Here is a 111,866-nt window from a genome sequence, read left to right as displayed (position 1 = left end):
CAACTCGAGCGCGACGCGCGCACCGACGCCGTCTATGGCGCGCTCGATCTCGGAACCAACAACTGCCGGCTCCTGCTTGCCCGCCCGTCACGCCGCGGCTTCCGCGTCGTCGATGCCTTCTCGCGCATCATTCGGCTGGGTGAGGGCGTCAGCCAGAGCGGCCGTCTCTCCGAGGCGGCGATGACGCGGACCTTCGACGCCTTGAGAGTCTGCGCCTCTAAGCTGGGCCGCGCCAAGGTCCGGCGCTCCCGCCTCGTCGCCACGGAAGCGTGCCGCGTCGCAGTCAACGGCGAGGAGTTCCTTGCCCGTGTCCGCGACAAGCTCGGCCTCGAGATCGAGATCCTCACGCGCGAGCTCGAAGCCCGCCTCGCCGTCTCCGGATCGGCTGCCCTGATCGACCCCAGCTGCGACTACGTCCTGGTGTTCGACATCGGTGGCGGCTCTTCTGAACTGATCCTGCTCGACCTGTCCCGGCGCAACCGTCAGCGCGACCGGCGCTTCTCCGGCCGTGTCGACGCACAGCACTGCATGGTTGCCTGGACGTCGCTGCCGATCGGCGTCGTCACCCTGGCAGAACGCTTCGGCGGCCGTCATGTGACGCCCGACGTGTTCGAGGCGATGGTCGCCGAAACACACCGCCTGCTCGCCGCGTTCGAGGCTCAACACGGACTCGCCGGGCGCTTGGCCGGCCGGCGCATGCACATGCTCGGCACCTCCGGCACCGTCACCACCGTCGCCGGCATCCAGCTCGGCCTGAAGCGCTACGACCGCAACCGCGTCGACGGCTGCTGGCTCAGCGTGGGTGACGTCCGCGACGTAACCGGCGATCTCCTTGGCCGCAGCTATGAGCAGCGCATCGCCGAACCCTGCATCGGCCGCGACCGCGCCGATCTCGTGCTCGCGGGCTGCGCCATCCTTGAAGCCATCCTGCGCATGTGGCCGTGTGAACGCCTGCGCGTCGCCGACCGCGGCCTTCGCGAAGGTATCCTGACGACGCTGATGCTTGAGGATGGCGTTTTTGCCCCCGCGCGTCGCCGCCGCCGCCCAGTTTGAGAGCAAGAGCCAATGAGCCAGAAGAGCGGCGGACCAAAAAAAGGGCCCGGCGGTGGTCAGCGTCAGATGTACACGCGCTTGAAAACCGCGCGCAAGCATCGCCCTTCATCGCAGCGCTGGCTCGAACGCCAGCTCAACGACCCCTACGTCGCAGCGGCCAAGCGCGAGGGCATGCGCTCGCGCGCCGCCTACAAGCTGAAAGAGATCGACGATAAGTACCACTTCCTGAAAACAGGCGGCATCGTCGTCGACCTCGGTGCTGCGCCCGGCGGCTGGAGTCAGATCGCAGCCGAGCGGGTGCAGTCCGTGGCTGGCAAAGGCCAGGTGGTCGCTATCGACTACCTCGAAATGGAGGCGCTGCCTGGCGTTGAGGCGCTGAAACTCGATTTCAATGACGAAAACGCCGAGGCAACGCTCAAATCCTTGTTGCGCGACGGCGTCGCCGACGTGGTGCTGTCCGACATGGCGGCGCCCACGACGGGACACACGGGCACCGACCATTTGCGCATCATGGCCCTCGCCGAGTCCGCGGCCGCCTTCGCCTGCGACGTGCTGAGACCGGGCGGCGCGTTTCTCGCCAAGGTGTTCCAGGGCGGCACCGAGCGCGATCTGCTCGACATGCTGAAGAAGCGCTTCGCAACCGTCCGCCACGTCAAGCCGCCGGCCAGCCGCTCCGACTCCGCCGAGCTTTACGTCCTCGCCACCGGTTTCCGCCGCGAATAGCCCCGCGCGCGCTACTGCAGCAGCGCCCCCAGCGATTGGACCAGCGCCGCGTTGAAGCGTGATGGATCCTCGACCTGCGGCGAGTGCCCCAGCTCTGGGAATGTGACGAGTTTCGATCCCTTGATCTGCGCCGCCACCTGCGGCGCCAGCGCCGCGTAGTCGCCGAGCGTCTTGGCGACCTCAGGCGTTGTCCGGTCGCGCCCGATCGCCGTCGTGTCCTTCATGCCGATCAGCATCAGCGTCGGCACCCGCAATTCGCCGACCTCGTATATGACCGGCTGGGACAGCACCATGTCCGACGTCAGCGCCTGGCTCCACGCGACGAGGTCGCCCCCCTTGCCCGCGTACATCGACGCCAGCATATCGACCCAGCGGTCGTACTCGGGCCTCCAATTGCCGTGGTAGTAGACCTTATGCTGGTACTTCTTGATCGTCTCCGCGGATGTCTTCTTCTCGCGCGCGTATAGCTCGTCGATGGTGACGAGCGGCACGCCCTCGGCCTTCCAATCCTCCAGCCCGATCGGGTTGACGAGCACCAGCGCCGCCGTCTGGTCCGGATACATCAGCGCATAGCGGATACCCAGCATCCCGCCCATCGAATGGCCGAGGATAATCGGTTTCTCGATCCCGAGCTTCTCGATCAGCGCATGGGTGTTCGCCGCGAGCTGGTGCAAGCTGTACTGGTAGGCGCGCGGCTTCGCCGAGCGGCAGAACCCGATCTGGTCGGGCACCACGACGCGATAGCCCGCGCCCGATAGCGCGCCGATCACGCTCTCCCAAGTCGCCCCGCAGAAGTTCTTGCCGTGCAGCAACACGACCGTGCGCCCATTGGGCATCTTCGGGGCAATGTCCATATAGGACATCCACAGGTCCTGTCCCTGCGAGCGAAACTCCATGCGTGCGACGTCATACGGGTAGGAGAAATCCGCCAGATAGGCGTCGCTCCGTGCGGGGCCGGGCAAAGCTGCCGAGCACAGCATGGCTGCAACAATGCGCAAACTGATTTGGATCATCGACCTTCCGCTGCTGCAGTTGCGGGGAATTGGCTGACCGCGCACTGGACGCCGTCGCTTGTGACGAAAGTGAGCGATGTTCCGCGCGGAATAGCGCCCGCCCGCGGCTTTAACCAAAACGCTCCTGGCGCCGGATTGTTCGATGAAATTCATCGGGGCACAAGTCGGAAGCTTAAGGACTTTGTCATGCGAACGCGCTACAGTGTGCGTCGGATTAGAGAGGCTCACGGTATGAAACACCCGTGTCTCGGTGGACTTGCTCTCACCGCCGTTTTTTTAGCGGCCACGCCTCTAGCGCTCGCCCACGCCAACGAGTCTCTCGATACCTTCTCCGTTGCTCCGCAACAGGCCGTCTCATTCGGCACCGACGACACGGACAGCGATAGCTTCTCCGTCGTGCAGATCTCACCCAGTGACAACACCGTCACGGTGCTTCTGCGCCCAATGGGCGAGAGCTGCTTTTTCCGCTTCCCCGTTCTTGTCGGCCGCAGCGTGCAGTTGCGCGCTGGCACGCCAGATGGCCAGAGCTTGCTCTGCAAGGCGACACTGCAGCCCATCACCGAGGAGGGTAGCGCGCGGTTCGATGCCTCGTGCAACGAGGAGCCGATCTCGCTCGAGCACAAGTGCCCTCCTGACGGCGATACCGCCTCCGTCGACCGTCCTCAGCACTAACCCACGTTCATCGCAGCTTTAATGCTCTTGGCTCTGTGTCGCCCCGCGGAACGGCAGCCGGGCGATCGCGACGATCACCGCTGTGATCGCGCCGGCGACGAGACCGAGCAACGCCGCACCGGCTGCCGACACCACCCATGTGAGGATGTCGCCGTCGAACGGGATCGCATCGCCGATCGCGACGGCCACCTCATGAATGATGTGCTCGGGCTGCGGGATGCCGAACTCGGCCAAGCCATGCACCAAAATCCCGCCACCCACCCAAAGCATCGCCACCATGCCGACGAAGCTGAGCGTCTCCAGGAATGGCGGCATCCCGCGAACCAGCGCGCGGCCGATCGGACCCGAGACAGCACCATTGCGCTGGGCCAGCCGCGCACCGATGTCGTCGGCCCTGACGATCAGAGCCACCGCGCCATAGACGCCGACCGTGATCACCACCGCAACGATGGCCAGCACGATGGCCTGCGTGATGATGTCGGGGGAACTCACAGCGGCCAGCGCGATCGCCATGATTTCGGCTGACAGAATGAAGTCGGTGCGGATCGCGCCCGCCACTTTCTCATCTTCCAAGGCCTTGTCGCCTTTGGCGAGCTGCGCCGCCACTTTGACGCCCTTGGCTTCCTTCGTCTCCCCCACCAGCATGTGGTGCACCTTCTCGTACCCCTCGAAAGAGAGATAGAGGCCACCCAGCATCAATAGCGGTGTGATCGCCTGCGGAAGAAAGGCGCTGAGCAACAGCGCGGCTGGCAGCAGGAACAGCAGCTTGTTGCGCAGCGAGCCGACGGCGATCCGGCCGACGATTGGCAATTCGCGCGTGGCGGCAAGGCCTGTCACATAGCGGGGTGTGACAGCAGCGTCGTCGATCACCACACCGGCAGCCTTGCTGCTCGCCTTAACGGCCTGGCCCGCGGCATCGTCCAGCGTGACTGCGGCCAGTTTCGCCAGCGCCACCACATCGTCGAGAAGTGCAAGCAATCCGCTCAATTTACCAACCTCATGCGCGCCCCGCTAAGCATCAGGAACCTCTCGGTTCTATTTCCGTTGTCCCAAGTCCAACGAGCGGAGGCAGGCGCCCATGACGCGGAAGAGCTTGGCTGAAGTCGCGCAGCGCATGCGCGATATCGACATCGCAATGCTTTCAACTAAGACGCAGTCCGGCGAGATTGCAAGCCGCCCGATGAGCAACAACTCCGATGTCGACTACAACGGCGACAGCTATTTCTTCACCCTTGCCTCATCCCAGATGGTGGCCGATATCGCGGCCGACGATCACGTTTCCTTGGCCTTCTCGGTCGAGCCAGGCCTGTTCTCCGGCGGTGGTTTTTTCATAGCCGTCACGGGAAAAGCGCAACTCGTCCGTGACAAGGCCGTGTTCGCCGCGCACTGGACACCTGATTTGGACGCCTGGTTCGAGCGGGGCATCGACACGCCCGGCCTGGTCATGCTCCACGTGCGAGCGGTGCACATCAAGTACTGGGCAGGCGAGGAAGAGGGAGAGGTCGACCTCGCCGCGTGAGCGCCTAAGTCCGCACTCATCCAATTTCCAGCTCGTCGTGGCGCCCAATCTTGCGAGCAGCTAAGCTGCGCAAAGCCCCTGGAGATGGAGAGTTCCATGAAGGAATACGTGAAGGGCGTGCGTCACGACACGCTGAGCGCGATCACCAACGCCGAGAAGTTGCTCACAGCTCTGGGCGATGAAGAGGGCGCCGGCACCGACAAATTGCGCAAGGCGACGAAGCGCTTGGCCAAGCACCTGAAGGAGGAGTTGGCCGAGTGGGACGAGAAGTACAAGAAGGCTCGCAATAAGGCCTGAGGCCGGTTCCGCCTCTTCGCATCATCCAAAAGAATCTGTGTCAGAACGGTACCGCCCTTAACTTTCGCCGGAACCGCGCTGTTGGCCGGGAGTTTCTAGCGGGAAGACAAAACGCTTCCCCCTGGAAACTGCGAGCCGAAGCTATGCGCTTGTTCATGATCTCGATGACCGCGATGGTCGCGTCTACCGCCTGCCTCGGACTGCTTTTCCTTTACGCGCTCATCGTGCCGACCCTGCCACCGCCCGCCATGGCAATTTCGGCGGTTCCTCCCGCGCCCAACTGGCGCGGTGAGCCGGTGGAGAATTGGGACGTCCAAGCAGCCCCCGCCCTTCCCCGCCCGATCACGCTGGCCTCGGACGGCATCTGATCCTCGCGTCATGAGCCGCCCCGACGCGGCATTTGGAGGCCGGTGGTCACGTCGTCCACCGCTGCCCAACCCGTCGCAGGGCTGCCAGCTTCCCTCACCACGACTCCGGTGGTATAGCCCTGCCGACATCGTTTCCGCTGGGCCCGGAACAATGTCGCCCAGCCCTCAGGAGAAACCCTCACGATGGCCGCACGTAATGGCCCGATCAAAATTGATTCCAACGTCGCTTTGACGTTTGACGACGTCCTTCTGGTGCCTGCCGCATCGGAAATCCTGCCGAGCCAGGCTGACGTCAGCACCCAGCTAACGCGTACGATCCGCCTCAATATTCCGGTCATTTCGTCCGCGATGGACACCGTGACCGAGGCGCGTCTCGCCATCGCCATGGCCCAGGAAGGCGGCATCGGCGTCATCCATCGCAACCTGACGCCTGAAGAGCAGGCCCGCCAGGTCGCCATGGTGAAAAAGTATGAATCCGGCATCGTTCTCAACCCGGTCACCATCAATCCGGAAGCTTCGCTCCGATCAGCCCTCGCAATGATGGCCGAGCATGGCATCTCGGGCGTTCCGGTGGTCGAGAAGCCGGACGGCAGCGCCAAGGGCCGCCTCGTCGGCATCCTCACCAATCGCGACGTGCGCTTTGCCACCAACCTGGATCAGCCGGTCTCCGAGCTGATGACCAAGGATAAACTGGTCACCGTGAAGCGTTCGGTCTCTCGCGAGGACGCCAAGCGCCTCCTGCACGAGAACCGCATCGAAAAGCTCCTCGTTATCGACGACGAGAAGCACTGCATCGGCCTCATCACCGTCAAGGACATCGAGAAGGCGCAGAAGCACCCGCACGCTTCCAAGGACTCGGAAGGGCGCCTGCGCGTCGCCGCCGCTACCACGGTCGGCGAGGACGGCTTCCACCGCACCGAGCTTTTGATGGCTGCCGGTTGCGATCTGATCGTCGTCGATACCGCGCACGGCCACTCCAGCCGCGTGCTCGATGCGGTGAGGCGCATCAAGAAGCTGTCGAACAGCGTCCAGGTCGTTGCCGGTAACGTCGCCACCGCCGACGCGACCAGGGCCCTCATCGATTGCGGCGCCGACGCCATCAAGGTCGGCATCGGCCCAGGCTCGATCTGCACCACGCGTATCGTCGCCGGTGTCGGCGTGCCCCAGCTCACGGCCATCATGGATTGCGCCGAGGAAGCCTCCAAGCACGGCGTCCCCGTTATCGCTGATGGCGGCATCAAGTATTCCGGTGATGCTGTGAAGGCGATGGCGGCCGGTGCATCCTGCGTGATGATCGGCTCGCTGCTGGCCGGCACCGATGAATCTCCCGGCGAGACCTATTTCTACCAGGGCCGCACTTACAAGGCTTATCGCGGCATGGGCTCCATCGGCGCTATGGCCCGCGGCTCGGCTGACCGCTACTTCCAGCAGGAAGTAAAGGACACTCTGAAGCTCGTGCCCGAGGGCATCGAGGGTCAGGTACCCTATAAGGGTCCGGCCGAAGGCGTGGTACACCAGCTCGTCGGCGGACTGCGCGCCGGCATGGGCTACCTCGGCGCCAAGACGTTCCCTGAGCTTCGCGCAACGGCAAAGTTCATCCGCGTCTCACCGGCCTCTATCCACGAGAGCCACGCCCACGGCGTTCTTATTACCCGCGAGAGCCCGAACTATCCCGGCTCCGTCTAATCCTTGAGGAGACCGGTATGCCCGTTTCCAGCCTGATGCTGCCGGTCTTCATTCAGGTCGCGCTGACGTTTGCAGTCCTGCTCTGGGCCGCCCGGCTCCGCATGCAGGCGCTTCGGTCGGGCGCCGCGAAGCCCTCCGATGTGGCGCTACGCCAGCCGAACTGGCCGCCGCACGTGCTCCAGGTGGCCAACAGCTACCAGAACGAGCTCGAGCTGCCGATGTTGTTCTACGCAGTGGTGGCGTTCATCCTCATCACCTCGACCAACAGCATCATCTTCGTCGTGCTCGCATGGGTGTTCGTGATCTCGCGTCTCGTGCGCGCCTTCATTCACACCGGATCGAATGTCGTGCGTCTGCGCGGCGCCGCCTTCGGCGTCGGCGTCATCACGCTCGCCGCCATGTGGGTGATCCTGGCCGTCCGTATCCTAGCGACGGGAGCCTAGCCGATGCGCGCTGGAGCGCGGATCGCGGCTGCGGCCGAGGTTCTCGACGACATCCTCAATCGCCATCGCCCTGCTGCGATGGCCCTCGCTGACTGGGGCCGCGCGCACCGCTTCGCGGGCTCGGGCGACCGTGCTGCCATCGGCACGCTCGTGTTCGATGCGCTGCGCCGCCGGGCTTCGATTGGCGCGCGCATGGGCGAAGACACCCCGCGCGCATTGGCGCTTGGTGCCGCGCCGCGCGCTCTGGGACTGACGCTGGACGAGGTGGCGCTCGCCGCCGACGGCTCCGAGCATGCCCTCGCGCCGTTGACCGACGCCGAGCGCCAGGGCCTTGCTGGCGATCTTCCCGGTGATGCGCCGGCAAACGTCCGTGGCGACATTCCAGCTTGGCTGCTGCCCTCGTTCGAGCGCGCGTTCGGTGAACGCGCTGCCGAGGAAGGGGCCGCGCTCTCCGCCCGCGCGCCGGTCGATCTGCGCGTCAACACGCTCAAGGCAACGCAGGAGAAGGTCCTGAAGGCGCTCGGCCGTTTCAACGCCGAGGCAACGGCACTGGCGCCGGCCGGCGTGCGCGTGCCCGCTCCCGAAGGTGCCGCCAAATCACCCCACCTCGAAGCCGAGACCGCCCACGGCAAGGGCTGGTACGAGGTCCAGGACGAAGGCTCGCAGCTGGCCGCGTTGCTTGCGGGCGCTGGCCCGCGCATGCAGGTGCTCGACCTTTGTGCCGGCGCCGGCGGCAAGACGCTGGCGCTCGCCGCCGGCATGCAGAATACCGGACAGATCTACGCTTATGACGCCGACAAGAAGCAGCTCCGCCCCATCTTCGAGCGCCTGAAGCGCGCCGGCGTGCGCAATGTTCAGGTGATGGAAGCTGGCGACGAAGCAGCGCTTGCAGCGCTGGGCGCCCGTTTCGACCTCGTGCTCGTCGATGCGCCGTGCACCGGCTCGGGAACCTGGCGCCGCAAGCCGGACGCCAAGTGGCGCATCAAGGCCGCCAACATTCCTGAGCGCCAAGCCGAGCAGCAAGCCGTCCTGGAACTCGGCGCCAGCCTGACCAAGCCGGGCGGCACGCTCGTCTACGTCACCTGCTCTGTACTGCCCGAAGAGAATCGCGATCAGGTAGATGCCTTCCTCGCGGCCCACCCCGACTTTACCGTCGAGCCCTACGCCGATGCCTGGGCAAGCCGTGTCGGTGGCGAGGTGCCACGCTCTGCCGACGGACGCACTGACACACTTCAGCTCACGCCAGCACTACACGGAACCGATGGGTTTTTTGTTGCGTTAATGCGCCGACACAAACCGTGATCGAGCACTATTACTACGGACGCGGAAAATTATTCAAAGCCACTTGCAAAGTCGCAATTGGCCAATAAGTTCCCGCCGTGTTGAGGCCAGAGGGGCCTGTAAATTGTTCGGCCGATCGCCGGCTGACGCGGGCATGAAAAGCCCCAGCCAGAGCGCGGCCCTTTGAGGACACACGTCCATCATGGCAACCGTTGCCAAGGCGAAGCGCCCTAAGCGGCCAACGCCGCGCTCGTGCCTCGGTCCCGTCGCGGATCTAGAAGCGCACCTCCCCGCCGAATGGTGGCGTAAACTCTTCAACGCTCTCTACGTGAAGACCGACGGCGACGTCGTCGAGAACGTCGAGAACACCCGTCGCGACGTCGACTTCATCACCTCTGCAGCCGCCGTTCAGCCGCACAGCCAGATCCTCGATCTTTGCTGCGGCCAGGGCCGTCATTGCCTTGAGCTTGCCCGCCGCGGCTTCAGAAACGTGACCGGCGTCGACCGCTCGCGCTACCTCGTGCGCCTCGCCAAGAAGCGCGCGCAGAACGAACGCTTGCAGGTCGTGTTCAAGGAAGGCGACGCGCGCAACCCGCGCCTGCCCGAGACCAGCTTCGACTGCGTCGCCATCATGGGCAACTCGTTCGGCTACTTCTCCAATAAGCAGGACGACGAGAAGGTGCTCTCCGCCGTCGGCAAGATTCTGCGCCCTTCCGGCCAGCTCGTGCTCGACATCACGGATGGCGCCTACATGGCCGACCATTTCGAGCGCCGCTCCTGGGAGTGGATCGATGAGCACCACTTCGTCTGCCGCGAACGCTCGCTCTCGGGCGACCGCGAGCGTCTCATCTCGCGCGAGGTGATCGTCCACGACGAGTTGGGCGTCATTGCCGACCAGTTCTATGCCGAGCGCCTCTACACGCGCGAAAGCATCGCCAAGCTCTTGGAAAAGACCGGCTTCCGCAACGTGCGCCACCACGGCAGTGCCGAAGCGCTGTCGGATCGCGACCAGGACCTCGGCATGATGGCGCGACGCCTGCTGCTTTCGGCCGACGCTCCCGCGCTGCCGATCCGCAAGCCGAAGGGCAAGGTGCACCAGATCGACGTCACCGTGCTGATGGGTGACCCGCGCCTGCCTGACACCGTGAAGCGCGGCGGCGCCTTCAACCCCGAAGACTACGAGACCATTCGCCGTCTCAAGGATGCTCTGTCGGAACTCAAGAACTATAAATTCCGCTACCTCGACAACCACACCACGCTCGACCGTGACCTGTCAGAGCTGCGCACCGATCTCGTGTTCAATCTGTGCGACGAGGGCTTCAACAACGACCCGTTCAAAGAGCTGCACGTCCCCGCGATGCTGGAATCGCTGGAGCTGCCGTACACCGGCGCCGGCCCTTCCGCGCTCGCCGCCTGCTACGACAAGGGTCTCGTGCGAGCCGTCGCCATGACGCTGGACGTGCCGGTGCCGCTCGAAACGCACGTGCGCCCCGGCGATCAGGGTGCCCATCTGCCGTCGGTGTTCCCCGCGCTTCTGAAGCCGAACTACGGCGACAGCTCGCAGGGCATCACCAAGGACGCCGTCGTCAGCAACGAGAAGGCGCTGCTCGATTACCTCGAGCGTCTGCGCGTCGCTTTCCCCAAGCGACCCATCCTAGTGCAGGAGTACCTCACGGGCGCCGAATACTCCGTGACGCTGGTCGGCAACCCCGATCAGGGCCTGCGCGCGCTGCCGATCCTCGAGGTCGACTTCACCAAGCTCGACCCGACTCTGCCGAAGATCCTCGGCTATGAATCGAAGTGGGAGCCCGACAGTCCCTACTGGACCCAGGTTTCCTATCATGAGGCGGAGCTGTCCGAGCTTCAGCAGCAGCAGCTCGTCGAGCATTCGACGCGCCTGTTCGAGCGCCTCGGCTGCCGCGACTACGCGCGCTTCGATTTCCGCGCCGATGCACGCGGCGAGATCAAGCTGCTCGAAGTAAATCCCAATCCTGGTTGGTGCTGGGACGGCAAGGTCAACTTAATGGCGGGTTTTGCCGGTATGCGGTACTCCGAACTGTTGGGCCAGATCCTCGGCGCTGCCGTGGAACGGCTCAATGTCGTCGGCAAGAGTACTGCACCCCAGGTTGAGGCCGCTCAGTGACGAAATATGCAAGTTTCCTAGTCTTTCTGCTTCTCGTCGCAATCACAGCTTATTCCGGCACCACCTATCTGCCCGGCCCGTTCTACGCGGCGCTGCAAAAGCCCGCGTGGACGCCGCCCGGCGAAGTGTTCTCGCCGGTCTGGGCGACTCTCTATGTGTTGATTGCGCTTGCCGGATGGATTGCCTGGCGCGCGCAAGGCCTCGGGCCTCTCTTCTGGCTCTGGCTGCTCCAGCTCGTACTCAACGGTGCCTGGCCCTATCTCATGTTCGGCCAGAAGCAAATCACGCCGGCGCTTATCGACATTGGTGCGCTGTGGCTGGTGATCTTGGCCTTCATCGTCACCGCATGGCCTGTCCGCCGAACCGCGGCCCTGCTGTTCGTTCCCTATTTCCTGTGGGTTTCCTTCGCCGCGGCGCTGAACTTCGAGATTTGGCGGCTCAACTCCTGATCGTGCATCTGTGCTCCCGCCCCCACCTTTGCTAAAAGGTCGGTGAGCGTACCTTGGGGGGCACCATGCACGCTGGAAGCACGGCTTCATCGGTTGATGCGGTTGGCAGCGCTTGTGCCGAATGCGGCGCTGTCGCCTCAGGAAATTTCTGCGCGAGCTGCGGCGCAGACTTGCGCCAAAGCTCCTTGGGCTTTCTAGGATCAGCTGCAGCTCCCGTGCGCCGCAGCTTTCCCGTCGTCTACCTGAAGATCCTCTCCTCGCCCGTGCGCCAGACGACAGCGCTCGCCGACGATCGAAGCTATCGCAATTATTTGTCCTTCGCGCTCACCGGCATCGCTGTCTACTGCCTGCTATTCGTGCCCGTTGTCATGCGCATGGTCGTACCGACCGGCGGCGGCGAGGTGAGCGAGAGTATGCAGACGCTGATGAAGGCGCTGTCGCAAGTCGGCATCTACTTCGGCGTCGTGCTCAGCTTCTTGACCGCGTATCTGCTGTTTCGCCTTTTCGCCAAGAACAAGCGCACCCTCGCCGATTACTTCAAGCTGTACGCCATCGCGCTCGGCTTCATCGCCCCGATCTACGGCGCCTACGAGTTCGTCGCCAAGGTGCTGTTGAACGGCGTAAGCATGACCGGGCTTGGCAGCCTCACCGAGGCCGAGCTGTTGCAGCCGATGACGGGTATCTCGGTCGTCTTGGCCTTGCTGCTATGGGCTTACTTCGTCGCCATCCATCGCCGCTTCTGGGCCATGCCCATCTGGAAGGCGACGCTGCTCTATCTCGTGGCGACGCTCGTGTCAGGCCAGCTCGGCTACACCATCATGTGGTACGTCGGCTTCTACACCGCCCGCATCCTCATCGACGCCGGCATCGTCACGGCGTAGCGCCGGCACATCTCAGCCGGCGCCACCAATAATCGCTATTCGCGCGCTGCCACCGTGGCGAGGTCATCCTCGACCTGCCACGCGCCGGTTCGTCCGCCCGCGTGCGCGTGCTCCTTCAGCACCGCCTCGAACTCGCACCGCGGGATCGAGCGGAAGCCCATGGCATCGATGGTCGGCGTGAAGTCCTTGCCGTCGTTCAGCACATAGCCCCACTTGGCGAGGTGATGGTTCAGCGACGCAAAGCCCATCTTCGACGTGTTCGACCGGCGGCTGAACTGCGATTCCGTATAGAACACGCGCCCGATCGAGATGCCGTAGCCGCCGCCGATCAGTTCGCCCTCCGCGCTCCACACCTCGAACGAGTGCGCAACGCCGATGTCGTGCAGCGCCGAATAGAGCGACATGATCTTCGGGGTCACCCAGGTAAGACCCAGCGGGCGCCCCTTGCGCGGCTCGGCGCACGCTTGGATCACTTGATCGAACGCCTGATCGAACGTGACGCGATAATCCGTCTTGCGCATCTCGCGGCGCAAGCGTTTGGCGATGTGCTGCTCGTCGAGGAACAGCACCATACGCTCCTGGCGCGTCCACCATTTCAGCGGACCGATGTGGCACCACGGAAAGAAGCCCTGGCGCGCGGCCGACGCGATGCGCTCGGGCGTGATATCGCGGCACACACCGGCGAAATTGGCCGGGCGCGCGTGGATCGTAGCTTCCCCCGGAACTCGCGTGCCCCCGCGCCAGATGTCCGCCGCCATGGCACTAAGCAGAAACGGCACTTCTGCAACGCGCTTTGGATGCAGCGCGTAGGCCGTGCCCATGACCCACCGCAGCAGCTTCGCCTTCGGCGTTTCATGAAACCGCTTTGACCCCAGCCGGCGCCGCCCGGCGGCGTCTTCGGCGATGATGTCCAGAAATGCTCCAGCGACGTTGGCCAAGGGATGCTCCTTCGAGGGACAAATGCGTGTCTTTGGGGGCCAGTTGTCAGCGCCCCGCGCCATTTCGAAGAAGACGAAACAAGACCCGTGCCACCCGTCCCGCAGGAGCGGTCGCCGCGTGCGCCAACGTGCCCGGAGAGAAGCTATGGTTAAGCGCCGGTAACCGACCGTCCCGCACATGCCTCGGCGCGTCGAAGCAGTAGCGACCGCTCGCGCGCATTCTGCGTCATGCCGGCCGCGCGTTCGAACTCTGCCCGCGCTTCTTCGCAGCGCCCGAGCTTCTCCAGCAGATCGCCGCGCACGCTCGGCAGCAGGTGATAGCCCTTGAGGCTGGGCTCCGCACTCAGCGCATCGACAATCCTGAGACCTGCCTCGGGCCCCATATGCATCGACAGCGCCACCGCGCGATTGAGCTCGACCACAGGCGACGGCATCACCTCGCCGAGCCTGCCATAGAGCCCCACGATGGCGGCCCAGTCGGTCTCTTCGGCCGTGCGCGCTCTTGCGTGGCACGATGCGATCGCGGCCTGTAGGCCATAGGGCCCCAAGCCTTCGCCGAGCGACTGCGCACGGTTTAGCGCGGCCATTCCGCGACGGATCAGCAACTGATCCCAGCGAGCACGATCCTGCGCGAGCAGCAGCACCGGCTCGCCGTCCGGTCCGCGCCTTGCTGCAAGACGCGACGCCTGCAGCTCCATCAGGCTGACGAGCCCATGCACTTCCGGCTCGTCGTGCGGCAGCTCCGCGAGAATGCGCCCGATGCGCAGCGCCTCTTCGCACAACTGCGGACGCATCCAGTCATCGCCCGCCGTCGCTGCATAGCCTTCATTGAAGATGAGATAGATGACGGCCAGCACCGATTGTAGCCGCTCGTTCAGCGCCTCGCCCCGCGGCGCTTCGAACGGCACACGGCTTTCGGAGAGCGTGCGCTTCGCCCGCACGATGCGCTGCGCAATCGTTGCCTCCGGAACGAGGAATGCACGCGCGATCTCCTCCGTCTTCAGACCGCCGATCAGCCGCAACGTCAGCGCCACCTGCGACTCCCGGCCGAGCACCGGATGGCACGAGATGAACATCAGCCGCAAAAGATCATCGCCGATGTCGTCATCGAGCGCGGCATCGAGATCGGGCATCTGCGCGTCGCTCTCTGCGCCCATCTCCGCTTGCAGCTCGCCGTGCTTGGCGTCGATAAGCTTTGCGCGCCGCAACCGGTCGATGGCGCGGTTCTTCGCAGCTGCCATCAGCCACGCGCCGGGCTTTTCGGGAATGCCCGAGCGCGGCCATTGCTCCAGCGCCGCCAGCAGCGCGTCTTGCGCCAGCTCCTCGGCAACGCCGACGTCGCGCACCATTCGCGTCAGGGCAGCGATGAGCTTCGCCTGCTCGATGCGAAACGTCGCTTCAATAGCGCTGTTGTGATCGGCAACCGTCATGGCTGCCGATCACAGCATCATCGCCGTCCGCTAGCAAGAATGAGGCTGACGGAGCGCCTGCTGGCTGGCCTCTGGCACCGCAGCGGCATCGGCGCAGCCATCGCCCTCGAACATCTGCCGCACTTCGGTTTCGCCCTCCCAGTCCGGCCAGTGCTCCAGGTGCAGCTCCATGAAGCGGATAGCCAGTTCCATAGCCTCGTCGCGGCTCGCCACCTCGAAGATGGCAAAGCCACCGATCAGCTCCTTGGCTTCCGTGAAAGGTCCGTCGGTTATTGCCAGTTTGCGTCCTTGCTGACGCACGCGGAAGCCGCCCATCGACGACGGCAGCAGGCCTCCCATCCCGACCATCACACCCGCTCGGGTCAGCTCATCGCCGAGCTTGCCCACTGCGTTCATCAGCGCCTGCGGCGGCGCGCTCATCCTGTGTTCTTCCGAGGACTTCACGATCGACATGAAGCGCATCGTTCTTCTCCCATCAGTTGCAGCGAGCCGGGGTCCGCCGGCCCTATCCTCACATCGATCGGCACAGACGCAGATCGACAATTGGCTCCAGTCTTTTTCGTCCTGGGCAATTCAGCCCTTGAGCTGCGCGTCGAGCCGGCGGTGACGCTCGATTGCCTCGCCCTCACCGAAGTCTTCCAGCTCGAACAGCGGGCGGATCTCGATTTCACTGTCGACCATGTGCGGGTTCGGGCAGCGTTTGATCCACTCGACCGCCTCGGCCAGCGACTTGCACTGCAAGAGCCAGTAGCCGGCGACCAGCTCCTTCGTTTCCGTGAACGGCCCATCGATCACCGTGCGTTTGTCGCCCGAGAAGCGCACGCGCGCGCCCTTGGCGCTCGGCTGCAGCCCGTTCCCGTCCAGCATCACGCCGGCCTTCACCATCTCTTCGTTGAACTTCCCCATCGCATCGAGAAGCTCCTCCGAGGGCATCACGCCGGCTTCAGAATCCTTCGTCGCCTTGACGAACACTATGAATCTCATTGGTTTCTTCCCCTTTTGGCGGATTTTTTGAACCTGGCGAATTCCTGGCTCTGACAGAACGTCGAATGGGTGCCCCCAAGATCGACACGCCCTCACAACTTTTTTCAGGCAGCACCCGAATCGCCGCAAAATCGCGGCGCCAGCGCGCCTTGACGCTCCACCGGTCGGGTGATCTATGGGCCGCCTAGGGCCACAACCGCGGGGCTTTTGTGACCGATACCGTCCTCATCATCGATTTTGGCAGCCAGGTAACCCAGCTCATTGCGCGCCGCGTGCGCGAAGCGGGCGTCTACTCTGAGATCGTGCCGTTCCATCAGGCCGAAGCGGCGATGCAGCGCCTGCAGCCGAAGGCCCTTGTGCTTTCCGGTGGTCCGGCCTCGGTTACGGCCGAGGGCTCACCCCGCGCGCCGCAAGGCGTATTCGACAGCGGCCTGCCGATCCTCTCCATCTGCTACGGCCAGCAGACCACAGCCGTTCAGCTCGGCGGCACCGTCGAAGGCGGCCACCCGGCTGAGTTCGGCCGCGCCGAGGTGCTGATCAAGGAGCCGTCCGCCCTGTTCGAAGGCATCTGGGAGGTCGGCAAGCGTTATCCGGTGTGGATGAGCCACGGCGACCGCGTCACGCGCATGCCCGAGGGCATCACTGTCAAGGCGACCAGCGAGAACGCACCCTTCGCGGTAGCGACCGACGAAGCCCGCCGGATCTACACGACGATGTTTCACCCCGAGGTGGTGCACACGCCGGACGGTGCAAAGCTGCTCTCCAACTTCGTGCACAAGATCGCCGGTCTCAAGAACGACTGGACCATGGCGCACTTCCGCTCATCCGAGATCGACAAGATCCGCAAACAGGTCGGCGGCGCGCGCGTGATCTCCGGGCTTTCTGGCGGCGTCGATTCCGCCGTCGCCTCCGTGCTCATCCACGAGGCGGTCGGCGATCAGCTCACCTGCATTTTCGTCGACCACGGCCTCATGCGCCAGAACGAGGCTGCCGAAGTCGTCAGCCTGTTCCGTGAGCACTACAACATTCCGCTCGTCCACGTTGACGCCAAGGATCGCTTTCTCTCAGCGCTCGCCGGCAAATCGGACCCCGAGCAGAAGCGCAAGATCATCGGCGGCCTCTTCATCGACGTGTTCGAGGAGGAAGCGAGAAAGCTCGGCGGCGCCGACTTCCTCGCCCAAGGCACGCTTTATCCTGACGTGATCGAAAGCGTCTCCTTCACCGGCGGCCCATCGGTGACGATCAAATCGCACCACAACGTCGGCGGCCTGCCCGAGCGCATGAATCTGAAGCTCGTCGAGCCGCTGCGCGAACTCTTCAAGGACGAAGTGCGCGCGCTCGGCCGCGAGCTTGGCCTGCCCGAAAGCTTCGTCGGCCGCCATCCGTTCCCCGGCCCCGGCCTCGCCATCCGCATCCCCGGCGAGATCACCGAGGAGAAGCTGAACATTCTGCGTCAGGCCGATGCCATCTATCTCGACGAGATCCGTAAGGCCGGCCTTTACGACAAGATCTGGCAGGCCTTCGCCGTGCTGCTGCCGGTGCGCACCGTCGGCGTCATGGGCGACGCACGCACCTACGATTACGTCTGCGCCCTGCGCGCCGTGACGTCCACCGACGGCATGACCGCCGACTATTACGACTTCCCGCATTCGTTCCTGGGGCCGACCGCGACGCGCATCATCAACGAGGTGCGCGGCATCAACCGCGTCGTCTACGACATCACCTCCAAGCCCCCCGGCACCATCGAGTGGGAGTGAGCCCGAAAATGGCCATCACCATCTACGGCATCCCCAACTGCGACACGATGAAGAAGGCGCGCACCTGGCTCGACGAGCACGGCGTCGCCTACGACTTCCACGACTACAAGAAGGCCGGCATCGACCGCGATCGCCTCGAAGGCTGGGCCAAGAAGGTCGGCTGGGAGACCCTGCTGAACCGCGCCGGCACCACGTTTCGCAAGCTCCCCGACAACGACAAGCAGGGCCTCACCGAGAAGAAGGCCATCGCGCTGATTCAGGCGCAGCCATCGCTCATCAAGCGCCCGGTGCTCGATCTCGGCCGCGGCAAGCTGCTCGTCGGCTTTAAGCCCGAAGTCTACGCCGAAGCATTCGAGCGCTAGCGCATCGCGAACAGCTCTTGATGGAACTGCGTCGCAGCGTTGAGACCTTGAGCCGCGAAATCCTGCCGCAGCGCTTCGCCGAACCCGGGCGGCCCGCAGAACCAGATGCTCGCCTCGCGCCACTGGGGAACCTCGGCGCGAATCCGCTCTCCGCTCAACAATCCATCGCGCGCATCGAGAAGGATGTGCAGGCGTACATTCGCGGCGGCCGCGTCGGCCTTCAGCTTCTCGAATGCCACTTCATCGTACTCTGCGGACGCATGGAAAAGATCGACCTCCGGCCCCGCCGGCGACGTTCCCGCGCTCACTGCCCTGTGCTTCATCTTGGCGATGAACGGCGTGATGCCGACTCCACCGCCGATCCAGATTTGGCGCTTGAGATCATCCTCGAAGGTGAAGCACCCGTACGGTCCCTCGAGCTTCACGCTCTGCCCTACGCGTAGCTTGTCGCGCAGGCGCCGGGTGTGATCCCCAAGCTCCTTCGTGATGAAGGTGATGTGGCGGCTGCTCGCGGTCCACTCGGACGCAATGGTATAGGGATGCGGCCCTTCGGAAGGGTCCGACGTCGCAAAGGCGAACTGTCCCGGCTTATGGCCGGGCCAACCATCTGGCACGTCTATTCTAGTCTCCAGTGCCCGCACGCCCGGATAGTACTGCAGCGAAGCGATCTTCCCCTCGATCTGTCGATCACTACCGACGCGGCGTAGCAGCACCACGACGGCTGCGTAAACGCCGCCTGCGAGCAGCGGTATGAGCACGATCCCGATCGGCGACGCCCAGTAGCTGAACTTCAGCAGCACCACCGAGTGAAACACCAGGACGAGATACGCAACCGCGAGCAGGCGATGCGTCTTGTAAAATATCCAGTAGGGAAAGCGCTTGATCAGCGCGAGCGCGATGAGAAGCACGGCGGCATAGAACGCCCACTCGCCCAGCCCCTCGGCCGCGCCGCGCATGCCCGCGAGAAACTGTTCCACCGGATTGTCGATCGGCGGCCGCGGGCCGCGCATCGGGCGCTCCAATAAGCCCCAGCCGACCGCCCACTTCGGACCCTTGGCCCAAAGAAAGTGCACGATGCCGACCACGAGCGCGGAGATACCCAGCCACTTGTGCAGGCGGTACATCTTGTCGAGCCCGCCAAGATGAGGCTCGACCGAGCGTGGTCGCAGCGCGAGCAGCATCGCAACGCTCATCAAGGCGATGGCGAGAAAGCCGCTCAATTGAATTGCTGGCCGTCGAACCTCGAAGAGACCCGCAGCCTCTTTGAACGCCCACGGATCGGCGATCAGCCAGACGGCGGCACAAATGGCCAGGATGAGGATCAGTGCGCGCTTGATTTTATGCATGACGCCTTCTTGGTGGGGCAGCTCTTGAGCAAGCTCGAATTTGCGAAGGCTGAAGTCGTTGACCTGAATCAATGATATGCGCTGGCGTCATAGCTGAGCTCCATCGCGTGGCCAATTCACGGTATCGTCCGCGCCGCGCGGGCAATACGCACGCGGTCACCCTGTTCAGCCGACGAGCTCGCGCACCATCGGCGCCACCTTGCCGCCGTAGAGCCCAATGCAGCTCATCAGCTTTTCGTGCGGCAGCATGCCGGCGCTGTATTTGAGATCGAAGCGCGTCGCGCCGATCGCCTTCACCGTCGCCGCTATTTTCCGCGCTACCGTCTCCGGCGCCCCGACATAAAGCGAGCCGCGGGCGATCTCGTGGTCATACTCGGCCCGCTGCATCGGCGGCCACCCGCGCTCGGCGCCGATCTGATCGCGCATGCGTTTGTAGTCCGGCCAGAACTCCTCGCGCGCCTGCTCATCGCTGGAAGCGACGTAGCCCGGCGAATGCACGCCGATTGGCAACTCCGGTTGCCCGAATTCGCCCAGCGAAGCACGATAGAGCTCGGCGTAAGGTTGGAAGCGCTTCGGATCGCCGCCGATGATCGCCAGCATCATCGGCAATCCGTATCGCGCCGTGCGCACCACAGACTCCGGACTGCCGCCGACGCCGATCCACGTCTTCAGCGTCCCGCTCTCCGTTTGCGGAAACACGCGCTGCCCATTGAGCGCCGAGCGCGTATCCCCGCGCCACGTTACCGCCTCTTCGCGCGTCAACTTGACGAACAGGTCGAGTTTTTCCGCGAACAGCTTGTCGTACTGATCGAGCGCGTAGCCGAACAGCGGAAACGACTCCGTGAACGAGCCGCGCCCCAGCATCACCTCCGCACGTCCGTTCGAAGCCGCATCCAAGGTCGCAAAGCGCTGGAACACGCGCACCGGATCGTCCGAGCTCAGCACCGTCACCGCCGATCCGAGCCGGATGCGCTGCGTCCGTGCCGCAATCGCCGCCAGCACCACATCGGGTGCCGAGATCGCGAAGTCCGCGCGGTGATGTTCGCCAACGCCGAAGAAATCGAGCCCGACTTGGTCCGCCAGCACGCCCTCCGCAATGACGTTGCGGATCACCTGAGCATGCGGCAGTTCCCGCCCATCGGCGCCGCGCGTGACGTCGCCGAAAGTATCGAGCCCCAGCTCCAGAGTTTGTGCCATGCGCACCCGCTTTTTGACGCTTCAGAAGCGGGGAAAGTGGGCTCGCCAGTCCGGAACGTCCAGGGGGTGCGCCAAATGAGCAGGTTGCCTACTGCGCCACCGGCGTCAGCAATTCCGGTAGCTCCGACAGTGTGCGGATCTCGAAATCGGGCGCGCCGGGGAGGCGCTCGGCTCGGTGCCCATAGCGATTGCACCAGGCGACGTGGAACCCGAAGTTGGATGCTCCATAGGCATCCCATGCGTTCGACGACTGGAACGACACTTCTTTGGCCTTGAGACCCAGCGTCTCCAGGCCATACTCGTAGACCCGCGGATGCGGCTTGAACACCTTCACCGCATCGACCGACATGACGACATCGAACAGGTCGGTGAGCCCCGCCGCCCGCACAGCCGAATCCAGCATCTTCGTCGAGCCGTTGGAGAGAACCGCCGTCTTGAAGCCGGCCTTGCGCAACTGCGCCAGCACGCTCGGCACCTCGGGGAACGGAGCCGGCGTCAGATACAACTCCATCAGCTTCGCGTGCAGCTCGGGCGAGGAGATATCCAGTGTGTCGAGAGCGAAATCGAGAGCGTCGGCGGTCACCTGCCAGAAGTCGGCAAAGTCTCCCTGCAGCGAGCGCAGCCAAGTGTATTGCAACTGCTTCTCGCGCCAAAGTGGCGTCAGCACCGACAGCTTCTGGTCCGGCACATCCTGGCATCGCGCCGCCGCTGAGGCGAAGTCGAATAGGGTGCCGTAAGCGTCGAAGACGCAGGCCTTGATGCCGTCCAGTCGCTTCACTTCAGCGTTCTCCCGTTTAGGCTACCAGCGCCGCGGCGTTGGCTCCGAGGACCTTGAGCGCATCCTGCGGGCGGAGCTTCACCTGCAGGCCACGCTGGCCACCATTGATAAACACATAGTCGTGCGCCAGAGCGCTTTCGTCCATCGCAATCGCGACCTTGCGCGTCTGCCCGAACGGGCTGATTCCCCCGATCTTATAGCCTGTTATGCGCTCCGCATCGGGCGGCTTCATCATCTGGGCGCTCTTTCCGCCGAAGGCGGCCGCAAGCCGCTTCATCGATACTTCCCGGTCGGAGGGCACGACGGCGCAGACCGCCTTGCCGTCTACTAGTGCCATCAGCGTCTTCAGCACCCGGCCCGGCGCCTCTCCGAGCGCCTCGGCCGCCTGCAACCCGGTGCGCTGGGCTTCCGGGTCGTAGTCGTAGGTGTGCACGGTAAACGCCACCCCGCTCTTCTCGAGAGCTTGCGTGGCGCGCGTCGACTTCGCCATGTTCGCTATCCGGATGTGGGTGCCAGCGTCTTACCCAAGCACATCAGCCCAGGGTAAGGATACGACCCGTATGGGGCGATCGGCACGAACCCATGATCGCGGTAAATCGCGATGGCTGCCTGCATGTTCGGCAACGTGTCGAGCTTCATTTGTCGGTAGCCGGCGCGCTGTGCCTCGCCGATGACCGCCGCGATCAGCGCATTGCCAATCCCCATGCCGCGCGCCGCCGGCAACACGTAGAGCCGCTTCACTTCGCACGCGTCGGCATCGATCCGTCGCAGGGCGATGCACCCGAGCGCTTCGCCGGTGGCCGAGCGCGCAATCAGTAGCGCACAGCCCGGCGCACCATAGGGGCCGGCAGGTTTGCCAGCTCATCATCGAAGCCCTGCGCGCCAAGATCGACCGGCAGACTAACGGCATACGCGGCGAACATCGCGCGCACGTCTGCAAGATCGTTTTGCACGGCTGCTGCGATGTTGAATCCGCTCATGCCGCGATCTTATTTGCGATCGGGCAGGGAAGCACAACGCGGAAAAAAAGGGGGGCCCTCCAGCCGGGGAAAAGGCTGGAGGGCTGGGAGCCGGCCGGAAAGGACGGGGGGAGGTGTTTCCGGCCGGAAAATCTCTAAGGGCGCCGCGGAGGTGTCGGACAAAGGAAATTCGTCGCCGACCGGCTCGTTGTTACTCTTCGGCCGCATCCTCGATCGCGCCAATCAAGGCATCCGCTGCGGCATCAGATGCAGCCGATGTCACAACGTCGGAAACGGCGCTGTCCGAACCTGTCAATTCATCGAGGACAGCTGCGACCTCCTGGGCCGCCATGAGGTCCTCAAAGTCGCCGGCGTGAGCCGCAACTGCGCCCATTGACACCGCGGCAGCGGCCATGGCCGCGAGCAGCGCAGCCTGCAAAGACGATTTCATGTGCCTTTCTCCTGTCCCGGCGGGCACCGAGGGCGGCACCCGATCTGCCGGACATTGCGTCCGGCTCGACGACCAGCAATAGACAGGCGAAGGCGTCGGCGCTGTTACGCGGGGAACAGGCCTGCATTCGCGCCATCAGCGGCGCGTGTTGGCCTTTTCCAGCGCGGCCAGAACATCATCTGGCGAGGCATCGAGCGGCAATGCGTGAAAGTCGGCGTCGACGTCCAGCGCCTTCTCCAACAGCCGGTGAAACTCTTCGCGATTGAGTTCGACCGTGCCGAACTGCCGAAGATGATCGGTGACGAACTGCGTATCGAGCAGCCGGAACCCGCCATGCGCGAGCCGCGCCGCCAGATACACAAGAGCGATCTTCGAGGCGTCACGCTCGTACGAGAACATGCTCTCGCCGAAGAAGGCACCGTTGAGCGCAACGCCGTAGAGACCGCCGATCAGGCGCTCACCGTCCCAGACTTCGACAGTGTGGCAGTGCCCGAGGTTGAACAGGTCGCGATAAAGCGAGCGGATGCGATCGTTGATCCAGGTCGAGCGCCGCCCCGGCCGCGAAGCCGCACAGCCTTCGATCACTGCGACGATGTCGGTATCGATCCGCACCTTGTAGGGCGTGGTGCGCAGTGTCCGGGCCAGCCGGCGCGGCACGTGCACGCCATCGAGCGGAAGGATGCCCCGGTGCTGCGGCTCGATCCAGTATAGCGCCGGATCGTCTGCGCTTTCAGCCATAGGGAATATGCCACAGGTGTATGCTTTGAGCAGCACCTGCGGGGTGATCTCGATGACGATGTCGTCGCGCGAGGCCATGTGGTTCGTAGGCTTAGGTCCGCCGTTTTCCCAGCGAGCCTAGCGTGAAAACTTTTCCCACCTTCGTCAATCGCCTGCGTCGGCGACCAAACTATGACTGGGCAAGGTACTTTTCTAGCCAATGGATATCATAGGCGCCATTGGCAATATCCGGCTGGGCGATGAGCTCGTTGAAGAGGGGGATCGTCGTCTCGATGCCGTCGATGACGAACTCCGAAAGCGCGCGCTTCAGCCGCATCAGGCACTCCGTACGCGTTTTACCATGTACGATCAACTTGCCGATGAGGCTGTCGTAGTAGGGCGGGATCCGATAGCCCTGGTAGACGCCTGAATCGACACGCACCCCAAGGCCACCAGGCGGGTGCCAATAGGTGATCTGGCCCGGCGATGGGCGGAAGGTGCGCGGGTTCTCGGCATTGATGCGGCACTCGATGGCGTGCCCCGAGAATTGGACGTCCTTCTGCTTGATCGACAGCGAGCCGCCCGCAGCAATTCTGATCTGCTCGAGCACGAGGTCGATGCCCGTGATCGCCTCCGTTACCGGATGCTCGACCTGCAGGCGGGTGTTCATCTCGATGAAGTAGAACTCGCCGTCCTCGAACAGGAATTCGACCGTACCCGCGCCGCGATACTTGAGCTTGCGCATCGCCTCGGCGACGGTCTCGCCGATCTTGGCGCGCGCGGCTGCATTGAGAGCCGGCGAGGGGGCTTCCTCGAGGATCTTCTGGTGGCGCCGCTGCAGCGAGCAGTCGCGCTCGCCCAGGTGGATGGCATTCCCCTGTCCGTCGCCGAAAACCTGCACCTCGATGTGGCGCGGCTTCTGCAGATACTTCTCGATGTAGACGGCGTCATTGCCGAACGCGGCTTTGGCTTCCGAGCGCGCGGTCGACAAGGCAAGGCCGAGGTCGGCAGCCGTATGCGCGACCTTCATGCCGCGTCCGCCGCCACCTGCCGTCGCCTTGATCAGCACCGGAAAACCCATGCCCTTGGCGACTTTCATCGCCTCGGTTTCGCTGCCGACGGCGCCGTCGGAGCCAGGCACAACTGGAATGCCGAGGCGCTTGGCGGTTTCCTTCGCCTCGATCTTGTCGCCCATGATTCGGATGTGCTCCGACGTCGGGCCGATGAAGGTGATCTGGTGCTCTTCCAAGATCTCCGCGAACCGCGCGTTCTCCGACAGGAAGCCGTAGCCGGGATGCACGGCATCGGCGCCGGTGATCTCGCACGCAGCGAGCAGACGCGGAATGTTGAGATAGCTCTCAGCGGCGGGCGGCGGTCCGATGCACACGCTCTCGTCGGCAAGACGCACGTGCATGGCATCGGCGTCCGCAGTCGAATGCACGGCGACGGTAGCGATGCCGAGTTCCTTGCACGCACGCTGAATGCGCAGTGCAATCTCTCCTCGGTTGGCGATCAGGACCTTGTCGAACATTCTTTCTTGGGCAGTAGGCAGTGGGCAATAGGCAGTTGGTGATCGGCGCGCTGGCCAAATCCTCGCTGCCTACTGCCCATTGCCCACTGCCGCTCTCCTTTTATTCGATGATGACGAGTGGCTCGCCGAACTCGACCGGCTGACCGTTCTCGATCAGGATCGCCGTGACCTTGCCGGCGTGCGGAGCCGGAATCTGGTTCATCGTCTTCATGGCTTCGATGATGAACAGGGTGTCGCCCTGCGAGACCTGCGCACCCACTTCGATGAACGTCGGAGCGCCCGGCTCTGGTGAGCGGTAGGCCGTGCCCACCATCGGCGACTTGACGACGCCGGGATGCTTGGAAGGATCAGCCGGCTTGGCGGCAGCGACTGGCGCGGGACCGGCGGCCATCGCCGCGGCAGGCACGGCGGCAATCGTCGACTGCACATTGAGAGTGCGCGCGACGCGAACCTTCAGCCCGCTCTTCTCAATCTCGATTTCGGAAAGGCCAGTCTCGTTGAGCAGCTCCGCGAGCTGCCGGATCAAGCGCTGTTCGTCTCCCGAGGTCTCGCCCTGATCCTTGGCGGTCATGCTCTGCTTTTCCTTCTTGTGCGGCTTCACTTTCCGCTCGCTGCCCCTGCTGGCCCTACCCACGGCGGGATGCCGAGAGCAAGTCTGCCATAGCCTCCAGCGCCAGCTCATATCCCTTGGCACCGAGGCCGCAAATGACGCCCTTGGCTCCGAGGGAGATGTAGGAGTGCTGCCGGTACGGCTCGCGACGGAATATATTTGAAAGGTGCACCTCGATCACCGGCAGCTCAGCCGCTTGCAGCGCATCGAGCAGTGCGATCGACGTGTGAGAATAGGCACCAGCGTTGAGGATGATGGCGGCGGCCTTGTCGCGCGCCTCCTGAATCCAGCCAACGAGTTCGCCTTCGAGGTTCGACTGGCGAAAATCAATGGTCAGCGACAATGCCTTGGCCCGGGCCTCGGCCTTCCGACGCACATCATCAAGCGTGTCCGTACCGTAAACGGCGGGCTCCCGAAGTCCCAGCATGTTCAGGTTGGGTCCGTTGAGGACGTAAATCGGCTTTGTCATGAGGTCCCTGCTGCCGCCTGCAAAGACACCGGTTTAATACCGGCTCTGGGGCGGACGGCACCCCCATCTACCAGCTTTCCCGCGAGCGCGGAAGGGAGCCAGCGGTTTCCGCGCATGAAACCGCTAAGGCATTCGTTCAATTGGGTAAAAAAGCCGCAAGCCACCCTGCTCGGCCCGCCTCAGCAGTACGAGCAGCCGGATTTGCGCAGTTCCGTCACATGCTTCTCGAGCTGGTCATAGAGGTCTTCCGGGGCGCCCGGGATCGAGCGGTCGCCGACGAGGAAGTGCGGCGTGCCGTTGACGCCCATCTTCTTGGCCAGAGCCTCCGACTTCTTGATCTCCGCCTCGACGTCCGCCGACGCCATGTCCTTCTTGAGCTTCTCGATGTCGAGCCCGAGCTTGGAGGCGATCGCCAGCGCGTTTGCCTCGTTCATCACGCCCTTGGCTTCCAGCATCGCCTTGTGCATGTCCCAGTACTTGCCCTGGCGCCCGGCGGCGATGGCGACGCGTGAGGCTTCCTCCGAGCCCTTCGAGAGGATCGGCAGCTCCTTGAACACGACCCGCACCTTGGGGTCGCTCTCCACCAGCTTGATCACGTCGTGCAGGCCGCGTTTGCAGTAGCCGCAGTTGTAGTCGAAGAACTCGACGACGGTGATGTCGCCATCCGGGTTGCCGGCTACATCGGCCACCGGATCGCGATAGATGTCGCGCGCATTTTCAGCGATCGCCGTCTTCAGCTTTTCCGCCTGCTCTTTCTCCATCTTGGCCTCCAGCGCCGACTGCGCCTCGAGGAACACTTCCGGATTGTTGATCAGGTAATTCTTGATGATCTTCTCGAGCTCTTTCTTCTGCTCGGGCGTGAAATTGACCGGCGGCGGCGTTGGCGCCTCCGCCACCTTCACCGGCGATGCAGGCCCGGCCGGAGCGGTAGCCTCGGCGGCTACGGCTTCGCTGACCTTTTGCGGTGTCGCAGCAAAATTTCCCAGCAGCACCAGCGCGCCCAGCAGCGCTACGGCGGGAATGACAAGCCACGTAGCGCGCTGCTCGGTAAGCGTGCGCAGCAGCGAGGGGCGGGAGTTTGCGGACATTCGGTCTGGCCTTCTAAGGGAAGCTGTCGCAGTACGCGGCTCGTTTGAGCAAACGGCGATCAGGTCTGAGGTTTATAGTTGATGATGTCGTCGTTCTTCAGCCACTCCGGGGTCCCTTGGGGCAATTTCGTTTGAGCGCGTTTCGCGAACAGCTGCGCCTGCTTGAGATCACCTTCCAGGAAATAGGCTTGCGCGATCATCGCGTCAGCCTCCGGTCGCTTGCCCTGCTTATAATAGCTGTTGGCCAAAAGACGAAAGGCGCGAGAATTTTCGTCGTCTACCAAGGACTTACGCAAAAGCGCAACGGCTTCGTTCACCGCCGCGGGGCTCGCATCCTCCTGCAGGGCTCCTGCCAGCTGCACCCGGATGAGGCTCGCGCTGGGATCGAGCTTCAATGCTTGCCGCAGCGGAGCGATCGCCTCTCTGTTGCGCCCGGATCGCATCAGCAGGTCGCCCTTGACCTCCCAGAAGTATGGAAAGTTCGGCTTGGAGGCGATGAGGCCGTCGACTTGAGCCAGCGATGCTTCGAGCGCGCCTGGGCCACCTTGGAAGAACCGCGCCAAGGCGCGCGCGTAGCGTGCCGGCAGCGACTGATCGCTCTCGGGATAACGATTGAACACCACCTGCGGCTTTTCCAGATAGCCCGACAGCTTGGCGCGCATCAGGTCGTGCCGAAGCTGCAGCTCCGGTGCATCCTTCTTGCTGTAGTATGGGCTCGTCTCGACGAGCGTGCGCAGCCGCGCAAGTCGGTCGGTCGAGAGGGGATGGCTCCGCGCGAACGCTTCCTTCTGCGCATCCGAAATGTATTCCTGCGCCGCGAACCGCTCGAATGTCGTCAACATTCCGAGCCCGGATTGCTGCGTGGCGTTGAGGAAGGTGAGGCCAGCCTGGTCAGCCGCCGATTCCTGCTGGCGCCGTTCCGCCAGCAGCGAGCGCATGATCACCTCGTTGCCGCCGAACAATACGCCCTGGCCCGCGCCGCCCAGGCTGTTGGCTGAATCGCCGCCCGCAACGCCCCCTGCAACGATGAGGCCGATGCCGAGAATCTGTGCCAGTAGCGAGCGAGTCTGATCCTTGGCAATGCGGGCTCTGAGCGCTGCCATGTGGCCGCCGGTGATGTGGCCCGTTTCGTGAGCGATGACGCCGATCACCTCGTTGGGCGTATTCGCCTGCATCAGCGTGCCAGTGTGCACGAAGACGTTCCGACCATCGAGCACGAACGCGTTGAAGGCATCGTTCTGAACGATGCGCATCTTGATGCGGCCCGTGCCCAGTCCCGCAGACTTGAATATCGGCTTGGCGTAATCGCTCAGCACGCCTTCGATTTCCGTATCGCGGATGAGCGGAAGATTCTGCGCCGACGCCGTTGATGCCGAGGCCATGATCGCGGTGGCGATGAGGCCGCCTGCAACGGCGATCCGGCTCCACTTTGCCTTGGACACGGACGGCATCGACATTGGCAACGTCACCTTGATCGAAATAGGTTTTTGCTCACGGGCTTGACCCTAGTGAGGGCACGGATTGGCGTCAACGCAAGCCTGGACCGGATGGAATACCTGCCTATATGCCGGAATGCGGCAGAGCGATTTCGTCAGGCAGCAAAGCATGATATCGCCCCCCGCGGCAGGATTGGGGCAGCGCAGCCCCAATCCACGTTACGCTTGTGTAATGGAAGTGGGATGGCTGACCGCACGATAGACCCATTGGCGCTGACAACGGCGCTAGCTGCCGGGGAGATGCCGCTACTGGCCTCTTCGCGCAGCGCCATATCCAGCTTCATTGTCATGGACGTGATGCGCGCAGCACTCGCCGCCGAGCAGGCTGGCCGCAGCATCGTGCACATGGAGGTCGGCCAGCCCGGGACACCGGCACCAAAAGCCGCCCGCGAAGCGGCTCGCCACGCCCTCGAAGCCGAAACCCTCGGCTACACCATGGCACTCGGGAACGACGCCCTGCGTGAGCGCATCGCGCAGCATTACGCTGACTGGTACGGCGTCAGCGTCCCACCCGAGCGCATCGCCGTGACCGGTGGCTCCTCTGCCGCCTTCGTGCTGGCCTTTCTCGCCCTGTTCGATGTCGGCGACGCCGTGGCGCTGCCGAGCCCCGGATACCCCTGCTACCGGCACATCCTCACTGCTCTCGGTCAGCGGCCGGTGCTGCTGGAAACTGGGCCTGCCAATGAATGGATGCCGACACCGGACGATGTCGCCCGCGCAGCCAAGGACGGCGTCAGAGGTCTTTTGATCGCCAGTCCCGCCAATCCGACCGGCACGATGATCTCGGCCGAGCGCCTCGCCGGCATCGCCCGCGCCTGTCGTGAGAACAACGTCGCGCTCATCTCCGATGAGATCTATCACGGCCTGACGTACGCGCGGCCCGCCGACACCGCATTGGCGCACAGCAACGACGCGATCGTCATCAATAGCTTTTCCAAATACTTCTCGATGACCGGCTGGCGCGTCGGCTGGATGGTCGTGCCGCAGAGTCTTGTCGCCAGCGTCGAACGCCTCGCGCAGAACCTTTACATCTCGCCGCCCGCCATCGCCCAAGTCGCAGCCCTCGGAGCGTTCTCTGCGGGCGAGGAACTCGAAGCCAACCGGCGCGTCTATGCAGCCAATCGCGAATTGCTGCTCAACGAGTTGCCAAAGGCCGGCTTTGAAAACTTCGCGCCCGCCGATGGAGCTTTCTATCTTTACAGCGACGTCAGCCACATCACCGACGATGCTGCGATGCTGTGCCGCCGCATTCTTGATGAAGCGGGCGTCGCCGTGACCCCGGGCGTCGACTTTGACTCAGAGCGCGGCAATCGCTTCCTGCGCTTTTCCTATGCCGGAACCACCGCCAACATGGCCGAAGCTGCAAAGCGCCTGCAGCAGTGGGCTCAGCAACGCTAACCGCCCAGAAATTGCTCCGACGGATTGCGCTTTGCGCCGCCGTTGTTTGCTCAACAGCGGCGCAAAGCCAGTGCTGCTGCTGAAACAGATTAGGAGCCAATTCCATGAACAAAATTTCACGTGCGCTCGCGGTCGCACTAATGGCAGCGACGATCCCCGCGACCATTGTGCTCGCCCAGCAGCCCACCGCTGGTGATCAGCCCGCAGCCGAAAAGAGCGAAACGCGTCGGGGTCCCTCCCCCGAGACCATGGCGCGCCTCGAGGACGGTCGCATCGCTTTCGCCAAGGCTGCGTTGAAGCTGACGCCCGAGCAGGAGAAGCTCTGGGCCCCCGTCGAGGAGAAGATGCGCGCCAACTTCGCCGAGCGGCAGAAGAACCGCGAGGAGTGGCAGGCCAAGCGCACTGAGCGCAAAGCCAAGGGCGAGGAAGGAAAAGGCGAAAAGCTCGCACTCCCCGAGCGCATCGAGAAGCGCAGCGAACGCATGACCAAGGAGGCCGAAAAGCTGAACGAGCGCGCTGCCAAGTCGAAGGAGTTTGCCGAGGTTCTGAAACCGCTCTACGCATCCTTCAGCGAAGAGCAGAAAGACGTCGCCTCGCGCGTGTTGAGCAACTTCGGTGAAGGCAAGGGCGGTCATAAGGGTCCGCGCTGCGCCATGAAAGGCGGCTTCCGCGGTCACGGCCCGCACGGTGATCACGGTGGCCCGATGGCCGACTGACGCACTGCAGCGATCACCAAATAAGAAGGGCCGGAGCATCGCTCCGGCCCTTTCATGTTTCACGAACTCGCCGCGCCAGATCAGCCGCCGAGCTTGCGTTGCCACCAGCCCTTGCGTGCCGGCGCCGCAGAGGCGGCAGCCTCCTCGGTCACAGCTTCCTCGCCATCTCCGCGTCCAACCACGATCCGCTCCAGGCGCGGCTCGCTCGACTCGGTGCGGCGGCGGCGGGCAGCACGCACAGGCGCAGGTGCTTCCTCTGCCGCGGGTTCATCAGCAACCTCAGCTTCGACAATAGTCTCGTCGCTGGCCGCGCTAGGTGCCGGAGCGGCCACTTCGCGCTGCACTTCCTTCGCTGGAATGTCGTCATTGCCGTCGGCGGGAAGGCTCGCGAAGTCCGCAATCGCTTCCTCGTGACCCGGCGTCTCGGGTTCACGCGCGTCGGAATGCACCTCGTACGACGGCAGGTTCTCGCCGATGGTGGGCTGCTCGCCGAGGCCTGCAACCTGGACGTCGTCTTCCGGCGCCCCGTCCTCGGACTGCTCGCCAGCCTGCATCTCACCGTGACGCTCTGCCCGTTCGCGACCGCGGCGGCCACCACGGCGACCTCTGCGGCGGCTGCGTCCACGCGGGCGCTCGCCTTCTTCCTGGCCGTTCGGCTCACCCGTGTGCTCGCCGGCGGAATGCTCATGGCCCGCCTCATGATCATGATCGTGATCATGGTCGTGTCCGTTCGCGAGAGCTACGGCGCCGTCGCCGTCTTCGTCGTCGAACGGCACGTCCTCGACGTTGCCGCGGCCTTCATCCGAAAAACGTGCGCCGTTCTCATCGCGATCGCGACGGCCACCACGCCGGCGCCGGCGGCGTCGACGCGATCCGTTGCCCTGTTCGCCGGAGCGCTGCTCGCCATCGTGATCAGGCGCAGCCTCATCGCGCGGCTCGCGTGCCTCGCGCACTTCATAGACGCCGCCCTCGTCTTCGCCCTCGAAGCCCGATTCCATGTTGACGACGTTGCGCTCGATACGGCGCGGAAGCTGAGCCGGAGCAGCGCCCTTCTCGATGGTAAAGTTCGCGCCCGCGAGCTTGTCTGATCCGGTGACGATGATCGGCAGCCCGAGCCGCGTCTCCATATCGTTGATGAATGGACGCTTGTTATTGAGGATGTAGAGCGCCACCGCCGGCGTCGTCGTGGCGGTAAGCGGCGCGCGCGTGCCGGACATGATCGCGTCTTCGAGGCCACGCAGGACCGCGAGCGCAACGCTTTCCGTCGAGCGAATGATGCCTGTGCCCTGGCAGTGCGGGCACTGCGAGGTCGAGCCTTCGAGAACGCCCGTGCGCAGCCTCTGCCGCGACATCTCCAAAAGGCCGAAATGACTGATCCGCCCCACCTGGATGCGGGCGCGATCGAACCGAAGCGCTTCCTTCAACCGCCGCTCAACGGCGCGGTTGTTGCGCTTCTCCTCCATGTCGATGAAGTCTACGACGATGAGGCCTGCAAGGTCGCGCAGCTTGAGCTGCCGGGCGATCTCGTCCGCGGCCTCGAGGTTCGTATGATACGCGGTTTCCTCGATCGAGAACTCGCGGGTAGCCTTGCCCGAGTTGACGTCGATGGCGACCAGCGCCTCGGTCTGGTTGATCACCAGATAGCCGCCCGAACGCAGCGTCACGTACGGGCTGAACATCGCGTTCAGCTGCCGCTCGATCTGATAGCGCGTGAAGAGCGGTTCCGGCTCCTGATATTGGATGACATTCTTCGCATGGCTCGGCATGAGCATGCGCATGAAGTCCTTCGCCTCGCGGTGCGCTTCCCCGCCGGCGACCACCACTTCCTCGACATCCTTGTTATAGAGGTCGCGGATCGAGCGCTTGATGAGGTTGCCTTCCTCGTAGACGAGGCTCGGCGCCTGGCTCTGCAAGGTGAGGTCGCGCACGCTCTCCCACAAGCGCAGCAGGTATTCGAAGTCGCGCTTGATCTCCTGCGACGTGCGCGAGGCACCCGCCGTGCGGATGATCAGCCCCATGCCCTCCGGCACTTCCAGCTCTGCGGCGATGGCCTTGAGGCGCTTTCGATCCTGCGGCTGAGTGATCTTGCGCGAGATGCCGCCGCCCCGTGCGGTGTTCGGCATCAGCACCGTGTAGCGGCCGGCGAGCGACAGATACGTCGTCAGCGCTGCACCCTTGTTGCCGCGCTCTTCCTTGACCACCTGAACCAGGATCACCTGGCGGCGCTTGATGACTTCCTGAATCTTGTAGCTGCGCGGGCGACGGCGCGGGCGCGAAGGCAGTTCCTCGAGCGCGTCCTCGCCCGTCGACACCTGCTCGGGAGCCGGGCTGGTGCTGGCGACTTCGCGTACCGAAGCCTCTTCACCTTCCGAAGCGGAGGCGCTGTCGGCGGCTGCCTCGGCGCTCTGGCCTTCGACCGTGTTCTCGTTGGCGGCTACATCCGAGCCGTTCTCGTGACCGTGCGAGTGAGGCTCGGCGACGATCCGCTCATCGGCAACGACCGCCTCGGCGATGGTGTGATGCTCGTGGTGGTCGCCGTCGTCGTCGCCTTCCGACTCGTCCCCGTGCTGATCGTCGTCGTCCTCGTGCGAGCCGATATCGTCGACGTTGTCGGACGCATCGTCGTCCTCGCTGGACGAACTGGGCTTGGAGGCCGCGCGGCGACGCGCCAGCGCCTCGGCGTGCGCGTCGGCAGCAGCCTCCTCCTCGGCTTCCGCAGCCGCTTCCTCATCGAGGAGAGCCTGCCGGTCGGCCATGGGGATCTGGTAGTAGTCGGGATGGATTTCGTTGAAGGCGAGGAAGCCGTGCCGGTTCCCGCCGTACTCGACGAATGCTGCCTGCAGGGACGGCTCAACGCGCGTCACCTTGGCGAGGTAGATATTGCCCCGCAGCAGCTTGCGGGCAGCGGATTCGAAGTCGAATTCCTCTACGCGGCCGTTGCGGAGCACCACGACCCGGGTCTCTTCCGGATGCGTGGCGTCGATAAGCATCTTGTTGTTGGACATCTATTTGGATCCTCGGCGCGCCGGGTTGGCTGCCTACCGCTCCGCTCCGCAATCCTCGATCGAATCGGGGCGGGTGCGGGGAGGCGCCGGACGTTGGCGCGCATCGTTGTTTGTGATGGTTGGAAGAAGGTGGGTGAAGCAGTTGCGCGGCACAGTCTTCCGCCGCCGGTGGAGACCGGGCGTGCATTGAGGCGCGGCCAGAGGCGCGCTGAAGCTTGCGGACGACGGGTGCCTAAGTGTGGCATTCCAAATGGTCTTTCAAAGGGTTGAAGACAGGCACGGATATCGCGCTGCCTCCGGATTGCTCCCATGCGGTGGGGCGCCCGGGCGGTACTTCGCCTGCTCCGCTTGCCCTTCCTTTCCAAGGCGGCGGAGCAAAGAACTGCCGATGGCCAAAGTCTCGAGCAGCTAGCATTGTGCCTGGCGCAAGCGTGGCCCTCAGGCTCTCGGCTCCGCTGTCACGGGGGTGACCCGGAGCGAACTGCTTGCGGGCGCAGGGCAAACTGCTCGATCGTCGGTCTGCAGCGAGGCCGTCCCTCGCAGGGCGGCGAACCGGCGCGAACGAATGCGAACGTTGATCGTTCAACTCGTTCTTGCGGCGCACAAATGCCTAGCAGGGGCGCCGCTGCATCAACGAACTAGAAAGTACGGGTTCGCCGGTAAGCTTGCAAGCATGTTATAAGTGCATGCCAGCAAAGGCCTCGGCCAACCCTCTGCAATATGAGGGAAAATCCGAAAAGGTTTGGTTAACAGGGGGTTTGGGCAGCTTGCCGGGGGTGATCGGAGGGGATGCGGCAGCATCTGCAACATAACTTGGCTCGCATCGGGGGGGATCTCGTCTGCGGGCTTTTCGTGGCAATGGCACTCGCCGTGCAGCTCACTGCACCGGCCAGCGCTGAGCCGACCAGCGTCCACCGCAAGTCCGCAGCCGTCGAGGCGCGACGAGCAGAGCTCAAGTCGAACGGCGACACGACGACCTTTGTCCTCGGGTTGTCGTCGGGTGTGCGTGCGGAGATTTTTACCCTCGCCAACCCTTACCGCGTCGTCATCGATCTTCCCGACGTCGCTTTCGAGCTCCCCGATGGAGCCGGCCAAAAAAAGGAAGGGCTCGCCTCGGGGTTCCGCTATGGGCTTCTATCCGAAGGAAAAGCCCGCATTGTCATCGATACGGCGGGGCCCGTTCTCATTAAGAAAGCCGATATGCGGCCCGCGGGCACCGGCAAGGCCGTAGATCTCACCGTGACGCTGTCGCCGACGTCCGCCAAGGCGTTCGGCGGTGGCACCGGCGGCGGTCAGACCGCCCAGGTCGCCGCCACGCCCGCCCCCGATGCAGGACCCGCTGCCGTATCGAAGCGCCACCGCACCAAGCCCGTGATTCTGATCGACCCTGGCCATGGCGGCATCGACCCCGGCGCCGCCAGTGCCACCAACCTCAAGGAGAAGACCGTCGTTCTCGCCGTCGCTCAGGCTCTGAAAACGCAGCTTGAGAAAAGCGGCCGCTACGACGTGCGCATGACGCGATCGACAGACGTATTTATTTCGCTCGATCAGCGCCTTCAGATGTCCCGCGAACTCGACGCTGACCTCTTCGTCTCGCTTCACGCCGACGCGATTGCGCAGAAGCGCGCCAAAAGGGTGCGTGGTGCGACCGTTTACACGTTATCCGAGAAAGCCTCCGACGAGGAGGCGCAGATAATGGCCGAGAAGGAGAACAACTCCGACGCCATTGCAGGCCTCCAGACTGCGCACTTCGAGGAAGGCGGCGATGTCCGCAATATCCTCATAGACCTCCTAAAGCGCGAGACGTCGAATTTCTCTGCCGATTTCTCGAACACCCTCGTCAAGCAGCTCAAGTCGGCCGTCTCATTGTCCCAACGGCCGCAGCGCTCTGCCGCATTCAAGGTGCTGCGTCAGGCTGACACCCCCTCGGTGCTCATCGAGCTGGGTTACATGAGCCACCCCGAGGACGAGAAGCTGCTCAAATCCTCCGGTTGGCAACGGCGCGTGGCCACATCGATCACCAGTGCCGTGGACCAGTATTTCTCCAAGCGGACGGCGAGGGCACGCTGAAAAGGCGGCCATCTCCTTTCCGGCGTTATCTAAACTGCAGTGAGCGACGACTTGATGCCACAATCCATGGTAATGTCCTGCTTCGCGGCGTCGCCTCATGTAGCCTCTAGGCTCGCGCGGACATGCCAGTGCAGCCGAACCCCTACGCTCAACGGAACTAAAGGTTGATGCGCGAGCCTCCGCTATACCCGTCGGATCCCATCTACCCGCGCGATCACTATGGGCACGACCCTTACGGCCGTGGCCCCGCGCCGCCGCATCCGCGCGAGCCCAAACCCCCGCGTCAGCCGCGCAAGAAGCGCCGCAAAAGCCTGCTGCTGAGCCTGCTCGGCTGGAGCTTCGCCGCTGGTGTGGTTGTCTTCATCTGCGCTTCGGCCGCCGCCGGCTACCTGCTGTGGAAAACCTCGCAGGACCTGCCCGATTACGAGAGCCTCTCCAAATACGAGCCTCCCGTGATGACGCGCATCCACGCTCACAACGGTGCGCTCATCGCCGAATACGCGCGCGAGCGCCGCATCTTCGTGCCGATCAACACCATTCCCAAGCGCGTCATCGCAGCCTTCCTGTCTGCCGAAGACCGTCGCTTCTATGAACACGGCGGCGTCGACTTCCAGGGCATCGCCCGCGCCGTATTCAAGATCGTCGAAGCAAAGCTCAGCGGCAGCGACCGCCGCGCCGAAGGCGGCTCGACCATCACCCAGCAGGTCGCCAAGAACTTCCTGCTGTCGAGCGAGCGCTCGATGGAACGCAAGGTGAAGGAGGCAATCCTCGCTGTCCGCATCGAGCGTGCCTACTCCAAGGATAAGATCCTCGAACTCTATCTCAACGAGATTTACTTCGGCATCGGCGCCTACGGCATCGCGGCAGCGTCCCTCAGCTACTTCAACAAGGAGCTGCAGGACCTGACGATCGAGGAAGCCGCCTACCTCGCCGCGCTCCCCAAGGGCCCCAACAACTACCATCCGTTCCGCCGCGAGAAGCAGGCGCTGATCCGGCGCAACTGGATCATCGGCCAGATGGAGGAGAACGGATATATCTCCAGCGAAGAGGCCGAAGCCGCCAAGGTGAAGCCGCTCGGCGTCAACCTGCGCACCACCGGCGCCCATATCTTCGCTGCCGACTACTTCGCCGAGGAAGTGCGCCGCACGCTGCTAACCCGCTTTGGTGAGGACAAGCTCTACAACGGCGGCCTCTCCGTTCGCACCACGCTCGACCCGCGCCTGCAGCAGATCGCGCGCAAGTCGCTGATGGACGGCCTCGTCACGTTCGATCGCACCAAAGGCTGGCGCGGGCCTGTGACCAAGCTCGACATCGCCGGCGATTGGGGCAAGGCGCTCGATGAGGTGCCGCGCCCGCATGACATCCAGCCATGGCGCCTCGGCGTCGTGTTGAAGGTCGACGCGGCGAAGGCGATCGTTGGTCTGCGCCCCGAAAAGCAGCAGGACGGCTCCCTGGTCGGCGAGCGCGAGGCAATCGAGCTCACACTCGACGAAGTTAAGTGGGCCAAGACCAAGAAGGGCACGCCCAAAGCCGTCTCCGATGTCGTTTCGCCCGGCGATGTGGTCTACGTCGCGCCGAAGGACCCCGACAATGTCGCTGGCGTCTGGTCGCTGATGCAGATCCCGCAGGTCGGCGGCGGCATCGTCGCCATGGACCCCAACACCGGCCGCGTGCTCGCGGTCGTCGGCGGCTTCTCCTTCGCTATGAGCCAGTTCGACCGCGCCATTCAGGCCAAGCGCCAGCCGGGCTCTTCATTCAAGCCGTTCGTCTACGCTGCCGCACTCGACAACGGCTACAAGCCCACCTCGATCATCCTCGACGCCCCTATCGAAATCGAGCAGGGCCCCGGCCAGGACATCTGGAAGCCAGAGAACTACGAGAAAGAACATTCCGCCGGCCCTGCGACGCTGCGCTTCGGCATCGAAAGCTCGCGCAACCAGATGACGGTCCGCTTGGCGCAGGATCTCGGCATGCCGCTCATCACCGAGTACGCGCGCCGCTTCGGCATCTATGACGATCTGCTTCCGGTGCTCTCCATGTCGCTCGGCGCCGGCGAGACCACGCTGCTGCGCCTCGCCGCCGGCTACTGCGCCATCGCCAACGGTGGCCAGCAGGTGCGCCCGACGCTGATCGACCGTATCCAGGACCGTTGGGGCCATACCGTGTGGCGCCACGATCAGCGCGTCTGCGAAAACTGCAAGGCAGACGATTGGCACAATCAGGAAGAGCCTGAAATTCCCGATGATCGCGTGCAGATCATCGACCCGCACACCGCCTATCAGATGACATCCATCCTCGAAGGCGTCATCCAGCGCGGCACCGCGCGCTCGCTGAAGGCGCTTGAGCGCCCCCTCGCCGGCAAGACGGGCACCACCAACCAGGAAAAAGACGCCTGGTTCATGGGGTATTCGCCCGACCTCGTCGTCGGCGTCTTCATGGGCTACGACACGCCGACGCCAATGGGCAAAGGCAACACTGGCGGCAAGCTCGCCGCTCCGGTGTTCGGTAACTTCATGAAGGAAGCGCTTGCCGATCAACCAGCTTCCCCCTTCCGAATTCCGCCGGGTATCAAGCTCGCACGTGTCAACCTGCGCACCGGCCTGCGCGCCGGCGAAGAAGACCCGCAGAGCATCATGGAAGCTTTCAAGCCGGACGAAGAGCCAGACGATGCATACTCTGTGATCGGATTTACCGAGCAGGGCGGCACAACCGGCAGCAGCCCGCAAGGCGCGGTTGACGATTCCTTCTACGAGGCACCGGCGCGTCCACGCCCCGGCTACAGCGCCGGCCGCGGTGGCCTCTGGTGATGTGATGTTGGCCCGTTTTCGGGCGCTTCAGAGGGGTGCGGCGCCCTTTGCGTTGCCAGTCGGCCGACGCGCCATTATATGACGGCCTTCATATCCTGAAAATCGCACTCGCCTCGGAGGCCACGATGCGCGCCGAACCGCAGAAACTCGTCGATTCCATCACGGAGGCCCTGGCTCTCCTGCGGAGGCATCTTTGACTGGGATACTGCCCAGCAACGTCTCGCCGAGCTGAATAAGCGCGCAGAGGATCCGAGCCTCTGGAACGACAGTAAGGCCGCGCAGAAAGTGATGCGCCAGCGCCAGCAGCTCGAGCGTGCCGTCAAAACCTACCAGGACCTCCAGCGTTCCCTCGAAGATGGCGTGACGCTCATCGAGCTCGGCGAGGAAGCCGACGACGACGCGTCCGTCGCCGAGGGCGAAGCCATGCTCAAGAAGCTGGACGAGGAAGCGCAGCGCCGCAGCATCGAGGCATTGCTGTCGGGCGAAGCCGACGGCAATGACGCCTATCTCGAGGTTCATGCCGGCGCGGGCGGCACTGAAAGTCAGGACTGGGCTTCTATGCTCGCGCGCATGTACATGCGCTGGGCTGAGCAGCGCGGCTTCAAGGTCTCGACCTTGGAAGAAAGCGCCGGCGAAGAGGCCGGCATCAAATCCGTCACCATGGAGATCAAGGGCGAAGGCGCTTACGGCTGGCTGAAAACGGAATCGGGCGTGCACCGTCTCGTGCGCATCTCGCCCTATGACTCCAACGCCCGCCGCCACACCAGCTTTGCGTCTGTCTGGGTCTACCCCGTCATCGACGACGACATCGACATTCAGATCAACGAGAGCGATTGCCGCATCGACACTTACCGTTCGTCGGGCGCGGGCGGCCAGCACGTCAACACGACGGATTCCGCGGTGCGCATCACGCACATCCCGACCGGCATTGCGGTGGCGAGTCAGCAGGAGCGCTCGCAGATCAAAAACCGCGCGATCGCCTGGGCGATGCTCAAGTCGCGCCTTTACGAGTTGGAGCTCAAAAAGCGCGAGGACAAGGCCAACGCCGAAGCCGCGAGCAAGACGGAGATCGGCTGGGGTCACCAGATCCGCTCTTACGTGCTGCAGCCCTATCAGCTCGTGAAGGACCTGCGCACTGGAACGCAGAGCACCAATCCTGACGCGGTGCTCGATGGTGACATTGATCCCTTCATCGAAAGCGCGCTGGCTCAGCGCATCAAGGGTGGCGGCCCCGTCGAGGTCGCCGACCTCGATTGATCGTTCTGAAGGAAGATGGGGCAGAGGGTTCAGTGCTGCGGAGTCACCACGAATACACTGAACCCTGATGCCGTCGGCGTTTCGGTGCCTGAGCCCCGAGCCGCACTTACTATAACGCCGGAGAGGCAAACGATCCGTCTCCACGGCCGGCGTTAGTCGCTTAATTGGAATGAATAAGCGACCCAACATGAGCCGCAGATGAACGGATCTGCCCTCCGACGAGACTTCACTCCGCCGCGGACATGAAGCGATCAACTGTCACTGCAAAGTGACCGCACCAGTCCTTGGACTCGACCATCGGCCATGCGGCCGGCGAGTTGCTTCCCGCTTGCGCTGTCGGCGGGTTATACCGGCAAAGCCCCGCTTCGTTCCGATGCTGCTTGGCAGACTTGCTATGGGTGTCGAAAAACTGGCAGTTCCCGCATGCACACGTCGTCATGTGAATGCCTCCATTGGCTTGTTTCCAGAAGTGCCCACCCGCCCAGAATGCTGCCTTCTCATTCGCCGCGAGGCCATTAATGGGGGTTTAGCCTAACGCATCGACAAGGAAGCCCGGCGCATCTTAAGTGCGCTTCAGAACCATCCGACCGCCGACAGGGGCATGCCTTGCTGAGCAAAGAAAACACGATCACGCCCCCCGCGGAGCTGACGCTCATCGAGACTGTGGGCTTTCCCGACTACGCCCTGATCGACAGCGGCAACGGCCGCAAACTCGAGCGCTTCGGATCGATCATCGTCGATCGTCCCGAACCCCAAGCGCTGTGGACCCCTAACGCCGAGCGCGAGTGGAAAAAGGCGCACGCGGTCTTCGCCGGCGACGACGACGAGGACAAAGGCCGCTGGCGCATCGACAAGCAGGTTCCGGAAAGCTGGCCGGTGAAGATCGGCGACGTCACCATGCTCTGCCGTCTGGCGAGCTTTCGTCACATGGGCCTCTTCCCCGAGCAGTACCCGCACTGGCAATGGATGCTACAGCGCATCGCGGAAAAGCGCGGTGAGCCAGCACGCGTGCTGAACCTCTTCGCCTACACCGGAGCCGCATCCTTGATTGCGGCCGCCGCTGGCGCTCACGTCACGCACGTCGATGCCTCCAAGAAGGCGATCGCATGGGCCAAGGAGAACCAGGCGGCATCTGGACTGACATCTGCACCGATCCGCTGGATTCTCGACGACGCGGCAAAATTCGTCGCCCGCGAGGTGCGCCGCGGCAAAACCTACGACGTCGTCCTTGTCGATCCGCCGAAGTTCGGACGCGGTCCTGATGGCGAGGTCTGGGATCTGTTCACAAGTCTTCCTGCGTTCATGAAGGATTGCGCCGCATTGCTGGCGCCGGAAGCGTCCCTTGTGCTCACGGTCTATGCCATCCGCGCGTCGGCGCTCGCCTTCGAGCAGCTGTGCCGCGAAGTGCTGGCCGTCAGGAAAGGCACTTTCGCCGCCGGCGAACTGGCGATCCGCGAGGAGCACGGCACGCGCGCGGTGCCGACCTCGCTTTATACGCGCTGGAGCGATCGGTAATGTCCGCGCCCAAGCTCATCACCAGCTTGCAGAACGATCGCGTGAAAGCCATCCGCGCGCTCGAGATGCGCAAGGAGCGCAAGGAGACAGGGCTCTTCGTCGCCGAGGGAACATCGCTACTCGTCACCGCGCGCGACAATGGCTTTGTCCCTGAAACGTTGGTGTTTCGCTCCGACGCCGACATGAGCCCCATCGCGCAGGGTCTCGTCGACTGGTCGTTGAAGTCCGGCGCGGAGTGCCTGGAAGTCTCTGAAGCCGTGCTGGGCAAGTTGTCGTCCAAGGACAACCCGCAGAGCATGCTTGGCGTCTTCAAGCAGCGCTGGATCGACTTGCCCAAGGCCGCTGATATTTCACCGGGCAGGCTCTGGATTGCGCTCGAGGAAGTGCGCGACCCCGGCAACCTCGGCACCATCATCCGCACCGCCGATGCCGTCGGCGCTGCCGGCATCATTCTCATCGGCGCCAGTTGCGATCCCTATTCGCACGAGTGCGTGCGCGCCACCATGGGCTCGCTGTTCGCCATGCCGCTGGCGCGTATGCAACGCGAAGCCTTCCTCAAGTGGATCGCCGGCTGGCAGGGTGACATCGTCGGCACGCACCTGAGCGGCACCGACGATTTTCGCGCCGTCAGCTACCGCACCCCGACGCTCCTGGTCATGGGAAGCGAAGGCCCCGGCATGTCGGATGCGCTCACCGCGGCCTGCACGCGCCTCGTCAAAATCCCGATGTCCGGCAAGCTCGACTCTCTCAACCTCGCTGTCGCCACCGCGCTGATGCTGTATCAGATCCGCGGCCCGCAACTGAGCCTTTAACCCATGCGCATCGAATATCACCGCACGCTTATCGCCGATCGCGTCCGCAACGCCGCTTTCGAAAAGGCTTTGCGCTCGGTGATCAAGAAGGGCGAAACAACCGTAGCCGATATCGGCACCGGCACCGGGCTCCTCGCGCTGATGGCCGCTAAGCTCGGCGCACGTGAGGTCTATCTTTACGAGACCGCCGAGGTTGGCGGTGTCGCCGAGAAAATCCTCAAAGCAAACGGCGCCCGCAACTGCCATCTCATCCCGTGCCATTCGACCGAGATGGTCGACCCACCACGCGTCGACGTCGTCGTCTCCGAAACGCTCGGCAACTACGCCTTCGAAGAGCACACCATTGAGACGCTCGCCGATGCGAAGAAGCGCTTCCTGAAGCCGGGCGGCGTACTCATTCCGCGCGCACTGAAGCAGTTCGTGGCGCCCGTTGTTAGCGACCGCATCGCACGCGACTTCGCCGCCTGGGACGCGACAGGCTTCGACCTCTCGGTCGCCCGCCTCATGAGCCTCAACAACATTTACGTGCGCACGATGAAGCCGGCTGAACTGCTCGCCGCCAAGGTCTGGGACGAGATCACCTTCGGCTCCGATGCCCGCTCGACGCGCAAGGGACAAGCCAGCTGGAAGCTCGACGAAGCAACGACAGTTTACGGCTTCGCCGTCTGGTGGGAGGCGGAACTCACGCCCGGCGTGCATCTGTCGACTTCACCGGACGCCCCACGCACGCACTGGGAGCAGCTTTATTTCCCGCTGCTCGCCCCGATTTGCGCAGCCAAAGGCGAGACGGTCGGGATCAACCTGCGCTCGCGCACGACGCCCGAAGCTGGCACCCACGTCGCCTGGATCGCCACGCACACCAACGCCAAGGGCCGCGAAACCACGCGCCAGTCGCTCAATCTCGATAAGGGCTACCTGCCCTAAAAGCTGCTCACACGCGCAGCAGCAGGGCTGCAAGCCCAATGATGCCGATCGCGATGGTGAGCGTCGTCGCCCACGCGATGGCGTGGCTCATCTTTTCCTGGCGATGTGCGCGCCGAGCGTTTTCGAGCCACTCCGCGCTCGGCGGCGTCATCGTCACCTGACCGAGATCGTCGATCACCTCATCGAGTGATCTCGGATCGGTCGGAACCGGCGCAGGCACTTCCACTTCGTTCGCGGTGAACGCTTCAGGCGCCGCCTTTTCTGCGGACTTGGCCGTAAACTCAGCCGCATCTGGATGTTTCGGTTCGACGCGGGCCAAACGGCTCAAAAGCGGGCGATGATGCATGGCGCGGGCGATCTCGCCGGCCAGCTGGGGGTCCTCGGAGCCATCGTAGTCGGGCTTCAGCTGAGCTTCGGCGCCCATGGCAGCTCTCCCTCGTCATGGACCACATTTATCGCGGCCATCATGTTCCGGTGCCGGCGCGGCGGCCATCGGACAACCGGTTTGCACTAGCGGCCGGCGCCCCCGGCCACTAAACATGCGCGGGCGAGATGGCTGCAGCGTGGCAATGATTCGCCCGCTCTGGCAATTCCCTGGGGGAGGCGACAATGCTGGTAATGGTGCTTGGACTCATCGTTTTCTTTGCGATCCACATCGTTCCGACCAATGCGGAGCTGAAAAACGGGCTCGTCGCGCGCTTCGGCCCGACGGGCTACAAGGGCATATTCGCCGTCGTCTCACTGATCGGCCTGGCGCTGATCGTGCTGGGCTTCCACAAGCTCCAGCTGCACCCCGGCAAGAACCCCATCCTCTGGGATCCGCCGACTTGGACGCGCCACATCGCCATGCCGCTGATGCTGCTGTCGATGATCTCGCTCGCGGCGGCGTACATTCCTTCGCATATCCACGTCTGGCTCAAGCACCCGATGCTCGTGGCCATCAAAATCTGGGCGCTGGCGCATCTGCTGGCCAACGGCGACCTTGCCTCCCTGCTGCTGTTCGGCAGCTTCCTCGCCTTCGCCGTCTATGACCGCATCTCAGTGAAGCGCCGCGGCGATCTTGGCCCGCTCGGCAAGGGCTCCGGCCCGTGGATCAACGATATCATCGTCGTCGCCATCGGCGTCGCCCTGTACGCCGTCATCGTGTTCTATTTGCACGAGCTGGTGATCGGCGTTTCTCCAATGGCATGACCGGACGGCTGATCGGCATTGCATGGCGGTCGGCGCGACGCGCGCCGATGCACACGGTCGATGCCGTCGATATCAGTCTAGAGAAGGGCGTCGAAGGCGATCACAAGGGCGCCAAATTCAAGCGCCGCGCGGTCACCATCCTCGCCATCGAGGATTGGAAGGCGGCGCTATCAGACGTAGCCGCTGCGAGCTCCGATCCAATCGATCTCGATTGGACCGCGCGCCGCGCCAACCTTCTTGTCGAGGGCATCCGCCTGCCGCGCGCCATTGGCGCAACGCTGCGTATCGGCCCGGCGCTCCTGGAAGTAACCTATCCGACAACGCCCTGTTCACGCATGGACGAAGCGCTCGCCGGACTGCGCAAGGCGCTGCATCCCGATTGGCGCGGCGGCGTCACCTGCCGGGTGCTCGAAGGGGGACACGTGGCGCTGGGCGACAGCGTCGAGATCATCCACGCCCCGCCTGAACGCAAGGCGCAAAGGCTGCCGGGCTGATCCTCGCGCAAACGAAAAGAGGCGCCATTGGCGGCGCCTCTTTCGATTTCATTGTCACAGTGATCAGTAGTAGCTCGACATCGAGCTGTCGGGGCGGCTGCGCCATGGTTCGACAATGAACTCGGTGCGTGCGCTCGTCTCACGGCTGAGGCCGTAATCCGAGATGATCATCGACGAGCCTGGCTTCATCAGCTCGGCGAGCTGCTCTTCGGCCTCTTTGGGGATCTGGATTCGCTCCAGCGCCGACTGCGCATCGGCATCATGGCCGCCTGCCACGACGGGTGCCTCGTCGTCGTGCCGGCGCTTCTTGCGGCTCGAGTACCACACCCGTGTGCTCGGCTTCAGCGTCACCGCGCTCCAGCGCAACGCCTTTTCGCCGTTCGTGAATGCGGTCGCCGTCAGCACGTGCGTGCCCAGAGGCGCGCTCGGATCGGCGATCGTCACCGGCACGTCCATCACCTGCACGAAGCCGAGTTTGGCGACGAGCCGGCCCGTCTTGCGGCTGATGAATACCGAAACGGGGTAGTGCTTACGCTCCTCCAGCGCATCGGCGGCTGTCAGCGCATCCTTGGCAGCCGTGACGGTGTCAGCGGCGTGCCCGGCATCATCGACAGCAACCTTGCGCGCTTTTTCCAGCGCCACCGCATCGGCCTCGGCCTGCTTCACCTTCGCCGACTGCGCATTGGCAGCACGTTGAGCTGCCGCCGAGGCGTCGACTGCGTCGAGCATCTTCGTCTCGCCCGCAATCTCCTCCGCCTTCAATTTCTCCAGCGCTGCGCCATCGACCTTGTCGACATCGATTTTCGATAGCTTCGCCGCCAGTGCGTTGAACGTCGAGGTAGCTGCGTCCGCTGTCTTGGCCAACTTGCGCGCGATCGCAGCGAGGCGGTCCTCTTCCTTGCGCTCTTTCTTGATCGTCTCTTTTGCGTCCCGCGCCGCGGCGGTGGCCGCCTGCACCTGCAAGTCGGCAGCAGCCTTTGCAGTTTCGGAAGCCGCTATCGTCGCAACCAGATGCTCGCGTTCCGCGGCGCGCTCGGCAGCAGCCATGGCGCGCGTGCGCCGCGATGAGTTGCCGTTTTGCGGTACGATCATATCGTGGATGTCGGCTTGGCCCGAAGCGGCGGCCGGCACGGCGCTCGCAGACGTGCTGGCCGTATCGTCGGGAGCCAGTGGCGCGATGAGATGCGGGCTGCTGAATTCTTCCGGCTTCAGATCGGCTTCGCTGATGATCACGCGCGCACCGACATCGGTGATGCCAAACAGGCTTCGCGCGAAGCTGTAGGGAAGGCGGATGCAACCGTGCGAGGCGGGATACCCTGGGATCTCGCCCGCATGCAGTGCCACCCCGGAGTTGGTGACACGCTGCATGAACGGCATCGGCGCACCACCGTAAAGGTTCGAGTGGTGCGTGCGGTTCTTCTCCAGGATGCTGAACACGCCGGTGGGCGTTTCATGTCCGCGCATGCCGCTCGATATCGGCGACTTCGCGATCTGCTTGCCGTCGTCGTAGACGGTGACGGTCTGATTGTTGATCGACACCACCAGCACCAGGGGGCCCTTCGGCTTCGGCAGCGTCGATGCCTGTTTGTCGTCCGTCGGCTCGACATAGCGCGGAGCCGCCCGGCGCGCGCGCCGCGGCTTCTGCTGCCAGGAACCCGAGTTGCCCCACCCCCACGGGTAGAACTGAGCCTCGGCCCGCTCGGGGGTCGCCGCGACCAGGAAACTGGCAGCGAGCAGGGCACCGATTGATACGTGCAGGCGGCCGGACGCGGCGCCGACAACACCTTTTGCGATCTTGAGCAAGCAAGGCCCCCGAAAACTGAGTGTGTCTCTGAAGAGTTTGCTCTATCTGATAATTTTAACCCTAAATCTTCGTTAGCAACGCCATGAAAATAAATTCTTTTTGAAGGTTGTCTATCGCCCAGTATCCGCCGCCACTGGCCTTCTCGCCGCGTCATCACTAGCTTCGCGCGACGTCGTGGCGAGAATAGAGTAAGTTAGCGCATGTCTGTACACTCGACCCAGAAGCGCCTGATGGCGCCCGACATCGCCGCCATGAAGAAGCGCGGGGAGCCCATCGTGGCCCTCACCGCCTATCATGCGCACACGGCCGCCATCGCCGACCGGCATTGCGATTTCCTGCTCGTCGGCGATAGCCTCGGCATGGTCATGCACGGCTTCGAGACCACCGTGCCGGTGCCGCTCGACCTTATGATCATGCATGGCCGTGCCGTCGTTCGCGGCGCAAGGCACGCGCTGGTCGTGGTCGATATGCCCTTCGGCTCCTACGAGGAGAGCCCGGCCGTCGCCTTCCGCAACTGCGCCCGCGTCATGAAGGAAACCGACTGCGGCGCCGTTAAAATCGAGGGCGGACGCCGGATGGCCGAGACCATCCGCTACCTCGTCGACCGGGGCATCCCGGTCATGTCCCACATCGGCCTGACGCCGCAATCGGTCAATGTCATCGGCGGATTCAGGGCCCAGGGCCGCCATCGCGACGAATGGGCGGCGATCGAGGAGGATGCCCGGGAGGTCGCCGAGGCTGGTGCTTTCGCCATCGTGCTGGAAGCGATCACCGAGCCACTGGCCGCCCGCATTACCGCCGCCGTCCCCATCCCCACCATCGGCATCGGCGCCTCATCCTCGTGCGACGGCCAGATCCTCGTGATGGAGGACATGCTGGGCATAAGCCCGCGCGTGCCGCGCTTCGTGAAGAAGTTCGGTAAGGTCGGCGAAGCCATCGAGGGCGCCATCCGCGACTACGCCGAGGACGTCCGCAAGCGCGCTTTCCCGACCCCCGAGCACACCTACGCCATGCAGGATGGTGCCCCGGTAAAGAGGCAACAGGCCACCGAGCGTGTCTCTGCAACCGGCGGCAGAGTCACGAAAAAGTCGAAAACCCCCGCCAGCAAAGCGTAGGGCGCCTTTCAGGCTCCCCGGTCGGCGAACGCTGATCAATCGCTTGCACGGGGGGAGCCGTTGGCTATGTATGCGGCTTTCCGGAGCCTCGCCTGGGGCTCTCACAAGAACAACGCCAAGGTTCAGGGCTGAAAAGAGCAAGCGATGGCACAGACGGATGACGATCTTCTCCGCCAAGTCGAAGAAGAGCTTCGGCGAGAGCGTTTAGAGAAGATCTGGAAGCAGTACGGCACCTACATCATCATCGCTGCGGCACTGATCGTAGTCGGCGTGGCGGGCTATAAGATTTGGGAAAGCCGTCGCCTCGCCGCGGCTCAGGCCTCTGGCGCCATGTACGAAGGGGCGCTCCAGCTCCTCAACGACAAGAAGGACGGCAGCGCCGAGAAGGAATTCGAGAAGCTGGCAAGCGATGGCGCCGCCGGCTACCGCGGACTTTCGCAGCTGCAAATTGCCGGCCTCCTCGCCAAGCAGGGCAAAAAGGCCGAGGCGCTCGCTGCTTATGATGCGCTGGCCGCCAGCAGCAACGGCGACATCATGCTCCGCGAGTTTGCACGCCTGCAGGCCGCCGGACTGCGCGTCGGCGACGTGGACTTTACCGACATCGAGAATCGGCTCACCCCTCTGATGGCCGATACCAGCCCCTGGCGCTACAGCGCCCGCGAGTTGCTGGGTCTGGCCGCCTTCAAGGCTGGAAAAATGAGCGAGGCGCGCACCATCCTGACGCCTCTCTTCGTCGACCAGCAGACGCCGCAAAGCATTGCCGAGCGTGCGCAGATCATCATGGCGGAGATCGCCGCGGGAGAGATCGCTAAGAAGGCTGACGCTTCGCCGCCCGCCGCCGAAGCATCGCCTTCTGAAAAGGCCAAGCCAGCGGACGCTGCACCTGCAGCATCGCAACCGCCGGCCAAAAAGGACTAGGTAGGGGGATATGAGGGGACGGGTGAAGGGGGCAGGGCTGATCGGTGCCGCGCTTTGCATCGGCGCGTCGCTAGCCGGCTGCGCTGGCGATGGACCCTCGCTCCCCAAGATCTCCAGCCTCAACCCCTTCGCTGAAAAGCAGGTGGCGCTTCCCGGCAAGCGTATCCCGGTGATGCAGCAGCCCGGCGTCGAAACGGGTGAACTCGCCGACGCGTTCGCCCCCATCACGCTGCCCGCCCCCCGCGTCAACGACAACTGGGCTCAGCCCGGCGGCGAGCCGAGCAACGCGCCCGGAAATCTGGCGTACAATGGCGGCACCAACGTCGTTTGGACCGCTGACGTGGGTACCGGCTCCGGCAGCAGTGGGCGCCTTACCGCGCGCCCTGTCGTGTACGGCGGCTATATCTTCACGCTCGACGCCGACGGCACCGTTGCTGCGTTCTCGACCACCAACGGCAACGCCGCCTGGCGCACGTCCTTGAAGCCGAAACGCGAATCCAGCGGAAGCTGGTACTCCCTCGGCCTCGGCGGCAGCAGCAGCGGTGGCGGGTTTGGCGGCGGCTTGGCATTCGACAATGGCCGCCTCTATGCAGCGACTGGCTACGGCAATGTCGTCGCCGTCGATCCCCAGAACGGCAAGGCGATCTGGGAGAAGCAACTCGAAGCCCCGGTTCGTTCGTCGCCTACGGCAGTCGGTGATCGCGTTTATGCCATCACGCTCGATGGCCGCTTCTTCTGCCTGGCGGGAGCCGATGGCGGTGAATTGTGGTCGGTCCGCGGCCTGCCGCAGCAGGCGAGCCTCATCAACAATGCCAGCCCAGCCGTCGACGCCGGTATCGTCGCCGTACCCTATCCGTCCGGCGACTTGGTCGCCCTGCGCATCGCCGACGGCACGACCGCCTGGACCGAGAGCCTTGCCCGCAGCCGGACCACGTCGCAGATCGCCTCAATGAGTGATGCTGCACGCCCCGCCATCGACAACGGCACCGTATTCGCCGTCGGCCACGCCGGCCGCATGATCGCGACGCAGGCCGAAAGCGGCGAGCGTCTGTGGTCGATCAACGTGCCCGGAACGCAGACCCCGTGGGTCGCGGGCGGCAGCGTGTTCGTCGTCGATACTCAGGGCCAGCTCATGGCTCTGTCGCGCAACGACGGCAAGACGCAGTGGACGGCAAAGCTCCCCGGCAAAGGCGCTTGGGCCGGCCCCACCCTCGCTGGCGGGACGCTGTGGCTCACCTCGTCCGCCGGAAACCTGGTCGGCGTCGAGGCGACGACCGGCCGTGTCGTGACCCAGAAGGAACTTGGCGGCTCCTTCTATATCGCGCCCATCGTGGCTCAGGGGCGCATGTACGTCCTCAACGACGACGCCAAGCTGATCGCCCTGAATTAACCCCCCTTAACCGATCAGTCGGCGGGGATGGCTATCTTAACGCCAGCGAATGCGCGATAAGCGCCGCTCAATGTAGCTGGTCGATCCCGTCCGAATGTCCACCGCCCTCCCTGTCATCGCCATTATTGGCCGCCCCAACGTCGGCAAATCGACGCTGTTCAACCGGTTGACCGGCAGGCGCACCGCGCTCGTCTCCGACATGCCGGGGCTGACGCGCGACCGCCGCGAGGGAGAAGCCGATCTCGGCGGCCATCCCGTCACCATCGTCGACACCGCCGGTCTCGAGCAGGCAAAGCGCGGGTCCATCGCCGAGCGCATGCGCCAGCAGAGCGAAGCCGCCATCGGCACCGCCGATCTCATCCTCTTCGTCGTCGATGCACGCGACGGCATCACGCCCGACGACAAGTCTTTCGCGCGCATCGTCCGAGCCTCCGGCCGTCCGGTGATCCTCGTCGCCAACAAGAGCGAAGGCCGCGCCGGCGAAGCTGGTTTCTACGCCGCCTTCGAACTCGGCTTCGGCGAGCCGACGGCGATCTCGGCCGAGCACGGTGAAGGCCTCGGCGATCTGATCGTCGAGATGCTATCGGCGCTCGGTCTCAAGGAGACGGCGGCCAGTGCCGTTGAGGAGAGCGCGACCTCGCGGCCGATCCGGGTTGCCATCGTCGGCCGCCCGAACGCTGGCAAGTCTACGCTGGTCAACGCGTTCCTCGGCGAGGACCGCATGATCACCGGCCCCGAGCCGGGCCTGACGCGCGACAGCGTGCCGAGCGACCTCGAATGGTCGGGCCGAAGGGTGCGCCTGTTCGATACGGCAGGGCTCCGGCGCAAGGCCAAGATCAATGAGCTTGCCGAAAAGCTCAGCGCCTCCGACGCCATCCGCGCCATCCGCTTCGCCGAGGTCGTTGTTCTTCTCATCGACGCCGAGCGCCCGTTCGAGCATCAGGACCTGACCATCGGCGACCTCGTCACCGAGGAAGGCCGCGCGCTCGTCATTGCCGTCAACAAGTGGGATCTCGTCGAGGACAAGCAGAGAGCGCTGAAGGATCTGCGTGAGACGCTTGCCGAACGTCTCGCTCAGGTGTCTGGCGTTGCGCTTGTCCCGATCTCCGCTCTCAGCGGACGGGGCATTGACCGTTTGTCGAAAGCAGTGCTGGAAGCCTACGACATCTGGAACCGTCGCGTGCCGACGCCCGATCTCAATCGCTGGCTTCAAGAGGCTCTGGCCCGTCACGCGCCGCCTGCTGCCGCCGGACGCCGGATAAAGATCCGCTACATCACGCAGCCGTCGACGCGCCCGCCGACGTTCGTTGCCTTTTGCTCGCGGCCGGAAGAGCTGCCGAAGTCATACTTGCGTTACCTGACAAACAGCTTGCGCGAAGCATTCAAACTGCCGGGCGTCCCTTTGCGCCTGAACTTGCGCAAGGGCGATAATCCGTACGCTAAGCATAAGAGCTGAGGGCATTTTTCCGCTGTCGCGGCATGTCTGTCACTGGCTTCGAATCGTTGCTTGCGCTACTCTGGATTCGCAAACTCGTGGCGGGAATCCGGGTTTGCGGGCTGCGGCTCGGGGGAAGCTCTAAAGAGAAATCAGATATATGCAGATGTGCTCTGACAGCCGGGTGCGCCCGGTGGTTCGCGTTGCCGCTCTGGCCGGTGGTGCTGCGCTTTTCGCGATTGCATTTGGTTCGGCGGCGAATGCCTACTCTTCACGCGTCAACTCTGCCTGTGAGCGCGACTACTATCGTCACTGCGCCAAGTACTCGATCGGCACGCCCGAGCTGCGTAGCTGCATGATGGCTTCCCGCCGTTCGCTTTCGCGCCGTTGCATCGACGCGCTGGTCGCCGCAGGCGAAGTGCCCAAGCGCTATCTGACCAGCATCAAGAAGTAAGCGCTCAGTCCGTCGGGCCTGAGAGGGCCGAACCTGAGAGGGGAATGCAGCGGGCGGGAGTAGCGGCGAACCCGAAGATGCCGCTAGCTCCACCGCCCGCACGGACGACAGCCGCACGTCTGGCGCCGCTCCGGACCCCGATAAGTAGGTAAGCCAATAGGGCAGCGCAAGGGTCAATTGTCTTTGCGCTGCAGCATCTACGACGGCTCCATCACGCGAGCGTGCATCGCGTCGGAGAGCGGGTATAATTCCCGCATGACATCGCCCTCATCATCCTCGCCGACCGAAGTCCTTTTCTACCATCTCGAGCAGCAGACGCTCGAGAAGGTGCTGCCGAGTCTCGTCGAGAAGACGCTCGAGCGTGGATGGCGCGCCGTCATTCAGTCCGGGTCGCAAGAGCGGCTCGCCGTTATCGATCAGGCACTGTGGACCTACAAGGACGATAGCTTCCTCGCCCACGGCTCCGCCAAGGACGGCTTTGCCGCCGAGCAGCCAGTCTATCTGACGACGACAGGGGAAACACCGAACGGGGCTGGAGTGCGCTTTCTTGTCGACGGCGCCGAGGCCGAAGCCTTCACCGGCTTCATTCGCATCGTCTATCTGTTCGATGGCAACGATACCGACGCCGTGAAAACCGCGCGCTCGCAATGGACCGCCGCTAAGGGTGCCGGCTGTCCAGTGACCTACTGGCAGCAGAGCGCCTCCGGAAAATGGGAACGCAAGGCGTAGAGGTGCGAACCAGCACTTGCCACCTTCCAAAAAAAGAACCCCGCGGGGGTGGCGGGGTTCAAAGTTTGGAGGAGGTGGAGCGATCCCGAGAAGCCCGTCCGGCGGGTGGGCCGTAAGTGCCTCTCATGAACGCATCATCGCCCTGATCCTCCCCCCGCGCCGTTCCCGGCGGAACAGGCGCGGAAAAAAGCGCCCCGCCTGCTGGGGCATCCCTTGACACCGCGCGGCCCGGCGCGCTGATCGCTGTCCATGAATTACCGACACGCCTACCACGCCGGAAACTTCGCCGACGTCGTCAAGCACGCGACGCTCGCGCTCGTCATCGAGCACATGAAGCTGAAGCCCGCGCCGTTCCGCATCATCGACACGCACGCTGGCATCGGCGTTTACGACCTCGCTTCCATCGAGGCACAGAAGACGGGTGAATGGCGCGAAGGCATCGGCCGCGTTCTCGATGCAAAGCTCTCGCCCGAAGTCGAGCAGCTTCTCGCTCCTTACTTGTCGGTGGTCCGCCAGTTAAATCCCGCGGACGCCGTCATCCGCTATCCCGGCAGCCCGCTGATCGCGCGCGAATTGATGCGTGCCGACGATCGCCTCGTCGTCAACGAACTGCATCCCGAGGACCATAAGGCGCTGAACCGGCTCTTCGCGCACGACCCGCAGGTCAAAGTGATGTCGCTCGATGCCTGGACGGCAGTGAAAGCTCTGCTGCCCCCGCCCGAGCGTCGCGGCGTGGTGCTGATCGACCCCGCGTTCGAGCAACCCGGCGAACTGGACCGGTTGATCACAGCGCTGAAGGAGGGCGTCCGCCGTTTTGCAGGCGGCACTTACCTTCTGTGGTACCCGATCAAGGAGCAGCGGCCCGTCACTGCCTTCCGCAAGAAGGTCGCCGAACTTGGCCTGCCGAAAGCGACAGCCTACGAGTTGACGATCCGCGATCCCGAGGACGAGACCCGCCTGAACGGCGCCGGTCTCATCGTCATCAATGGACCATTCACGCTCGCCGCCAAGATGAAGGCGTTGCTGCCCGAGCTTGCGCGCGTACTGCAGCAGGCGAAGGGTGGCGGGTTCCGCATTGAAAATTTGGGAAACGAGGATCCGGGCGGCGTCAAGTCAGTTGAGTGAGGTGTTGCGTCGCAGATGGTTTTCCTCGATACTTTCCCGGCTCGGGCAAGCAATCGTCCCGGCGGAGACTTAGAGTAGCTTTGAGATTATGGCGCGCATGTCGTGCTCACTGACATTTCCCCCCGCATTGCGAACAGTTTCCCGAGCTTCCCCCCGGTGCGGTCTCTGCTGAGCCGCGCCGTTTTCATTGATTGCGCACGTTAGGAGAATTCGCGATGCGCCAGAGCGGTACCGTCAAATTCTACAACGCCCAGAAGGGTTATGGCTTCATCAAGCCCGACGATGGCGGCAAGGACGTGTTCGTGCATGTGACTGCGGTCGAGCGCGCGGGCATATCCAATCTCGACGAAGGCGCGCGCATCTCTTTCGAAACCGAGCCTGACAAGCGCGGCAAGGGCCCAAAGGCCGTGAATCTCCAGTCGTCCTGACGTGACGACACCCGGCGCCATGCGGACCCCTGCCGCGTGGCGTCACCCCGCCGCAACGATCCCCTCATTTTTTCAGCTGACGAGCGCTCGGCGATGGGCAAGCGACCGCGTCTGCGGCAATCTCCCCCTCTATTGTATCTACCGTTGTCCGGGGAGCTCAGAATGATGAAGTCGATCGGGGCGGCCGCTGTTGCCGCCACTTTGGTGTTTGCCGGCTTTGCTGGCGATGCCGAGGCGAAGTGCTTCAAGAAAACCGCGTCCGGCACCGCGCCCAGCATGGATGGCGCCAAGTTTCAGGTGAAGGAAGCCATTCTCCAATCGTTCGATTGGGGCGTATGGGCCGCTTTCATGGCCTCAGGTTCCACGCCGGGTTATCGCGTCAGCACGCCGGCCTATAAGTGCAAGCCCGGCGGCCTCGGCTACAACTGCGTGGGCACCTCGACCATCTGCAAGACCGGCTGAGGCTTGCCGCAAGCCCAAATCGGCACAATTTAACTGTCTTCGTTAACCATTCGCTGGTGGCTCAGCGCGATAATGCCCTGAAGTGCCGGGAGACCGGCGCTTCGGCGGCTGGGCCACCTCGGGTCGAGCGTGGTTAGCGGGTGACAGGGCTCGGCAAAAAGCTGAACGGCACGGACTTTCACACGCCAGAACGGCGTTTTCCGTTATCCTCCGGCCCTACATTCGGGGTGGTTGGAATATACAAGGACAGGACAATGAGCCTCTTTCGCGTTTGCACCGGGATCGTCGCCGCGGCCGGCCTCCTGACGCTCGCCACCCTGGTTGGCGCTGGCGACTATATCGCCTCGGGCGCCTACGCTGACGAGAGCGTGCAGAAAAAGAAGAAGAAAACGGTGCGTCGCAAGGACGGCCGTACGTACGCCGTCGAGCAGGGCGCCTCGCCTGCGGAGATCGCCCGCTACTTCGCCCTCTATGGCGGTTACATCGACCCCTCGATCAACAAGCAGTCGCCGGGCGGCCCGTTCGACAGCGGCTTCTTCTTTGATTCGGGTATCGGCCGGAACGGCGGCGATTCACCCTACATGAACTGAGGCATTTGCGTCGCCGCGATTGCGCTATCTTTCTCCTGCACAGCTTTGCAAGCTCGACGCCTAGGCAGGGGCAAAGTGCCCCTTTATAAGGCTTTGAGGATCTGGACGTTTAGTCCGCGCCGACGGGGGATTACGACAATGCGCGCTACGCCAACAATCGCCTTCGCGTCAGTGCTGCTTGGGACAGTCGCCGCGTTCGCGGTGCCTGCGAACGCCGCCTGCAAGAAGTTTGGCTTCACGGTCAACGACTACGGCAAGGACGGCCCGACCAACGACGCCAAAAACCTACTCGACAAGCACATCACCGAGTGGGCTGCAAAGAACGGCGTCACTGACTACTCCACCGGCAAGAAGACGGTGAGCTGCGAGCTGTTCCTCGACGTGATCCTCTTCGACGAGCACACCTGCACCGCTTCGGCGACAGTGTGCTGGGGACCCGACGCCAAGAAGCTTGGCAGCCAGTCCGCTGCGGCCCCCGCTGAGGAGTCTCCGACGGGCGCACCGCCGGCGCCTGTGCGCAAGGCCGAAGCGCTCGGCACCGCCACGCATCAGGCAGCAGCGCCAGCCAGCGCAGATGCCGCCGCGGCTGAAGCCGATGTCTCCACCGACGCCCCTGCCGCAGATACCGCTGCGGTCGAGGCGGCACCGACCACGCCTGTCGAGCACATCGCCGCTCCGGCCGAAACGCCCGCAGCCGCACCCGCCGTCCATACCGCTCCTCCTGCGGCACAGCCCGCTCCCAGCCAGGCAGCAGCGCCTGCCGCCCCTGCAACGACGGGCGCCGTCGTCGAGACGGGTGCTCTCCAGGCCGGTCAGAACTTTGCGCCGCAAGATCAGCGTCGGGCCACGGCCGTCGCTCCCGAGCCCGACCGCGCTGCCGCCGCAGCTGCAGCCGCCTCAGCCGCAGCTGCCGCAGAGCGCGCAGCTCAGGCTGCCGAGACCGCTGCCAACGCTGCCAAGGAAGCCGCTGCAGCAGCAGTCGCCGCCAGCGCCGCTAGCAAGCGCGGCGCAACGGTGCCCCCGCTCAATCACGCATCGGGCTCTCAGCCGGCGCACGCTGAATAAGCTGCCGGCCTCGGTGAACGATCCAACGCCCGCGCTCGTCGCGGGCGTTATCGCTTAAGGGTACGGCGTCACATCAGCCGCAGCCGGTGGCGGGCGTCAGTCAGCAGCATGACGCCTCCGACCGCCGCCAGCAGCGATGCAAGTGCCGTTGCCCCCGCGATCAGGAACATGATCAGCACCTGATATTTAGCTGCCCCGATGGGATCGGCCCCGGCAATGATCTGACCGGTCATCATACCGGGTAGCGCCACGATGCCCGTTGTCGCCATCGAGTTGAGCATAGGCATCATGCCCGTGCGCAAAGCCGATCGAAGCGGCCCCGAGAGCGCTTCGAACCGCGTTGCTCCAAGTGCCAGGCGAGCCTCGATGGCACCACGTTCGCGCCGTGCCGCCTCGCTCAGGCTGTCCAGCACGAGCGCAACGGCCGTCATCGTATTTCCCATCACCATGCCCAGGATCGGCAGAATGTAGCGCGCCCCGTACCAGGGTGTCGGCGTAATGACGAAGCCGACACCGAAGATCGTCACGAACGTGCCGACGAACAGCAGCGTCGCCCCGCTCAGTCCCATCAACGGCCAGGTGGGAAGCTGCCCATTGAGCCGACCCGCGATCTCCAGCGTCGCCGCCGCGACCATGATCACCGCAAACCCGGCGGTCCACACTGGCGACGTCTGCGCGAAGATGAGCTTCAGCACGATGCCGATCAGCGCCAGCTGGATCACCATGCGCACCGCCGCGATGGCGATGCTCTTTTCCAGCCCGAGCCGGAACGCCCACGAGATCGCACCGTTGGCGATCAGCAGCGTCGCTGCCAGCACCAGGTCGAGATAGCTCAGCGGCACGTAGCTCATGGCGCAGAGGCCTCTGTCGCGTTTGCAGCGCTGGATAGAACCAGCCGCGCATCCGCCAGCCGCTTCACCTGTGCCGCGTTATGGCTCACGAGCACGACGCTTCGCCCGGCCAGCATCTGAAACCTGATCAGTTCTTCCACGAGCGCTGTGCTTTGCGGATCGAGTGCGCCGGTGGGCTCGTCGAGCAGCAGCACCTTCGGCTCGTCCAGCAGCGCCCGGACGAGCGCCAATCGCTGGCGCTCTCCCGTCGACAGCACGGCAACGGGTCGATCCAGAGCGCCGGCATCGAGATCCAGCGACACCAGCAGCCGATTGAGTTTTTCAGCGGATGCCTTCGGCGGCAGGCCACCGCGCGGCGTGTCCGTCCACCATGCGGGTTCGGCAGCGCAATACCGCACCAGCCGCCGCCACTGAGGCGGCGATACCTCGTGTCGTTCGACACCATCGACGAACACCTGTCCGGGAGCTGGATCGAGGTCGGCCATCGCGCGTAGCAGCAGCGTCTTGCCGGAGCCCGACGGACCCTCGACCGCAAGGCATTCTCCGTCTGCAACCTCGAACGTGAGGGGCCGCAGCTTGCCAGCCTGCAATCGTTCAACGCGCAGCACGGAGTATTCCTTCGGCTCGATGGCCGCCGAGGAGGCTTAGCAGGTCACGTCGCCGTTCCTGCCAAAGCCGGCGCGGAGCGCCCCTAAGTGTGCTTTGCAGAAAGGAGGATGTCGGCACCGTCCTGCAGTACGGCAAGGCGCATGCCCGCGCTCGTCGCCAGCCGGCAGGTGTAATAAGCCTGGATCGTCATCGCGTCGAGCGGCGGGGTGTGCTCGCCCGAGATGAACTCGGCAAGGTGCAGCGGCGCGCGTGCGTTGGTGCCGCGGCAGCGCACGAGGAAGCTTGGCGTCTCCATCGTGCCGGCCATCTGCACTTCGATGTCGCCGCCGCGCGGCAGCGCAGTGATGGCGCTTGCGATCATGTTGAGCAGCAGCTTGGCTTTGTCTTTCGGCATGTGCCCGGGCGGGCATTTCCAGTTGAGGGTATGCTTGCCCTTGCCGACGAAGCCGCGCGAAATCTGTTCGGCCGTGCCGAGATCGATCATCGCGCCTGCAGAACCAGCCGCGCCGAACGCGAAGCGGCAGAACTGCAAGCGCGCCGACGCCTGCTCCGTCACGTTGCGGATCACGTCGAGGGCGTAGTTCTTGGCCTCCTGGTCGTCGTCCTCGTCGAGGATTTCCAGACCATTGTAGATGGCGCCGACGGGGCCGATGACGTCGTGACAGATTTTGCTTGAGATGAGTGCCGCGAGTTCAAGATCAGTCGGATTGGCGCGCTCACCCATCGATGCCCCCTTCGAGATGTCGCAGAAACGAATGCTGATAGCCGGATTTTGAGACCGGCAGGCGGGACGCCCTCAACGCGCGCCAACTGGTCCGCTTGCGAAGTGCTGTCGCCATCTGATACACGCGCCGCAACTTCCATGCAAAGGTCGGCCCCGCGAATTGCTTCCCGTGCGGTGAAGTAGGCAACATGCGCGGTAGACCGGCCATAAGTCGGCCGATACTGGCTGGCGAATCAGGACGCGAACGGCAGATGAGGCTAGAGGAATACGGATCGTTGGTCGAGGCATTGCTTCCCGCAGTGATGGCTGCGGGCCGTGTCGAGATGGGCCATTTCGCTGCTGGCGTCGAGGTTTCGACCAAGGCAGATACGACTCCGGTGACGATAGCCGATCAGGAAGCCGAGGAGATCCTCACCGAAGCGCTGCACCGAGTGTCACCGGGCATTCCCGTTATCGCTGAGGAAGCAGTCGCGGCAGGTCGCGTGCCCGCGGTCGAAGATGCATTCTTTCTCGTCGACCCGCTGGATGGAACGCGCGCCTTCATCAAAGGCAGCCCCGAGTTCACGATCAATATCGGGCTGGTCGTCGGCCAGCAGCCCGTGTTCGGCATCATATACGTGCCGGCCCGCAGCGAGTTCTTCGCTACGCTCGGCCCTAATGACGCGATCGAGGCCAACATCTCCACCGATGATGTCTCGCCGTCCCTTTCGCGCTGCAACCTGAAGCGCCTGGCCACCCGCGTGCCCGACCGCAACGCGCTGGTCGCCTTCGCCAGCCGTTCGCACGCGACGCAAGACACCGAAGAATTCTTCAAGCATTTGCCCATCGCCGAACGGCGTAAAGCGAGTTCATCGCTGAAGTTCTGCCTCATCGCCCGCGGCGAGGCCGACCTCTACGCCCGGCTGGGCCAGACCAGCGAATGGGATACCGCGGCCGGCCAGGCGATCCTCAACGCCGCCGGCGGCTGCGTCACCACGCTCGATGGCAAGCCGCTGCAGTACGGCAAGCGCGAGGGCGGGTACGCCAACCCCTATTTCGTCGCCTGGGGCCGCGAACCGCTGCTGCCGCCGCAATAACGCCAAGCGCCCTCCCGCCGCCGGCCACACTTTCGCGCAACTTTGCGTCGAAGGATCGTTGCCAAGTAGGCCGCGGCCGGCTGACCGCATCAGACCTGCAACCATGATGGATATTCCGATGGCGCTGCATTCGCGCGGACGTCACATTCGAGGCACTCTCGTTGCCTTCGCCGTTTTGGCGTCGGCCGCAGCTTTCGCACCGCAGGCCTTCGCTCAGGAAAGCTCTGGCGACGGTTATGGCGCCTATTCGGGCGGCCGCACCGGCACCGACGATTCCTATAAACCCCAGGGCAATGATGGCTATCAGCCACAAGCTGGAGGTTCCGCCGGGCAGTCTCCCTATCGCTCCGGGGGCGCCTATCGCGAGGACGATAACTACAGTCGCTACGACGACAGAGCCGCCGCCGCGCCGCAGGAGCCGGCCCCAGGCTACGGCGAGCCCTATCACGCCCCGAACGAGCAGCCCTACGACGACCGCGGTGGCGGCGGACCGCCCCCCGGAGGCGGTTATTCACAGAATGAGATAATCGACGCAGGCGGACGCTTCTTCGGATCGGTCAGCAAGGGCCTCGCCAGCGTCGTCGAGTACGCGTTCCAAAAATCCGGCCGCCCGAACGGCTACATCTTAGGTACCGACGGCGGCGGCGCGTTTGTGGCCGGCCTGCGCTACGGTGAGGGCACGCTCTACACCAAGGATGCCGGCACCCATAAGGTCTACTGGCAAGGCCCCTCCATCGGCTACGATTTCGGTGGCGAGGGCTCCAAAACCATGGTCCTGGTATACAATCTCCAGGACCCATCGCAGATCTATGAGCGTTTTGCGGGTGTCCAGGGATCGGCCTACCTCGTTGGCGGCGTCGGAATTCAATTCCAGACCCACGACAATGTCACCCTGGCGCCGATCCGTTCGGGAATTGGTTTACGTCTAGGTGCGAACATCGGATATTTGAAGTATACCCGCACGCCTACCTGGAATCCGTTTTGAGTCGCAGCGCGGCTTCATGAGGTATGGTCCCGGTCGAAACGCGCTGGAATGGAAGCATTGCGCAGCCAACTCGCCAGTTTGAAGACTGAGATCCAGCGCCAGCGCCGGGCGGCACTGCCGCATGCGCGCGTCCCTGCCCTCTACAATCGGGGACCCGCGGCGTGATCACAATCGAGATGGTCATGCTGGCGACCTTGGGCTTCCTCACCGCGGCCCTGCTGGCGCTTTTCATTGCTCCGCTGTATCGGCGCCGCGTGGCGCGCCTCACCACCGAGGCGCTGAAGCGCTCGATGCCGCTCACCGAGACGGAAATCCGCGCCGACAAGGATCGCCTGCGCGCCGAATACGCCATCCGCATCCATAAGCTCGAGACCAAGGTCGACGAGGCCGCCGAGGCTTCCGCCCGCCAGATGGTCGAACTCAATCGCCGCGACGCCAACATCTCCGAACTCGAAGGCGAGCTGGCACGCCAGCGCACCTCCCTGGAGGAGCACGAAAACGCCCGGCGCGTACTCGAGCAGACGATCATGGATCGCCTGCCCAAGGTCGAGCATCGCCTCGCCGAAGCCCGCAAGCTGCTGTTCCAGCGCGACCGCGAGATCGTCTCGCTCACCCAGTCGAGCGAGAAGCAGGCGCGTGCCCTCGAGGAAGCAACCCAGATCAACGCCCAGCAGACCGATGAAGTGCATCGTCTGAAGGCGGCTTTGAACACGCGCGCATCCAGAAATCGCGACGGTTTCGGCGATCCTCGCTATGATGGCGAAGTGGCCCTGCGCACCGAGATCGAAGCCCTGCGCGCCAAGACGCGCGAGCAGACCGCGCTGATCGCCCGCCTGCAATCGCTCGTCGCCCGCGCTGGCCCGGCCGCCGAAGCCGCCGATGTCGTAACGGGCAAAGGCTCCGAGGCGATGCGCCCGGCCAAGGTCCGCGCCGCCGGAGCAACCGCTGCCGACGACGCAAAACCATCGCTGCGCGCCGCCGAGAGGCTGTCCGATACACCCGACCCGCAGGCCCAGAACGAGATCCGCCGCCTGAAGTCGGTCAACCAGGATCAGGCCGCCGAGCTTTCGCGCATCAAGGCGGCCCTCTCCACGTACGAAGTGGCCGACAGTGACGACCGCGGCGTCAAGGAAAGCAAGATCGCCTTGAAGGCCCGCCTCTCCGCACTGCAGGCACTCACCGACGAGCAGACGAGCACCATTCAGGCCCTTCGCGCCGAGTTGGCTGCTGGCAACGAGAAGCTCGCTCGCCAGGCAGCCTACTTCATGGAAGAGATGCGCCGCCTCGGGTCCGTTCCTGCCCCCGGCCCCGCGCGCAGGCCGGATGCCGCCGACTCCAAGCGCCCGCTCGCCGAACGCATCAATGATCCGCGCGTTGCCCGCTTCGTCCGTCCTGGCGCCGATGGCCAGCCGGCAAGCGCCGAGAGCACGCCGGCCCAGTCCAACGGAACCTCTGCTGGAACCGCGCCATCAGGCAATGCGTCTGCTGCCAATGCTGAAGCAGAGCCGCGCCGCGGTGGCGGCTTCCTCAAGGCTCTTGATGCCGCTACGCTTCCCGTAGAGACGCGCGTGGAGCACATGCCGGCCGGCGAGCACGCCAACGGCGAAAGTGCATCGCCCGAGATGAAGCGCACGCGCAAGGCGCGCCTGCTCGACCGTATCACCGGGCTCGACAAGAACTCAGCTTGAATGCGTGCGTAAATGGGAACGCGGCAGCTTGAGCCGCCGCGCGCGCCAGCTCAATCTCAGCTCGTCGCGTTGCGATGCGTGTCGAGATTGAGCTCCGGCTGCCAGTCGCTGGCGTCCCGCGCGCTGCGCACGCGGCCGTCGAACTGAGCGCCCTCTGCGATGATCAGGTTCTTCTGCACGATATCGCCGCTGATGCGCGCCGTGTTGTGCAGCGCCACGGTCTCGCCCCGCAGCTGGCCGTTCACCGCGCCATGCACCGTGAGATTGCGCGCGCTCACCGACCCCGTCACCTTGCCGGTTTCACCGACGGTGATGTCATCGCCGTGAATGTCCCCTGTGACCTCTCCGGCGATCAGCAGTGCGGTCTTGCACACAAGCGTGATCTGCTGTCCGAAGATCGCAAGGTCCGGCCCGATCACCGACACCTGTCGCGCCGGCGACATCATCGGCGCCCCGGAGGACGACGGCGTGAAATCACGCGAGGCGGGAGACGTTGGCGGCGTCATCGACGGTGCGCCAGGCACCTTTTGATCTGGTGGATTGGAACCCCGGCCGAACACGAACGCACCTCCTGCACCTTCCCCTGGGACTTTGTGGCAACGGACCACGGCCCGATGTGCGAATTATGTCGAGATATCGCCGCGATGCCGTGTTTTCGCGCGAGTTGCCCCGGGGCGCTGGGTTTAACGTTAATCCGCGAGGGCCGGATGATATGTGGCGACGCCCGCCGCGTGACGTCCCCCCGCATGATGCAAGCGCTGCTTCGGCGGCGGAGGCTGCAATCCGTCAACGCGCGCAAGCCGCTCACTCTCTATCGGTCCGGACAGCGCCGCACGCGTCGTCATCTTGAGACCGCTTCCGGCGCGATGGGATGCTCCGTCACCGGAGAAAAGAGCACGCTCATGCTGCGTTCATCCCACACATGATTTTTCTTGTGGCACGGCGCCTGCGCTCGTCCTGCAACACCCGGTAACCTGCTCGGCTGGGCGTCCTGGACTCATCCGGGTGCCCAACTTAGAGTCACTCCAACTCAAGAGTGGGCCGGGGGGCACGCTCCAAAAGAATGTTTGCGTTCGGGGGATTTCATAATGGCCGACGGGTCGGGGGAGATTGATTTAAGAGCACTCCCCAAGATGGTGCGCTGGTATAGCCCCGCGCATCTTGTCAGCACCGGCTGGCGCTCCGTCGTCTCGGAGATTTTCGGCCAATACGCCGATCAGCGCATCATGCAGGCGACGATCGACGGCTTCGCGCCCGAGATCATGAAGATGGTCGTCGGCCGCTATAACTACTCTGATCTCCGCGAGCTCGGCGACGGCGACAAGGTCTGGGTCGACTACATCGCCGACCTCGGCGACGGCTTCGATTCCACCTACGCCATGGCCTCGCTCGTCAGCCAGCCGCAGATCGACATCGAAGGCGTCGGCACACTGCCGGGTGCCAAGATGCTGATCATGGGCGGCGACCAGGTCTATCCGTTCCCGACGCGCCAAGCTTATCGCGAACGCTTCGCCATGCCGTACGCAACAGCGCTGCCGCCCGCGCCCGATGGCGGCTGGCGGCGTCTGCTCTTCGTGCTGCCCGGCAACCATGACTGGTACGACGGCCTTTCCTCGTTCGACCACATGTTCTGCAAGGCCCGCTTCGGCCACGCCGCGGAGAACAAGATCGGCGGCTGGCTCTGCCCGCAGCACCGCAGCTACTTCGCCATCCGCCTTCCGCACAACTGGTGGATCTGGGGCGCCGACATTCAGCTCGCGCAGTACCTCGACGCCGGACAGATCCTCTACTTCGAAGGCATTGCCCAGGAAATGAAGGCGCACCCCACCGAAGCGCCAAAGCTCATTCTCTGCACCGCCGAGCCGAGCTGGAATTACGACAAGGACGAAAAGCTCCAGGGCGAGGACAATCTTTCGACCATCACCAAGATCGCCACTGATGCCGGCGCACGCGTCGCCGCCGTCGTTGCCGGCGACCTGCATCACTACAGCCGCTACGAGTCGAAGGAGACCGGCACGCAATTCTTCACGGCCGGCGGCGGTGGCGCATATTTCTCTCCAACCCACTATCTCGACGACACGCGCAAGGTCGCTTGGGGCGACAGGAAGCTCGAGCTGAACCTCAAGTGCCAGATCAAGGACGGCAAGCCGACCGGCGAGCCGTCATGCTGGCCGTCACGCGGTGAGAGCCGCTGGCTCAGCCTGCGCACCCTCGCGTTCCCCTTCAGCAACTACGGCTATGCCGTCGCACTAGGCGTCATCTACTGGGTGATGATCTGGATGTTCTCGACCACGCCGTACAACGGCAAGACCGTCGGCGAGACCATCCTGCACGATCCGAGTTTCCACTGGTGGCCGGGTATCTTCATGCTCGCCCCGCTCGCCGCCGCAACCAACGTCATTCTCGGCATATGGTGTCTGGCGCTTTGGGTCGTTCTCTATGGGTACGCCGACAGTGCCTGGGGCAAGAAGGCCAAGCTGTTACTCGGCACGCTACATTGGCTCGCGCACATCGCAACGATGATCGCGCTCTATTATGCGGTCTCCTACGTCTCGTTCTATCTCGTCGAGTCCGCGTGGCCGCAAGCGCGTGAAGTCTTGGAAAATCTTGACCTGCGCACCACCCCTGACGTGCGCGAGCTCTTGCGCGCCATCGTCATTTTCCCGCTCATCATGATTTTCATCGGCGGCCTCGTCGCCGGCTTCGTATGGGGTGCCTACCTCACCATTTCCTGTCTCATGGGATTGCATTGCGATCAGGCCTTCGCCTCGATGGCCATCCCTGACTACAAAAACTTCCTGCGCATGAAGGTCGAGCCCAACAAGCTGACGATCTACTCCATCGGTTTGCGCCGCACGCCGCGCCGCTGGTCGTGGCGCAAGACCAAGGATACTGGCCTCGGCGCCGTCGCTGGGCCCGCCATCGTGCCCGCGCGCCCGCTGCGTCCGAGCCTCATTGACGGCCCGGTCGAGATCCGCGTCGGCGACTTGAAGCGGCCTTCAGGTTCCGGTTCGGCGGTGGTGTGAAATCTAGAAGCAGCGCCGGGTTTTCCATGACGAGCGTTGCCGGTAACGGGAGACGGAAGAGCATGCAGGCGCGCCTGGCGATGCCCGCTTCTAAGCTCAAAGCGCACTACGACGTTGTCGTGGTGGGGTCCGGCTATGGAGCCGGCGTCGCCGCTGCTCGCCTCGCCCGCTGTGGCCGCAAGGTTGCCGTGCTGGAGCGCGGACGCGAATTCCTGCCCGGCGACTTCCCCGAGAACGTCGCCCAGGCGAGCCGTGAAACACAGGTTTCCGGTGCGCGCGGCCACATGGGATCGCGAACCGCGCTTTACGATGTCCGCGTCGGCGACGACATCCACGTCATGATGGCCTGCGGCCTCGGCGGCACGTCGCTGATCAACGCCAACGTCTGCCTCGCGCCCGATCCGCGCGTTTTCGACGATGCTGCATGGCCTTCCGCAGTGCGCCGCGACCGGCTGCTGGCTGAGGGTTTCGTCCGCGCCCGCCATATGCTCCGGCCGGAAGCTTCCAGCCGTACGCAATCATACGAGAAAGTTCGCGCGCTCCGCCTCGCCGCCTCTGCTTTCGAGCGCTCCGTCGAACCGATCCCGCTGCACGTCTCCCACACCAGCGGCCCCAACGCCGCCGGTGTGCATCAGGAAGCGTGCAAGGAGTGCGGAGATTGCTGCGGCGGCTGCAACGTCGGCGCCAAGACGACCGTTGCCTCCACGTACATAGCCGACGCCGCGGCCTTCGGCGCAGAGGTGTTCACCGGGGTACGCGTGCTCTCGCTCTCCAAGGATGAGCGCAACGGCTGGCGCGTCTGGGCCATGCCGACAGACGAAGACACCCCGCGCGGACACAAGTATTTCGTCACCGCTGACATCGTCGTTCTCGGCGCCGGCACGCTCGGCTCCACCGAAATACTCCTGCGCTCCAAGGCTGAGGGACTTGCTCTCTCGCACTGGCTCGGCAGCCGCTTCACGTCCAACGGCGATGCCATCGCGCTCGCCTACAACAACGATGTCGAGGTGAACGGTATCGGCGTCGGCGATCCACCCAAGGCCGCCGTGCCGCCGGTCGGCCAGGCCGTCAACGCGCTTATCGATCTGCGTGACACCAAGGATGTGCGCGACGGCCTCGCAATGTGCGAGTGCGCGTTGCCGAGCGCCTTCGCGTCGGCGCTTCCCGCCTTGCTGGCCCCTGGAGCCGCGGTGTTCGGCGAGCACGAGAAGCGCACGCTCGGCGACGAACTCGAAGCCATCGAGCGTGCCACCGACAGCCTGCTCAAGGGCGCCTATCAGGGCGCCGTCCACAACACGCAGACATTTCTCGCCGTAGGTCACGATGCTGGTAACGGCGTGATGCGCCTCGACGGCGACCGCGTCGCCATTGAATGGACCAACGGCCCCGGCCAGCGCGTCTTCCAGCGCATTGAGGAAATGGTGCGGACGGCAACGCACGCGACCGGCGGCACCTACATGCGCAACCCGGCGACCGAGAAGATTTTCGGCGGCAACCTGATGACCGTGCATCCGCTCGGCGGCTGCACGATGGGCGAGACCAGCCGCACCGGCGTCGTCAACCACAAGGGCCAGGTGTTCGACACGAGCGCTGGCTCATCACCTGATGCTGTGCACGAAGGGCTTTACGTTTGCGATGGCGCGGTCGTGCCGTGCCCGCTTGGCATTCATCCGCTGCTGACCATCACCGCGCTCGCCGAGCGCACCATGATCCATCTCGCGCACGATCACGGTTGGCACATATCCGACGCGCCAACGCCCGTGCGCGCCACACAGCAAACTCCGGCTGCCGCACCATCGGAGGGAAGGCCGCGCGAGCGCAGGCTTCCCTGGTTTGCGCGCTGGTTGCGGCGCGCGCCCGCGCCGGTCGAGGGAGAGTAATATGCGGCGCTTGTCCAAGTCGGTCGCCGAACTGAAGTTGCGCTACGACGTTGTCGTCGTCGGCTCGGGCTATGGCGGCGGCGTCGCCGCCTCGCGCCTTGCACGCGCCGGCAAGAAGGTCGCCGTGCTGGAGCGGGGGCAAGAGTTCGCCATCGGCGACTTCCCCGATCGCATGGTCGAGGCGCAGGAGCAGTTCCAGGTCAGCCGCGACGGCAAGCGCATCTCCGGCTCTCCCACCGGCCTTTATGATTTGCGCCTCGGCAAGGACATCCACGTCTTCGTGGGCTGCGGCCTCGGCGGCGGCTCGCTGGTCAACGCCAACGTGTCGCTGCCGCCCGACCCGCGCGTGTGGGATGATCCGGTCTGGCCGCCCGAGCTGTCCGCCGATCAGACGCGCCAGGAAGGCTTCTCGCGTGCCACCGAGGTGCTGCGCCCTGTTCCTTATGAAGGCCCCGACCTCGCTAAGCTCAAGGCGCTTGGCGTAAGCGGCAACGCGCTGCGCCGGGATGTCGTGCGCCCACCTATCAACGTCACGCTGAAGAAGCAGGTGAACTACGCCGGCGTCGAGCAGCCCGCGTGCACCCTGTGTGGTGATTGCTGCTCCGGCTGCAATGTCGGCGCCAAGAACACGGTGCAGGTGACCTATCTCGCCGACGCTTTCCATCACGGCGCCGAGATCTTCACCGAGATGCGCGTGACGCACGTGCGCCAGGAGCGCGGTCGGTGGCGCGTCTTCTTCGAACCTCTCGGGCACGAGCGCGAGAAGTTTGCGGCCGCCGACCAATCGATCACCGCAGAGGTCGTCGTTCTCGCGGCCGGCACGCTCGGCTCGACTGAAATCCTCTTGCGCTCGCGCGCCGAAGGCCTTGCCGTCTCCGACCAGATCGGTGAGCGCTTCACCGGCAATGGCGATGTGCTGGCCTTTGCCTTCAACAACGACGTGCCCGTGAATGGCGTCGGCGTTGGCTCGCCCCCCGTCGCCGACATAGACCCGGTCGGTCCTTGCATTTCTGGCCTCATCGATCTGCGCGACACCGCCAAACTTAAAGACGGCATGGTGATCGAGGAAGGCTCACTGCCGTCCGCCCTTGCACCGATCCTGCCGGCGCTCTTCACGTTCGGTGCGGACAAGTTCGGTGAAGATACCGACCGCGGCGTGCTCGACTTCCTCGCTGAGCGCGCGCGCCGCCGCCAGAGCCTGCTGCTCGGAGCCTATAAGGGCGCCGTCAACCGCACGCAGACCTACCTCGTCATGAGCCACGACGACGGCAAGGGGCGCATCGCTCTGGATGAGCAGCGGCTGAAACTCTCCTGGCCCAAGGTTTCGCAGCAGGAAGTGTTTGAACGTGTGGACCGCAATCTGCGCAAGGCGACGCAGGCCACTGGCGGCAACTACACACGCAACCCGCTCACCGAGACCATCCTCGGCAATAACCTGATCACCGTGCATCCGCTCGGCGGCTGCGTCATGGGCCGCGACCGCCGCTCTGGCGTCGTCAATCACAAGTGTCAGGTGTTCGACGGCCGCCCGGAAGCACCGGCCGACGCCGTGCTCACTGGTCTTTACGTTTGCGACGGCTCCGTCATTCCGCGCCCGCTCGGCGTCAACCCGCTGCTCACCATCACGGCTTTGGCCGAGCGCGCGATGATCCATCTCGCCGCCGACCGCGGATGGGAATTCTCCGAAACGCAGCGCTACGATGCGCCGCTGCTGATCGCAGCTCCCGAAGGGCGCGAGACCATCCGCCCCGCCGGCGTCGAGTTCACCGAGCGCATGGCAGGCTACATTTCGCCCGTCGTCACGCTGCCGTTCGAGACGGCCGCACGCCGCGGCAAGGAGGAAGGCTACGCCTGCAGCTTCACGCTGACCGTCGTCGTCGATGATGTCGACAGCTTCATCGCCAATCCCAAACACCCGGGCCGCATCGTCGGCACCGTTGACTGCCCCGCGCTCTCGCCCGACCCGCTCGAAATCTTCGACGGCAAGTTCAACCTGATGCGCGTCGACGAGCACACCGTCGAGACCAAGCGCTTCGACTATCGCTTCTCGCTCGCCGCGCGCGATGGCGCCGAATACCAGTTCGTCGGCCATAAGGTCGTTCGTTCAGATGCCACGCTGGACCTGTGGCGCGATACCACGCGCCTCAACGTCGACATTTCAAAAGGTGCCGATGGCCAGCTTGGCCACGTAGCCCGCGGCCTTCTCGAAATCGCACCGTCCGATTTTTACGTGCAGATGCAGACATTGCGCGGCACCGGCGGACGCGACGTTGCCGACCGCATGCGCGCCGTAGCCAAGTTCGGCACCTTCTTCAGCCGCGAGTTGTTCGACACCTACGGTGGCGTCCTCGCGCGCCAGGGTCGCTACGACGCCTTCAATCCGCGCAAGAAGCGCAGCCTGCGCGTCCCCGAGCCCGAGGTGCACCTCGTTCGCACTGGTGACGGCAAGATCCTCAAGCTCACGCGCTACCGCGGCGGCAACAAGGGTCCGGTTGTGCTCGCTCACGGTCTCGGCGTGTCGAGCCTCATCTTTTCCATCGACACGATCGACACCAATCTTCTCGAGTACCTCATTGCCGATGGATACGACTGTTGGCTGTTTGATTTCCGCGCCAGCGTCGACCTTCCCCACGCGCGAGAGTTGTGGAACGCCGACGACGTCGCCGTGCAGGATTACCCCGCGGCGATTGCCAAGGTGCGCGCCGTCACGCGCTCATCGACAGTGCAGGTCATCGCCCACTGCTTCGGCGCAACCACCTTCACCATGTCGCTGTTGGCCGGCCTCGAAGGCGTGCGCTCCGCCGTCATCTCGCAGATATCGACCGACTACGTCGTGCCCTTCTATCCGCAGCGCATGCTGGCTTACTTGCGCGCGCCGCAGGTGTTCGAAGCCATGGGGATCGACGTCGTCAACGCGCGCGCGACCAGCGCCGATCCATGGCGCGAACGCATCCTCGACAGGGCGCTGCAGTTGATCGTGCCAGTGCCGCGCTCGGAGCGCACCCACGACGCAACCAGCACCCGCATCACCGCGCTATACGGCCGCCTCTACAACATTGCCCAGCTCAACAACGCGACCGTCACGTCCGGGCTCGCGGAAATGTTCGGGGAAGCGAATATCGAAGCGTTCCAGCAGCTCGCGCTGTTCGCGCGCAAACGTCATCTCGTCGACGCCGATGGCCAGGACGTCTACCTGCCGCACATCGACCGCATGGCGCTGCCGATCCTGTTCATTCACGGCGCCGACAACGCGTGCTTCAAGCCTGAAAGCACCGAGCGCACATTGGAGCGCCTCGCCGCGGTCAACGGTCGCCAGCTCTACGAGCGTAAGGTGATCGCCGGCTACGGCCACATCGACTGCATCTTCGGCAAGGATGCTGCGCGCGACGTCTACCCGCTGATCGCCGCGCACCTCGACAAGACCGCATCGATCTAGCTCTGGCAACGAGCAGTCGGCGGCAAAGGCGACGGCCTACTGCCTATGCCAAATCCGCGATCCGCGCCCGCCGCGCATCGCGCATGATGTTGCGAAACGCCTCGCCCGTCATATGCACGAGACTGCGATGGTCGCCGCCCTCGAGATAGATGTCCGGCTGCTTGTCGAAGCTCTCGTCGATGAACGCATCGACCGCATAAGCGTCGGCCAGCGCCGGCACCGCGCCAACGTCGCAATCAGGAAACAGCTCGCCGATCTCATCCTCGGTGGCCAGGTCGACAGGGCAGCGCAGCATCTTCTCGATGACGTCGAGCCGAACGCGCGCCGTGGCTGGCACCACAGCAACGACGAAACCGCCCTCGCGAGTCAGCACCACGCCCTTCGCCAGCCGGTCTCCCGGGACGTGCGAGGCGCGTGCGGTATCAAAAGAACAGTGGGTGCGCTTGTGGCGCATGACATCGTAGGGGACGTGCTTGTCGTCGAGGTATTCCTGCAGCGTCAATGCGATACCCATGGCTATCCTCCTGCCATATTCGCCGGCTGCGCCCCTTTAGCGCCGGTACGTGCCGGCAGCGCTATAGATAAGACTATGCCCCAAGCCGGAGGCTCGCAAGCGCACAGATGCGCAGGGAACCCGCGTTTAGCTAACCAACGATTTCACGGGAGCTCGACTTTTGCGCAGCTTCGCGCCGACCTTTAGGAACTCGCCTTTGCTTTTGCCGGCGGCGAGATCGCGGCCGTCACCAGCGGCGACAGCCCTTCCGCGCCGCCGTCAATGTAGTCGACGAGCTGCTTGCGCATGCGCGGGTCCCAGAAGCTCTTGATGTGATGGGCGATGCCGCTCAAGGCCTCGGTACGAGGATAGGCTTCGAAATAGGCCGCGATCTGATTGGCCATGCGGATGATGTCGCGGTTTTCCATGTCGGCGTTACTTTCCGAATTCATTTCACGAGTTGAGGATGACGACGCTGTCGCCAGCGAGCGACGCGACGAATAGATGAGCCTTGCGGGCAATGTCGAGTGCCAGCGCCGTCGGCGCTGATACGGTGACCAGGGCCCCGATGCCGAACGTTGCTGATTTCTGCACCAGCTCGAAGCTGCAGCGGCTGGTCATGAGCGCGAAGCCGGAATCGAGATCGACACCCTCGTCGGCCAGCACGCCAATGAGCTTGTCCAGCGCATTGTGCCGCCCCACGTCCTCGCGCACGTAGAGAATTTCACCATCGAGGCTCACCCAGGCCGCGCCATGCACCGTGCGATTGAAGCGGTTCATGACTTGCCGCTTGGGCAGCTCGCGTGCCGCTTTCAATATCGCTTCCGCCGAAGGCCGCACCGTCCGTGCGATCGGTTCTTGTACCCGCACGACATCGGCGATGTTTTCCACCCCGCACAGGCCGCATCCCGAGCGTCCCTCGATCGATCGGCGCGGCATGCGTGCTTCGGCCAGCGCCTCCTCATCGATGGCAACGTCCACCGCCCAGCCGTTCTCCACCGGCATGGCAATGACGCCAAGGATGTCCGCACGATTGGCCACGATCCCTTCGGCCAGCACGAAGCCGCGCCCGAAGTCGGTGAGGTCCGCCGGCGTCGCCATCATCACAGTGTAGGGCTCGGTGTTGATCTGCACCGCGACGGCCACTTCCTCGGGAAGCTGCCAGGTGACCGGCGTCTCCCGGCCGGAGCCATCGACGCTCACGCCGTTCGCCGGCACCGAGCACAAAGGCGCGGCGCCGGTTTCGGCTGCAGTTGAGATCTTGTCCATGACGGTCATCGCGGAACGATCAACGAATGTGCCGCGGCAGGGTACATGGCACGCAAGGCTCCCGCAAATTCATGCTCCTTGCGTGCCCGCCCGTTACTCGGCTGCGACGAGAGGCTTCTCGATCCGCTTGTTCTCGCGCTCGCGCTCCTCCCACTCGCCCTGCCATTCGGAAGGACGGTTGGATGGGTTCACCTGCACCGCCGTCACCTTGTACTCGGGGCAGTTGGTCGCCCAGTCCGAGTTTTCGGTGGTGATGACGTTGGCACCGCTCACCGGGAAGTGGAACGTGGTGTGCACCACGCCCGGCGGCACCCGATCGCTGATCTTGACGCGCAGCGTCGTGCCACCCGTCCGGCTCGTCACCGATGCCAGCTGGCCATCACGCAGACCGCGCACCTCGGCATCGCTCACGTGCATCTCGAGGATGTCCTCCTGGTACCAGACGTTGTTGTCTGTGCGCCGCGTCTGCGCGCCGACATTGTACTGGCTGAGGATGCGGCCCGTGGTGAGGATCAGCGGGAAGCGCGAGTTCGAGCGCTCCGGTGTCGGCACGAACTCGGTCAGCATGAACCGGCCCTTGCCGCGCGTGAACTCATCGATGTGCATCACCGGGGTGCCTTCCGGCGCCTCGTCGTTGCACGGCCACTGCACGCTGCCCAACTCGTCGAGCTTCTTGAACGAGATGTTCTTGAAGGTCGGCGTCACAGCGGCGATCTCGTCCATGATGGCAGCAGCCGACGTGTACATCATCGGGTAGCCCATCGCGGTCGCGAGACGGCACACGATCTCCCATTCGGCCATGCCCTGCTTCTCCTTCATCACCGGACGCACGCGGTTCACGCGGCGCTCGGCGTTGGTGAAGGTGCCGTCCTTCTCGAGGAACGACGTGCCGGGGAAGAAGACGTGGGCGAAGGCAGCCGTCTCGTTCAGGAACAGGTCCTGCACGATGACGATTTCCATCGACTCCATCGCGTGCGTGACGTGGTTCGTGTTCGGGTCGGACTGCACGATGTCCTCGCCGTGCACGAACAGGCCCTTGAACGTGCCCGACGAAGCTTCGTCGAACATGTTGGGGATGCGCAGGCCAGGCTCGCCGTCGAGCTTCACGCCCCACTGCTTTTCGAACAGACGGCGCGTTGCGTCGTCGGAGACATGGCGATAGCCCGGGAACTCGTGCGGGAACGAGCCCATGTCGCAAGAGCCCTGCACGTTGTTCTGGCCGCGCAGCGGGTTCACGCCCACGCCCTCACGGCCGATGTTGCCGGTCGCCATGGCAAGGTTGGCGATCGCCATGACGGTGGTCGAACCCTGGCTGTGCTCGGTAACGCCCAGACCGTAGTAGATGGCCGCGTTGCCGCCGGTCGCGAACAGGCGAGCCGCACCGCGGATCTCTTCGGCCGGAACGCCCGTGATGGCTTCCGTCGTCTCCGGCGAGTGCTTGGGATCGGAGATGAACTTCTCCCAGCGAGCGAACGCTTCCTTGTCGCAACGTGCCGCGATGAAGCTGCGGTCGACGAGGCCCTCGGTCACGACGACGTGGCTCAGAGCGTTGAGCACGGCGACGTTGGTCGACGGGCGCAGCTGCAGATGGTGATCAGCCGCGACGTGCGCGCTCTTGACGAGATCGATGCGGCGCGGATCGACGACGATCAGCTTCGCACCCTCGCGCAGGCGCTTCTTCATGCGCGAGCCGAACACCGGATGAGCATCGGTCGGGTTGGCGCCGACCACCATGATCACGTCCGACTTGTCGACGCTCTTGAAGTCCTGCGTGCCAGCGGACTCGCCGAACGTCTGCTTCAGGCCATAGCCGGTCGGCGAGTGGCAGACGCGGGCGCAGGTGTCGACGTTGTTGTTGCCGAACGCGGCGCGGATCATGCGCTGCACGGCATAGACTTCCTCATTGGTCGTACGCGACGAGGTGATGCCGCCGATCGAGCCCTTGCCGTATTTTGCCTGCGTTGCCTTCAGGCGCTCCGCTGCATAGGCAATGGCCTCTTCCCAGGAAACCTCGCGCCAGGGATCGGTGATCTTCTCGCGGATCATCGGGTTGAGGACGCGGTCCTTGTGCGTGGCATAGCCGAAAGCGAAGCGGCCCTTCACGCAGCTGTGGCCCTCGTTCGCGCCGCCGTCCTTGTAAGGCACCATGCGCACGACGCGCTCGCCCTGCATTTCCGTCTTGAACGAGCAGCCGACGCCGCAGTAGGCGCAGGTCGTCACGATGGAATGCTCGGGCTGGCCGTGGTCGACCACCGACTTCTCGATAAGCGTCGCGGTCGGGCAGGCCTGAACGCAGGCGCCGCACGACACGCATTCCGACTGCAGGAAGTCCTCGTCCATGCCGGCGGCAACGTGCGAGGCAAAGCCGCGTCCGTCGATCGTCAGTGCAAACGTGCCCTGCACTTCTTCGCAGGCGCGCACACAGCGCGAGCACACGATGCACTTCGAGGGTTCGAACTGGAAGTACGGGTTGGAGCGGTCCTTCTCCTGCCACATCGGGTTCGCTTCGCCGTTCTGGCGGGCGAACACATGGTTCTGGCCTTCATAGCCGTAGCGCACTTCGCGCAGGCCGACTTCGCCCGCCATGTCCTGCAGTTCGCAGTCGCCGTTAGCTGCGCAGGTGAGGCAGTCGAGCGGATGGTCGGAGATATAGAGCTCCATCACGCCCTTGCGGATCTTGGCGAGACGGTCGTTCTGCGTCGTCACCTTGATGCCGGGAGCAACCGGCGTCGTGCACGAGGCCGGGGTGCCGCGGCGGCCCTCGATCTCGACCAGGCAAAGCCGGCACGAGCCGAACGGATCGAGATGATCCGTGGCGCACAGCTTCGGCACCATGATGCCGAGATCGGCCGCCGCGCGCATGATCGACGTGCCCTCGGGCACGGTGATCTCGCGTCCGTCGATCTCGAGCGTAACCGTCTTGTTGTTCAGTGCATGGACTGCCGGCGTACCGAAGTCCTTCTCCTTGATGAGCGTAAGCGTCTCGTTCGCGCTCGTCATGGCGTTGCCTCTCGTTTTGTTCATTCTGCCGCCTCAGCCCGCACCGGGCGGTGGAAGTCTTCTGGGAAGTGGCGCAGTGCGCTCATCACGGGCAGCGGCGTCAGGCCACCCATTGCGCACAGCGAGCCGTCCGTCATCGTCTCGCAGAGATCCTTCAGAACCTCGAGGTTCTTCTCGCGTTCGATTCCGGCAATGATGCGATCCATAGTTTCGACGCCGCGCACCGAACCGATGCGGCACGGCGTGCACTTCCCGCACGATTCGATCGTGCAGAACTCCATGGCGAAACGTGCCATCTCCGCCATGTCGACGGTGTCGTCGAACACCACGATGCCGCCGTGGCCCACCATCGCATCCACTTTCATGAACGCTTCGTAGTCCATCGGCGTGTCGAGCTTGTCATTCGGCAGATAAGCGCCCAGCGGGCCGCCAAACTGCACCGCGCGCAGCGGACGTCCCGACAGCGTGCCGCCGCCGTAACCCTCGATCAGCTCACGTGCCGTAACGCCGAATGCCTTCTCGACGAGGCCGCCCTGCTTGATGTTGCCGGCGAGCTGGAACGCCAGCGTTCCGCGCGACTTGCCGACGCCGAAGTCGCGATAGAAGTCGCCGCCCTTGGCGAGGATGATCGGCACCGAGGCGAGGCTCAGCACGTTGTTGATCACCGTCGGCAGGCCGAACAGACCCTCGATCGCCGGAAGCGGCGGCTTGTAGCGCACCAGGCCGCGGCGTCCCTCGAGGCTTTCCAGCATCGAGGTTTCCTCACCGCAAACGTAGGCGCCAGCGCCCATGCGCACGTGCAGTTCGAACGTGTGCGGCGAACCCTGGATCGTGCGGCCCAGCCAGTTGGCGGCCGTGGCGACGCGGATCGCTTCGCGCAGGGTATTGACGGCGTGCGGATATTCGGATCGGACGTAGATGTAGCCCTTGGTGGCTCCGACAGCGATGCCGGCGATCGTCATGCCCTCGATCAGGCAGAAAGGATCGCCTTCCATCAGCATGCGGTCGGCAAACGTGCCGCTATCGCCTTCGTCAGCATTGCAGCAGATGTACTTCTGCTCCGCCTTCGCGTCGTGCACCGTCTTCCACTTGATGCCCGTGGGGAACGCCGCGCCGCCGCGTCCGCGCAGGCCCGAGTTCGTCACTTCGGTGACGATGTCGAGCGGCGCCATCGTCAGCGCCTTGGAGAGACCTTCAAAGCCGCCGTGCGCGCGATAGTCCTCGATCGACAGAGGATCGGTGATGCCGCAGCGCGCGAACGTCAGGCGCTCCTGATTTTTGAAGTAGGGAATCTCTTCCGTGAGCCCGTGCGTAAGCTTGTGCTTCTCGCCCTTGAGGAAGCCGCTCTTGAACAGGCTCGGAACGTCAGCCGGTTTGACGGGGCCGTAGGCAACGCGGCCGCGCGGGGTCTCCACCTCGACCAGCGGCTCCAGCCACAGCATGCCACGCGAGCCGTTACGGACGATCTCGACTTTCGTGTTGCGCTTCTTGGCTTCGGCGATGATGGCCTTGGCGACGGCATCGGCGCCCATCGACAGGGCAGCGGCATCGCGCGGAACGAAAATCCGGGTGGTCATGCTGAGCCCCCGCGGTCAAGGTCGGAAAGAATGCTGTCGAAGCGCTCCTTGTCGACGCAGCCATAGAGATCGCCATCGATCATCATGGCCGGCGAGAGCGCGCAGTTGCCGAGGCAGTACACGGCCTCGAGGCTGAACTGGCCGTCGGCGGTCGTCTCGCCGAACTTGATGCGCAGCTTTTCCTCTGCGTGACGGCACAGGTTCTGCGTATGCATCGCCTGACAGGCTTCGGCGCGGCAGATCTTGATGTTATGGCGCCCGCCCGGCGTGCGGCGGAACTCGTGATAGAATGTCAGCACGCCGTAGATTTCGGCGCGCGAGCGATTAAGCACGTTGGCGATGGCCGGCAGCACCTGCTCAGGCACATATCCAAGCTCATGCTGAAGCTCATGGAAGATCTCGAGCAGCTCGTCCGGCCGGTTGTCATGAGCAGCGCAAATCGTCAGCGCAAGCTCCTCCGCACCCGGGGGTGGCTCAATCACTACTTCTGGAGTATACTTAGTCATTCACCTGGTGCCTTTACGGCTCTTGCTGGAAGGGTGACTTGTCTCAACTTGCTCGCGGCGGATCAAATTGGCCCTCTCGATGTGCTGATCGAGCCCGCCAATGCTGCAATGCACAATTGGGCCGGGCTTAAGCTTCGACCCTTTCGCTGAAGCTCACCGGAGCGAGCAGGGCCGCGGTTTCACGCATTGCCTCGATCAGTGGAGACAGCGGATCGCGTGCCGCCACCACTAAGCCAACGCTGTGTTCGACCGTCGGTTCGTCGAGCGGAATGGCCTTTACGCCCGACATATTTCCCAACACATCCAATATATATTGGGGCATCACGCTCGCCAGACCCATCAAGCGAACATTTGAACACAAATTGATGACCGAGTTTGTCTCGAGCCGCGGGCTCGGATGGCACTTCGCCTTCTCGAACGCGCGATCGATGATGCGCCGGTTCTGCATGTTGTTGGTGAGAAGGCAGAGCGGCTCGTTGGCGGCCTCGCGCCATGTCACCGATTTTCGCTCCGCAAGCAGATGCCCTTCAGGCACAAAAAGGCAGTATCGCTCGATGTAGAGCGGGGTCGCCAGCATGCCCTCGATCGGCTCGCTGTCGAGATATGTGATGCCGACGTCGACCGAGAAGTCCACGATCCCGCGCAGGATCTCCTCCGAGCTTTGCGACAGCACGGTGAAGTCGATCCCGGGATGAATTTTGCGGATCTTCTTCGTGAGCAGTGGGATCATCGGCAGCGCTGATGGGATGCCGCCCATCACCAGCCGCCCCGTCAGCCCGACGTCGTGATCCTTGAGGTGCCCGAGCTCCTCCTGCATCGACTGCCAGTTCTTGAGAATGACCTGTGCCCACTTGAGCACCTTCTCGCCTTCCGGCGTCAGCCCCTGGTAGCGCTGTCCGCGCTCGACGATGGGAATGCCCAGCTCTAGCTCGAGCTGCCGTATGCGCCCTGACAGCGTCGGCTGCGTCACGTTGCACGCCGTCGCCGCACGCGTGAAGTGCTTCTCGCGCGCAAGTGCCGCCAGATACTGAAGCTGTCGGATGTCCATCGTGCCCCTCCCGAGGCAGGTGTGCGCAGCCCTAGCCGGGCTCGCGTCCTGGGGGAGGGCTCGCGCTTGCGAGCCTCACCGCTAACATAATCATCAACTGGTGGCTCAGGAAGGTAATTGTGCCCGCATTTCCAACGCCATGTTGTTGCCTTGGACCCGTTTATTATTCCCCACGAGCGCGGCACGCCTTCGCAGCAACCTGCTGCACGGGGACGGGGTGAACTCCCCACGGCGGCCCGCATGAGCCCAGCTAGGCCAAGAGCCGACAAAAAAACTGCGGGCAAACTATGGGTGGGCGGGACGTCAATGTCCCGTGGTGGTAGTCAGTAGGCGCACCTTGTGGTCGCCAATTTGGCCCGTGAGGGCCTGGGGTATAGCGTATGAATGCCCACGCAAGCTCATGCTTCGTAAGCCTCTTTGTCTCCGTGATCGCGGCGCCAATCGCCTGCGCGCAGGAGACTGCTCAGCAATCGTCTCCCGTTTCGGAAAGCGTCCCGGCAATCACGCTGCCTGCTTTCCTCGATGCTGCCCGCGCGGCAGACTTCGAGGCCGCTTGGCGCGGTCGCTTCGCGTCTGCCTCCGTGGCGGCCGCACGTCCCATCCGCGATCCTGAAGGCTCCACAATCGACAAAGCCCGCGCGACGCTCTCCCGCGCCGAGCAGATGAGCGTCACAGCCGCTGCCGTGCGCGATCGTGCCGAGGAATTGAGCCGCCGCTTCGCAGCCGAAGCCGAAGCGACAGCGGCCGCCGCTGCTGCAACTCGAGCTGCCGACGAGGTCATCGCCACCGTGACCCCGACCGCGACGGCCCCTGCCGAAACAGGATCGGTTGCAGCCGTGCCGGCCACTGCTGCCACGGACGGCGATGCACAGGCTCAGCTCACGCAAGTCTCCGCGCAAGTCGATCCGCCGGCCACCGCCAGCATCGCCGCCCCCGTCAGCATGCTTGGCGGCCCGCCGATCGAGGACGAGCCTACGGCGAATTCTGCGGCGCCCGTCATCGAGGACATGGCGGCAAAGCCCGCCAAGATAGCCAAGCGCCCGGTGTCTGCAACCCGCGCGCAGGCCGAGACGCGTCCCGCCACGCCAAAGTCGCTGTCGCGCGAGAGCTACTCGCTCGCCGTCTCGCCGAGCCCGACCCAGCCGGATCAGAACATCATGATGCCGACCGAGCTGGGCGCTTTCGGATGGGGCTCTCAGCCGAACTGATCCGGGCGCCTCCAAACCGCGTCCCATAAGAAAAGCCGCCCGCAAGTGACCTTGCAGGCGGCTCTTTTCTTTCGGCAGTTCGGCAGATAGCGGCGGGCTTACATGCCCATGCCACCCATACCGCCCATGCCACCCATTCCGCCGCCGCCATGCGAATGGCCGTCGTCGCTCTTCGGCGTCTCCGCAACGGCAGCCTCGGTGGTGATCAGCAGGCCAGCGATCGAAGCCGCATCCTGCAGCGCCACGCGCACGACCTTCGCCGGATCGATGATGCCCTTCTCGAGCAAGTCGCCGTACTCGTCGTTCTGGGCGTCGTAACCGAAGCCTGCACCCTTGGTCTCCAGGATCTTGCCGACCACGATCGAGCCTTCGACGCCCGCATTCGCGGCGATCTGGCGGATAGGAGCCTGCAGCGCGCGGCGCACGATGGCGATGCCCGCTTCCTGGTCGGGGTTGTCACCCTTGACGGTCAGCGCATTGCCGGCCTTCAGCAGCATCACGCCGCCGCCCGGTACGACGCCTTCCTCGACCGCAGCGCGGGTCGCATTGAGCGCGTCGTCGACGCGATCCTTGCGCTCCTTCACCTCGACCTCGGTGACGCCGCCGACGCGGATCACAGCAACGCCACCGGCAAGCTTCGCCAGACGCTCCTGCAGCTTCTCGCGGTCGTAGTCCGAGGTGGTTTCCTCGATCTGCGCCTTGATCTGGCCGACACGGGCTTCGATGTCTTTCTTCTTGCCGGCGCCGTCGACGATCGTCGTGTCTTCCTTGGTGATCGTCACGCGCTTGGCGCGGCCGAGCATCTCCAGAGTCACGTTCTCGAGCTTGATGCCGAGATCTTCGGAGACCGTCTGGCCGCCGGTGAGAACAGCGATGTCCTCCAGCATGGCCTTGCGGCGATCGCCGAAGCCCGGAGCCTTGACGGCAGCAACCTTGAGGCCGCCACGAAGCTTGTTGACGACGAGCGTGGCAAGCGCCTCGCCCTCGACCTCTTCAGCGATGATCAGCAGCGGACGGCCGGTCTGCACCACGGATTCCAGCACTGGCAGCAGCTGCTGCAGGTTCGACAGCTTCTTCTCGTGGATGAGGATGTAAGGATCCTCGAGCTCCGCGACCATCTTCTCGGCGTTGGTCACGAAGTAGGGCGAGAGGTAGCCGCGGTCGAACTGCATGCCCTCGACGACTTCCAGCTCGGTGTCGAGGCTCTTGGCCTCTTCAACCGTGATGACGCCCTCGTTGCCGACCTTCTGCATCGCCTCGGCGATCATCTCGCCGATCTCTTTCTCGCCGTTCGCCGAAATGGTGCCGACCTGGGCGATCTCGCCCGAGTTCTTCACCTTCTTGGCCTTCTTGCCGATCTCCTCGACGACCTGCATCACGGCCTTGTCGATGCCGCGCTTCAGATCCATCGGGTTCATGCCGGCGGCAACGGCCTTGAGGCCTTCGCGCACGATCGCCTGGGCGAGAACCGTGGCGGTCGTGGTGCCGTCACCGGCGAGGTCGTTGGTCTTCTGGGCGACTTCGCGCACCATCTGTGCGCCCATGTTCTCGAACTTGTCCTCGAGTTCGATCTCCTTGGCGACGGTGACGCCGTCCTTCGTGGTGCGCGGAGCGCCGAAGGACCTCTCGATCACCACGTTGCGGCCCTTGGGGCCGAGGGTGACCTTGACGGCATTGGCGAGCGTGTCGACGCCCCGGAGCAGACGCTCACGGGCATCGGCGGAAAAGCGTACGTCTTTGGCGGCCATTGAATGGTTCCTACGAATTGGGGATAGGGGAAGGCGTTAGGCAGTAGGCAGCTGATGGTGCGGTACAGTCGGGCTCTACTGCCCACTGCTCCTCGGCCGCTGCTTACTTTTCCAGCACGCCCATGACGTCGCTTTCCTTCATGATGAGCAGCTCCTGCCCATCGATCTTGACCTCGGTGCCGCTCCACTTGCCGAACAGAACCTTGTCGCCCTTCTTCAGATCGATCGGCACCAGCTTGCCCGCTTCATCGCGGCTGCCCGGACCGACGGCGACGACTTCGCCCTGCTGCGGCTTCTCGGTCGCGGTGTCGGGGATGATGATGCCGCCCGAGGTCTTGGTCTCGCTCTCGACGCGCTTCACGACGACACGATCATGCAAAGGACGGAATTTCATGAGAATTTTCGCTCCAGATGGCGGGCTCGGCCGGCTAGGGCCGGCGTATATTGAAGGGGCTCGCTGGCACTATGACACTGAGAGTGCCAAGCGTGCCGAGGTGATACGCGTGGCAGGGGAGGACTGTCAAGAAACCCGTATCCGCCACTTAAAGCCCCCGATTAGCGGGGAGATTGAGAACGCCGGGTTAATAGCTGTCGCGCCGCGCGATCCCGCGCAGGTCGAGGGCGCCCCATGATCGACATGTCGTCCTTGAGCGCTCCCGCGAGCAGCGCCTGGCCGCGTCTGCGCCAAGCCATCCAGACAATGATCGCCGCCTGCGCTGCGTATTTTCTGGTCGACGCTTTAAACCTGTCCCAGGGCTTCTGGGCCGTCATGACGGCCATCCTCGTCACCCAGGCCAACGTGGGGGCGTCACTGGGTCTGGCGTTCGACCGCCTCGTCGGCAGCCTGGTCGGCGTTCTCGTCGGCGGCGTGGTCGCCGTCGCGCTGGCCGACGCCCACGAGCTGAGATTCGCCGGCCTGGCTGTGACGGTGCTGGTGCTCGGCTTCTTCGCGGCCAAGCGCCCCGCTCTGCGCATCGCCAGCGTAACCGCCGCAATTGTCATCCTGGGCGACCCGAGCCTGGGACCTCCAATCGCTTCGGCTGAAAAGCGCATGATCGAGGTCGCGATCGGAACCATCGTGGCCATAACGACTACGCTGACCGTGTTCCCCTCGCGCGCAGGACTGGCGTTTGCCCAGCACGCCACGCGCACGCTCCGGCCCCTGTTCCAGCTCCTGGACGAGGTCCTCGCAGCGGCCCTTGGAACGCCCCTCGACGCCAACGCCGTTGGTGACCAGGCAGCACGTGTCCGCACCGCATTCGCCGCCGGCGACAACCTCGCCCGCGAGGCCCGGTTGGAGGTCGCCGGCTACATTGCTGACTCACCTGATCCCGACGCGGAGCTGCGCACGTTGCGCCGGCTTTGGCACACCGAGATCATGCTGATGCGCGCAGTCGATCAGCCCTTGCCGAAGCCGGCGATCGACAAGCTGGCAACGCAGATCGAAGCGTTGCGTGACGCACTGAAGGGACTTGGGCAACAACTGACGTCGCCCACCAGCGCTTATTCGGAGCCCGATCTATCGGCCACAGAAACCGCGCTCGCCGCCATCGAGCACGACATCGAGGAGATGCGCGCCCGCGGCGAGATGCGTGTCCTCACCATGGACGAAGCAATCCGCCTCATGGCCTTCGACTTCGCGCTGGGCCAGCTCCGGCTCAACCTGCGAGACCTAGCCGAGCGCACGCCCGAGCTTTCGGCCTTCGCAGGCTCGACCTATCCGCTCTGGCGACGCCTGAAGAGCTTGTGGCCGTGGAGCTAGGGATCAGCAACCCTTGCGCGCGATCCCCGCGGCATCGAAGATCTGGCCTGTGAGCTTCCGGCCCGGACGCGAGGCGAGATAGAGCGCCAGCGCCGCGATATCCGGCTCGCTGGCGACGACACCGCCGTCATCGGCCATCGTCGCCGAAGGGGCGACCGCGTTGACGCGAATGCCCTGCGAAGCCCACTGCTGCGCTTCTCCGCGTGTCACCGCAGCCAGCGCCGAGCGCGCGATACCGGCGAACGCCGCTTCCGCCGCCGTGCTTGGCGCGGGCATCGTCATGACGTTCAGCACCAGTCCCTCGTTCAGCATCGTCCGCATGCGATTGGCGACGATGCGGGTGACGTGCACGGGGAGCATCAGCTTCTCGGCGACGAGATCCTCGACCGCGCTCATGCCAGCGCGCCCCTGCAACTCGTTCATGTTGATGGGGACGAGATTGACGACGACGTCGAGGCCACCGAAGGCCTGCGCAGCCGTTTGAGCAAAGCGGATCGAGGAATCTGAGTCCCGGCACGCGTCGGTGAACAGTTTCACCTCGCTTGCGGTCTCCGCCAGGATCGTGGTGACGGCATCGAGCTCGGGAGAGTTCTCTGCTGTGTGCAGCACTAGCCGGCCGCGATGATCGGCGAACTTGCGCGCGATATCGACGCCGCACTCGGGCGAAAGGCCCGTTATGAGCACGCGAACGCCCGCCAGCTCTCCGTAGTAAGACGCAGCAGAATTACGACCCATCACCGTCATCAGCATGAGCATTCCCCCTTTTTACGCCGGGACAGCAAGGGAACGCCCCGACACAACTGATACCACGTCGATTCGACTAACGACTTCTAAACAGCGCCCCGATTCCGTTCGGCCGGAGGCCGGTCTGCGGCGTCACTGAGGCGCGCCGTGGCAATCCACGGGCATCAACCCAGGTTCCCTGTCGGCAGCATCTCCTGTGGACAAACGCTGGACTGGTGCCCGCGCGCGCCTTGTCTTTTTGGCCTGTCGCCATTCGCCGAACACGAATCGGCTTGCTGTTGAGAAAGCTGGTGAAAGTGGCCGTGCCGTCATTGCGCGGCGGGGGGACGAGCGAAAAGCTCGCATGATCAACGAATCGGCAAGGGGGCGTCGTCACTCTTCCATGACGAGCATCGACAACACAGAGAACAGCGTGCCGCGCCATAGCGGCATGGCCGATCTCATCGTGAAGGGGGCCATCGTTCTGATAACGGCGGCCTTCTTCGTCGCCGCATATCTGCAGCTTCAGATGTCCTTCTGGGCAGCACTCATCGGGGCCGGATCGGTCTATACGATCTTGCTGATGGTGCACGCGCTGAAGCGGCGCTCTGAGCGGGAAAGCCAGCTCGCCTATGAGGTGAACCGCCTCGAAGACGAGATCGCCCGCATCAAGGTGGCGCCGTCGCCGGAAGCACCGGCCGTTGCCAGCCGCCTGCCGAAGATGGGGCGCCCGTCCGGCAATCTCGGCGTGCCGCCGGCCGCAACAGCGGCAAAGGAAGCGCGCATGGAACCGGCGATGCAGGCGCCTGCGATGTCGGCACCCTCGATGCCGCCTCTCGCGATGGACCCGCCGCCGCCGCTTCCGGCCGCCGCGACCAAGGCGCCGCGCATCTTCCGTGCCGCGAGCGAGGTCGGCTCGACGCGCGAGCCGCGTATCTCAGCACACCGTCCGGGTCTCGATCGCCCGGCCTTTGACGCCGACGCCGGCGAGCCGCCGCTGACGGCGCCGCGCCCTGAGCCTTCGCTCTCGGCCCCGTTGCTGGACGAGACCGCTGAGCCCAAGCTCAATCTGCGCGCCGAAGCCAAGCATCCGGATATGCCGCCGATCCCGACCTTGCCCGATTGGTCGATGCCCGGCGCCATGCCCGCGCCGTCTGCGGAGCGAAAGTCGCACGACTACTGGCCGAATGCCTCCAAGCCGACGTTGCCGGAAGCACCGCGATCCGAGCCTCCATCTCTGCAGCTCGATCGTGAAACCGATCTCGACGCCGTGCACGGCATGATCAAGCGTCTTGCCGACGAGGTGAACATCGCCGAGCCGACGCTCGACGGCCTGCCACCGCAGCGCCAGGAAAGCGTGCTGCGCGCCTCTCTCAATGCGTTGCAGACAACCGCCAACGCCATGCGCACCACCAAGAAGAAGGATGGCCTGCCGCCTGCTTCTCCGGCGCGCCCCGGCGCACCGACCCCGCCGCCGATCATGCCTTCGCACGCGCGCCTTGCAGCGCTTGCCGAGGCTGTCGCCAGCGGCCGCGTCGACGTCACGCTGTCGCCGATCGTCGGTCTCGCCGATCACCAGCTCCACTACTACGAGGTCGTCGTCTGTCCGCGTGACGAGCGCGGGACGGTTCTGTCGACGACGGCGCGCGATCCGCAGCTTGCCATCGCCGGCCTGCTGCCGCTGCTCGACGGTGCCCGTCTGCGCCATGCAGCGCAGGTCGCCCGCGGCCTCGCTGACGATGGACGCGAGACGTGCCTGTTCGCTCCGGCAACGGCAGTCTCGCTCGCCAACGACAGCTACCTCGATGAGTTGGCCGACGCGTATCGTGATCGCGAGGAGTTGGCCAACGAGCTGGTGCTCACCTTCGCCCAGGCCGATGTACGCACGTTCGGTGGCTCGGAGTGGAGCGCATTGACCGACATGCGCGACCTCGGTTTCCGTTTCGGCGTCGAGGACGTAACCGACTTCGACTATGAGTTCACCGCGCTCTGCGCCGCCGGCTTCGCCTTCGTGAAGATCGACGCCGCAACTCTGCTCGCCGGCCTCGCGGCCCCGAGCGGCAGCATGGGCGCTGCGGACGTCTGCCGTAACCTCAGCGAGCTGGGTCTTACCCTCATCGTCACCAACATCGACGACGAGGCGACCCGCGATAAGGTGCTGGCGATTGGTGTTCCGCTGGGCCAGGGCGCTCTGTTCGGTGGCCCCACCACTGTGGCAGGCAACGCTTTTGCCGCAGCCGACGACGCTGCTGCCTGACAGCAGACGCTTGAGATTTATGCGGGCGGACGATAGGCAAGCGCCTATGCCGCCCGCATCCATTTCCAGCCCCGCCCTTCCGATCGTTGCATCGGTCGCCCCCTTCGCCGGGGAGACCACTGCCTGGCTGGTCGACATTTGGGGCGTGATCCACAACGGCGTGACGCCGTTTCAGGATGCCTGCGCCGCGTGCGCCCGCTATCGCGAAGCCGGTGGCCTCGTGGTCCTCGTCTCGAACTCGCCGCGCCCGCACGACAGCGTCATCGCCCAGCTCGATGGCATCGGCGTCCCGCGCACCACGTATGACGCCGTCGTCACCTCCGGCGACGTTGCCCGCACCCTCGTCACCAAGCTTGCCGGTCGCCCGGTGCTGCACATCGGTCCCGAGCGCGACCTCGGCGTTTTCGCCGGCCTCGACATCGCACGCGTCGCACCGGAGGAAGCGGAGGCCATCGTCTGCACCGGACTCTTCAACGACGAGCATGAATCGCCCGATGATTACACCGAGATCCTCTCGGCATGTCTGCCGCGCGGTCTGCCGATGATTTGCGCCAACCCCGACATCATGGTCGAGCGCGGCGGTCGCATGATCTACTGCGCCGGAGCCGTCGCCCGCGCCTACGAAGGCGCAGGTGGCGAGGTTGCGTACGCCGGCAAGCCCTATCTGCCGATCTACGATCTCGCGTTCGAAACTCTCGAAGGCCTGAAGCCCGGCGCTTCCGACAAATCGCGCTTGCTGGCGATCGGCGATGGCGTTGCAACCGATATCGCCGGCGCCGCCGCCGCTGGCCTGCGTTCGGTGTTCGTGGCCAGCGGAGTTCACGTCAAAGGCGGGCTCGAAGAGGTGGTGACGGAGCTGTTCCCCGTCGGATCGCCCCGCCCGGTCGCCGCCATGGCCAAGCTCGCCTGGTAGCCGCTTCAACTACTCCGGCTTGGCCTGCTTCGCGGCGGCCCGTTCTTCGACGACGCCTCGGCAGGCCGGCGACAGTTCGTTCAAATGCGACTGCAGACACTGCAGGATGCGACCGCCGCCCCGCTGAACGTCGCTGCAGTGGCGCTTATAGTCATCGCCGCAGGCCTCGCGCATCTCGCCTTTCGAGCGGGCGCTGACCGCTACGCTGAGCACAAAGCTTGAGGCGAGAAACAGCGACGTCAGTACGAGAACTGTGAGATAGCCGCGCAACATTCGGATTACTCCTGACTAACCGATAACCTGTTTCGAGTGCGCCGACGCCGAGCCTTCCTCGGACGCGCGCCGTTTACTTTTCTGCGCCAATGATTTAATGTAAAACATTAAAAACTTAACGAGTCAAGGTAGACGAGACGATGTCCAACCAGAACCTCGCACGGCTGCTGAAGGCCCTCACTTGGATCGGCGCGGTGCTGCTGCTTCTGATGCCCTCCCTCGCATGGCTCTGGCGCATCGATGCGTGGCCCGGCTTTCGCAACGCGATGCCCGAGCAGGTGTCCGGCGATCCGGTCGTGCTCATCTTGCTGCTGCTGCCGTTTGCGACTGTCGCTTGGGGCCTGATCCAGCTGTCGGGGTTCTGCAGCAGGTTGCAAAGGGGAGAGCATTTCTCCCGCGCGGCTTCGACGGCCCTTAGACGTTTCGGCTTGGCGCTCGTGGTGGGCGCAGCGTTACTTCCGCTGACGCGCGTTCTGCTGCGCGCCTACTTGCACGCCGGTGATAGCTCGATCGCACTGGCCCAGGGATACCTGCGCGCCCTGCCGATCCTGGCCACGGCAATGGGCCTCATCCTCGGCCTCATCGTCCTCGTCTTCGCCGCGATCCTCGAGCAGGCCACCGCGCTTGCCGAGGAAAATGCCCGTTTCATTTGAGCGATCTGAAAATGCCGATCGTCGTCAACCTCGATGTCATGCTGGCGCGCCGCAAGATGCGCTCACGCGAACTCGCCAGCCAGATCGGTATCTCCGAAGTTAATCTGTCGATGCTCAAGACGGGGCGCGTCAAAGGCGTGCGCTTCGAGACGCTTGCAAAGATTTGTGCGGCGCTCGATTGCCAGCCGGGCGATATCCTCAGTTATGCGGCCGGCGAGGAAGGCTCATCGTCTGCCGATACCGAGGACGATGGCTAAGTCGCGACGCCGGCGATATGCCCCGCTTGACGTGATCGGCCGCTAGGCCGATCTATCGCCGATGCCCGACAAAGACACCCAAACAGCTTCGCCGCAGGATCCGGCGCTGGAGGCCTCACCGCCCGCAGCGACGCCCGAGCCGCCGCGCGTCAGCGGGCCCGAGGTCATCTCCAGCTACATCAAGCTGCTGCCGGCCTCGCCGGGCGTCTATCGCATGCTCGATGCGGAAGGCACCGTCATCTACGTCGGCAAGGCGCGCAGCCTCAAAGCGCGCGTTTCGAACTACACGCGCCTCGGTGGTCACACCAATCGCATCGCGCGCATGATCGCCACCACTGCGAGCATGGAGTTCGTCACCGTCCGCACCGAGGCAGAGGCGCTGCTGCTCGAAGCAAACCTCATCAAGCGCTTCCGCCCGCGCTTCAACGTGTTGATGCGCGACGACAAGTCGTTCCCCTACATTCTGATCGCCCGCGACACACCGGCCCCGCAGATCATGAAGCACCGCGGCGCGCGCAACCGTAAAGGCGACTACTTCGGACCGTTCGCTTCAGCGGGCGCCGTCAGCCGCACCATCAACATGCTGGAACGCGCGTTTCTTCTGCGTTCGTGCTCCGACAGCGTCTACGAGAGTCGCACGCGTCCATGCCTGCTGCATCAGATCAAGCGCTGCTCCGCGCCATGCACGGGTGAGATATCGCTCGACGATTATGGTCGTCTCGTCGATGAGGCCGTGAGCTTCCTGCGTGGCGAGAGCCAGAACGTGCGCCGCATGTACCAGAAGCTGATGGAGGAAGCGTCCTCCCGGCTCGAGTTCGAACGCGCCGCTCGCTTTCGCGATCGCCTCGCAGCGCTCGCGCACGTCACCGCCGATCAGTCCATCAACCCGGAAGGCATCGAGGAAGCCGACGTGTTCGCCGCCGCACAAGAGGGCGGCCAAACCTGCATAGAGGTGTTCTTCTTCCGCACTGGCCAGAACTGGGGCAACCGGGCCTATTTCCCAAAGGCGGATCGCGCGCTGCCGGTGGAGGAAGTTCTCGATAGCTTCATCGCCCAGTTCTACGACGACAAGCCCGTGCCGCGGCTCATCTTGCTGTCTCACGACGTCCCGAACCGCGAGCTGCTCACCGAGGCGCTGTGCATCAAGGCCGATCATAAGATCGAGCTGCGTGTCCCGCAGCGTGGCACCAAATCTGGCATTGTCGATCACGCGCTGTCGAACGCGCGCGAAGCGCTGGGCCGCAAGCTGGCCGAAGGATCTTCGCAGCGCCGTCTGCTCGAAGCGCTGGCCGAGCGGTTTGAATTGTCGAGCGTCCCCAAGCGCATCGAGGTCTACGACAACAGCCACATTCAGGGCACCAACGCCGTCGGCGCCATGATCGTCGCCGGCCGCGAAGGCTTCGTCAAAGGCCAGTACCGCAAGTTCAACATCAAGTCTCAGAACGTCACGCCGGGCGACGACTACGGCATGATGCGCGAGGTGCTGACGCGGCGCTTCAAGCGGCTCGTCCTCGAAACCAACAAAAAGGAAGCAGCGAAGGGCGCAGCGGCCGCCATCGCCGAGGAAGAAGCCAGTACGTTGCTGGCGCAGGCTGCCATCGCCGCCGACATCTCACCAGAGCTGCTCGAAGACGAGGAAGCCGATCGCTTTCCCGATCGCCCCGATCTCGTCCTGATCGACGGCGGTGCCGGTCAGCTCGCGGTTGCGCGCGAGGTGATGGCCGATCTCGGCATCAACGACATTTGCCTCGTCGGCGTCGCCAAGGGACCCGACCGTGACGCTGGCCGTGAGCACTTCCACATCCCCGGCCGCGAGCGCTCGGTCATGCTCGAGCCGCGCGATCCTGTGCTCTACTTCGTGCAGCGTCTGCGCGATGAGGCGCATCGCTTCGCTATCGGCTCACACCGCACGCGTCGCTCCATGGCGATGAACGCAAGCCCGCTCGACGACATCGAAGGCATCGGCCCGCGTCGCCGCCGCGCACTCATGGGCCATTTCGGTTCAGCGAAGGCGATATCGCGCGCAGGCGTCGAAGATCTGAAAGCCGTCGATGGCATTTCCGCCGAGATGGCGCAGCGCATCTACGATCACTTCCACGAGCGTCGCCAATAGGGCAAACGCAAACGCCATCTCGGCCAGGATTGTGATCCCGGCCGAGATGGCGCTTTGGTTTCGAGCGTGTATTTCTAGACGGGTGGCGCAGCGGTGACTGCCGGCATGGCGATTGCTGCCAGCCAGTAGTACCAACAGACGAACAGAACGGCGAAAAGGATCGCGCCGAGAAACGCGCCGAGAAGGCGGTTCCCTGCAATCGCGTTGCCGATGACTGATGCGACGAAGGCGATACCCGAGTAGATGGCGACCATGACCCAGTCGACGGTCGCCAAGTCGAACGGCAGATGTTCCATGCGTACGACTCCCCCTTAAAAGCCCTGTTTTTATGGGCTGCTTGATTGCGCTTTTGCGCGCGCGCAGTTTCTGCCAACGCGCTCTCACATGCAAGGCCGCGCAGCTTCAACCGCCGGCGGTATTACCACCGCCCCATGACGGTACGATTGCGTGGGAGATTGAAAGCCGCCGCGCGTTTCAGACGACGCCGTGTGCCTTGAACCAGCTCAACATTCGCGCCCAGCCATCCTTGGCGGCCTCGGCCCGGTAGCTCGGCCGATAGTCCGCGTTGAACGCATGCGGCGTATCGGGATAGACGACGATCTCGCACGCCTTGCCTGCGGCCTTGCAGGCTTCCCGCATGCGATCCACCGTCTCCACCGGTATGCCCTGGTCTGCGCCACCGTATAGGCCCAGCACCGGCGCCTTCAGTTCTGATGCGATATCAATGGGGTGGCGCGGCGTGGTGGCCGTGCTGTCACCCGCGAGCTTGCCGTACCATGCAACGCCCGCTTTCAACGCTGCGCTGTGCGCCGCATAAAGCCATACGATCCTTCCGCCCCAGCAGAAGCCGGTGATGCCCAGCCTCGCGGTATCGCCGCGCCCTGTCGATTTTACGTATGCCACGGTCTCATCGAGGTCGCTCATCACCTGCGCGTCCGGCACCTTGGACACCACCTTCGAGATGATCTCCTTGATATCGCCCATCCCCACTACGCTGCCTTGGCGGAAGTAGAGCTCTGGGGCGATTGCGAAATAACCTTCCTTCGCGAGCCGCCGGCACAGGTCGCGGATATGTTCATGTACGCCGAATATCTCCTGGACGACGAGAATGACCGGGAACGTGCCCGCCGCCGCCGGCATCGCGCGATAGGCCGGCAGCACGCCGTCGCTGACCGGCACCTCGACCATGCCGGCTTCAAGGCCCTCGGTATCCGTGTGAATGACGCTCTCGGCCGCGACCGGCTGAGTGGCGAGCGCGAAACCCGTCGCGAGGCTCGACATGAGCATTTCTCTCCTATCGAAGGCGGCCTTTGCCGCGAGACTGCGTCGGTCGCTGTCAAAACTGTCCACTGGCTTGCTCCTCCACGTGCGTTGCTGCGCCCGGCCTCGAGGGCTTTGACCTTAAGCTAAGCGCCAGAATCCCATTTTCGCCGTTTGCCTGCGGTAGTAATTCGCCGACAAGCACCAAAATGCGTTGCGTAGGGGCCATCCGGGGGGAAGGCATGGCGATTGTTCCGACCGTCGATGGCTCGTTGAGCCGCGCGTCTTCGTGGATGTCCTATGTGGCGTTCGTGGGGATTGTGGCGCTGGCCTACTTGCCGCCGCGCGCCCCATTGTCCCCGCCTGCTTCAGTGCAGCCCAAGGCCGCTGGCCCGGCGCAGGCGGTGACGGCGCCGGCAACGCCCGCCCCTGCAAAGGCCGCCGCGGAGCAAGCCTCGTCGCCTGCCGCCACAGCCCCGGTCGCCCCGCCAGGGTCCTCTTCCCCCGCTGCCGCAACGCCATCCCCCCCGCCGGCCGATGCTTGGACGCCGGAGCAGGTCAACGCCGGCCTGCGCCAGTGCATTCAGCTCCTGGCTCCGGCAGCGGCCGATGTCGATCTGGAAGAGCCGATGAAGAAGGGCCAGTGCGGTACCACCGCCCCCTTGGTGCTTCGCAGTGTCGGCGCGACCGAGAAGGTCGACTTCATTCCGACGCCCACAATGAACTGCCGCCTAGCCGCTTCCCTCGCCGCTTGGGTCGAGAAGGTCCTGCAGCCAGCCGCGCAGCAAGTGCTGGGCTCGCGCATCAAGCGTATCGTCGGCGCCTCGTCCTATTCGTGTCGCAACATCTACAATAACCCCAAGCTGACGCTCAGCGAGCATGCGACCGGCAACGCTATCGATATCGCGGGCTTCATCACGGCTGATGGCCGCGCCATCTCTGTCCGCGCGGCGTGGGGGCCGACGACGCGAGACATCGCCGCCGCGCAGAAGAAAGCCGCCGCCAAACTCGCCAAGGGCACCAAGGAGGCCGACAAGCCGGCTGCCGGGGCGAAGGAAACAGCGCCCCCTGCGGCCGCAGCGCCGTCCATCGCGGATGCCGGAAAAAAGGCCGAGAGCAAAAACAAGGGCAAGGTCGAAAAAGCCAACTTCAAACGGGATACGGAGACAAAGCAGGCCGCGTTGCCGCCCGTCGCCTCGCCGCTGGCTCCGTCAAACACAAAGGAGGCGGCCTTCCTGAAGCGCGTGCATCAGGGTTCCTGCACCTTGTTTACGACCGTCCTCGGGCCGGAGACGAATGAAGCCCATCGCGACCACTTCCACCTCGACATGAAAGAGCGCAAGAGCCACGCAACTGTGTGCCATTGACGCCCCAGTCGGCGCTGTAAACCTGCTTTGCGCGACGGGCCATTGACGGACCGTCAGCCGAATGCTGTACCAAGGGCCGATGGACCAAGTTGCCAATTCGCGCGCAATGATGATGAGCTTGCCGAACGTGCTGACGTACGTTCGCATTGCGGCAGTACCCGCTCTCGTCGCCTGCCTGTTCTTCCTCAAGGGAGACGTCGCCCGCTGGTCGGCTTTTTCGCTGTTCGTGTTCGCCAGCGTGACCGATTGGCTCGATGGTTACCTCGCCCGCATATGGGAGCAGCAGTCGACCCTCGGGCGCATGCTCGACCCCATCGCCGACAAGCTTCTCGTCGGCGCCGTCCTGATGATGCTCGTTCACGACAACACCATCGGCGGCTGGTCGATCTGGGCGGCCGTCATCATCCTCTGTCGCGAGATTCTGGTCTCGGGGCTGCGCGAGTTCCTGGCTGAGCTGAACGTCAGGATCCACGTCACCCAGCTCGCCAAGTGGAAGACCACGATGCAGATGATCGCGCTTGCGGTTCTGCTCGCTGGCCCGGCGGCCGAGAAGATCGTCCCCGGCATCATGACCGGCGGCATCGTGATCCTCTGGATCGCCGCCCTGCTCACATTGTGGACCGGCTATGACTATCTGAAAGCCGGCGTCGTCCACGCCATGGAGCATTAGGGCTCCGCATTTGATGAGGCTCTGATGAGCGCAGACGCGACCCGCCGCGTGCGGCTCCTGTATTTCGCCTGGGTGCGCGAGAAAATCGGCCTCGCCACCGAGGACGTCGATCTGCCGCCCGACGTTGCCACAGTGGAGGCGCTGGTCGCCTGGCTGAAGCAGCGCGGGGAGGGTTACGACGAGGCGTTCGCGCGCCCGCAGGTCGTCCGCGCTGCCCTCGACAAGGTGCACGTGAAGCCTTCCGCGGCCATCGGCGCCGCGCGTGAGATCGCCTTCTTCCCACCCGTAACCGGGGGCTGATCGCCATGTCGGTGCGCGTCCAGACCGAGGATTTCGATCTCTCAGCTGAAACTGAAAAGCTGATCGGCGGGCGACGCGATGTCGGCGCGATCGTCACTTTCACCGGCAAGGTGCGCGGCGATGACGACGGGCGCGAAGTCTCCACGCTGACCCTCGAGCACTATCCCGAGATGACGGAGGCCGAGATGGCCCGCATCGAGCAGGAGGCGATGCAACGCTGGCCGCTGCAGGCGGTGCTGATGCTGCATCGCGTCGGCGAGCTCAAAGCCGGCGACAATATCGTGCTGGTGATCGCAGCATCCGCGCATCGCCAGGCCGCTTTCGAGGCCGCCAGCTTCCTCATGGACTACCTCAAGACGCGGGCGCCATTCTGGAAAAAAGAAACCGGCGCCGACGGCTCGAGCACGTGGGTCGAAGCTCGCGCCGAAGACGACGACGCAGCCGATCGCTGGCGCTGACGAAAGTCCGAACCTTTAATTGCATCATCAACGCGTTAGTGAATTTTTAAGGGTTGATGCGCGATAACCCTAACAATGCCTGAAGGCGGACTGCAAAACGCCATCATCTCAGGCAACCCTGACTGTCCTTGCCACTTGAAATTTGTTCCGCGTACGACGGGGGTCAGACGTCATGGTTCACGGCAATCCGTGGCGCATCAGCCGCGGGATATTGATTGCGTTTACCTTACTCTGCGCGACCTCACCGCTGCAGGCACAAAGCCTGTTCGACGCAGCAGAGACCCTCTTCAGCGGTTCACCCAGCAAGACCGCCTCGACGTCGGCTCCGGCGCCGCTGCCGCGCACGCGCTTCGTCATCGGCCTGCCGAAGAAGGCAGAGTTCGAGGTCTTCTCGCTTTCCAACCCCAACCGCGTCGTCGTCCAGGTAGCCGAGACTAAGCTGCGTTTGCCTGAGCAGCCGGTCAACGCGCCGGTGGGCCTCATCAAGTCGTTCCAGGCTGGACTCGCCGGGAGCGACCGCTCACGCATCATCATCCACGTCACCGAGCCGGTGATCGTGCAGGGCGCCCGTATCGAGAAGGCTAAGGACGGACGCAGTCAGCATCTCGTCGTCGAGATCTCACCCTTCGTCGCGATGACGGCTAGCGTGCAGAAGCCCAAGTCGACGATCGCGCCGCCGACCTATTCGCTGGGTGCTGCAACCATTCAGCCGCCGCTCCCGCGTCCGGCAACACCGCCCGACGTTCTGGCGCAGCGCGCCTTCAAGCCCGTCATCGTGATCGACCCCGGTCACGGCGGCCACGACTCCGGCGCCATGAAGAACGGTGCTGTCGAGAAGGACATCACGCTCGCGTTCAGCAAGATCCTCGCCAAGAAGCTTGAGGAAACGGGCCGCTACCGCGTTCTGCTCACGCGCAACGAGGACGTGTTCATTCCCCTCGGCGATCGCGTCGAGTTTGGCGAGAAGAACAAGGCGAGCCTCTTCATCGCCGTCCACTGCGACTACGCTGACACCGGCAGCACGGCGAGTGGTGCCACGATCTATTCGCTGCGCGACTCCACTGCCGACAGCCTGCGTCGCTCGACGCGCCGCAACGTGCTGTCGAAGTCGGAGGTCGATAAGGTCGAAAAGGTCGACTCCGGAAGCAGTGGCGATACCAGCCTCGTCAAAGACATTCTCACCGACCTCGCCGCGCGTGAAGTCGATGCAACTCACGACCGCACCAACGTGTTCGCCAAGACGGTGATCGAAACGATGGGCGCCAGCACGGCGATGCGCGCTAAGCCCGACCAGCAGGCCGGTTTTCGCGTGCTGAAAACTGCGCAGTTCCCGTCAGTGCTGATCGAGCTTGCCTACGTCACCAACAAGAAGGACGCGGCGAACCTGATGTCCGACAGCTGGCGCAACAAGGTCGCCAACTCCATCCAGGACGCGATCGAGAACTACTTCACCAACCAGGTCGCCCAGCTCCCGCTCTAGTTCGGCCTTCGCCGGGATGACGTAGAGCGGAGGCAAACGATTGCGCTCCGCACTCCGCCGCGCAGCGGCAAGGCGCCAAGGGCGCCCGGCGCGAGCGCCGGCTCTCAACTTGCGAGCAGCCCTCCGTAAGAAGCGCACCTCTCCACTCGTGTCACCAAACTCAGACGCCGCCGCGCAGCGGCAAGGCGCCAAGGGCGCCCGGCGCAAGCGCCGGCTCTCAACTTGCGAGCAGCCCTCCGTAAGAAACGCATCTCTCCACTCGTGTCACCAAAAACAACAAAGGCCGGTCCCGCAGGACCGGCCTTTTATCTTGTGGCCGGGATTGGGTTCGCACGCCCTCCCGGCTAAGCCCCCGTCAAGTCATACTTGGAGGACGCATTTGTCTGTGGCGCCAGAGCAGTATCCGATACCATTCCAATTCAAGCCGAAGCGAACGAACGACACGCGCAGGAGAAGATACGGTGTGTGGGACCTTCGAAGAGTGAAGGCGCTTCAGCATTGTCCACTCCATCTTCCAGTAAGTGCCGTAGCCTCGAGCAGCAATCGGAAAACAAACGGCCGATAGACGCCATGCGTCGACGCACCGGCCAGGAAGGGCGCGGTAGCCGAACGGCGATCATCGGTGATTGCGGAGGAATGCGGCGGTAGCGGATAGGGCTCGGCAGAGGCCGACAATCAGAACTGACAGATGCTCCCTGGGGCGGCCCCATCCATGCCCGCCGCGCATCCATCCGGCAAATGCTGCCTGTCTTTCGACAGTTCTGGCTCAGAGATAACAAGGGCGTAGGCCCCTCCTTCTCCGACGCGCACTCGATACGGCTCCAAGCGGGAGTCGCGAGAGGATCGGCCCCCTCACGCATAAGAGTATGTGATTCGGCCCAATATCCGAGGGGTGCACCGCAGCAAATTAATGTTGCATGCGCGGAGCACTTGCGGTGCGAGGCCAAAAACGGGCCATAAGGCGTCATTCTCGCCTTTTTCTACGGCATACTTTCATCAACTCGAATCACCTGCGAGGTTTCACGATGCGCTTTGCCCCATTTGCCCTGGCTGCCTGTCTTTTGGCGACACCCGTCTGGGCATGTGATCCGGCAGCGGCGCCCGAAACCTTCCAGACCGGCGAAGCGGGCTGGGGCGACGCCGACGCGCAGTTCCGCATCGAGAACAACGCAGCGATCCTTGCACCCGAGGTCGGCACGCAGACGGCTCGCTGGAACGCCGGCAAGTCACTGACTGACGCCGACGTCTGCGTCACCATCCAAATGCCAGACACCACCGCCGACGCCTCTCGCGGTTACGCCGGCCTGCTGTTTTGGGGCGTCGACAAGGACAACTTCTATCAGGCAGTCATCTCGCGCAACGGCATGGTGACGGTGGCGCGTAAAGTGGGCGGTCGCATTCTTGGTGCGCCGCTCGTCCACTGGACGCCGAACAGCGCCATTAAGACCGGCGCCGACGCGACCAATATTCTGCGCGTCACGATTGAGGGCGCGAATGTCGCCGTGCGCATCAACGACGCCGAGGTTGCACGCTTCCGCGGTCAAGCGCCCGAGGGCGCGAGCCACATCGGCCTAATCGCATCGTCGGCACCCGCCGCCGTCGACACCTGGCGCTTCACCGACTTCAAGCTGGGCTCGCCTCCCGCAGCGGCTGCAGCGACAGCCGCGCCGTCGTCCGCAGCGGAAGTGCAAACCACCGGCGCCGTTCCCGCCGCCGCGGAAAACAATTGCGGCACCGGGCGGCTGCTGTTCGAGGACAAGTTCACCGATCACGATCCGATGTGGGGGACGAAGGACGGCGAGGTTAAGATCTCCGGCGGCGAGGCCGAGTTCGACCCCAACCCCGGCACATCCGCGCTTCGGTGGAACCGCGCTTTCGTCTTCTCCGATATGGATGCTTGTCTGACCGTCCGGCCCGCCAACAACACTATAAACCCGACAGCGAGCTACGCCGGGCTGCTGTTCTGGGTGCAGGACAGCCGCAACTACTACCAGGCGGTCGTCGCCCCCAACGGCTATTTCACCGTCGCACGCATTGTCGATGGCAAGGTCGTCGCCAAGCGGCCTGTCGCGTGGACGAAGGTCGCTGCCGTCAATACCGGCTCGAAGGAGCGCAACACCCTGCGCGTGACGATCAAAGGGCCTCAGGCCGAGATCGCCATCAACGGCAAGCCAGCGGCAAGCTTCCACGGCGATCCGCCGGTCGGCGCCAGCTACATTGGAATGCTGGCGGCCTCAGCCGACACGAAAAAGGGTGATACCTGGACGGTCAGCGACCTGAAGGTGACGGCGCCGCAATAACGGCGCCGCCGCTTAGCATTAGCTGATGTGCTGCTGGCGCTCGGTCTCGTCCGCCATAGCCGCGGACTGCACCGCCTTCTGCACCTTCTCGAACGCGCGCACCTCGATCTGCCGGATGCGCTCGCGCGAAACGCCGAACTCGGTCGACAGATCTTCCAGCGTCGCCGGCTGCTCAGTGAGACGCCGCGCTTCGAAGATACGCCGCTCGCGGTCGTTGAGCGTCGACAGTGCACTCGTCAGGTAGCTCTTGCGCTGATCGAGTTCCTGCTCCTCGCCAAGCACTTCCTCTTGCGTCGGCTGATCGTCGGCAAGCCAGTCCTGCCACTCGCCCGCTTCCATGTCGTTGCGCACGGGCGCGTTGAGCGACGCGTCACCGCCAAGGCGCCGGTTCATCGACACCACGTCGGCTTCGCTCACACCGAACTTGTGCGCGATCGTCTTCACTTGGTCGGGGCGAAGATCGCCCTCGTCCAGCGCCTGCAGCTGGCTCTTGGCGCGCCGCAGGTTGAAGAACAGCTTTTTCTGTGCGGCCGTGGTGCCCATCTTCACGAGGCTCCACGAGCGCAGGATGTATTCCTGGATCGACGCGCGGATCCACCACATCGCGTACGTTGCGAGGCGGAAGCCCTTGTCCGGATCGAACCGCTTTACCGCCTGCATCAGGCCGACGTTGCCCTCGGAGATGACCTCGCCGATCGGCAGGCCGTAGCCGCGGTAGCCCATGGCGATGCGCGCGACCAGTCGCAGATGCGACGTCACGAGCTTTTCAGCCGCGTCCTGGTCGGCGTGCTCCTGCCAGCGCTTGGCCAGCATGAATTCCTCGCCCGGCTCGAGCATGGGGAACTTGCGGATCTCTTCGAGATACCGGGAAAGACCCAGCGAGCCTTGTGCGATCGTCGGAAGCTTCGAAGTGGTCGCCATATTCATCACCTGTCCGCCCCAGTGCCGTGGGCGGTCCCTCGTAACTACGCGGCATGGCCACGCAGGGCACATATGCGCAGGGCACATATATTGTTGCGTGCCCCTTGAAACCCAAACGTCCTGCTACCCAGATTTCCGTCGATAGTTGCCTCTGGGCCTCTGTCTGCTTATACGCGGTCAAAGGCTACATTGTTGCATTCGACCTATGTCGCAGTTGCAGTCCAGTAATGTGGACACAGCTGCTCGCGTTATCGTGACCTTTCGGACGCATTTGCCATTCTGCCCGGAGCACGGCCCCGAGAATAGCGGCTCATCTGCTAACGCGCCTTTTGGCGGGGACATACAAACCCCGCCAGACGCTAACGTGAGCTTTTGCCGGCCGGCACGATTTGCCGCTAATCGGATGAGAGCGCTTCAAGTAGCGCCTTCATATCGTTGGGCAACGGCGCCTCGAACGCCAACGGCTTCTTCGTTCTTGGGTGCTCGAACCCGAGCTCCGCGGCGTGCAACGCTTGCCGATGCAGCGCATCTAGAGCTGCAACCGCCTCTTCGCTCAACTTCGTCGTCTTGGCCTTGAATCCGCTGCCGTACGTCGCATCGCCGAGCACCGGATGCCCGATGTGTGCAAGATGCACGCGAATCTGATGCGTGCGCCCCGTTTCAAGTTCCAGGCGGAGCAGTGACACTTCACCCGCCGGAGTATCGAACGTCTCCAGCACTTCGTAATGCGTCACCGCGTGCCGCCCGCTCTCGCCCGTCACCACCGCGATCTTGGTGCGGTTGGAACGGCTCCGGTCGAGCCGTGCCGAGATAACGCCGCGCGGGCGCAACGGTTTCCCCCACACCAGCGCCAGGTACGCGCGATGCATCTTTTCGTCGGCGCCGTGCGCGGCGAACTGCTCGCTCAGCGCCTTGTGCGCAGCATCGTTCTTGGCAACGACGAGCAGCCCCGACGTACCCTTGTCCAGCCTATGGACGATGCCGGGCCGCTTCACGCCGCCAATGCCCGACAGGCTGGAGCCACAATGCGCGATCAGCGCGTTCACCAAGGTGCCGCTGCTGTGGCCGGCGGCGGGGTGCACCACCAGATGCGCCGGCTTGTTGATCACGATCACGTCGCCGTCCTCGTAGACGACATCGAGCGCAATATCCTCGCCTTCGGGCTCGGCCGGCTCAGCTTCGGGGACGTTGATGGTGAACGTCTCCCCCGGTTTGACCCTGTAGGAGCCGTCTCCTATGGTCCCCCCGCCCGGGCCGGTCACGTTGCCAGACCGGATCAGCGCCTGAATCCGCGCGCGGCTCAATGTCGTGACGCGCTGGGCGAGCAGTTTATCGAGGCGGCTGCCGGCTTCCGCTTCACCCACCTGGAGCTCGACGAGGCCCGCGTGGTGTTCTTCGAGACGATCGCTCATGGGGCGCAATGGGTATCCGTTGGCCTCCGCGATGAGGGAGGGATTGATGCAGGAAAGAGTTGAGGCAGAGGCACCGTCCGCGGATGAGCTGCGCCTGCAGCGCAATCTCAAGATCATCGTGATCGCGCTGGGCGTCCTGCTCTTCGCCGGGCTCGCCGTTATTATCGGCCGCATCATCTATCTCGCGTCGCGCCAGCCGGTGCAACCGCCCGTCGTGGCGGTCGAAGCGCTGAGCACCGAGCAGACTATGCAACTCCCCGCCGGCGCCGACGTGCGCTCGATCTCCCTGTCGGGCGATCGCCTCGCCGTGCACTACATCGCCGCGGGCCGCGAAGGCATCGCCGTGCTCGATCTCAAGAACGGAAAGCCGCTGGCGCGCGTGGGGATAGAGCGCGCGGCCCCCACAAACTAGCACTTTCGAGCACTTTGCTGCCCCGTGACGCCGCAGGCCGAAGAAATGGCTTGATTGATAGGGGCCTCTGCCCATATACGAGCGCTTCCAGCGCTGTCCCGTTCGTCTAGTGGCCTAGGACACCAGCCTCTCACGTTGGGAACAGGGGTTCGAGTCCCCTACGGGGCGCCATCCAATCTGTAAGTCATTGACATTGTAGGGGGTATTTGGGCTCATTTTCCCAAACCCGCCACCGCCCATTCCCAAACCTTCGGGCTGGACTCCCACCCCTGGAACGGCAGGCCTTTCACGCGCCAGCCTGTCCATGGCCGAACGCGCCAGCTTCTTCTGCTCAGCCGCCTTTGTGTAGCGCGCAACTTCCTCGAGGCTCGCATGGCCGGTGATGGCGGCGATCTCGTTTGCTGAGCATCCGGCCTCTGCGAGCCGGCGTGCTGCTGCCTTTCGTAGCCCGTGCGTAACGCACCGCTCGGGCAAGCCGGCTTTGCCGATGCGCACGCCCATGAAATTGCTCAACCCCTTAGAGCTGAAAGGCTTGCCAAAGGCCGTCTGCAGGATCGCGCCCTCGCGACGACGCGATGCCGATAGAATGGCATAGAGTTCCGGGTGGAACGGGACCAGCAACTTGGCTTTGGTCTTGCGTTGCACGACCCAGATGCCGTCCTCGCTCACGTCAGCCCACGACATCTTGGCGACGTCCGACGTACGCTGTCCCGAGTAGAGGAACAGCGCGAACGCCAAGCGCTCGCGGGATCCAATACGCCAAGTCGCTTCAAACCGCTCGATCTCCCCGTCGGTCCACGTGTGGAACTCGCCTTCGGCGAATTTCTTGATGCGGATGGTCGGGTCGTCGGTGCGCCAACCGTTGTCGATGGCGAAGTGGAGCAGGACCTTCAGCTTCTTCAGGAGCTGGTTGGCCGCGCCGGGTGTGGCTGCGCGCTTGGCGATGATCTTCTGGACGTGCTTACGCGTCATCTCGCGCACAAGGCGGTGCCCGACATTCTCCTCGATGAGGAAGCGCTCGATCACGCTCGCGTAGGTCATCTGCGTCTGCATGGCGAGGCGAAGATAGTCCGGGCTCTCGAAATATTCCTGGACCAGACGATCGAAGGTGCCCGGAGCGCCGCGAACCTTCTTCTCAGCTTTAACAGCGACCCTCTTGAGTGCTGCGGCATACGCCGCCTTGAAGGCCTGAGACTCCGGCGCGCTTGGCAAAGGTGTGCGCTCACCCCTTCCATGGCGAAAGTAGTAGCGAACGCGACCGTGACGGTCGACGAAGCGCTCGATGTATTTGAGCTTCTTGTCGCTCATTTAAAATCCTCCCAGCTGTCGAGCTTTCGTTCAGCCAGTCCCGATCCCTGCTCGCCCTCTTCACGCGGGAGGCACTTGAATGCGAGATCCAGTTCTTCGACATCCCAGATGCGGCGTGCTCCAGCCACGCGTGGCCTCGGCATCACGCCCGCTTCCACCAACTTGCGAAAGAAGGCCGGCGAAAATGAGAGATACACGGCGGCCTCGTTCTCATCGAGACCACGCCTCACATTCAGCCGCGCCGCGATCACCGCCTTCGACCTTGCACTCATCTTCACCTCGGCTTCAGTTGCTGGGCGCAGAGTGCAGCGAGGTCGGGTTGGAACTTAATCGAATTTCCTAGCTACCCTTAGCTACTCCAAAGCTCGCCCAAGCCGTCACTCCACTGAGAGTGATCGCGCATGCGAAACGGCCCTTTTGACGGTCAGCGGCGAGACGCAGAAATGTTCGGCGACGCTTCTCAGTGACCGGTAGGCACCAAGCAGTTGTCGAGCTGTCTCGACCTGGCTGCGCGAAAGCTTGTGAGGTCGCCCGCCCCGCCGGCCGCGAAGGCGAGCTGCCGCCAATCCAGCCTTGGTTCGCTCGCTGATGAGGGCTCGTTCGAACTCCGCCAGAGCGCCCATGACGTGGAACAGTAATCGACCGGTTGCTGATTGAGTGTCGATTGCCTCCGTGAGGGAGCAAAAGGCGATCCCTCGCCTCTCAAGCATCGACAGCGTCTGAATGAGGTGAGACAGGCTTCGCCCCAGCCGGTCGAGCTTCCAGGTGACAAGTGTGTCACCGGGGGCAAGCGACCGCAGTGCTTCCGCGAGAGCCGGCCGACTGTATCTGGCGCCGGACACTCCGCGGTCGACGAATACCCGGACGCATCCCGAGTTTGTCAGCGCATCAACCTGAAGATCCGCATTCTGGTCATCGGTGGATACGCGGGCGTAGCCCAGTCTCATTCAGCGATCCGTCCTGCCGTTCATTGCCCAGGCGGTGCGCCGGGATGCGACGTTATGGATGCTATCAAAAAGGGTCGTTTTCGAAGGTCGCGGTGGGACTTCGGTTGAGAAACAGCAGGCCTCATGCTTGCAGCGTTGCAGGCCGCTAACTTTCCCGCAAGGCAAGTGACTACAAAACGACCCTTTTTGGAGCGCCGCTCGGAGGGGGTTGTGAAAGTGCGCCCCTCTTAAAGGCTAGTATGAGTAGCGTTCAAGGCACGCCTGACCGATTGCTGACGATTGGGCAGGTGCAGGGTCTGATCGGGGTGAGCCGGGCTACCCTTTACGTCTGGATTTCAAAAGGGCACTTCCCGCCCGGTGTACTATTGGGACCCAGAGTGCGGCGGTGGTGGCGCAGCGACATTCTAAGTTGGATTTCCTCACAGGCGACCGGCAAAATATCGGGACAGCATCGGGAGTGAGCTGGCGAACATTCTTCTGCTTCGGCCCTCGCAAGTCATCGACGGCAGCTGAGCTGCGGAAGCTGAAAAAATTGGACACAAAAATGGGTATGAAAGCGGAGGTCGCGCGGCGCCCGTGCAATTGCATCAATTAGTTAGGATGCGCAGTTCGACTTCCCATGGCTCCCTCACTGCAGTGTCCAGCTTCATCGATTTAATGGCAGATTTTTCCTTCTAGACCAAACCCTTGCGCTCCGAATCATTCTCATGCGATCTCAACGGAGATCATACCGAGGGTTCGAATCCCTCCGGCTCCTTCACGCGTGTCATCCTGTCTCAGGTGATCTCAACCATGGGTTCAAATCCCAACCTCTCGCCCAACTGAGATCGACCTGTCTCAGCTATCGAGGTTTCGAATTCCACCCCCTCGGCCCAACTGGCCTCAACAAGTCTCAACATTACTCAACGCGGGTTCGAATCCCACCCCCTCCGCCAGCAATTTCCTAATGATTTCAATGGGGTTGTCACCCCATTCACCCCAATAATTCACCCCAATGGGCTATCGCGCAGCCCGGGGTATGGATTAGGCGGCTCCGGGGAAGGGGTGCAGCGAGTGAAAACGCTGTTTGGGTTGGGTCTGTTCGGCTTCACTGCTTTCATTCTGCTGCTTCCGTCGGATGTGCGTGCCGACGCGTGTACTGGTGATGGCAAGGTTGGCTTTATGCTGGGGCAGATACAGAACCAATGTGGTGGTTTCCGACTGACGGAGCGCGGAAGCTCGGCATTGCTTCGTATTGCCGGTGACGTCGGACGGAGAGGGGACGCCTGCATCAATCAGGCAAAGGTCGCAGCTCTTTCCGAACTTGGCCGCGAGTATCCGGAGATCACCGAAGCAGCGGAAGCTGGAGACCAAGACCTCTTAACCCGGAAACTTTGTGCGGCGATCTATCTTCAGTTGATGAGCACGGGGTTCGTAACCTTCAACTTTGGCCAGTAGTTGCTATGCGACGAAGTGGATCGCGAAGGTTGATACGTTGAGGGGCTGACGTTAGCGTTCCCTGGGGTTAGGGGAACATTACGGGGGCGGGGATGCTTTCCATCACTGATCTACGTGCTTACAGCCAGAGCGCTATTGCACGTGTAGCGACACAGGTGGGCTTGCTCGGCGGAGCCTTGCTGATCATCTATATTTTGAAGAGTGAGCCGCCGAGGCCAAGCGAACTGTCACTGGCGTTGTTTTCTCTCATGTTATTCCTGCTCGGCGGGCTCCTAGCGACAAATGTAACGGGCTTTATCCTTTGGCGGATTCAATCCCTATCCGAGGGGCCAAAGCGACTCTGCTGCGTTGCGTTGATCAGTCTGATCTTGGCTGCGGCCCTCTATTTCTATTCCGACCTTCCCCGATATCGGTCCCTACGATTCGAGGAGATGATCGAATACGTGGTTGCGGTTTGGGCAACCGTCCTAGGTAGCGTTCTGGCCCTCATGTTTGTCGGCGCCATCCTCCAATGGGTGCTGGCAGGTTTCCGCCAGCAGCAACCGCCTGTATGAGAAAAGGCGAACTCTCCAAAACTGCCATCGACCGCCAGTTTCCCCATCAAGTCGCGCTCCCCGCAACCGAGTTCAGGGCGCGGCACGCGGCACGCGGTCAGGCGTCGGCGCAAAAAAACAATCAGCCGAACGCGACCGCCAGTAGCTTCTGATCTCGCTTTCAAACCAGCCCTCAGCTTCCGATCGAGCTTCGACACGCGATCGAAAGTTCAAGTAGTGGCTATAGTGGTTGCCTTCGAGCCACGTTGTGAAAGAGCCGAAGCTTGGATAGTGGCCCGGTTGCTGTTGGTAGCCGGTCTCGCGCATCCATTCCAAGGCGAGTGCACGGATAGCTCGTTCGGCGTCGGTTCTATTGTGCATGACCGTCAGTCGCCCTTGTGAAGCTTGGAAATAATTGGAGGGACGCTAGCACTTCACCTCGACCCCGCAGACGTTCGATGTCTGAACGATCACCATTTTCGCGTCCGGTTTGCTGCACGTGACCAGCATCGAGCCATCCGACACCGGAAAGCGGACCATGCGAAGAGTTGACGTCTCGACAATGTTGACCGGAGTGATGCCGAGCTTGGTCGCAGTCAGTTGAATGGTGGCTACGCATCGTTCGAATGACATCGAGATAGTCTTGGTTCGGTCGTCAGCTTGGGCGGTTAGTGGCGCGAGGAAAAGGGCTGCAATCAAAATGCGGTTCATGGAATCACCTGAGGTCGAAAATGATTTGTCACCTCCTCAGGCTAGTGGCTGCAATCGCACTGATCGAATCCCGATCGGGTCTATTAACACTCAAGTTCCATGTTGAGAGCGGCGAATGGGTCGGTAATTCCGACAGACACGACGGCGACCACGTAAGGAACGGCTCATAGAGGCCAGCAGGTGACTTCTGCGATTAGGCTGCGTTGGCGGAGTTGATACGGCGATCAGTCAGATGCTCGTCCAATTCCTCCAAGCTCCCGGTGAACACCGGATGATCGCCTGCAAGCAATTGCCACTCGCCCCAGCCCTTCCACTTTGGCCAGAGACCTCGAATTTGCGCCTTGTGGTACACACGGGCTTTCAGCTCCTCGTATGGGGCGTCATGGGTCACCGCGAGGTGTGTGAGGGCGACCGACGCCAATCCTGTGTTGAGATCGTTACGATACGTTGCTGGACGTACGTTCGCTTCAGGATCTCTCATCACCCTTCAGCGCGGCGGCAAGACGGCCTCAGTCGGTCGTCCTTAGAGGAAATACCCGCCGTCTACTGCGGTGAGCGTCTCGTTATCGGAGACAGTCATCAGATTATCGTGCGAACGCGTCCAACCAGGAATGAGCGCTGATCCGTCATTCGGAGCATCTTGCTCGAAGCTAGGATTCACAAGCGTGATCGGCGTGGCTTCGTTAGGATCGAACTTGTAGACCCATTCACCCGTCTGATGCGGCCGATCTGAAGGTGACCGCACTCGTGGTAGAAAATGAACCGCTGAACGATCGAAGATGATCACCGCGTCCCTCATCGGTGGGGCGCACATGATCTTCCTCGACAACATCAATCACAAGGTCGCCTCCGGTCACCTCGCCGCCGCACTCACTGTCGGTGTCTGGAAGGATCGCATCCTGGGCGAAAGCACCATCACAGCCGTGCCAAACTCTGCGACGTGGGTGCTCGCCGGAAACAACCTGCAATTTTCGAACGAATTGATGCGCCGAAACGTACCGATCCGCCTCGATGCGAACGTCGCTAATCCGACGCTGGATCGACCGATGTCGACGTTCAAACACGATCTCACGGTTTGGTTGAAAGAGAACCGCGCGAACCTGCTGTGGGCGTGTCACGTCCTGGGGCTCAACTGGATTCAAAAAGGGCGCCCGCACAACGTACAAAAACACGTGCACTCTTTTGACGCCTGGAGTCGCGTCATGGGAGGCATTTTTGAAGCTGCCGGAATTGATGGCTTCCTAGACAACATCCAAAACTATCTCGGAAATCGCGACGAAGACATCGACGTTATCCGTGATTTTGCCAAGCATCTTTTTGAAAAATTCGACACACAAAAAATGACCGTGCGTGAGATGTACGAGAACAGCACAAATCCGTTCGGAAAATTGGATTACGATCTGCCGATCTCAGGAAATAATGAGCACGCGCAAATCATCTCACTAGGCAAATTCATACAGACCCAGATGGTCGGATGCACCTTCCGCATCCGCGAAGCCGGTGAGGTAGGGGGTACTGACGAAGTGCTCGGCAAGCTGGTGAAAATTCGCCAGCGCAACCCCAGTGCGTACGTTTGGAGTGTCCTCCCGCCTCAATCGCCTAAAAATTAGGCACTGCGTTATGTAGGATTATGTGAGGTTATGTCTGTATTCCACGCGTATGGGAGTCAAAATAAAAGAGTCCTCAATGTGAGTATATTGATTCTTTTCTACGCCCATTAGAGTGCGTAAGAGACATACCCTCACATAACCCTACATAACGCTCCTACGGGACCGTCAGGTAAGGCGCCCGATAGTGCTCTAGATGAGTATATTGGAGAATGAACGGGTAAAACCGATGTCTCACCCGATGTTGAATTCGCCCGATGTCAGTAGGCCATAGAGAGCGATAAGAGCCGCCTCACACTTCCCTTCCGATGTGAGCATTTTCTGCTGGAAAGGGAACAATCGTTTCGCTTTGAGAATGGACGATCGTTTTTCAGCGGTAACGCCGATGTCGCGTTTCCAGACGGAAGGCGTGATGTAGCTCGGTGTGATGCCCCGTCCGGCCGCAATGCCTTTCAGGATGCCTTTCCCCTCGCCAAAACTGAATGAGGAAACGACGCCCATTTGCGGGGATGAAAACACGTCTTCAATCCAGAACTCTGTCGGCGCGTAATGGGCTGAACAGGAAGCGGAAGCGAAGCGTCGCAGCGAGTGCCCGACGATTGACGAACAGCGCTGTTCGTCCGCTTGAAGGCTTCCAGACGTCACACGCAAGAAGTGGGTATCTGCCCGCATCCGCGTATCTCGCTGGAGAGCATCGCCACCATGTTCTGCGAGCCTTCCAAGATCGTCATGACGACCGGCGCTGTGACGCTGCCGAACTACGTCCCCAAGAAGCAGACATCCGCGCCGAGTTCCACCACGTTATCGCTGCGGTCATCGTCGAGTTGGACGATGAAGGCGACGTCTTCTGTCGCCCGTTTCTGCCGTCACTGGATCAGGAGGACGCCCCGGCGGGTCGCTCCTATGTAGGGGTTAACGCATAATTAAATAATTAGGTAAACCGCCTTCCACTCCTCGCCGCGCGGCGCCCTCACGTCTCTGGCGTTCAACTCGGTTGCCAGCTCCCGCAGTAGCCTGTCGCGCTCAATCTATTCGCCTCGAACTATGCCGGGCGAGTCACCCCTCAATCAGACTCCATTTCCTTCACCATTTCAGCCGGTAAACCACCAAACTTCGCATTCCATTATTGAAAGCGAAGTTCGGTTTCCAATATTCTCAGACATTGGAGAAAGTCGGGGAGTTGAAAAGTCAAATGGCCTGCGTAAACCGCATAGCTTATGGACAAAAGGCACCCTTCACGGCTGACGACGTGGCGGCAATTCGTAAGTCTCGTGTCCTGTCGTCGACCAGGGACCGCGCCCTTTTCGAGCTGGCCATATCGTCGGCGCTGCGTTCGGGGGATTTGTTGAGCCTCACGGTGTCCGATGTCACCAACGCTAACGGGGACGTGTTGCGAGACGTGCGCAAGGTGCAGGAGAAGACGGGGGGCGCTGTCCGCTTCAACGTGTCTGAAGCCGCGCGGGTGGCACTAGAGGTCCATATCAAGCACCACAGCATTGCGCCGGATCAGCCGTTGTTCTTTGCGTCACGCCTGAAAGCCCGTCGCCCGATGACAACCCGGGCATTTCAAGTGCTGGTCAAGGCGTGGGCTGACGCGGCCGGATACCGCGATACAAGCCGTTTTGCAGGACATTCTACGCGAAGGACGATGCCTTGCCATGCCTATGCCCACAGCCGCGATGTCGTCGCTGTGGCCAAGCTGCTGGGCCATTCGACTCTGCGCTATACGACGACGTATCTCAACGTGGATGAGAGTGCTGCGCTTGCTGTGGCTCGCGAGTGTGAGCTGTAGGTTGCAGGTATTCGAGATGTTTTCTCTGGCGCTCTAATGGGGTTGCCACGGCTCTCGGAGAAATTGAGCCTGCAAGCGTAAATGTAGGCAAGATGAAAAGGCGGATGGGACCCAGATAGGCCGTCACCCTGGCCCCCAATTTGCGCTCATCGCATGGCTCTGTTGCGGAAGCAGAAAGTCACGCGCGTCGAGCCGCTTACCCAACGGCGGACGCTCTGCAAGACTTGGTGGCAGCGCAGTCTCCGTCCCCTAAGGGCCAGTTGCAGACATAATCGTTCGGCTCAGTGACCTCGCAACGGGGTGCCAGCATCCCGCTCACTCCACGACCCGGCCAACAGCGGCGCCCACTGGCTACGAAGCATTAAAGCGAGCACACTTTCCCCCGGACAAGGTATGGTGACGAAGCCACGGTGGGCATTCGCTGATACCCGCCAAGCTTCAAGGGTGACTTGGCAACATTAGCGGCGGGCGCGGGCGACTTCGCCGAAGGGGGGCTAATGCAATCGAATGAAACAATGGGATGGCTAGGCTTCGCCTTGGCTGCGCTGCTTATTTTGGGGACGCTTGTCGGTGTGGGATTCGTTGCGATTTATTTCGTGAAGCGATATGCGAAGGACGCTTTTCTAGACGACCCTCTGTCATTCTTCTGGTTGTTGGGTGTAGCGTGTGGGTTCATATTCCTCGGCTCGACGGTGAGCTTCTATTTGGTCGGCGGTGGAATGCAAAAAATGCACCTATACTGGGTGGAGAGAGAGGCTCTTCCGTTTCCGTGGTCGGAGTTCCTGTGGTCAGCCGGTCGGTTTTACTTGGTTACAACGGTGGCCACGGTCAGCGCGGTCGCTATAGAGTCTCTGTTATTCTATACGCCGCTTGCGAGGTTTCGGGGGACTCTGGCCGTTTTGATGATGGCGGCGGTATATTGCGCCTGGTATTTGTTTCAGCATCCGGGCCTGATAGTCACCCATCCCATTGACGCCGTGTATTCACTGTTTGATGGCGCACAAAAAAGCGCCCAGATGCTGAAGTTTGTTGTGCTTGGCGGCGATCCAGTGAACGCGGTGTTGGGAATAATCGCTGCCCATCATGGAAATCAGTTTGAGCTAGCTGAGTATTATCCGTCACTATTTGTTTTACTGCTCGCCCTGAGCGGCCTCGGATCGATGTTGGGACTTGGCGCCGGAGGCGGCCACCAAGCGAGCTAAGATCGCAGGTTGTGATAACGAGGGCTCTGGAGGGGGGACCATGCTGTACAGATTGGGATGGAAGTTTGGTTATAGCTTATCCAAGCTCATGCAAGCGCCGAGAAAGAATCGCATCAAAGCCGAATCCGATCGAATTGAGCGTTTGGCGGTCGGAATGCTTCTGGACAAGAACAAAGTTCCGGAAAATATCACTTCATTGCCGGACCAGATGAAGGAGCAATGCGGGGGGGCCGCTTGGGGGATGCTGCAGGAAATGATGCCTCCCCTGCCGGCGCATCTGCAACCACACAAAGAGTTTCTCGACAAATACGTTGCCTGGGCCGGTCGTTGTGCCATTTACGCGCTGCTCTCAGAGGCGCCCCGGAGGGATGTGTCATTTCGCGAGTTCTATATGGCGTTGGAGCCAGGCATATTAGTTGAATCCGTGCGCAAGGCGGGTGTGGCCGGTCTGAAGATTGGAATAGATCGACTGGCAAAGCGGAGTTTTAAGGCCTAGCCTCCGCTTCTCGGCACCGCGTTCGTGTTTGCGCCCACGATGCGGCACTTGCTCAGGACCGCTTTGGGTCATGAGAGGATCTCAATCCCTGTAGAAGAATACAATTCGCGCCGCGCCTGGGATGAGCAGAAGAGAGCCAATGTCGCTGGAGGTGTAAAAGCTTCCCGGGTTGGCCAACGCGGTGTTCGCTAGGGCTCTTACATCAGCGTCGATGTCCATCCGGTCCCCGTGCGGCTCGAGCGAAGCGGCCACGCCCACATGCTCACCATCTCGATCTCGGTGATCACGATCCTGGCATAGTGTGCCCACTTCCAATGGGCGCCGGGGGCTTGATTGGCTCCGCGCGCAAGCCTGCGAGATGGCGGCCCTCCGATGGAAGGCTGATCCAATCACAATCGAGGTAACCACCGGTTACGCTGCGTCACTAGTTGGTCCCGTCGCCACGTGCCCCTACCGCGTCTTTAAGTAGATCGATAATGCGCCTCTCGTGCGCGTAATAGGGATTGCGGGCGGCAATGGGATCAAGGGCTAGCAGCGCGGACGTTAGTATCCCAGCGTCGGCTAGAGCTTGCAGGATGGCTTGCCTCGGTCGGTGGGCGTGCAGCCCCGCGTTGAACTCCTCCACAAGCCGATCCGCCTCGCCGCCGAGAGCCACGAGCTCGGCAGAGTCGCCACCAACCTTGTCCGAGATGTAAGCCCAGATACGTGTGAACCGGCATGCAATTTTGACCCCTTGCTGGGGGTAATCGGCGCGCAATTTTGACCCTACCCCCTGTGCTGAGAACATTGCCCTTGGTGCGTGCGTCGGCACGAGGGCGAGCGGGGGATGATCA

108 protein-coding genes and 1 tRNA gene (1 of these 109 running past the window's edge) are annotated in these 111,866 nt (G+C 63.4%); 63 read left to right on the top strand and 46 right to left on the bottom strand.

Annotated features, from left to right (window positions below; all coding sequences use genetic code 11):
* Positions 1 to 1,053: the 3' portion of a Ppx/GppA phosphatase family protein gene (locus NDB2M4_RS12225; protein ID WP_244536160.1), read on the top strand. The gene continues 141 nt to the left of window position 1, outside the view; 1,053 of the gene's 1,194 nt are visible here — the last part of the coding sequence; its start codon lies beyond the left edge, outside the window; its stop codon occupies positions 1,051 to 1,053.
* A gap of 12 nt (positions 1,054 to 1,065) precedes the next feature.
* On the top strand, positions 1,066 to 1,776 hold the full coding sequence (locus NDB2M4_RS12220) for an RlmE family RNA methyltransferase (RefSeq protein WP_072375387.1): 711 nt from the start codon (positions 1,066 to 1,068) through the stop codon (positions 1,774 to 1,776).
* A gap of 11 nt (positions 1,777 to 1,787) precedes the next feature.
* Here NDB2M4_RS12220 and NDB2M4_RS12215 read toward each other — a convergent pair whose 3' ends face one another.
* A complete protein-coding gene (locus tag NDB2M4_RS12215) occupies positions 1,788 to 2,789 on the bottom strand; it encodes an alpha/beta fold hydrolase (RefSeq protein WP_072375384.1) in 1,002 nt (333 codons plus the stop codon).
* A gap of 231 nt (positions 2,790 to 3,020) precedes the next feature.
* Between NDB2M4_RS12215 and NDB2M4_RS12210 the strand changes: the two genes are divergently transcribed.
* Complete coding sequence (locus NDB2M4_RS12210) at positions 3,021 to 3,461, top strand: hypothetical protein (RefSeq protein ID WP_072375381.1); 441 nt, start codon at positions 3,021 to 3,023, stop codon at positions 3,459 to 3,461.
* 18 nt (positions 3,462 to 3,479) lie between these two features.
* On the opposite strand, the gene NDB2M4_RS12205 is transcribed toward NDB2M4_RS12210, so the two are convergent.
* On the bottom strand, positions 3,480 to 4,448 hold the full coding sequence (locus tag NDB2M4_RS12205) for a DUF808 domain-containing protein (RefSeq protein WP_072375379.1): 969 nt from the start codon (positions 4,446 to 4,448) through the stop codon (positions 3,480 to 3,482).
* Positions 4,449 to 4,539: 91 nt separating this feature from the next.
* Between NDB2M4_RS12205 and NDB2M4_RS12200 the strand changes: the two genes are divergently transcribed.
* The 9 genes from NDB2M4_RS12200 to NDB2M4_RS12160 all read left to right on the top strand — a co-directional run bounded on the left by NDB2M4_RS12200 (position 4,540) and on the right by NDB2M4_RS12160 (position 12,528).
* Complete coding sequence (locus NDB2M4_RS12200; RefSeq protein WP_072375376.1) at positions 4,540 to 4,980, top strand: pyridoxamine 5'-phosphate oxidase family protein; 441 nt, start codon at positions 4,540 to 4,542, stop codon at positions 4,978 to 4,980.
* Positions 4,981 to 5,076: 96 nt separating this feature from the next.
* Positions 5,077 to 5,277, top strand: a complete 201-nt coding sequence (locus tag NDB2M4_RS12195; RefSeq protein ID WP_139247234.1) for a hypothetical protein — start codon at positions 5,077 to 5,079, stop codon at positions 5,275 to 5,277.
* 143 nt (positions 5,278 to 5,420) lie between these two features.
* Positions 5,421 to 5,645, top strand: coding sequence for a hypothetical protein (locus NDB2M4_RS12190; RefSeq protein WP_072375370.1), 225 nt, complete (start codon positions 5,421 to 5,423; stop codon positions 5,643 to 5,645).
* Positions 5,646 to 5,828: 183 nt separating this feature from the next.
* Positions 5,829 to 7,331 carry an IMP dehydrogenase gene (gene guaB / locus NDB2M4_RS12185; protein WP_072375367.1) on the top strand — a complete coding sequence of 501 codons (1,503 nt, stop codon included), beginning with the start codon at positions 5,829 to 5,831 and terminating at the stop codon, positions 7,329 to 7,331.
* 17 nt (positions 7,332 to 7,348) lie between these two features.
* Positions 7,349 to 7,774 carry an MAPEG family protein gene (locus NDB2M4_RS12180; protein ID WP_072375363.1) on the top strand — a complete coding sequence of 142 codons (426 nt, stop codon included), beginning with the start codon at positions 7,349 to 7,351 and terminating at the stop codon, positions 7,772 to 7,774.
* A gap of 3 nt (positions 7,775 to 7,777) precedes the next feature.
* Positions 7,778 to 9,076, top strand: coding sequence for an RsmB/NOP family class I SAM-dependent RNA methyltransferase (locus tag NDB2M4_RS12175; RefSeq protein WP_072375360.1), 1,299 nt, complete (start codon positions 7,778 to 7,780; stop codon positions 9,074 to 9,076).
* A 181-nt stretch (positions 9,077 to 9,257) separates the two neighbouring features.
* On the top strand, positions 9,258 to 11,198 hold the full coding sequence (locus tag NDB2M4_RS12170; protein ID WP_072375357.1) for a methyltransferase domain-containing protein: 1,941 nt from the start codon (positions 9,258 to 9,260) through the stop codon (positions 11,196 to 11,198).
* A complete protein-coding gene (locus NDB2M4_RS12165; RefSeq protein ID WP_072375354.1) occupies positions 11,195 to 11,647 on the top strand; it encodes a TspO/MBR family protein in 453 nt (150 codons plus the stop codon). Before NDB2M4_RS12170 ends, NDB2M4_RS12165 begins: the two co-directional genes overlap by 4 nt.
* A gap of 215 nt (positions 11,648 to 11,862) precedes the next feature.
* Positions 11,863 to 12,528: a hypothetical protein gene (locus NDB2M4_RS12160; RefSeq protein ID WP_072375351.1), complete on the top strand. Its 666-nt coding sequence runs from the start codon at positions 11,863 to 11,865 to the stop codon at positions 12,526 to 12,528.
* A 35-nt stretch (positions 12,529 to 12,563) separates the two neighbouring features.
* Here the strand turns inward: NDB2M4_RS12160 and NDB2M4_RS12155 are convergent, their stop codons facing one another.
* The 4 genes from NDB2M4_RS12155 to NDB2M4_RS12140 form a co-directional block, all read right to left on the bottom strand.
* Positions 12,564 to 13,466 (bottom strand): leucyl/phenylalanyl-tRNA--protein transferase, encoded by a 903-nt coding sequence (locus NDB2M4_RS12155; protein WP_171988089.1) that lies wholly within the window; start codon positions 13,464 to 13,466, stop codon positions 12,564 to 12,566.
* Positions 13,467 to 13,615: 149 nt separating this feature from the next.
* A complete protein-coding gene (locus NDB2M4_RS12150; RefSeq protein WP_072375345.1) occupies positions 13,616 to 14,896 on the bottom strand; it encodes an RNA polymerase sigma factor in 1,281 nt (426 codons plus the stop codon).
* Between the two features lie 30 nt (positions 14,897 to 14,926).
* Positions 14,927 to 15,358, bottom strand: coding sequence for a YciI family protein (locus tag NDB2M4_RS12145; protein WP_072375342.1), 432 nt, complete (start codon positions 15,356 to 15,358; stop codon positions 14,927 to 14,929).
* A 111-nt stretch (positions 15,359 to 15,469) separates the two neighbouring features.
* Positions 15,470 to 15,880, bottom strand: coding sequence for a YciI family protein (locus NDB2M4_RS12140; RefSeq protein ID WP_072375339.1), 411 nt, complete (start codon positions 15,878 to 15,880; stop codon positions 15,470 to 15,472).
* A gap of 209 nt (positions 15,881 to 16,089) precedes the next feature.
* Here NDB2M4_RS12140 and guaA point away from each other — a divergent pair, with 209 nt between their 5' ends.
* Positions 16,090 to 17,637: a glutamine-hydrolyzing GMP synthase gene (guaA, locus tag NDB2M4_RS12135; RefSeq protein ID WP_072375336.1), complete on the top strand. Its 1,548-nt coding sequence runs from the start codon at positions 16,090 to 16,092 to the stop codon at positions 17,635 to 17,637.
* Between the two features lie 8 nt (positions 17,638 to 17,645).
* Positions 17,646 to 17,999, top strand: coding sequence for an ArsC family reductase (locus NDB2M4_RS12130; protein WP_072375333.1), 354 nt, complete (start codon positions 17,646 to 17,648; stop codon positions 17,997 to 17,999).
* Here the strand turns inward: NDB2M4_RS12130 and NDB2M4_RS12125 are convergent.
* The 13 genes from NDB2M4_RS12125 to NDB2M4_RS12070 all read right to left on the bottom strand — a co-directional run bounded on the left by NDB2M4_RS12125 (position 17,996) and on the right by NDB2M4_RS12070 (position 28,602).
* Entirely contained in the window at positions 17,996 to 19,345 is a 1,350-nt protein-coding gene (locus NDB2M4_RS12125) for a ferredoxin reductase family protein (RefSeq protein WP_072375545.1), read from the bottom strand. The genes NDB2M4_RS12130 and NDB2M4_RS12125 overlap by 4 nt on opposite strands.
* A 165-nt stretch (positions 19,346 to 19,510) precedes the next feature.
* Complete coding sequence (locus NDB2M4_RS12120) at positions 19,511 to 20,542, bottom strand: LLM class flavin-dependent oxidoreductase (RefSeq protein WP_072375330.1); 1,032 nt, start codon at positions 20,540 to 20,542, stop codon at positions 19,511 to 19,513.
* A gap of 88 nt (positions 20,543 to 20,630) precedes the next feature.
* Positions 20,631 to 21,320, bottom strand: a complete 690-nt coding sequence (locus tag NDB2M4_RS12115) for a haloacid dehalogenase type II (protein WP_072375327.1) — start codon at positions 21,318 to 21,320, stop codon at positions 20,631 to 20,633.
* A gap of 16 nt (positions 21,321 to 21,336) precedes the next feature.
* Positions 21,337 to 21,810, bottom strand: coding sequence for a Cys-tRNA(Pro) deacylase (gene ybaK, locus NDB2M4_RS12110; protein ID WP_072375324.1), 474 nt, complete (start codon positions 21,808 to 21,810; stop codon positions 21,337 to 21,339).
* A 5-nt stretch (positions 21,811 to 21,815) separates the two neighbouring features.
* Positions 21,816 to 22,082 carry a GNAT family N-acetyltransferase gene (locus NDB2M4_RS12105; RefSeq protein WP_348533040.1) on the bottom strand — a complete coding sequence of 89 codons (267 nt, stop codon included), beginning with the start codon at positions 22,080 to 22,082 and terminating at the stop codon, positions 21,816 to 21,818.
* A gap of 50 nt (positions 22,083 to 22,132) precedes the next feature.
* Positions 22,133 to 22,300, bottom strand: a complete 168-nt coding sequence (locus tag NDB2M4_RS20360; RefSeq protein WP_210186540.1) for a hypothetical protein — start codon at positions 22,298 to 22,300, stop codon at positions 22,133 to 22,135.
* Between the two features lie 190 nt (positions 22,301 to 22,490).
* The gene (locus NDB2M4_RS12100) at positions 22,491 to 22,730 is read right to left on the bottom strand and encodes a hypothetical protein (RefSeq protein ID WP_139247233.1); all 240 of its coding nucleotides are present in this window, start codon (positions 22,728 to 22,730) and stop codon (positions 22,491 to 22,493) included.
* 135 nt (positions 22,731 to 22,865) lie between these two features.
* Positions 22,866 to 23,546, bottom strand: a complete 681-nt coding sequence (gene aat / locus NDB2M4_RS12095; protein WP_072375319.1) for a leucyl/phenylalanyl-tRNA--protein transferase — start codon at positions 23,544 to 23,546, stop codon at positions 22,866 to 22,868.
* Positions 23,547 to 23,637: 91 nt separating this feature from the next.
* A complete protein-coding gene (accC, locus tag NDB2M4_RS12090) occupies positions 23,638 to 24,978 on the bottom strand; it encodes an acetyl-CoA carboxylase biotin carboxylase subunit (protein ID WP_072375316.1) in 1,341 nt (446 codons plus the stop codon).
* A gap of 100 nt (positions 24,979 to 25,078) precedes the next feature.
* Complete coding sequence (gene accB / locus NDB2M4_RS12085) at positions 25,079 to 25,549, bottom strand: acetyl-CoA carboxylase biotin carboxyl carrier protein (RefSeq protein ID WP_072375543.1); 471 nt, start codon at positions 25,547 to 25,549, stop codon at positions 25,079 to 25,081.
* A gap of 55 nt (positions 25,550 to 25,604) precedes the next feature.
* Positions 25,605 to 26,057 (bottom strand): type II 3-dehydroquinate dehydratase, encoded by a 453-nt coding sequence (aroQ, locus tag NDB2M4_RS12080; protein ID WP_072375313.1) that lies wholly within the window; start codon positions 26,055 to 26,057, stop codon positions 25,605 to 25,607.
* A 179-nt stretch (positions 26,058 to 26,236) separates the two neighbouring features.
* Positions 26,237 to 27,145 (bottom strand): DsbA family protein, encoded by a 909-nt coding sequence (locus tag NDB2M4_RS12075; RefSeq protein WP_083556254.1) that lies wholly within the window; start codon positions 27,143 to 27,145, stop codon positions 26,237 to 26,239.
* A gap of 59 nt (positions 27,146 to 27,204) precedes the next feature.
* Positions 27,205 to 28,602: a M48 family metalloprotease gene (locus NDB2M4_RS12070; RefSeq protein ID WP_244536158.1), complete on the bottom strand. Its 1,398-nt coding sequence runs from the start codon at positions 28,600 to 28,602 to the stop codon at positions 27,205 to 27,207.
* A 279-nt stretch (positions 28,603 to 28,881) separates the two neighbouring features.
* On the opposite strand from NDB2M4_RS12070, the gene NDB2M4_RS12065 reads away from it, so the two are divergent.
* Together NDB2M4_RS12065 and NDB2M4_RS12060 are read left to right on the top strand one after the other, a co-directional pair.
* The gene (locus NDB2M4_RS12065) at positions 28,882 to 30,039 is read left to right on the top strand and encodes a pyridoxal phosphate-dependent aminotransferase (protein WP_072375537.1); all 1,158 of its coding nucleotides are present in this window, start codon (positions 28,882 to 28,884) and stop codon (positions 30,037 to 30,039) included.
* 104 nt (positions 30,040 to 30,143) lie between these two features.
* Entirely contained in the window at positions 30,144 to 30,755 is a 612-nt protein-coding gene (locus tag NDB2M4_RS12060; protein WP_072375310.1) for a Spy/CpxP family protein refolding chaperone, read from the top strand.
* 80 nt (positions 30,756 to 30,835) lie between these two features.
* Here NDB2M4_RS12060 and NDB2M4_RS12055 read toward each other — a convergent pair whose 3' ends face one another.
* Positions 30,836 to 33,760, bottom strand: a complete 2,925-nt coding sequence (locus NDB2M4_RS12055; RefSeq protein ID WP_072375307.1) for an Rne/Rng family ribonuclease — start codon at positions 33,758 to 33,760, stop codon at positions 30,836 to 30,838.
* A gap of 858 nt (positions 33,761 to 34,618) precedes the next feature.
* Here NDB2M4_RS12055 and NDB2M4_RS12050 point away from each other — a divergent pair.
* The 6 genes from NDB2M4_RS12050 to NDB2M4_RS12020 all read left to right on the top strand — a co-directional run bounded on the left by NDB2M4_RS12050 (position 34,619) and on the right by NDB2M4_RS12020 (position 43,145).
* Positions 34,619 to 35,830: an N-acetylmuramoyl-L-alanine amidase gene (locus tag NDB2M4_RS12050; protein ID WP_072375304.1), complete on the top strand. Its 1,212-nt coding sequence runs from the start codon at positions 34,619 to 34,621 to the stop codon at positions 35,828 to 35,830.
* 167 nt (positions 35,831 to 35,997) lie between these two features.
* Entirely contained in the window at positions 35,998 to 38,637 is a 2,640-nt protein-coding gene (locus tag NDB2M4_RS12045; RefSeq protein ID WP_083556250.1) for a penicillin-binding protein 1A, read from the top strand.
* A 125-nt stretch (positions 38,638 to 38,762) separates the two neighbouring features.
* A protein-coding gene (prfB, locus tag NDB2M4_RS12040; protein ID WP_139247232.1) for a peptide chain release factor 2 occupies positions 38,763 to 39,894 on the top strand; the annotation gives its coding sequence in 2 pieces (ribosomal slippage) (positions 38,763 to 38,831 and positions 38,833 to 39,894; 1,131 coding nt in all).
* 606 nt (positions 39,895 to 40,500) lie between these two features.
* Positions 40,501 to 41,409 (top strand): RsmD family RNA methyltransferase, encoded by a 909-nt coding sequence (locus tag NDB2M4_RS12030; RefSeq protein WP_244536157.1) that lies wholly within the window; start codon positions 40,501 to 40,503, stop codon positions 41,407 to 41,409.
* Positions 41,409 to 42,221 carry a TrmH family RNA methyltransferase gene (locus tag NDB2M4_RS12025; protein WP_072375295.1) on the top strand — a complete coding sequence of 271 codons (813 nt, stop codon included), beginning with the start codon at positions 41,409 to 41,411 and terminating at the stop codon, positions 42,219 to 42,221. Before NDB2M4_RS12030 ends, NDB2M4_RS12025 begins: the two co-directional genes overlap by 1 nt.
* Positions 42,222 to 42,224: 3 nt before the next feature.
* A complete protein-coding gene (locus NDB2M4_RS12020; RefSeq protein WP_072375291.1) occupies positions 42,225 to 43,145 on the top strand; it encodes a 50S ribosomal protein L11 methyltransferase in 921 nt (306 codons plus the stop codon).
* A gap of 7 nt (positions 43,146 to 43,152) precedes the next feature.
* Here NDB2M4_RS12020 and NDB2M4_RS12015 read toward each other — a convergent pair whose 3' ends face one another.
* Complete coding sequence (locus tag NDB2M4_RS12015) at positions 43,153 to 43,569, bottom strand: hypothetical protein (protein ID WP_072375288.1); 417 nt, start codon at positions 43,567 to 43,569, stop codon at positions 43,153 to 43,155.
* 185 nt (positions 43,570 to 43,754) lie between these two features.
* Here NDB2M4_RS12015 and NDB2M4_RS12010 point away from each other — a divergent pair, with 185 nt between their 5' ends.
* A complete protein-coding gene (locus NDB2M4_RS12010) occupies positions 43,755 to 44,336 on the top strand; it encodes an NnrU family protein (protein WP_072375284.1) in 582 nt (193 codons plus the stop codon).
* Positions 44,333 to 44,830, top strand: a complete 498-nt coding sequence (locus NDB2M4_RS12005) for an MOSC domain-containing protein (protein WP_072375282.1) — start codon at positions 44,333 to 44,335, stop codon at positions 44,828 to 44,830. Before NDB2M4_RS12010 ends, NDB2M4_RS12005 begins: the two co-directional genes overlap by 4 nt.
* Positions 44,831 to 44,893: 63 nt before the next feature.
* Here the strand turns inward: NDB2M4_RS12005 and NDB2M4_RS12000 are convergent, their stop codons facing one another.
* Entirely contained in the window at positions 44,894 to 46,633 is a 1,740-nt protein-coding gene (locus NDB2M4_RS12000; RefSeq protein WP_072375279.1) for a L,D-transpeptidase, read from the bottom strand.
* 201 nt (positions 46,634 to 46,834) lie between these two features.
* Here NDB2M4_RS12000 and panB point away from each other — a divergent pair, with 201 nt between their 5' ends.
* From panB to NDB2M4_RS11945, 11 genes are all read left to right on the top strand, one after another.
* Positions 46,835 to 47,749, top strand: coding sequence for a 3-methyl-2-oxobutanoate hydroxymethyltransferase (gene panB, locus NDB2M4_RS11995; RefSeq protein ID WP_083556248.1), 915 nt, complete (start codon positions 46,835 to 46,837; stop codon positions 47,747 to 47,749).
* Between the two features lie 144 nt (positions 47,750 to 47,893).
* Positions 47,894 to 48,667 (top strand): tetratricopeptide repeat protein, encoded by a 774-nt coding sequence (locus NDB2M4_RS11990; RefSeq protein WP_072375276.1) that lies wholly within the window; start codon positions 47,894 to 47,896, stop codon positions 48,665 to 48,667.
* 22 nt (positions 48,668 to 48,689) lie between these two features.
* Positions 48,690 to 50,057, top strand: coding sequence for an outer membrane protein assembly factor BamB family protein (locus NDB2M4_RS11985; protein WP_244536156.1), 1,368 nt, complete (start codon positions 48,690 to 48,692; stop codon positions 50,055 to 50,057).
* A 94-nt stretch (positions 50,058 to 50,151) separates the two neighbouring features.
* Positions 50,152 to 51,513 (top strand): ribosome biogenesis GTPase Der, encoded by a 1,362-nt coding sequence (der, locus tag NDB2M4_RS11980; protein ID WP_072375269.1) that lies wholly within the window; start codon positions 50,152 to 50,154, stop codon positions 51,511 to 51,513.
* 139 nt (positions 51,514 to 51,652) lie between these two features.
* Positions 51,653 to 51,946 carry a hypothetical protein gene (locus NDB2M4_RS11975; RefSeq protein WP_083556246.1) on the top strand — a complete coding sequence of 98 codons (294 nt, stop codon included), beginning with the start codon at positions 51,653 to 51,655 and terminating at the stop codon, positions 51,944 to 51,946.
* 255 nt (positions 51,947 to 52,201) lie between these two features.
* Positions 52,202 to 52,675, top strand: a complete 474-nt coding sequence (locus NDB2M4_RS11970; protein WP_072375266.1) for a DNA polymerase III subunit chi — start codon at positions 52,202 to 52,204, stop codon at positions 52,673 to 52,675.
* A gap of 249 nt (positions 52,676 to 52,924) precedes the next feature.
* Positions 52,925 to 53,800 carry a 23S rRNA (adenine(2030)-N(6))-methyltransferase RlmJ gene (gene rlmJ / locus NDB2M4_RS11965; protein WP_072375263.1) on the top strand — a complete coding sequence of 292 codons (876 nt, stop codon included), beginning with the start codon at positions 52,925 to 52,927 and terminating at the stop codon, positions 53,798 to 53,800.
* Between the two features lie 215 nt (positions 53,801 to 54,015).
* A complete protein-coding gene (locus NDB2M4_RS11960) occupies positions 54,016 to 54,228 on the top strand; it encodes a cold-shock protein (protein ID WP_072375260.1) in 213 nt (70 codons plus the stop codon).
* 162 nt (positions 54,229 to 54,390) lie between these two features.
* Positions 54,391 to 54,690, top strand: a complete 300-nt coding sequence (locus NDB2M4_RS11955; protein ID WP_072375257.1) for a hypothetical protein — start codon at positions 54,391 to 54,393, stop codon at positions 54,688 to 54,690.
* A gap of 254 nt (positions 54,691 to 54,944) precedes the next feature.
* Positions 54,945 to 55,280: a hypothetical protein gene (locus NDB2M4_RS11950; protein WP_072375254.1), complete on the top strand. Its 336-nt coding sequence runs from the start codon at positions 54,945 to 54,947 to the stop codon at positions 55,278 to 55,280.
* Positions 55,281 to 55,418: 138 nt separating this feature from the next.
* Positions 55,419 to 56,345, top strand: coding sequence for a hypothetical protein (locus NDB2M4_RS11945; protein WP_139247231.1), 927 nt, complete (start codon positions 55,419 to 55,421; stop codon positions 56,343 to 56,345).
* Between the two features lie 68 nt (positions 56,346 to 56,413).
* Here the strand turns inward: NDB2M4_RS11945 and fetB are convergent, their stop codons facing one another.
* The 3 genes from fetB to NDB2M4_RS11930 all read right to left on the bottom strand — a co-directional run bounded on the left by fetB (position 56,414) and on the right by NDB2M4_RS11930 (position 58,529).
* Positions 56,414 to 57,196 (bottom strand): ABC transporter permease, encoded by a 783-nt coding sequence (fetB, locus tag NDB2M4_RS11940; protein WP_072375248.1) that lies wholly within the window; start codon positions 57,194 to 57,196, stop codon positions 56,414 to 56,416.
* A complete protein-coding gene (locus NDB2M4_RS11935) occupies positions 57,193 to 57,804 on the bottom strand; it encodes an ABC transporter ATP-binding protein (protein ID WP_083556244.1) in 612 nt (203 codons plus the stop codon). Before NDB2M4_RS11935 ends, fetB begins: the two co-directional genes overlap by 4 nt.
* Before the next feature lie 83 nt (positions 57,805 to 57,887).
* Positions 57,888 to 58,529 (bottom strand): histidine phosphotransferase ChpT, encoded by a 642-nt coding sequence (locus NDB2M4_RS11930; protein WP_072375242.1) that lies wholly within the window; start codon positions 58,527 to 58,529, stop codon positions 57,888 to 57,890.
* 251 nt (positions 58,530 to 58,780) lie between these two features.
* Between NDB2M4_RS11930 and cysQ the strand changes: the two genes are divergently transcribed.
* The 3 genes from cysQ (at position 58,781) to NDB2M4_RS11915 (ending at position 62,278) form a co-directional block, all read left to right on the top strand.
* Positions 58,781 to 59,605 (top strand): 3'(2'),5'-bisphosphate nucleotidase CysQ, encoded by an 825-nt coding sequence (gene cysQ / locus NDB2M4_RS11925; RefSeq protein ID WP_072375239.1) that lies wholly within the window; start codon positions 58,781 to 58,783, stop codon positions 59,603 to 59,605.
* A gap of 118 nt (positions 59,606 to 59,723) precedes the next feature.
* Positions 59,724 to 60,590 carry a DUF1134 domain-containing protein gene (locus NDB2M4_RS19815; RefSeq protein WP_171988088.1) on the top strand — a complete coding sequence of 289 codons (867 nt, stop codon included), beginning with the start codon at positions 59,724 to 59,726 and terminating at the stop codon, positions 60,588 to 60,590.
* Positions 60,591 to 60,772: 182 nt separating this feature from the next.
* The gene (locus NDB2M4_RS11915) at positions 60,773 to 62,278 is read left to right on the top strand and encodes a coiled-coil domain-containing protein (RefSeq protein WP_244536155.1); all 1,506 of its coding nucleotides are present in this window, start codon (positions 60,773 to 60,775) and stop codon (positions 62,276 to 62,278) included.
* A 56-nt stretch (positions 62,279 to 62,334) separates the two neighbouring features.
* On the opposite strand, the gene NDB2M4_RS11910 is transcribed toward NDB2M4_RS11915, so the two are convergent.
* The gene (locus tag NDB2M4_RS11910) at positions 62,335 to 62,784 is read right to left on the bottom strand and encodes a bactofilin family protein (protein ID WP_083556238.1); all 450 of its coding nucleotides are present in this window, start codon (positions 62,782 to 62,784) and stop codon (positions 62,335 to 62,337) included.
* Positions 62,785 to 63,366: 582 nt separating this feature from the next.
* On the opposite strand from NDB2M4_RS11910, the gene NDB2M4_RS11905 reads away from it, so the two are divergent.
* The 3 genes from NDB2M4_RS11905 to NDB2M4_RS11895 all read left to right on the top strand — a co-directional run bounded on the left by NDB2M4_RS11905 (position 63,367) and on the right by NDB2M4_RS11895 (position 70,620).
* Positions 63,367 to 65,304 (top strand): metallophosphoesterase, encoded by a 1,938-nt coding sequence (locus NDB2M4_RS11905; protein ID WP_139247230.1) that lies wholly within the window; start codon positions 63,367 to 63,369, stop codon positions 65,302 to 65,304.
* Positions 65,305 to 65,366: 62 nt separating this feature from the next.
* A complete protein-coding gene (locus tag NDB2M4_RS11900; protein WP_072375223.1) occupies positions 65,367 to 67,184 on the top strand; it encodes a GMC family oxidoreductase N-terminal domain-containing protein in 1,818 nt (605 codons plus the stop codon).
* A gap of 1 nt (position 67,185) precedes the next feature.
* Positions 67,186 to 70,620, top strand: coding sequence for an alpha/beta fold hydrolase (locus NDB2M4_RS11895; protein WP_072375220.1), 3,435 nt, complete (start codon positions 67,186 to 67,188; stop codon positions 70,618 to 70,620).
* A gap of 43 nt (positions 70,621 to 70,663) precedes the next feature.
* Here the strand turns inward: NDB2M4_RS11895 and NDB2M4_RS11890 are convergent, their stop codons facing one another.
* The 7 genes from NDB2M4_RS11890 to NDB2M4_RS11860 all read right to left on the bottom strand — a co-directional run bounded on the left by NDB2M4_RS11890 (position 70,664) and on the right by NDB2M4_RS11860 (position 78,513).
* Positions 70,664 to 71,134 (bottom strand): aminoacyl-tRNA deacylase, encoded by a 471-nt coding sequence (locus tag NDB2M4_RS11890; protein WP_072375217.1) that lies wholly within the window; start codon positions 71,132 to 71,134, stop codon positions 70,664 to 70,666.
* 182 nt (positions 71,135 to 71,316) lie between these two features.
* A complete protein-coding gene (locus tag NDB2M4_RS11885; RefSeq protein WP_072375214.1) occupies positions 71,317 to 71,541 on the bottom strand; it encodes a formate dehydrogenase subunit delta in 225 nt (74 codons plus the stop codon).
* Between the two features lie 25 nt (positions 71,542 to 71,566).
* Positions 71,567 to 72,382 carry a formate dehydrogenase accessory sulfurtransferase FdhD gene (gene fdhD / locus NDB2M4_RS11880; RefSeq protein ID WP_244536154.1) on the bottom strand — a complete coding sequence of 272 codons (816 nt, stop codon included), beginning with the start codon at positions 72,380 to 72,382 and terminating at the stop codon, positions 71,567 to 71,569.
* 93 nt (positions 72,383 to 72,475) lie between these two features.
* The gene (fdhF, locus tag NDB2M4_RS11875) at positions 72,476 to 75,382 is read right to left on the bottom strand and encodes a formate dehydrogenase subunit alpha (RefSeq protein ID WP_072375524.1); all 2,907 of its coding nucleotides are present in this window, start codon (positions 75,380 to 75,382) and stop codon (positions 72,476 to 72,478) included.
* A gap of 20 nt (positions 75,383 to 75,402) precedes the next feature.
* Complete coding sequence (locus tag NDB2M4_RS11870) at positions 75,403 to 76,959, bottom strand: formate dehydrogenase beta subunit (protein ID WP_072375209.1); 1,557 nt, start codon at positions 76,957 to 76,959, stop codon at positions 75,403 to 75,405.
* Positions 76,956 to 77,465, bottom strand: a complete 510-nt coding sequence (locus NDB2M4_RS11865; protein ID WP_083556234.1) for an NADH-quinone oxidoreductase subunit NuoE family protein — start codon at positions 77,463 to 77,465, stop codon at positions 76,956 to 76,958. Before NDB2M4_RS11865 ends, NDB2M4_RS11870 begins: the two co-directional genes overlap by 4 nt.
* Positions 77,466 to 77,592: 127 nt before the next feature.
* Positions 77,593 to 78,513, bottom strand: coding sequence for a LysR family transcriptional regulator (locus NDB2M4_RS11860; RefSeq protein ID WP_072375206.1), 921 nt, complete (start codon positions 78,511 to 78,513; stop codon positions 77,593 to 77,595).
* A gap of 380 nt (positions 78,514 to 78,893) precedes the next feature.
* Here NDB2M4_RS11860 and NDB2M4_RS11855 point away from each other — a divergent pair, with 380 nt between their 5' ends.
* Positions 78,894 to 79,721: a hypothetical protein gene (locus NDB2M4_RS11855; protein WP_072375203.1), complete on the top strand. Its 828-nt coding sequence runs from the start codon at positions 78,894 to 78,896 to the stop codon at positions 79,719 to 79,721.
* Positions 79,722 to 79,819: 98 nt separating this feature from the next.
* Here the strand turns inward: NDB2M4_RS11855 and groL are convergent, their stop codons facing one another.
* Together groL and NDB2M4_RS11845 are read right to left on the bottom strand one after the other, a co-directional pair.
* Positions 79,820 to 81,469, bottom strand: coding sequence for a chaperonin GroEL (gene groL / locus NDB2M4_RS11850; protein ID WP_072375200.1), 1,650 nt, complete (start codon positions 81,467 to 81,469; stop codon positions 79,820 to 79,822).
* A 103-nt stretch (positions 81,470 to 81,572) separates the two neighbouring features.
* A complete protein-coding gene (locus NDB2M4_RS11845) occupies positions 81,573 to 81,863 on the bottom strand; it encodes a co-chaperone GroES (RefSeq protein WP_072375197.1) in 291 nt (96 codons plus the stop codon).
* A 234-nt stretch (positions 81,864 to 82,097) separates the two neighbouring features.
* Here NDB2M4_RS11845 and NDB2M4_RS11835 point away from each other — a divergent pair, with 234 nt between their 5' ends.
* A complete protein-coding gene (locus NDB2M4_RS11835; protein WP_072375191.1) occupies positions 82,098 to 83,231 on the top strand; it encodes an FUSC family protein in 1,134 nt (377 codons plus the stop codon).
* Between the two features lie 3 nt (positions 83,232 to 83,234).
* On the opposite strand, the gene NDB2M4_RS11830 is transcribed toward NDB2M4_RS11835, so the two are convergent.
* On the bottom strand, positions 83,235 to 83,981 hold the full coding sequence (locus NDB2M4_RS11830; RefSeq protein WP_072375518.1) for an SDR family oxidoreductase: 747 nt from the start codon (positions 83,979 to 83,981) through the stop codon (positions 83,235 to 83,237).
* Positions 83,982 to 84,357: 376 nt separating this feature from the next.
* Here NDB2M4_RS11830 and NDB2M4_RS11825 point away from each other — a divergent pair, with 376 nt between their 5' ends.
* Positions 84,358 to 86,211 (top strand): EAL domain-containing protein, encoded by a 1,854-nt coding sequence (locus NDB2M4_RS11825; protein ID WP_072375188.1) that lies wholly within the window; start codon positions 84,358 to 84,360, stop codon positions 86,209 to 86,211.
* Between the two features lie 46 nt (positions 86,212 to 86,257).
* On the top strand, positions 86,258 to 87,124 hold the full coding sequence (locus NDB2M4_RS11820; RefSeq protein WP_072375185.1) for a TIGR01459 family HAD-type hydrolase: 867 nt from the start codon (positions 86,258 to 86,260) through the stop codon (positions 87,122 to 87,124).
* 9 nt (positions 87,125 to 87,133) lie between these two features.
* Here the strand turns inward: NDB2M4_RS11820 and NDB2M4_RS11815 are convergent, their stop codons facing one another.
* The gene (locus NDB2M4_RS11815) at positions 87,134 to 87,397 is read right to left on the bottom strand and encodes a cysteine rich repeat-containing protein (RefSeq protein ID WP_072375183.1); all 264 of its coding nucleotides are present in this window, start codon (positions 87,395 to 87,397) and stop codon (positions 87,134 to 87,136) included.
* A 140-nt stretch (positions 87,398 to 87,537) separates the two neighbouring features.
* Here NDB2M4_RS11815 and NDB2M4_RS11810 point away from each other — a divergent pair, with 140 nt between their 5' ends.
* The 3 genes from NDB2M4_RS11810 to uvrC all read left to right on the top strand — a co-directional run bounded on the left by NDB2M4_RS11810 (position 87,538) and on the right by uvrC (position 90,420).
* Positions 87,538 to 88,050 carry a DUF2975 domain-containing protein gene (locus NDB2M4_RS11810; protein WP_072375180.1) on the top strand — a complete coding sequence of 171 codons (513 nt, stop codon included), beginning with the start codon at positions 87,538 to 87,540 and terminating at the stop codon, positions 88,048 to 88,050.
* Positions 88,051 to 88,061: 11 nt separating this feature from the next.
* A complete protein-coding gene (locus NDB2M4_RS11805) occupies positions 88,062 to 88,307 on the top strand; it encodes a helix-turn-helix domain-containing protein (protein ID WP_072375515.1) in 246 nt (81 codons plus the stop codon).
* Between the two features lie 61 nt (positions 88,308 to 88,368).
* A complete protein-coding gene (gene uvrC / locus NDB2M4_RS11800) occupies positions 88,369 to 90,420 on the top strand; it encodes an excinuclease ABC subunit UvrC (protein WP_072375177.1) in 2,052 nt (683 codons plus the stop codon).
* A gap of 74 nt (positions 90,421 to 90,494) precedes the next feature.
* Here uvrC and NDB2M4_RS11795 read toward each other — a convergent pair whose 3' ends face one another.
* A complete protein-coding gene (locus tag NDB2M4_RS11795) occupies positions 90,495 to 90,716 on the bottom strand; it encodes a hypothetical protein (RefSeq protein ID WP_072375174.1) in 222 nt (73 codons plus the stop codon).
* 178 nt (positions 90,717 to 90,894) lie between these two features.
* Positions 90,895 to 91,770 (bottom strand): dienelactone hydrolase family protein, encoded by an 876-nt coding sequence (locus NDB2M4_RS11790; RefSeq protein ID WP_072375172.1) that lies wholly within the window; start codon positions 91,768 to 91,770, stop codon positions 90,895 to 90,897.
* A gap of 152 nt (positions 91,771 to 91,922) precedes the next feature.
* On the opposite strand from NDB2M4_RS11790, the gene NDB2M4_RS20250 reads away from it, so the two are divergent.
* The 6 genes from NDB2M4_RS20250 (at position 91,923) to NDB2M4_RS11760 (ending at position 98,255) form a co-directional block, all read left to right on the top strand.
* Positions 91,923 to 93,047, top strand: coding sequence for an extensin-like domain-containing protein (locus NDB2M4_RS20250; RefSeq protein WP_072375169.1), 1,125 nt, complete (start codon positions 91,923 to 91,925; stop codon positions 93,045 to 93,047).
* Between the two features lie 79 nt (positions 93,048 to 93,126).
* Positions 93,127 to 93,717, top strand: coding sequence for a CDP-diacylglycerol--glycerol-3-phosphate 3-phosphatidyltransferase (gene pgsA / locus NDB2M4_RS11780; protein WP_083556224.1), 591 nt, complete (start codon positions 93,127 to 93,129; stop codon positions 93,715 to 93,717).
* Positions 93,718 to 93,765: 48 nt separating this feature from the next.
* On the top strand, positions 93,766 to 94,017 hold the full coding sequence (gene moaD, locus NDB2M4_RS11775; protein WP_072375509.1) for a molybdopterin converting factor subunit 1: 252 nt from the start codon (positions 93,766 to 93,768) through the stop codon (positions 94,015 to 94,017).
* A 5-nt stretch (positions 94,018 to 94,022) separates the two neighbouring features.
* Positions 94,023 to 94,475: a molybdopterin synthase catalytic subunit MoaE gene (moaE, locus tag NDB2M4_RS11770; protein ID WP_072375166.1), complete on the top strand. Its 453-nt coding sequence runs from the start codon at positions 94,023 to 94,025 to the stop codon at positions 94,473 to 94,475.
* Between the two features lie 172 nt (positions 94,476 to 94,647).
* Complete coding sequence (locus NDB2M4_RS11765) at positions 94,648 to 95,955, top strand: N-acetylmuramoyl-L-alanine amidase (protein WP_083556222.1); 1,308 nt, start codon at positions 94,648 to 94,650, stop codon at positions 95,953 to 95,955.
* A 1,025-nt stretch (positions 95,956 to 96,980) separates the two neighbouring features.
* Entirely contained in the window at positions 96,981 to 98,255 is a 1,275-nt protein-coding gene (locus NDB2M4_RS11760) for a hypothetical protein (RefSeq protein ID WP_072375163.1), read from the top strand.
* 18 nt (positions 98,256 to 98,273) lie between these two features.
* Here NDB2M4_RS11760 and rpoH read toward each other — a convergent pair whose 3' ends face one another.
* Positions 98,274 to 99,176: an RNA polymerase sigma factor RpoH gene (gene rpoH, locus NDB2M4_RS11755; RefSeq protein WP_072375504.1), complete on the bottom strand. Its 903-nt coding sequence runs from the start codon at positions 99,174 to 99,176 to the stop codon at positions 98,274 to 98,276.
* Positions 99,177 to 99,571: 395 nt separating this feature from the next.
* A complete protein-coding gene (locus NDB2M4_RS11750) occupies positions 99,572 to 100,588 on the bottom strand; it encodes an RluA family pseudouridine synthase (RefSeq protein WP_072375160.1) in 1,017 nt (338 codons plus the stop codon).
* Positions 100,589 to 100,634: 46 nt separating this feature from the next.
* Between NDB2M4_RS11750 and NDB2M4_RS11745 the strand changes: the two genes are divergently transcribed.
* The 3 genes from NDB2M4_RS11745 (at position 100,635) to NDB2M4_RS20490 (ending at position 102,638) form a co-directional block, all read left to right on the top strand.
* On the top strand, positions 100,635 to 101,000 hold the full coding sequence (locus NDB2M4_RS11745; RefSeq protein WP_072375157.1) for a DUF6476 family protein: 366 nt from the start codon (positions 100,635 to 100,637) through the stop codon (positions 100,998 to 101,000).
* Between the two features lie 95 nt (positions 101,001 to 101,095).
* Positions 101,096 to 101,171 (top strand) — tRNA-Glu (locus tag NDB2M4_RS11740).
* Between the two features lie 432 nt (positions 101,172 to 101,603).
* Entirely contained in the window at positions 101,604 to 102,638 is a 1,035-nt protein-coding gene (locus NDB2M4_RS20490; protein WP_244536153.1) for a hypothetical protein, read from the top strand.
* 47 nt (positions 102,639 to 102,685) lie between these two features.
* Here NDB2M4_RS20490 and NDB2M4_RS11720 read toward each other — a convergent pair whose 3' ends face one another.
* Positions 102,686 to 103,255 carry a recombinase family protein gene (locus NDB2M4_RS11720; RefSeq protein ID WP_072375151.1) on the bottom strand — a complete coding sequence of 190 codons (570 nt, stop codon included), beginning with the start codon at positions 103,253 to 103,255 and terminating at the stop codon, positions 102,686 to 102,688.
* Positions 103,256 to 104,308: 1,053 nt separating this feature from the next.
* Here NDB2M4_RS11720 and NDB2M4_RS11710 point away from each other — a divergent pair.
* On the top strand, positions 104,309 to 104,692 hold the full coding sequence (locus NDB2M4_RS11710) for a hypothetical protein (RefSeq protein WP_072375145.1): 384 nt from the start codon (positions 104,309 to 104,311) through the stop codon (positions 104,690 to 104,692).
* Positions 104,693 to 104,784: 92 nt separating this feature from the next.
* The gene (locus NDB2M4_RS11705; protein WP_139247228.1) at positions 104,785 to 105,246 is read left to right on the top strand and encodes a hypothetical protein; all 462 of its coding nucleotides are present in this window, start codon (positions 104,785 to 104,787) and stop codon (positions 105,244 to 105,246) included.
* 405 nt (positions 105,247 to 105,651) lie between these two features.
* Here NDB2M4_RS11705 and NDB2M4_RS11695 read toward each other — a convergent pair whose 3' ends face one another.
* Positions 105,652 to 105,858 (bottom strand): hypothetical protein, encoded by a 207-nt coding sequence (locus NDB2M4_RS11695; protein ID WP_139247227.1) that lies wholly within the window; start codon positions 105,856 to 105,858, stop codon positions 105,652 to 105,654.
* A gap of 271 nt (positions 105,859 to 106,129) precedes the next feature.
* A complete protein-coding gene (locus tag NDB2M4_RS11690; protein ID WP_139247226.1) occupies positions 106,130 to 106,417 on the bottom strand; it encodes a hypothetical protein in 288 nt (95 codons plus the stop codon).
* A gap of 298 nt (positions 106,418 to 106,715) precedes the next feature.
* Here NDB2M4_RS11690 and NDB2M4_RS11680 point away from each other — a divergent pair, with 298 nt between their 5' ends.
* Positions 106,716 to 107,546: a hypothetical protein gene (locus tag NDB2M4_RS11680; RefSeq protein WP_072375129.1), complete on the top strand. Its 831-nt coding sequence runs from the start codon at positions 106,716 to 106,718 to the stop codon at positions 107,544 to 107,546.
* Between the two features lie 231 nt (positions 107,547 to 107,777).
* On the opposite strand, the gene NDB2M4_RS19980 is transcribed toward NDB2M4_RS11680, so the two are convergent.
* Positions 107,778 to 108,215: a RuvC family protein gene (locus tag NDB2M4_RS19980; protein ID WP_139247225.1), complete on the bottom strand. Its 438-nt coding sequence runs from the start codon at positions 108,213 to 108,215 to the stop codon at positions 107,778 to 107,780.
* Between the two features lie 454 nt (positions 108,216 to 108,669).
* On the opposite strand from NDB2M4_RS19980, the gene NDB2M4_RS11670 reads away from it, so the two are divergent.
* The 3 genes from NDB2M4_RS11670 to NDB2M4_RS11660 all read left to right on the top strand — a co-directional run bounded on the left by NDB2M4_RS11670 (position 108,670) and on the right by NDB2M4_RS11660 (position 111,033).
* The gene (locus tag NDB2M4_RS11670; protein ID WP_072375124.1) at positions 108,670 to 109,335 is read left to right on the top strand and encodes a tyrosine-type recombinase/integrase; all 666 of its coding nucleotides are present in this window, start codon (positions 108,670 to 108,672) and stop codon (positions 109,333 to 109,335) included.
* A 497-nt stretch (positions 109,336 to 109,832) separates the two neighbouring features.
* The gene (locus tag NDB2M4_RS11665) at positions 109,833 to 110,537 is read left to right on the top strand and encodes a hypothetical protein (protein ID WP_139247224.1); all 705 of its coding nucleotides are present in this window, start codon (positions 109,833 to 109,835) and stop codon (positions 110,535 to 110,537) included.
* A 40-nt stretch (positions 110,538 to 110,577) separates the two neighbouring features.
* The gene (locus tag NDB2M4_RS11660; RefSeq protein WP_139247223.1) at positions 110,578 to 111,033 is read left to right on the top strand and encodes a hypothetical protein; all 456 of its coding nucleotides are present in this window, start codon (positions 110,578 to 110,580) and stop codon (positions 111,031 to 111,033) included.
* 424 nt (positions 111,034 to 111,457) lie between these two features.
* On the opposite strand, the gene NDB2M4_RS20355 is transcribed toward NDB2M4_RS11660, so the two are convergent.
* Positions 111,458 to 111,866, bottom strand: a 409-nt coding sequence (locus NDB2M4_RS20355; protein WP_210186539.1) for a hypothetical protein, incomplete at its 5' end; no start/stop codon positions are given.

The organism is Hyphomicrobium sp. NDB2Meth4 (assembly GCF_900117445.1).
Classification (GTDB): Bacteria; Pseudomonadota; Alphaproteobacteria; order Rhizobiales; family Hyphomicrobiaceae; genus Hyphomicrobium_A.
Note: the sequence above shows the minus strand (reverse complement) of the source record. Positions and strands in the feature narration are given on the sequence as shown.

Bases quoted from the DNA above. Each gene is read 5' to 3' on its own strand.
- NDB2M4_RS12220 (WP_072375387.1), top strand. From the start codon at position 1,066: ATGAGCCAGAAGAGCGGCGGACCAAAAAAAGGGCCCGGCGGTGGTCAG.
- NDB2M4_RS12215 (WP_072375384.1), bottom strand. From the start codon at position 2,789: ATGATCCAAATCAGTTTGCGCATTGTTGCAGCCATGCTGTGCTCGGCA.
- NDB2M4_RS12210 (WP_072375381.1), top strand. From the start codon at position 3,021: ATGAAACACCCGTGTCTCGGTGGACTTGCTCTCACCGCCGTTTTTTTA.
- NDB2M4_RS12200 (WP_072375376.1), top strand. From the start codon at position 4,540: ATGACGCGGAAGAGCTTGGCTGAAGTCGCGCAGCGCATGCGCGATATC.
- NDB2M4_RS12195 (WP_139247234.1), top strand. From the start codon at position 5,077: ATGAAGGAATACGTGAAGGGCGTGCGTCACGACACGCTGAGCGCGATC.
- NDB2M4_RS12190 (WP_072375370.1), top strand. From the start codon at position 5,421: ATGCGCTTGTTCATGATCTCGATGACCGCGATGGTCGCGTCTACCGCC.
- guaB (WP_072375367.1), top strand. From the start codon at position 5,829: ATGGCCGCACGTAATGGCCCGATCAAAATTGATTCCAACGTCGCTTTG.
- NDB2M4_RS12180 (WP_072375363.1), top strand. From the start codon at position 7,349: ATGCCCGTTTCCAGCCTGATGCTGCCGGTCTTCATTCAGGTCGCGCTG.
- NDB2M4_RS12175 (WP_072375360.1), top strand. From the start codon at position 7,778: ATGCGCGCTGGAGCGCGGATCGCGGCTGCGGCCGAGGTTCTCGACGAC.
- NDB2M4_RS12170 (WP_072375357.1), top strand. From the start codon at position 9,258: ATGGCAACCGTTGCCAAGGCGAAGCGCCCTAAGCGGCCAACGCCGCGC.
- NDB2M4_RS12150 (WP_072375345.1), bottom strand. From the start codon at position 14,896: ATGACGGTTGCCGATCACAACAGCGCTATTGAAGCGACGTTTCGCATC.
- NDB2M4_RS12145 (WP_072375342.1), bottom strand. From the start codon at position 15,358: ATGCGCTTCATGTCGATCGTGAAGTCCTCGGAAGAACACAGGATGAGC.
- NDB2M4_RS12140 (WP_072375339.1), bottom strand. From the start codon at position 15,880: ATGAGATTCATAGTGTTCGTCAAGGCGACGAAGGATTCTGAAGCCGGC.
- NDB2M4_RS12130 (WP_072375333.1), top strand. From the start codon at position 17,646: ATGGCCATCACCATCTACGGCATCCCCAACTGCGACACGATGAAGAAG.
- NDB2M4_RS12125 (WP_072375545.1), bottom strand. From the start codon at position 19,345: ATGCATAAAATCAAGCGCGCACTGATCCTCATCCTGGCCATTTGTGCC.
- NDB2M4_RS12120 (WP_072375330.1), bottom strand. From the start codon at position 20,542: ATGGCACAAACTCTGGAGCTGGGGCTCGATACTTTCGGCGACGTCACG.
- ybaK (WP_072375324.1), bottom strand. From the start codon at position 21,810: ATGGCGAAGTCGACGCGCGCCACGCAAGCTCTCGAGAAGAGCGGGGTG.
- NDB2M4_RS20360 (WP_210186540.1), bottom strand. From the start codon at position 22,300: ATGAGCGGATTCAACATCGCAGCAGCCGTGCAAAACGATCTTGCAGAC.
- NDB2M4_RS12100 (WP_139247233.1), bottom strand. From the start codon at position 22,730: ATGAAATCGTCTTTGCAGGCTGCGCTGCTCGCGGCCATGGCCGCTGCC.
- aat (WP_072375319.1), bottom strand. From the start codon at position 23,546: ATGGCCTCGCGCGACGACATCGTCATCGAGATCACCCCGCAGGTGCTG.
- accC (WP_072375316.1), bottom strand. From the start codon at position 24,978: ATGTTCGACAAGGTCCTGATCGCCAACCGAGGAGAGATTGCACTGCGC.
- accB (WP_072375543.1), bottom strand. From the start codon at position 25,549: ATGACCGCCAAGGATCAGGGCGAGACCTCGGGAGACGAACAGCGCTTG.
- aroQ (WP_072375313.1), bottom strand. From the start codon at position 26,057: ATGACAAAGCCGATTTACGTCCTCAACGGACCCAACCTGAACATGCTG.
- NDB2M4_RS12075 (WP_083556254.1), bottom strand. From the start codon at position 27,145: ATGTCCGCAAACTCCCGCCCCTCGCTGCTGCGCACGCTTACCGAGCAG.
- NDB2M4_RS12070 (WP_244536158.1), bottom strand. From the start codon at position 28,602: ATGTCGATGCCGTCCGTGTCCAAGGCAAAGTGGAGCCGGATCGCCGTT.
- NDB2M4_RS12065 (WP_072375537.1), top strand. From the start codon at position 28,882: ATGCCGCTACTGGCCTCTTCGCGCAGCGCCATATCCAGCTTCATTGTC.
- NDB2M4_RS12060 (WP_072375310.1), top strand. From the start codon at position 30,144: ATGAACAAAATTTCACGTGCGCTCGCGGTCGCACTAATGGCAGCGACG.
- NDB2M4_RS12055 (WP_072375307.1), bottom strand. From the start codon at position 33,760: ATGTCCAACAACAAGATGCTTATCGACGCCACGCATCCGGAAGAGACC.
- NDB2M4_RS12050 (WP_072375304.1), top strand. From the start codon at position 34,619: ATGGCACTCGCCGTGCAGCTCACTGCACCGGCCAGCGCTGAGCCGACC.
- NDB2M4_RS12045 (WP_083556250.1), top strand. From the start codon at position 35,998: ATGCGCGAGCCTCCGCTATACCCGTCGGATCCCATCTACCCGCGCGAT.
- NDB2M4_RS12025 (WP_072375295.1), top strand. From the start codon at position 41,409: ATGTCCGCGCCCAAGCTCATCACCAGCTTGCAGAACGATCGCGTGAAA.
- NDB2M4_RS12020 (WP_072375291.1), top strand. From the start codon at position 42,225: ATGCGCATCGAATATCACCGCACGCTTATCGCCGATCGCGTCCGCAAC.
- NDB2M4_RS12015 (WP_072375288.1), bottom strand. From the start codon at position 43,569: ATGGGCGCCGAAGCTCAGCTGAAGCCCGACTACGATGGCTCCGAGGAC.
- NDB2M4_RS12010 (WP_072375284.1), top strand. From the start codon at position 43,755: ATGCTGGTAATGGTGCTTGGACTCATCGTTTTCTTTGCGATCCACATC.
- NDB2M4_RS12005 (WP_072375282.1), top strand. From the start codon at position 44,333: ATGACCGGACGGCTGATCGGCATTGCATGGCGGTCGGCGCGACGCGCG.
- panB (WP_083556248.1), top strand. From the start codon at position 46,835: ATGTCTGTACACTCGACCCAGAAGCGCCTGATGGCGCCCGACATCGCC.
- NDB2M4_RS11990 (WP_072375276.1), top strand. From the start codon at position 47,894: ATGGCACAGACGGATGACGATCTTCTCCGCCAAGTCGAAGAAGAGCTT.
- der (WP_072375269.1), top strand. From the start codon at position 50,152: ATGTCCACCGCCCTCCCTGTCATCGCCATTATTGGCCGCCCCAACGTC.
- NDB2M4_RS11975 (WP_083556246.1), top strand. From the start codon at position 51,653: ATGCAGATGTGCTCTGACAGCCGGGTGCGCCCGGTGGTTCGCGTTGCC.
- NDB2M4_RS11970 (WP_072375266.1), top strand. From the start codon at position 52,202: ATGACATCGCCCTCATCATCCTCGCCGACCGAAGTCCTTTTCTACCAT.
- rlmJ (WP_072375263.1), top strand. From the start codon at position 52,925: ATGAATTACCGACACGCCTACCACGCCGGAAACTTCGCCGACGTCGTC.
- NDB2M4_RS11960 (WP_072375260.1), top strand. From the start codon at position 54,016: ATGCGCCAGAGCGGTACCGTCAAATTCTACAACGCCCAGAAGGGTTAT.
- NDB2M4_RS11955 (WP_072375257.1), top strand. From the start codon at position 54,391: ATGATGAAGTCGATCGGGGCGGCCGCTGTTGCCGCCACTTTGGTGTTT.
- NDB2M4_RS11950 (WP_072375254.1), top strand. From the start codon at position 54,945: ATGAGCCTCTTTCGCGTTTGCACCGGGATCGTCGCCGCGGCCGGCCTC.
- NDB2M4_RS11945 (WP_139247231.1), top strand. From the start codon at position 55,419: ATGCGCGCTACGCCAACAATCGCCTTCGCGTCAGTGCTGCTTGGGACA.
- fetB (WP_072375248.1), bottom strand. From the start codon at position 57,196: ATGAGCTACGTGCCGCTGAGCTATCTCGACCTGGTGCTGGCAGCGACG.
- NDB2M4_RS11930 (WP_072375242.1), bottom strand. From the start codon at position 58,529: ATGGGTGAGCGCGCCAATCCGACTGATCTTGAACTCGCGGCACTCATC.
- cysQ (WP_072375239.1), top strand. From the start codon at position 58,781: ATGAGGCTAGAGGAATACGGATCGTTGGTCGAGGCATTGCTTCCCGCA.
- NDB2M4_RS19815 (WP_171988088.1), top strand. From the start codon at position 59,724: ATGGCGCTGCATTCGCGCGGACGTCACATTCGAGGCACTCTCGTTGCC.
- NDB2M4_RS11915 (WP_244536155.1), top strand. From the start codon at position 60,773: ATGCTGGCGACCTTGGGCTTCCTCACCGCGGCCCTGCTGGCGCTTTTC.
- NDB2M4_RS11910 (WP_083556238.1), bottom strand. From the start codon at position 62,784: ATGACGCCGCCAACGTCTCCCGCCTCGCGTGATTTCACGCCGTCGTCC.
- NDB2M4_RS11905 (WP_139247230.1), top strand. From the start codon at position 63,367: ATGGCCGACGGGTCGGGGGAGATTGATTTAAGAGCACTCCCCAAGATG.
- NDB2M4_RS11900 (WP_072375223.1), top strand. From the start codon at position 65,367: ATGCAGGCGCGCCTGGCGATGCCCGCTTCTAAGCTCAAAGCGCACTAC.
- NDB2M4_RS11895 (WP_072375220.1), top strand. From the start codon at position 67,186: ATGCGGCGCTTGTCCAAGTCGGTCGCCGAACTGAAGTTGCGCTACGAC.
- NDB2M4_RS11890 (WP_072375217.1), bottom strand. From the start codon at position 71,134: ATGGGTATCGCATTGACGCTGCAGGAATACCTCGACGACAAGCACGTC.
- NDB2M4_RS11885 (WP_072375214.1), bottom strand. From the start codon at position 71,541: ATGGAAAACCGCGACATCATCCGCATGGCCAATCAGATCGCGGCCTAT.
- fdhD (WP_244536154.1), bottom strand. From the start codon at position 72,382: ATGGACAAGATCTCAACTGCAGCCGAAACCGGCGCCGCGCCTTTGTGC.
- fdhF (WP_072375524.1), bottom strand. From the start codon at position 75,382: ATGACGAGCGCGAACGAGACGCTTACGCTCATCAAGGAGAAGGACTTC.
- NDB2M4_RS11870 (WP_072375209.1), bottom strand. From the start codon at position 76,959: ATGACCACCCGGATTTTCGTTCCGCGCGATGCCGCTGCCCTGTCGATG.
- NDB2M4_RS11865 (WP_083556234.1), bottom strand. From the start codon at position 77,465: ATGACTAAGTATACTCCAGAAGTAGTGATTGAGCCACCCCCGGGTGCG.
- NDB2M4_RS11860 (WP_072375206.1), bottom strand. From the start codon at position 78,513: ATGGACATCCGACAGCTTCAGTATCTGGCGGCACTTGCGCGCGAGAAG.
- NDB2M4_RS11855 (WP_072375203.1), top strand. From the start codon at position 78,894: ATGAATGCCCACGCAAGCTCATGCTTCGTAAGCCTCTTTGTCTCCGTG.
- groL (WP_072375200.1), bottom strand. From the start codon at position 81,469: ATGGCCGCCAAAGACGTACGCTTTTCCGCCGATGCCCGTGAGCGTCTG.
- NDB2M4_RS11845 (WP_072375197.1), bottom strand. From the start codon at position 81,863: ATGAAATTCCGTCCTTTGCATGATCGTGTCGTCGTGAAGCGCGTCGAG.
- NDB2M4_RS11835 (WP_072375191.1), top strand. From the start codon at position 82,098: ATGATCGACATGTCGTCCTTGAGCGCTCCCGCGAGCAGCGCCTGGCCG.
- NDB2M4_RS11830 (WP_072375518.1), bottom strand. From the start codon at position 83,981: ATGCTGATGACGGTGATGGGTCGTAATTCTGCTGCGTCTTACTACGGA.
- NDB2M4_RS11825 (WP_072375188.1), top strand. From the start codon at position 84,358: ATGACGAGCATCGACAACACAGAGAACAGCGTGCCGCGCCATAGCGGC.
- NDB2M4_RS11820 (WP_072375185.1), top strand. From the start codon at position 86,258: ATGCCGCCCGCATCCATTTCCAGCCCCGCCCTTCCGATCGTTGCATCG.
- NDB2M4_RS11815 (WP_072375183.1), bottom strand. From the start codon at position 87,397: ATGTTGCGCGGCTATCTCACAGTTCTCGTACTGACGTCGCTGTTTCTC.
- NDB2M4_RS11810 (WP_072375180.1), top strand. From the start codon at position 87,538: ATGTCCAACCAGAACCTCGCACGGCTGCTGAAGGCCCTCACTTGGATC.
- NDB2M4_RS11805 (WP_072375515.1), top strand. From the start codon at position 88,062: ATGCCGATCGTCGTCAACCTCGATGTCATGCTGGCGCGCCGCAAGATG.
- uvrC (WP_072375177.1), top strand. From the start codon at position 88,369: ATGCCCGACAAAGACACCCAAACAGCTTCGCCGCAGGATCCGGCGCTG.
- NDB2M4_RS11795 (WP_072375174.1), bottom strand. From the start codon at position 90,716: ATGGAACATCTGCCGTTCGACTTGGCGACCGTCGACTGGGTCATGGTC.
- NDB2M4_RS20250 (WP_072375169.1), top strand. From the start codon at position 91,923: ATGGCGATTGTTCCGACCGTCGATGGCTCGTTGAGCCGCGCGTCTTCG.
- pgsA (WP_083556224.1), top strand. From the start codon at position 93,127: ATGGACCAAGTTGCCAATTCGCGCGCAATGATGATGAGCTTGCCGAAC.
- moaE (WP_072375166.1), top strand. From the start codon at position 94,023: ATGTCGGTGCGCGTCCAGACCGAGGATTTCGATCTCTCAGCTGAAACT.
- NDB2M4_RS11765 (WP_083556222.1), top strand. From the start codon at position 94,648: ATGGTTCACGGCAATCCGTGGCGCATCAGCCGCGGGATATTGATTGCG.
- NDB2M4_RS11760 (WP_072375163.1), top strand. From the start codon at position 96,981: ATGCGCTTTGCCCCATTTGCCCTGGCTGCCTGTCTTTTGGCGACACCC.
- rpoH (WP_072375504.1), bottom strand. From the start codon at position 99,176: ATGGCGACCACTTCGAAGCTTCCGACGATCGCACAAGGCTCGCTGGGT.
- NDB2M4_RS11750 (WP_072375160.1), bottom strand. From the start codon at position 100,588: ATGAGCGATCGTCTCGAAGAACACCACGCGGGCCTCGTCGAGCTCCAG.
- NDB2M4_RS11745 (WP_072375157.1), top strand. From the start codon at position 100,635: ATGCAGGAAAGAGTTGAGGCAGAGGCACCGTCCGCGGATGAGCTGCGC.
- NDB2M4_RS11720 (WP_072375151.1), bottom strand. From the start codon at position 103,255: ATGAGACTGGGCTACGCCCGCGTATCCACCGATGACCAGAATGCGGAT.
- NDB2M4_RS11705 (WP_139247228.1), top strand. From the start codon at position 104,785: ATGCTTTCCATCACTGATCTACGTGCTTACAGCCAGAGCGCTATTGCA.
- NDB2M4_RS11695 (WP_139247227.1), bottom strand. From the start codon at position 105,858: ATGTCATTCGAACGATGCGTAGCCACCATTCAACTGACTGCGACCAAG.
- NDB2M4_RS11690 (WP_139247226.1), bottom strand. From the start codon at position 106,417: ATGAGAGATCCTGAAGCGAACGTACGTCCAGCAACGTATCGTAACGAT.
- NDB2M4_RS11680 (WP_072375129.1), top strand. From the start codon at position 106,716: ATGATCACCGCGTCCCTCATCGGTGGGGCGCACATGATCTTCCTCGAC.
- NDB2M4_RS19980 (WP_139247225.1), bottom strand. From the start codon at position 108,215: ATGCGGGCAGATACCCACTTCTTGCGTGTGACGTCTGGAAGCCTTCAA.
- NDB2M4_RS11665 (WP_139247224.1), top strand. From the start codon at position 109,833: ATGCAATCGAATGAAACAATGGGATGGCTAGGCTTCGCCTTGGCTGCG.
- NDB2M4_RS11660 (WP_139247223.1), top strand. From the start codon at position 110,578: ATGCTGTACAGATTGGGATGGAAGTTTGGTTATAGCTTATCCAAGCTC.